Here is a 112046-nt window from a genome sequence, read left to right as displayed (position 1 = left end):
GGCCAACCCATCCGGTATCCCGAGTTCGCTGCGCAGCACCTGATCCACCCGCTCCACCATATAGCGAACGATCTCCCGCGGTGTGTACCAGACCCCCATGTCCTTCCGCAGGTCCGGATCGAAGGCCGCCAGGAACGGTTCGTAAAAATAGCGGACGGCATCGGCCTCCTCAAACCGGGTGAAGAACGCAATGCGGTCGACTCGGTTCAGCGCCGCTGCCGCCCAGGACAACGGTTCTTCCAGTCCCAGCGGCTTCAGCGACCGAGGCCGCGCGATGCGCTCGAACAGCGTGTCAACGAAAGGAACGTGCAGGTTCCAGCCGGCCGCCCGCCAGTCGAATACCGCCTGACCGTCCTGCGCGACCTCCACCCAGGCGCTGAACAGGCCATAGAACAGCGTCTGAACCAGGGTGCTGCGGAACAGATGCTCGCCCTTTGGTCCCTCGAACTGCAATCCCAGCGCCTCCTGCAAGGCGCCGCGCAATTCGGCGAACGCGGGCAGGCTGGCATGTTCGTCCACCCGCGCCAGCGCGTCGCGGGCATAGGACGCAAGGAAGAACGCGACATCCTCCGGCTTAGCCAGTGGCGCCTGGTGCAGCAGCACGCGTTCCAGAAATTCGGCGAAGCGGGCGGCCTGGCCGACGGGGCGGCGTGGACTGCGCGCCAGCGCAAAGAATGCAGCCGCGTCGTCGCACTCGAAGCTGAAGCTTTCCCGCCGCTCTGCCTGGCCCCGTGCGTCGCGGCCCAGCAGCTCGAAGTCGCGGTAGTTGGTAACCAGCACCAGCCCGTGGGCATCAAGATAGCGGCGCACCTGGGCACTGCTTAACTTCACCGAAAGTTCGGCCGGAATATCGTCGACCTCGACCACCCCACGCTCGGGCGGTTGCCCGTCAGGCCAGTCCTCCGGCACATGACCACGCGACACCACGAACAGGCCCATGTCGGGAAAACCCGCCCCCCGGTTGCGGAGGTTGGGCACGCAGAACACGCGGGGCCTCAGCCGTTGCCCGGCTGCGTTCAGCGCCCCGGCGAGCGCGCCGTAGTAGCTGATCTCTCCAGTGCCAGCGCGCGTAGCGCGGATACGTGCAATCTCTGCCAAATAATCAGAGAGGATTTGCGATGGCATGAATGATTATCACCGGTTTTGAGTCCGTGCCGCAACAGACTCCTGTTTCAGGATCATGGCTTTCGGTCGCGCATGCGTGCGGCCTTATGGCGGGCAGCCGGACGCTGCTATACTTCGGACATGCGCCGATTCGCCCCCAGCCAGTCCGACCTGTTCACCGAGCCTCCCGCACCAGTGGCCCCACCCGAGCGGCCGCCGCTTGCCGAACTCGCCGACCTGCTGGCGCGATTGCGCCTCGCGCAGCGCCTGCCGTGGCCGGATGCCGCGGCGGCGATGGCCGAGGAGCTGCGTGCTCTTGGTCTGGCGCGCCTCACCGGCGAAGAGGGCGGACGTCTCGCCGCTGCCATCATGGTGGAAACCGAGCGTCTTTTTACTGCGGCCGAACAGGACGCTGGGAATGTGCCTGCTCCGCCATAGGTGAAGATCAGTCGGCTTGCCCGCTTAAGTCGTCTGCCCAGGTCCTCGGAACAGATCGTCCGGATAGCCAACCGCCATCAAGGTCAGCCCTTCCGCGGGTGCCGTCGGACCCGCCTCGGCCCGGTTCCTGGCTTGCAGCGCGGTCGTCACCCGCTGCACCGGCCAATGCCCATCGCCGACAAGCTTCAGTGTGCCGACGAGGTTGCGGACCTGATGATGCAGGAAGCTGCGCGCCGCCGTGTTGATCTCGATGATGTCGCCATCGCGATGGACATCCAGCCGGTCAAGCGTGCGGATCGGCGATTTCGCCTGACAGGATGCGGCACGGAACGAGGTGAAGTCGTGCCGGCCGAGCAGGCGCTGGGCAGCGTGGTGCATGGCGTCGGCGTCGAGCGGGGCGGCGACGTGCCACACCCGGTTGGCCAACAGCGCGGGACGGCTGCGGCGATTAAGGATGCGATAGCGGTAGGTGCGGCGATTGGCGGTGAAACGTGCATTCCAGTCGGCCGGGACGGACACGGCGCTGACGACCACGATTCGATGCGGCTTCAGGTGGAAGTTCAACGCATCGCGCACTTTTTCCGGCCGATATCCATCGGGAAGATCGATCTGCGCAACCTGGCCTTCGGCATGGACACCCGCATCGGTGCGGCCGGCGACGATGCAGGCGACCGGCGCGTTGTGGTTCAGCCGTTCGGCTGCTTGTTCCAGCAATCCCTGGATGGAAACGCCTTGGGCCTGCCGCTGCCATCCGACAAGGCCGGTGCCGTCGTACTCGAGCAAAAGCGCCCAGCGGGTCATGCTTTAGACCTTCGCTGGCGCCTTGCGGTGTATGGCCCAAACAGCGCTTCAGGCGGAATACGATCGCTTGGCATCGTCATTATGTGGAAGGCTGGGCGTGGAAGGCCAGTCTGCTCGCTCAGCTTGATCCGGTCGGTCCAGGCAGCGCCTCGGGTGACTGTTCATCCGCCCAGGCGTGTGCCAGGGGCAACCGGGTGGCCCCGCAGGAATGCCGCCGCATCCAGCGGCCCTCGACCGGGAAGCTGCACACGGGTCAGCCGGATCGCACCGGTCCCGCAGGCGATGGTCAGCGCGGTGTCGAGAACCGTTCCGGGCGCCGCGGCCTCATCCGCCCGCCTGACCGCCAATCTAGCCGCCAGGACCTTCAGCGCCACACCATCCAGCATCGTGAACGTGCCGGGCCACGGGTCGAACGCGCGCACCTGGCGGTCAATCGCCTCGGCTGGCTGGGTCCAGTCCACCCGCCCGTCCTCGCGGCCGAGTTTTGCCGCATAACTTGCCCCGTCGTCCGGCTGCGGCTGGGGCTGGGGGGCGGACGACAACGCCTCCAGGATCAGCTCCGCGCCGATCGAGGCGAGCGTGTCGTGCAGTGCCGCCGCAGTCGTCCGGTCAGTGATCGGCACCGACCGCGACAGCAGCATCGGACCCGAATCAAGCCCCGCCTCCATCTGCATGATGGTGATCCCGGTCTGACGATCCCCGGCCAGAATCGCTGCCTGGATCGGTGCCGCGCCGCGCCAGCGCGGCAACAGGCTGGCGTGGATATTCAGGCAACCCCGCCTTGGCGCATCGAGCATCGCCTGCGGCAGGATCAGTCCATACGCGGCGACGATCGCCACATCCAGGTCCAGCGCGGCGAACGCGGCCTGCGCCGGCGGGTCCGTGCGCAGCCGAACCGGTGTCCGAACCGGCAGGCCGAGGTTTTCGGCCGCGACATGGACCGGACAGCGTCTTAGCGCCTGGCCGCGCCCGGCCGGGCGGGCCGGTTGGCAATAGACCGCGACAATATCATGGCCGGCGGCATGCAGCGCGTGCAACGCCGGGACCGCGAAATCCGGACTGCCCATGAAGGCCAGGCGCAGAGTGCTACCGCTTCTGTTCATCGCGCTTCTGGCGCTGTTCCTTGGCCAGGCGGCGCATGATCATGTTGCGCTTCAAGATGGACAAATGATCGACGAACAGGACGCCGTCCAAGTGGTCGATCTCGTGTTGCAGGCAGGCGGCGAACAGACCCTCCGCCTCGATCTCCCGCTTCGCGCCGGATAAATCCAGGTAGCGTACCTTGACCTTGGCGGGACGGGTGATGTCGGCGAACTGGTTCGGCAGCGACAGGCAGCCTTCCTCACGCGTCGCCAGTTCCTGGCTGGTGGCGATGACTTCCGGATTGATCAGGCCGTATGGCTGGTGCTGGTCGTTCGGCATCAGGTCGACCACCACGACCCGCAGGCTCTCGCCCACCTGCGGCGCGGCAAGGCCAATGCCAGGGGCCTTGTACATCGAGCCGAACATGCGGGGAATCAGGCTGCGGACCCGCTCGATGTCCCCCGGCTGCACGGCGTGCGCGCGTGCCTTCAGGATCGGGTTGGGCGCAATCAGGATCGGCAAAAGCTCTGGCGTATCAGCGTCGGGCTGCACGCAGATGGCGGGATTGTTCATTCTGACGATGGATGTAGCGGCGCCGCCCGCGTCAATCAACGGCAGCGGTTGCGCCGGCGTGGCCCGGGCCTCGATATCCCCTTGCAAGTCAGGTCGCTGAATCCAAGATGAGGGAGTGCCGGGATGCCAGAACGGGTCCCGGTAGCTGCTTCGCTCGCAGGAGGGGGCCTTGACCACTCGTATGTTTACCTCGCCGTTATTCTTGGGTTTTGACCATCTCGAGCAGATGCTCGAGCGTGCGTCGAAAACGTCATCCGACGGTTATCCGCCATACAATATCGAGCAGATCAGTTCGACAGGATTGCGGATAACGCTCGCGGTTGCCGGTTTTACCATGGATGATCTTCAGATCACCCAGGAAGACAACCAGTTGGTGATCCGAGGCCGACAGACCGATGATAGTCAAGGCCGAATTTTCCTCCACCGTGGCATTGCCGCACGTCAGTTCCAACGGTCGTTTGTTCTGGCCGAGGGAATCGAGGTACGCGGTGCCTGGCTTGACAGTGGGCTCCTCCATATTGACCTGGCGAAGCCTCAACCGGAGGTGCGGGTGAAAACCATCCCCATCACGCGGAACAGCGTCGGGTCGGCGCTGCGACCAAATGGAGCGGAAAACGGGCCAGTGGTGGAAAGCAGGCCGGAGCAGGGATGACCGAAGTCACGCTCCGCCGCTGGGCGAAGTGTAATGAGTGTGGCGGTGCTTGAAGAAGGCCGCTGATTGCAAGGAGTAGAGAGCATGAACATCAATTCGGGCGATCGCTCGGAGTCCCCGGCGGCACCAGCCAACGAAGTTGCTAGTTTCGACATCCGCCATCTGTCCGCTGAACAACTCGGCGCGCTCGGCGTCTCGCAGATTGCCTACGTCAAGCGTGTGGTCGTGAACGGCGAGCAGGGCTTTGCCATTCACGCAGCCGACGGCACACCGATGGCAATCGCTGGTGATCGTGATGTGGCTCTGGCCGCTATTGTGCAACATGAGATGCAACCACTTTCGGTGCATTGATACCGCTCCGAGCAGGGACCGGGTGCGGCGACAAGGATGGGGCAGGGCGCTAAGACGCCCTGCGCGCAACCGCCAAGTCAAAACGTAGCAACATGGATTAGGCTTTATTCTTTGGCTGGGTCAGTGAGAGCTGACCCGCACGAGGCGCTGCTTCATCGGCCCGCACGGGTCTGCTCCATTGGCACGGCAGGCTGCAAGCAGTGGCCATAGTACCACCACCGCGACCAAGTTGTGTATTTGAAAAGACTGGTTTATTCCGGATTACCTGCGGCTGCTCTTCTAATGCCTGTGTTCATATCGGCGATCCAGGCGGACTGGCTGTCGCACGATTGGGCAGCTTCACTGCCGCTCGGTCCTCCATGCCGGGATTTTGCAGGAGATTCCTGATCTCTTCCAGAAGCTCCTCGCTTCTTGTCGGTAGGGTTACCGGTGCCTCTGCCTCGTGCCGGATATTCATCCTCGTCAGCACTTTCACAATCCAGAACACCGCGAAGCTGACGATCAGAAACTGGATGATCGTGTTCAGGAACAATCCCACGTTCAGTGTCGGCGCGGCGGCTCTCTGCGCATCCGCCAGATTGGCGTAATGTTGACCGTTCATTGGAATGAACAGATTGGAAAAATCCAGGCCGCCGGTCAGCAGACCGAGGAACGGATTGAAGACATCCTTTACCAGGCTACTGACCACGCCGGTAAAAGCTGCGCCGATGATGATGCCGACCGCGAGATCGACGACGTTGCCGCGCATGATGAAGGAGCGGAACTCCGACATCCAGGACGGTGCCTTTGGTCTTAGCATGTTTGTTTGGCCCCCTTGGCATTGACTGAATGTGATCACGTTTCCCAGCCTGAAACCAGACTACCGCCATCCGAACTGGACGCGTCGCCGGCATGCGGAATCCATGGCCAGACATGAATAAGTGGCCACGAACAGCCAAACGGGAAGGGCCAGACAAGTTCGGCGAACACTAGCGGCATCATGACCGTTGTGTTTCATGATTATCATGTCCTGCGCGTTTCAGCGGATCGCGGCTTCATCGGGCAGACGTCACTGATCCGGCCGGGACTTACCCGCCGCTGACAAAGCTCTGCACCAGGCTTCCAGCAATCAGCCGCCAGCCATCGATCAGCACGAAGAAGATCAGCTTGAACGGCAACGATACCGCACTGGGCGGCAGCATCATCATGCCCAGGCTCATGAGCACGCTCGCCACCACCATGTCGATCACCAGGAAGGGCAGGAACAGCAGAAATCCCATCTCGAAGGAGCGCCGCAGTTCGCCGACCAGGAAAGCTGGCATCAGCACGCGCCACGGCACCGCGTTCTCATCCTTTGCCGGCTCCAGATGCGCCAGATCAGTGAAAAACCGCAGATCCTCGTCGCGCAGGTTCCGCGTCATGAACTGGTGGAACGGCGCGGTGGCTTGCTGCAGTCCATCGATCTCGTTGACCCGCCCCTCGGTCATTGGCTGCACGCCATTGGTCCAGGCCTGCTCCAGGGTAGGCTGCATGACGAAGAACGACAGAAACAGCGCCAGTCCGATCAGCACGATATTCGGCGGCGTTCCCTGTGTGCTGAGCGCGCTGCGCAGCAGCGACAGCACGATCACGATTCGCGTGAACGCCGTCATCATCACCAGCAGGCTAGGCGCCAGGGACAGCACCGTCACCAGCGCGGTAAGCTGCACAAGACGCGCGGTGGCACCCGCCTGACCTGCCGCCCCCAGATCGATGTTGACCGACTGCGCGTGCCCGGCGACCGGCAGCACCAGCACCAGCACCAGCACCAGCATGAGGATCAGGACAGCCAGTCTCATGGGGTCCCGCTGGGTGGTGTTGTCTCGGCGCCATCAAGCCATCCGATGACCACATCCTGCGTGCCGCCGGTCAGCAGCACCACCCGCCGGTCGCCGCATTGCACCAGATGCAGCCGGCGTCTGGTATCCAGCGCCACCGACTCCCGCAGCGCCAGCAGCTTGCCCGCGGGTGGCCGCGCCGCCCAGCCACCCGCCCGGATAAGCCGAGCGGCGAGGACGACGAGAAGCAGGACCCCGATCAGCGCACCGGCGGCGGTGACGATGGACCCAAGGTCGCCGCCCATTGAGCCACCAATCATCGCACGTCGATCATCGTATTGGCCGACGGCCCAGCGTTTCGACCAGGACCTCGACGGTATCGCGCAGCGCCAACAGGTCCGGCAGCGTCTGCCGCGCCAGCGGCGGCGGCAGGCCAAGCGCCTGCGCGCAAAGTGCCGCCATCCGTCCATCCATCCCGGTCAAATCTACCGCTCGGCCGGCGTCGAGCAAGGCCTGGGCGGTCCGGAGGTCGGTTCTGACATCCTCCAGGCAGGTGCGAACGGACGCCAGATCATGCGTGTCGTACTCGGTCAGCATGGGCCGAGTAGGCGTGCAATTCATGAACAAATCGTTAAGGAAATCCCGTTAACCTTTCGTTTATTCTTTTCCGTCATCTTGCCGGCATGGACCCGACCCGAATTGGCCTGTTCGACCTGGCGGAGAAGCGCCTTGCATGGACCGCGCAGCGGCAGACCGTGCTGGCGACGAACATCGCCAACGTCAACACACCCGGCTTTGAGGGCCGTGATGTCGCATCCTTCGCTCAGGTTCTCAGCGGCTCGGCTTCAATGGCACCGGTTCAAACCCAGCCAGGTCACATGGCCGGAACCGCGCCGACTGGCCTCGCCTCGCTGATTACCGATCCGCCCAAGGCGCGGGCGCTGGACGGCAACACCGTCACCCTGGACGAGCAGCTTACCAAGGTTGCTGACACCGAAACGACGCAGAGCCTCGTGACAAGCATCTGGAAGAAATACATGGGGATGTTCAACACCGCGCTGGGCCGCTCCGGCTAGCCATGGCCGGCGACCTCAACACCGCCCTCGGCGTTTCCGCCACCGGCATGACCGCGCAGACCACGCGGCTGCGGGTGATCGCGGAGAACATCGCCAACCAGGACACTACGGGCTCATCGCCCGGCGCTGATCCCTACCGGCGCCAGACCGTCATGTTCGAGGCGAAGCTGGACAGCGCCCTGGGCGCCGAAACCGTCCAGGTTAAGAGCATTGGCAAGGACGACAGCGACCTGCCGCTGAAGTACGACCCGGCGAACCCCGCCGCCAACCCGCAAGGCTACGTCAAGCTGCCCAACGTCAACAGCTTTATCGAGGTCATGGACATGCGCGAGGCAGAACGGTCCTACAGCGCGAACTTGTCGGTGATGCAGGCGACCCGCAGCATGCTCAGCCGTACGATTGACCTGTTGAAATGACCACCATCCCCACTGTCGTCGTGACGCCGTCAGCCGCGGCCGAGGCTTACGCACGTGCCGCCCGCGGCGGCTCCAGCGCGACCTTGACACAGCCCGGTGGCAGTTTCGGCTCCACCATGCAGCAGGCGATGGAGCAGGCGGTGCAGACCGGCCACACCGCCGAGGATCAGGCCACTCAGGCGCTGCAGGGTGGCGGCAACCTGACGGACGTGGTTGTCGCCCTGTCGCACGCGGAGATGACCTTGCAGACCGCGACCGCCATTCGTGATCGCGTGGTGCAGGCCTATCAGGACATCATGAAGATGCCGATCTGAGCCATGCGCTGCATGCCAATGAGCCGCGTCGCGAGATGCGACGCGCCCCTAAGCGACGCTCCCCTAAGCGACGCGCCCTTAAGCGACGCGCCATGAACGATGCGGATGTCGGTGCGCTGATCCGGGAATGCATGATCGTCACGATGAAACTTGGCGGTCCACCGCTGTTGGTGGGCCTCGCGGTCGGTCTGGTAGTGTCCTTCGTTCAGGCGGTGACCCAGATCAACGAGGCCACGCTGGCTTTCCTGCCGAAAGTGATCGCGATCGGTCTCGCCATGGTCCTGCTGGGGCCGTTCATGGCGGAGACCCTGGTCACCTTCTCGCGCCAGGTGTTCGACCGCATCGTCATGGTCGGTGGCTCATGAACCCGACGGTGGGTGAACTGCTGGCCTCGGCGCCGGCATTCGCCCTGATCCTGGCTCGTGTCGGCGCGACCATGACGCTGATGCCGGGACTGGGGGAGAGTTCGGCGCCGGCCGTCGTGCGGATCGGCATCGCGCTGTGCATCACCATCCTGCTGGTGCCAATCCTGCAGCCGATCATGCCACCAGTGCCGTCCGCCGGCCTGATGATGGCCTTGATGGTCGCGGGAGAGGTCGTCACCGGCCTGTGGTTCGGCTGGCTGACCCGGGTGATCGCACTGGCGCTGCCGATCGGCATTCAGTTCGTCGCCTACCTGCTGGGCCTGTCCAGCGTGCTGCAGCCGGATCCGGATCTGGGCGCGCAATCGACCGCGCTGGCCAAGCTGTTCAATCTCGCCGCGCCGGTGATGATCCTGGGGTCGGGGCTTTACACCTTGCCGCTGCGTGCCCTGGTCGGCTTGTTCCAGCTTATTCCTCCCGGTCACATGCTGCCGGCTGGTGACAGTCTCCAGGTCGCTGTCCAGGCGATCGGCACGACGTTCAACCTGGCGCTGCGGGTGGCGTCGCCCTTCGTGCTGGCGGCCATCGTCTGGCACGTCGCCATGGGGCAGATCGCCCGCGTCATGACCCGTGTGCAGATCTACTTCGTCGCGCTGCCGGGCCAGATCCTCGGCGGCCTGCTGCTGCTCGCCACCATCGGCGGGGCGATGATCGTGGCCTGGCGGCAAGGGGTTGAAACCTACCTCGGCGCGCTTCCCGGCGCCGGCTGAAGGATGGCCGACGAGGGGCAGTCCAGTGAAGACCGCACGGAAGCCGCGACGCAGCGGCATCTGGAGCAAGCACGGGAAGCCGGCAATGTGCCGCTCTCGCGGGAGGCGGCGACCTTCCTCAGCATGGCCGCGGTTATCGCCGCCTTGTATTACAACATCCCCACCACGTTTCGCGAACTGGGTCGGGAGACCGCGCTGTTCCTGGCGCGCGCCAACCAGCCGCAGATGGCGGGACCAGCCGGCTTGCGGCTCGCCGCACAGGGATTGCTGAGCAGCGTGCTGCCGGTTCTGGGCGCCGCGATCGTCGCGGGCGCCGCCGCGATACTCGTGCAGACCAATTTCCTGCTGCACCTCGGCGCCATGCAGCCGAAGCTCTCCCGCGTCAGTCCGGCAGCGGGAATCAAGCGCCTGTTCGGCTCGAACGGCCTTATCGAGCTGGTCAAGTCGCTGGGCAAGCTGTGCCTGCTGCTGTTCGCACTGTGGCTGGCGGCACGCAGCGACGTGATGTCGATCCTGGCACAGCCCTGGCAGGACCCTGGGCATCTGCCAGCGGCGATCGGTCGTTCGGTGTTGCACATCATGATCGCCGGTCTGTGCACGCAGGCCGCGATCGCCGGCGCCGACCTGCTGTGGGTTCGGCTGAAGCACGCCCGTGACCAGCGCATGAGCAAGCAGGACGTCCGCGACGAGCAGAAGGACGCCGACGGAAACCCGCACATCAAGGCCCGCATCAGGCGCATCCGCTTCATGCGGGCGCGCAAGCGGATGATGGCGGCGGTGCCGCAGGCCACCGTGGTGGTCACCAATCCGACCCACTACGCGGTCGCGCTGTCATACGACCGGTCGAAAAACGCCGCGCCGCGTGTTGTCGCCAAAGGCGTTGATCACGTCGCCGCCCGGATCAGGCAGATCGCGCAGGCGAACAACGTGCCGCTGGTGTCCAATCCGCCGCTGGCGCGGGCGCTGTATCAGCAGGAACTGGATACCGACATTCCCGCGGAACACTACAAGGCGGTGGCGGAGATCATCGCCTACGTATGGCGGCTGCGGCGACCCGCGCCGCTGGGCTAGGATCAAACTCGCTGCATCGCGAACAGCCATGGCCGCCGTCATCGGCTTAAGTCGACGCGTTTCTAAAAGGTCAAGACACTGCGCCCTGCTTTTGCCGATAATAAGCAGTAACCTTTGTAGTTATTATCCTGTGGTTAAATGTAACAAATTTTGGATATGCGCCTTTAAGGCATACCAGGCAATCCCTTTAGATATCGACTCGATTGGTGACTTCGACTTGACGAACGTCACAGCGGCCCGCCCGGACCACTTCCACGCTTCTTCAATTCAAGAGAGGATTCGTAGGCAGTGACACAACCTTACATAGTGACACAACCTTACATAGTGACAATTGAATTGTAATCGTTTTGAATAGCGCTGTCCGGTCGGAGTTATCCAAGCAATGAGTTCCATCCGAAATCTTCTTCTGATCGCAACATCCATCAGCGCGGGCTTGCCCACCATGTCCGCTTTGGCTCAAAACAGCCCAGGGCCGGCGATCAGCGTCAATCCCGCCGCCGATCAGCACCCGATCAGCCCCTATATCTACGGCATGGCGGAGTACGGCGTAACACCAAAGTACCAGGCGGCCGCGCGGCTGTCGGTGATGCGCTGGGGCGGCGATGGCACCTCGCGCTATAACTGGATTGTCGACAGCAGCAATGCCGGGTTCGACTGGTATTTCATGGGCGGCGATGGCAACGCCAGCCCGGTGCCCAGCGCCGAACCGGATGCATTGGTGGCGGCCGACAACGCGACCAACACATCCACCCTGCTGACCATTCCGATCATCCCTTACATCAACAACAGCGCCGCCTGGTCCTGCAGTTTTCCCGTCTCGGTCTATGGCGCACAACAAGCCACCAATCCATACGTCTTTCCCAACGGACAGACGTGCGGGAACAGTATCGCAAGCAACGGCACGCAACTGCTCGATAGCAACATTCCGGTCAACAACGTGGCGAACACGCCCGCGACGCAGGCGGCGTGGGTGCAGCATCTGGTGGCGAAATTTGGCCCAGGCATCAAGGGGGGAGGCGTGCGGTTCTACCAGTTGGACAACGAGCCGTTTGGCTGGAGCAACACGCATCGCGACATCATGCCGAACGGCGCGACGTATGCCACCATCAGCACGCTGGGGGCGGAGTACGCCGCCGCGGTCAAGCAACAGGATGGGTCAGCGCTTATCTTCGGCCCATCGGACTTCACGCTGGGCGGCTGGATCGGCACGCCAAGCCAACAGAACAATCTGTTCGCCGGACAATACTACCTGCAGCAAATGGCCGCCGCCGGCCACGCCAATGGAAGGCGCCTGCTGGACTCCTTCGACGAGCACTATTACTTCAACTTCACCGACGTCACGAGCCAGCTTGCCTCGACCCGCACGTTGTGGGACCCGACCTATAATGGCGGCACCTGGGTGGAGAAATACTGGTTCGACGGACCGATGCAGCTCATCCCCCGCTTCCAGCAGTGGATTGCGCAGTACTACCCAGGCACCCGGCTTTCGTTTTCGGAATACTCCATCGATAGCGGCCACAAGCTCGTCACGGATGCCATCGCGGAGGCCGATGTGCTGGGCATTTTCGGCCGCGAGCAGGTAGCCCTGGCCACCATGTGGAACCCGCCGCAGCCGACCGACCCGATCGCGTTCAGCTTCCTGCTGTTCCGCAATGTCAATGGCAAGGGATTGGCCTTTGGCAGTACCTCCGTTCAGACGGTCAGTGACGATCAGGGCGAGGTGTCGGCTTATGCAGCATTGCAGGGTCCCGGTGCATTGACATTGGTGCTGATCAACAAGACGACCAGCAATCTGACGACGCCGATAAGGATAGCGGGCCAGACCGGAACGACGAACGCGGCATTCTACAGCTATGGCAACGCCGATCTGACCGCGATCCACAAGCTGGCGAATGTCCCGTTCAGTGCTGGTACGGGCAACGTGACGTTGCCGGCGTATTCGATGAACATGCTGGTGATCCTGCTGGACTAGTCACGCCTCAGGCACTGTCGCGGCGGTCTGTCTCCATTTCATCCCGTGGCGCCTCGGCTTCACGCCGCAGCCGCCTGAAGCTGCGGATGCTGAACGGCAGCATCGCCAGATAGATCAGTCCCGCCGCCGCCAGCGCCGCCCAAGGATCGGCCAGCAGCACCGCGGCGAAGGCCCCGGTGCCCAGCAGCAATGGCAGGACATATTCCGCCGGGATCTTGAAGTTCTTGAAGCTCCAGATCGGCAGCGGCGAGACCAGCAGAAGTGCGATCCCGGTCAGCACGACCGCATTCAGCAGCGGATAGCGCGTCGTGTGCAGCAGCCAATCCCATCCCTGCGTGGTCGCCTCCAGCCCCAGGAACACCGGGAACAGCACAAGGCCGGCCCCCGCCGGCGCCGGCACACCGGTAAAGAAGTTATAGGCGTAAGCCGGTTTCGGCGCGCCATCCAATGAGGCGTTAAATCGCGCCAGCCGCAGCGCCATGCAGACCGCGAACATCATGCAGGGCACAAAACCATAGGCACCTGCCCGCCGCAGCGACCACAGATACAGCGTGAACGCTGGTGCAACCCCGAAGCTGACGAAGTCCGACAGGCTGTCGAACTCCGCGCCAAAGCGGGAGGTCGCCTTGAGCAGGCGTGCCAGGCGTCCATCAATCCCATCAATCGCGCCGGCCACGGTAATCGCCACGACGGCGGGACCGAAGCGGTCCTCCAGGCCGAAACGCATGGCAGTCAGGCCGGCGCATAGCCCCAGCATCGTCATCAGGTTCGGCACGATGCGGTTGAACGACGGTCCCTTGTAGCGCGGGCGCAGCCGCTTGCGCGGCCGGTAGCGCCGCAGCCGGCGAATTGATGCGCCTTGCGGACGGTCGCTCATGCGCCGGGCCGCGCACCGGCAAGAACCTCATAAGGCGGCGCGCTCATGGCAGCATCTCGGCGATCACCGTCTCGCCGCCGATCATCGTCTGACCCTCGGCCACCAGCGGGCGCAGCCCGTCCGGCAGATAGAGGTCGGTGCGGCTGCCAAAGCGGATGATGCCGAAGCGCTCCCCGGTCCGCACCGGATCACCCTCCCGCACACCGCACAGGATGCGCCGGGCGATCAGGCCGGCGATCTGCACCACCGCAATCTCCTGTCCCGAGGCGACGCGGATGGCCAGCGCGTTGCGCTCGTTCGACGTGCTGGCCTTGTCGAGGCTGGCGCTGACGAAGGCGCCATGCCGGTAGGCGATGCGGGTGACGACGCCATCCAACGGCATCCGGTTCACGTGCACGTTCAGCACCGACAGAAAGATCGAGACCCGCCAGCGTGGTTCGGCCCCTAGCCCGAGTTCCGGCGGCGGGGCGGACAGGCCCATGGACACGATGCGCCCGTCCGCGGGTGCCACGATGGCGCCCGGACGCGCCGGCGGTACCCGCTCCGGGTCGCGGAAGAAATACAGGCAGAACAGGGTGAACATCAGGCCAAGCCAGATCAGCCAATGACCGATGGCGACGCCCAGCAGCGCTGCGATCAAGCCGCCCATGATAAACGGACGGCCGGCCGGGTGGGGCGGTGCCAGAGAGGCACGGATGTCGTCGAACATGGCCATCTAAAGCGCGTTTATGGCCTTTTGGAGGATCACCGACAAGACGTTTGGAACCGGCAAGGCATCTAGGATCGGCGAGTTCCCCGTCTCAGACCGCTGCTTCCTGGAAAATGCGGCCGATGTCGCCCCGCCATGCGCCATGATACCGCTCCAGCCAATGCTCCGCCTGGACCGGTCCGCCGGCGGCGATGGCTTCCAGCGGCGCCAGCAGAACCGTCTCGTCCTGTCCCGCCGCATTCAGACGCCCACGCGCCCGCAGGCCGTCCTTGGCGATGCCGATGGCGTCGGAAAGGATATCTCGCAGCGTGCCCCCGCGCCACGGTGCCGCCAGACCCTGGCGCGGCACCGCGCCGCGGGCTGTGATCGCGTCGGTCCAGCCGGCGCCGCGGAGCAGCGATTCCGCCGCCGCCAGCGCCGCGCCGTCGTATAACAGCCCGACCCAGAACGCCGATTGCGCCAGCATCATGCCAGGGCTGCCGGCATCGGCGCCGCGCATTTCCAGGAAGCGCTTCAGGCGCACATCGGTGAAGGCCGTCGTCACGTGGTCGGCGAAATCGCCGACCGTCGGGGTCACGCCCGCAAGCTCGGCGACCCGGCCGGCCATGAAGTCGGTGAACGACCGGCCGGCCACATCGATGTAGCGGCCGTCGCGGTAGACGAAATACATCGGCACCTGCTCGATCAGCCATCTGGCGTGGCGCTCAAACCCAAAGCCGTCCTCGAACATCACTGCGGGAATGCCGGAACGCTGGTTGTCGGTGTCGGTCCAGACCTGGGCGCGATAGGACAGGAAGCCGTTCGGCTTGCCCTCGGTGAACGGCGCATTGGCGAACAGCGCCGTGGCCAACGGCTGCAGCAGCAGCGACACGCGCAGCTTGCGCCGCATGTCCTCCTCCGAGGCGTAATCAAGATTGACCTGCACGGTGCAGGTGCGCTTCATCATGTCCAGTCCGGTGCTGCCGACCAGCGGCATGTAGCGCCGCATGATCGCGTAGCGGCCCTTCGGCATCCACGGCATCGCGTCCCGCGTCGCCAGCGGATGAAAGCCCAAGGGCGCGAAGCCGAGGGAGAGACTTTCGCTGGCGGCGCGGACCTGGTCGAAATGCGCCTCCAGCTCCTGCTTCGTCTGGTGCAGGCTGTCCAGCGGCGCGCCGGACAGTTCAAGCTGGCCCGCCGGTTCCAGCGACACCGACGCACCATCCGGCTGTTTCAATCCGATAATGTGCGCGCCGTCCGGGATCGGCTCGCCGCCGAAGCGCGTCAGGTTGCCCAGGACATCCCGGATGCTGCCCGGCTGCCCGTCGGCCGGATGGTAAGGCGGCGGCGTGAGGTCGGGCAGCCGAAAGCCGAACTTCTCATGTTCCGTGCCGATACGGAACTGCTCCGGCGGCTTGCAGCCGGCGGCGAGATAGTCGGCCATTTGGCGGACCGATGTAATCGGGGTCTCGTCGGCGTCTCCAGGATTGGACATATGGCTCTCAAGGCATTCTGGTTGATACCGCCGATCGGGCGATGATGCACATGCACGAAACGTCCATGCAGGCGACTGTTGAACACACCGTACTAGCCACAGCTCGATGCTTGCAACAAGGCCAGGCCGACGATGGCGGCAGTCTCGGCCCGCAGGATACGCCGTCCGAGGGACACCGGCCGCACGAAATCATGGCGGCTCAGCAGGTCGCGATCACGTGCGCCGAAACCGCCCTCTGGCCCGACCAGCAAGCCGGCCCGGTCGTCGACCCGTGGCAACGGGCGCTGCTGATCGCGTTCCAACGCGGCATACAACGATCGTTGATCGGACCACTTCGCCAGGACCTGGTCCAGCGGGCGGACAGCATGGATCGCGGGGACGGTCAGCCGTTCGCTCTGTTCGGCGGCCTCGATCGCGATCGCGTGCAGCCGATCCGCGTTCACCCGGGCGGCATTGGTCCGTTCGGTCAGCACCGGAAGCAGTCTGGAGACCCCCAGCTCGGTGGCCTTCTGCACCACCATATCCGTTGTGTCGCGCTTCAGCAGGGCAAATACCAGCCACAGATCCGGCTCGTCATGCTGCGGTCGGACCAGCGTCTCCGCCAGCAGCGTGGCCTTGCCGCGAGACAGTGCCATCACGCGGCCATCCCATTCGCCATCGCGTCCATTGAACAGCCGGACCGCGTCGCCGACCGATCGGCGCATCACCGTGCCGAGGTAGTGCGCCCGCGCCGCGGCGGCCTCGATCGTGGCGCCCGCCGAGAGCGGCGGCTCGACATGCAGGCGGATCGGCGTCATGCCCATTGGCCGCGCCATGGCCCTAACCGGTGTCCGCTTGACTGTGGCATCGAATGACGAACACACCTTCCGCTTATGAACGCCCACACAGACATCATCGCGACCGGCTGGGTCACTCGGCTGCCACGATCCTGGCTGCCCTACCTGCTTCTGGCGCGCGTTGACAGGCCCATCGGCACCTGGCTGCTGTTCCTGCCCGGCCTGTGGGGCATCCTGCTGGCGCGTCCCGGCGCTGGCGAGGCAACGCGCCTGGTCGTGCTGTTCGCCGTCGGCAGCCTGCTGATGCGCGCGGCGGGCTGCGTCGTCAATGACCTGTGGGACCGCGATATCGATCGGCAGGTGGCGCGGACCGCGGGCCGGCCGCTGGCCTCCGGCGCGCTGCGGCCGCGGCACGCGTTGGTGTTCCTGGCTGTGCTGCTGCTGGCCGGGCTGGTCGTCCTGCTGCAACTGAACGGATTGTGCCTCCGGCTGGGCATCGCCTCGCTGCTGCTGGTGGCGGTGTATCCCCTGGCCAAGCGGGTGACCTGGTGGCCGCAACTGATGATGGGGTTCACCTTCGGCTTCGGCGCGCCGATGGGCTACGCTGCCGCGGCGGGACGGCTGGATGCGGCCTGGGCGACGCTTTATGCGGCGGCGATCCTGTGGGACCTGGGCTTCGACACGATCTATGCCCATCAGGATCGAGAGGATGACGCGCTGGTCGGCGTCCGCTCCACCGCACGCCTGTTCGGCGACCGGACCAGGCCGTTCCTGGCCGCTTGCTACGCCGCCTCGGTCGTGGTGCTGGCGGTGGCGGGCTGGTTGGCGGGGTTGAATGGGTGGTTCTACCTCGCGCTGCTGCTGCCGGCGGCCTTGCTGGCCCGCCAGGTCATCCGACTGGATATCGACAACCCCGCGCAGTGCCTGCGGCTGTTCCGCGCCAACCGCGAGGTCGGGCTGGCGGTCGCGCTGGCGATCCTGACGGGCTGGCTGTGACAGCGGACGATGCAATGACGCCCAGCGGCGATGACAGCCGCCGCCGCATCACCTTCACAACGTGAAGACGCGGCGTGGAGGATTTGCCGCCTCATGCGATTTCCGCCCGCTCGCCCGACAGGCCCGGGACCCGGTTCAGCGGTCGCCCGCTTTATCCGCCGCCATTGCGCGCAGGCGACCGCCGCTGCCCGACACCGGGCGTATCCTTCCGTCGGTGGCCGAACGGGTCAGGCCGCGGCCGAGAGAACATGGATAACGCGGCTGGCGATCAGGTCCTTCGTCTTGGCGCCATAGGCCGCCATGTGCGGCGACGCCGCGTGCGCCTTCAGGTGGTCCGGACTCTCCCACTTCTCGATGACCAGGAAGGTGTCGGGACCAAATTTCGTCTGGAAGTTGCCGATGCCCTCGGCGTCGACCGCCGGGCCATATTCGAGACAGCCGGCTTCGGCGTGCACCGCCGGCATGTTGGCGCGGAACGCCTGCAAGATTGCATCACGCTGGTTCGGCTTGGCGGTGATGATGGCGACGACGTGAATCATCGTATGTCTGCTCCTTGTTGAGGTCGCGCCACGGCGCGCCTGCCGGATGATGCGGCAATTCCGCCGCAACGCGAAGACCCGTGCCGCACGCGTGACAGGGGCAAACCCCCGCGGACGAAGCTCGACCCATGGGTCCGTCATGGCGAACAGCCTGGCGCGTGCTCACGCTGAGCGGAACGCTCAAGGCGCGTAAATCATGCCATCAAGCAAGAGCGAGCGTGCTGCGCCCGAACCTCGTCGCATCTTGTGACGGATGCAGGGCATAAGCCGGCCGCTGAAAACAAGCAGCGAGTGGACTGGGTGGGGTTGGCCAACGATGGCGAACGGCTGACCCAGGACGCCTGACCGCGTTCAGGCTGACTGTGCGGCCTGAACGCGGTCAGGCGATGAATGTCGGGTCGGAATCCATGGTGTCCTGATATAAGCGCGCCGAGTTGCCCAGGGATAAGCCGCTGCCATGTCCAACGCCTCCACCATCATTCTGATGCCGTTCCTGGTGGCCTTCCTGCTGTTCGTCGGGCGCTTCTACTTCCGGGAGCGTGCCGGCTCGAAAACCAGCCCAAGCTTCCTGCTGGCTCTCGCGACAATCGCCATTGCCGCCGCCTATCTGATCCTCGGCGTCACGAACAGGTTGCCGGAGTACGGCACGATTGGCTTCGGCGTTGCCGGCGCTGGCCTGCTGTTGCTGTCGATCGTCCGGATGTTTCAGTTGTAGCCGGCTACTTCCGGATCAGGCGCGACCAGAAGCCGGTCGAGGCACGTTTGCCATGCGACACATGCGGGGCGTGCGCCGGCGGTGGCATGGCGCTGCTGATCAGGTGCCGGCCGATATCCCGCCGGGCAATGCGGGCGCGCTGGAAGGCGATGATGGCAGCAGCGGTTTCTTCGTTGATGCGACCGGCGAGGCTGTCGCCCCAGGCTTCGGCTGCCTCGAACGCACCGGCACGCCGCAGCACATCCAGCCGCCGCAGGCCGAGTTCCACGTCCTCGGTTCCGGCCCACAGCGCGGCGACCTCGGCGCGCAGGCTGGACGCCGCCGTCATCGCCGCCGCGTCGTCCGCTGCCCAGGCGGCCTGCAACAGCGCCTCCGCCTGGTTCGCCGGATCGCCGGTCCGCTCACAGATCAGCGCCCAGCGCCGAAACGGCAGCGTCTCCTCAAGCACCGTCGTGGTCAGCGCCTTGTAGTCGGCCGAGTCCACCACCGCCCGCGCCGCCGTGGGCAGCACCGCCAGATCCGGCGCCGCTGCCCCGCAATGCCGGCAGCCTTGAATCCAGTCGATCAGCGTCGAGCGCGCCGGCTCCCCAGGCCGCATGTCGAGATCCGGCGCGATTTCCGGCTGCGGTGCCCGGAATGGCGCCCGTGCGGGGTTGCCGCACACTCCGCATGTCCTGTCGTTCACGTCGCTCATGATCCCATCTCCGCACGCAACCCGTCTCGCAGGCGTTGCATGGCGCGTTCCAGCAACGGCGCCGACTGGGCAAAGCATACCCGCAGCCAGCCTTCGCCCGCGGCGCCGAACGCCACACCCGGTGCGACTGCAACACCATGCCGGGTCACCAGTTTCTTCGCCAGGTCGAGACTGTCGTGCAGGCCGTCAACCGCGAGGAAGGCATAGAAGGCGCCGTCGGGTGGCCGGTAATCGATTCCGGCCAGTCCGGCCAGCGCCTCGCTCGCGATGCACCGGCCGGCCGCGCAATGGCTGCGAAACGCGTCCACCGCCGCGGCATCGGCGACCGCGGCCACGCCGGCGTGCTGGATGAACGGCGCGACGCCGGAATGCGACACCTCCACCAGGTCGGCGATCGCGTCCCGCGTGCCGTCCGGCACGACCAGCCAACCCAGGCGCCAGCCGGTCATCATCCAGGTCTTGGAAAAGCTGTTGCAGACGATGACCCGGTCGGACGGATCGGCGATGTCCAGCACGGATGGGGCGGCGGACCGGCCATCATACACCAGGCGGGCGTAGACCTCGTCGGCGATCAGCCAGGCGCCGTGGCGGCGGGCGATCGCCAGGATCTGGCGCAGGTCCGCCTCGCTGGCGGTCCAGCCGGTCGGGTTGCCGGGCGAATTCAGGATGAAGGCACGCGCCCCGTCCATCATCAGGTCCAGCCGGTCGAGGTCCAGCCGGAAGCCGCCATCCGGTTTGGCGGCAAGGTCGATCGCCTCGACGATGGCGCCGCGCAACTGCACCGCGTTGGCGATGTTCGGCCAGGTTGGGCTGTGCATGACGATCCGGTCTCCCGCCCGTACCACGGCGGACAGGGCGACGGAGAGCGCGGCCATGCCGGACGCCGTTACCTGGATCCGGCTTTCGGCGACCGGCAGGACATGCAGCCCGGTCAGGTAGCCGGACAACGCGGCACGCAGCGCCGGCAAGCCGCGCACGTCAGGATAGCGTGTCTCGCCATCCTCCAGCGCCTGTATCGCCGCCTGCGTCGCATCCGATGGGCTTGGCTGATCCGATTCGCCAAAGCACAGAAAGTCGACATCCGGCATCGAGAACGCGAGACGCGCGACCTCGACGATGCGAGAGGCGGGGGTGTGCGTGATATCCATGTCGGTCATCTCGACTCGGTCATGCGGAATGCCCTGAAACGATGAAGCTCGGTCGCGGCACGCCTCGCGCCGCTCGGGCAAGGACGATTGGCTTGCCAATGGCTGCGTCGCCCGACCGTTTGACCCGTTCATCGAGACAGCCAAAGCCGCCCAGATCAGCCGATGCGTCTGGGCGTCGTGATACGACGGGTCGCCTCGTCCACCGGCCTGCCACTGTGCAACATTCCCGCGGGCGCACCTGATTGGATTGCTCCTTGAGGTCCTGCCTCGCCGGTGCCCTGATGAACTGACGCCAAGCCTTCACGAAGGCGGTCATGGTGCTGTCGGGCAATGCGGCGGACGGTGTTGTTGGCAATGCAGCCAGGCTAGCCGCACTTGGTTCACCTTGCGGCGTCGTGGCAAAAACCGTCAAATCTCTTGCTACCGGCACTTCACGCCACCTCGTCCGTCCGTTGAGCGGGTTCGTGCGATCACCGCGATGCGACGCACCCACTGGCTTCCGCCCAACCCGACATATCATTTGGCCATGACGATAATAATACGAGACGGATCGAGATGTTACAGAAATCGATCGGCCGGACTGGCTTTACGCCGCGCGAAGTCGGTTTCGAACGTGGGTCTTATGCGGCGGTCGGTCCCAGATGCGCTCCAATGGGTGCCAGAACAGACAATCTGCGGTCCGCGCCGTGCTGGCGCGGATCGCGGACATGCTGACCGTCGCGGCCGCGTTAGAGCTTGCCGGTGGAGGGAGGCCGAGCAGGAGCAGGTCCCGAACCAGCGGGCCCAGGAGGAACAGGTGCAAGCGGCTGGCTCCGCTCCGAACCCGTACCGGTATTGCGCACGCAGTCGCTGATCAGCTTGTCATGCGCGAACAACTGCGCCAGGCCGCGGTCGGCCTGGTCGGGTTGATAGCTGGCCGAGAACGGCGTGTTGACCTGCAGCGCTGGGCTGTAGATCTCGCCCCGGTTCTGCTGATTGTAGACCTGATCGGCGCGCTGCCGGCAGGCGGACCGTGTTGCCGCATCGGCCTGCGCCTGGCCGGTCAGCGGGGCCGGGTTGTCGCAGCCGCACAGCGCGAGCGAGCTCATCACGACGAGAACACGAAGGCAATTCATCAATGGACTCCTGACAGGCGATCGCCGAGCGGTGCTTCCAGATGGAAGCCGGCGATGAAGCGGGACAGCCGCAGACGGAATCCGGCCTCATCGAACCGGGCCTCGGCAGTCAGCGGCTGACTGGCGGCGGCGCGCAGCAGTGCGGGATGCAACTCGGCGCCGTCGCGGGCCAGCTTGAACAGCGGCTGCGCCCACGTCGCCCTGGCCAGCAGATCAACCAGCGCGAGCAGCCGGAGGCAGAGCGACAAGCCTCGGGTCGTCGCAATCCCGACAGTGCGATCGACCGCGCCAACCCAGCAGCTTGCGTCACGGTCGGCGAGGGCGAGGTCGGTGTGGCTGCCGTCCGGGCGGTTGAAGCGGAACGCCCGTACCGATCCCCAGCGATCGGCGATCGCCGCTTCACGCGCCGCGTACCAGGCCAGTTCCAGGTCGCGCTTGCAGACGCTGGGCAGCGCCTCCGGCGGCAGGTCGATCAGATAGGTGACGGCTCCGCCAGGGCCGCCACCAATGCGGATGGTCTGGCCGCTGACCGGGCGGCTGTCGTCGTCCTGGTACTGCTCTTCAACGTTCATCAATCTCAGAATGGACCCGTGTGGGTCGCCGCGCCAGTGTCGCCTGTCCTTCAGATCGGAAATTCAGCCACAGCCGCCGACCTGTTCAGCCTGATCGCGGCCGCTCGGCTTTTGCAAGATCATCGACGCCACATTCATGATCATCGCCATGCTGCCGCAACCGGCGAACCTGGTGGACGTCCGCCGCTATTTCGTCGCGCTGCATCGTGCTCAGGTCGACATCGACGCGATGCATCAGCCGTACATTGGCTACTGGAATGCTCACCGTCACCAGCTAATCCAGCCAAGCCTACCACAACAGTTTCACCGCATAGCTGCCGAAAATATTGTCAGTCGTAACAATCGTCATGTCCTCGACGGTAGCCTGTGCGATCAGGAACCGATCCATCGGGTCTTTGTGATAAAACGGCAAACGCGCGGCAACCTGGGCGTGGCGCATGGTGATGGCCAATTCGGTAAATCCTTGCGCCGCGACCACGCCGACCACATCAGCAGCGATATGACCAAACGCCAGTTCCTTTCCCGATTGAAACTTGGCAACGAATTCCCATGCGGTGATGGCACTGATATATTTTTCATTCTGATCATCCGCGATAGCGGACCGCGCCTTCGTGGATAATGCGGTATCGCCTGTGTGCCACCAATAGAACGCGTGGGTATCGAGAAGGAGCCTTAGAGCCCCCATTCCGCCGCTTCCTCATCGGACATTGGCGCGAAAGAACTTAGCGGGACATTGGGCCACTTGTCCTTCATCATGCCGAACACCGGCTGTGGCTTGATCGGCACCAGCTTTGCCACCGGCCGGCCATGACTTGAGATCGTCACCGACTCTCCCTGCTGTGCGAGAGCAACCAGTTTGGACAGTTGCGTTTTAGCCTCGTGCATGTTGACAACATGGTTCATATGGCGACTCTCCTTAGCTAATATGTTAGCTAATCCAGTCCGCTCCGTCAATGTCAATTGACGACCATCCGCCAGCCCCCGGTAGTCTAGGCAAAATTTGGCCAGACCTAAAATGTGGAGAAATCAGCCATGGCTCATGACGTCCCGGGTAATCCGTGCAGCCTGACCGCGACCGCGGCGGTGCGCCTGATCCATGACGGCAAGCTGCGCCCCGAGGTGCTGATGGACGCCTACCTCGACCACATCGCCAACCGCAACCCCAGCGTCCAGGCCTTTACCCATCTCGATCCCGCCCAGGCGCGAGCAGCAGCGGCTTCGGCACGTTCCGGTCCGTTGCACGGCATCCCGATCGGCGTGAAGGATGTGCTGGACACATCCGACATGCCCAGCCAGTACGGCTCCCCCATCTGGACCGGCTGGCGACCTCGCGCCGACTCGGCACCTGTCGCCTGGGCCCGCGCCGCCGGCGGTGTGGTGATTGGCAAGACCGTGACCACAGAATTCGCCACGCGGCGACCCGGCGCCGCGATGAACCCGGCCAACCCGGCGCACACGCCGGGCGGCTCTTCCTCCGGTTCGGCGGCCGGCGTGGGTGCCGGGCTGTTCCCGCTGGCCTACGGCACGCAAACCGCCGGCAGCATCATTCGTCCGGCGGCCTATTGCGGGGCGGTTGGCTACAAGCCGACATATGGGCTGATCAGCCGGATCGGCATGAAGCTCATGTCCGACAGCCTGGACACGGTCGGCGTGATAGCCAGGACAGTGGCGGATTGCGCACTATTCGCCGGCGCCGTGTCCGGCCGCGATCTGGGCGACCCCGATACCAGGCCCGACCGGGCCCCGAGAATCGGTATCTGCCGCTCCCCCACCTGGGGCAACGCCGAGCCGGAGACTCAGGCATTGCTGGCCAGGGTCGCCGATGCCGTCGGCCGGGCAGGGGCGGCGGTCATCGACCGGGAACTGCCGCCCGGCTTCGCCGCGTTGATCGACGCCCATCCGATTGTCATGAACAGCGAAAGCGCGCGGGCGCTGGGCTGGGAACTTGCCCACCACCCTGGCCTGCTGAGCCCTGACCTGCGGGAGCGTCTGGAAATCGGCCTCAGCCACGCCCAGGCCACGCTGGAGAACGCCTACGTGGTGTTCGAGACCACCCAGCGCGGCTTCCCCACGGCAATGGAGGACCTTGATATCCTGTTGACCCCGGCCGCACCCGGCGAGGCGCCTAAGGGCCTCGGCTGGACCGGCGACCCGGCGTTCAACTTCATCTGGACATCGCTGCACGTGCCCTGCGCCACCGTCCCCGCCGGCATCGGGCCGAACGGCCTGCCGCTCGGTATCCAGATCATCGGCCGGCAGAACGAGGACCGCGCGGTGCTGGCCTGGGCACGCTGGGTGGAGGCCGCGATTGGCTGATCCGCGGCCGATCCTGTTCGCCGGCGACCCGCATCGGAACTTCGCCCCGATCCTGCGCGCTTGCCATGCGCTGCCCGCCGGGACGCTGATCCTGCCGGGCGACTGCGACTGCCCCGCGCCGCTGTCCAGCGTGTTCGCGCCAGCCATCGCGCGCGGCTGGGACGTCCGCTGGATCCTGGGCAACCACGACACGGAAACCGAAGCGGCCTATGACAACCTGTGCGAAGCGCCAGGGAACCTGGGGCTGCGGGTCACGACGATCGAGGGTCTTCGTCTCGCCGGCCTGCCGGGCGTGTTCAAGCCAAGGGTCTGGTACCCCCGGCTGGAGGGTGACCGCACCGATCCGCCATCCTTCCAGACCCGGCCATCCTTCCAGACCAGGGCGGCATTCCAAGCCCAACTGCGACCGCACGAGATTTGGCGCGCCGGCCTGCCGCTGTTTCACCGGGACACGATCTTCCCGGAGGATTTCGACCGCCTCGCCGCTTTCCAATGCGATATCCTGGTCTCGCATGAAGCGCCCTCCTGCCATCCGCATGGCTTCGGGGTGATCGACGATCTGGCATCCACGTGCGGCGTCCGGCTCATCGTGCACGGTCATCACCACACCGCCTACACCGCGGTGCTCCCGAGCGGCATCACGGTTCGTGGGCTTGGTCTCGCGGAACCCTGGCTCCTGGATTTTTCCGCCGTGCCGGCGCCGCACGATGGGTAGCCCCGTAGCGGCGCAAGCCGAACAGCGCCGGATGCCATTGCTCACGGAGCCAGCATACGCAGGCGGACGCATAGCCGGCGCACGCTGTCCGCATTGGCGCTGGCCATCATGATATCGTAGTCTGTCCGACAGGCGTTCCATGACATGAGACATCCGTGACAGACATCGCGATCACCCGGACCACCAACCCCGGGAAACCACCCGCCGACGAGACGCTGACATTCGGCAACATATTCACCGACCACATGTTCCTGATGAACTATGATGCGGGTCACGGCTGGCATGATCCCCGCATCGTGCCCTATGGCCCGTTCAGCCTGGACCCGGCATGCTGCGTGCTGCACTATGGACAGGCGGTGTTCGACGGCATGAAGGCGTTTCGCGGCCCCGACGGCCATATCCGGTTGTTCCGCCTGGCCGATCACGCCCGCAGGCTGAACCAATCCGGCCATTTCCTGTGCATGCCGGAACTCGATCCGGCGATGGTGGAGCAGTCGATCCGCGCCCTGGTGGAGGTCGACCAGCGCTGGGTCCCGTCCCTGGCCGGCACGTCGCTCTATATCCGCCCGACCATCATCGCGACCGAGACGTTCCTGGGCGTCCACCCCTCGCACAGCTATCTATATTACGTCATCGTCGGACCGGTGGGCGCCTACTACAAGGAAGGCATGAACCCGGTCCGCATCCTCGCCTCCGACACCCATGTGCGCGCGGTGCAGGGCGGCCTGGGCGCGGCCAAGACCGCCGCCAACTACGCCGCCTCCTTGTTCGGCGCCGAAGCGGCACAAAAGGCCGGCTACACCCAGGTGCTGTGGCTCGATGGCGTCGAGCGCAAGTATCTCGACGAGGTCGGCACCATGAACATCATGCTGAAGATCGGCGACGAGGTCATCACGCCGCCGCTGAATGGCACCATCCTGGCCGGCATCACCCGTGACTCGGTGCTGACCCTGCTGCGCGACTGGGGCCTGCGCGTCTCGGAACGGCCGATCGCGATCGACGACGTCATCGCCGCCGCCCAGGCCGGCAAGCTGGAGATGTGGGGAACCGGCACCGCCGCGGTGATCTCCCCCGTCGGCGAACTCGGCTACAAGGGAGAACGCTACGTGATCAACGATGGCCAGACCGGCGCGCTGACGCAGAAGCTGTACGACACCATCGTCGGCATCCAGTACGGCACCGCAGCCGATCCGCACGCCTGGGCTCGGCCGTTGGGCAACCGTCTGGGCGGCTAGGGCTTCTCCTTCTGCCAGCAGCATGAGTTCTTCTACCAGCGGCATGGCCCAGTGGTTTTTCGTGTCGTGGCCGGCGCAGGCCGGCCACCCACGACTTGCGGTGCTGGGTCGGACAACGTCGTGGATAGCCGGCGGATCAAGTACAGCCGCGGATCAAGTGCGCCGGTGCCGACCCCGGCCTTGATGAGGGACGCCGGCTGCGCAGCGCCCTGAACAACGAAAACGCAAAGTCGTCATCGAACCGCATGCTTCGCCTGACCGAACTCAAACTCCCGCTGGATCATGCCCCCGACGCGCTCCACCACGCGGCCGCAACGCGGCTCGGCATTCCGCCGGAGGACCTGATCAGTCTGTCGGTCGCCCGCCGCGGCTATGATGCCCGCCGCCGGTCGGCCATCAGCCTGGTCTATGCCGTCGATGTCGTGATCAGAAACGAGGCCGATGTGCGCTGTCGGCACGCAGCCGATCCCGGCATCCGGATCGCCCCGGATACCAGCTACCGGTTCCCGACCCGCGTCCGGACGCCGCCGGCCCGGCCGGTGGTGATCGGCACCGGCCCGTGCGGGCTGATGGCCGCACTGACCCTGGCCGAGATGGGGTTCCGGCCGATCATCCTGGAACGCGGCAAGCTGGTCCGCGAGCGAACCCGCGACACCTGGGGCCTGTGGCGCCGCGGCGTATTGAACCCGGAGAGCAACGTGCAGTTCGGCGAAGGCGGCGCCGGCACATTCTCCGACGGCAAGCTGTATAGCGGTATCAAGGATCCTCGGCATCTCGGCCGCAAGGTCCTGACTGCCTTCGTGCAAGCCGGTGCGCCCGAGGAGATCCTGTGGTCCAGCAAGCCGCATATCGGCACCTTCCGCCTGGTCACCGTCGTCGAGGGGATTCGCGCCAGAATCGAGGCGTTGGGCGGCGAGTACCGTTTCGGATCGCGCGTCGAGGACATCGTGCTGGACCGCGCGCGGTGTGTCCGCGGCCTGGTGCTGGCGGACGGCGCGCAACTCGATACCTCGGCGATCGTCCTGGCGATCGGCCACAGCGCGCGGGACAGCTTCGCCATGCTGCACCGGCGCGGCGTTCATATCGAGGCAAAGCCGTTCTCCATCGGCGCGCGCATCGAGCACCCTCAGGCGCTGATCGACCGGGCGCGGTTCGGCGGGTTCGCCGGGCATCCGCTGCTGGGACCGGCGGATTACAAGCTGGTGCATCACGCCAGCAACGGGCGCTCGGTCTACAGCTTCTGCATGTGTCCCGGCGGACGGGTGGTGGCAGCTTCCTCCGAAGCCGGCTGCGTCGCGACCAACGGCATGAGCCAGTATTCGCGGGCCGAGTTCAACGCCAATGCCGGCATCGTCGTCGGCATTGCGCCGGACGACTACCCCGGCGGCCCGCTCGCCGGCATCGCCTTCCAGCAGGCCTGGGAGCGGCGCGCGTTCCTGACCGGCGGCAGCGATTACGCAGCCCCGGCTCAGCTTGTCGGCGACCTGATCGCCAGACGAGCCTCTGGCGCGCTGGGAGCGGTCGTGCCGTCCCACAAACCCGGTGTCCATCCCGCCGACCTGGCGGCCTGTCTGCCCAGCTTCGCGATCGAGGCAATCCGCGAGGCATTGCAGAAGTTCGCCCGCGACATTCCCGGTTTCGCCATGCACGACGCGGTGCTGACGGGGGTGGAGACGCGCACCTCCTCCCCCATCCGGATTGTCCGCGGCGCCGATGGACAGAGCCTGAACACGAAGGGTCTTTTCCCGGCCGGGGAGGGGGCGGGGTATGCCGGCGGAATCTTGTCGGCGGCCGTGGACGGGATCCGGGTGGCGGAGGCGGTGGCTTGCGGTTTGACCGGAACGCCTATGATGGAGCGAATGACACGGGGCGAGGCGGCGGTGGCGTACGGGTAGCTTGTTCGCCCTTTCACGCAGAGCAGATCCGGAAAATCCAATACTTGGTTCTCGCCAGCAAGTCTTGCCGCCGACGCGGCCGCTTTGATAAAGTAGTTCGCGCGTGTTCGTGACCTTGGCTCGACTGCCATTTGTCCAGCCCATGCATGCAACATGATATAGTTGTTCATTAGCACCTATGCAGGCGTTAAATTATGAACAGGCGCGAATAAGCGATAGAAATACATCTGCGCCGATATAGTATCGATATTTCTTTCACTGCACAGCCAGTCTTCCGCCAGACATTGTGATCGCCATAAGCCGGCAAACCTCGCCTTTTGTCTTGCTCGCCTCCGAAATATTTCCAACAGTCGAGCATTCCCTAATGGAGAACGGCATCATGAGAGCAGCTCTAATAGCCGCTATACTTGGCACAGGATTGTTGCTGGTTCCCGCCGCCTATGCACAGACGGACACGGGGGTCACCGCCGCCTGCAAGGACGGCTCCGACTATTCCGGGAAATCCCGGTCCGGCGCCTGTCGTGGCCACGGCGGGGTCGCATCCTGGGGCGCCACGACGGCGTCGGCCACACCGGCCGCGAAACCAGCCAACGCTCGCATTGCCAGTGCGTCAACGCCCGCGACGACGCCTTCGTCTACGCCGTCACCTTCGCCCACGCCGTCACCTTTGATCGGGTCGACCAAACCCTCCCTTGCCTCAGCCCCGGCAACTGGGCCGACCGGCACAACCGCGCCAAAAGCCGGTGGCGGCACCGGGCAGGTATGGGTTAACAATACCAGCAAGGTCTACCACTGTCCTGGCACGCGTTACTACGGCAAGACGAAGAACGGCGCCTACATGGCCCAGTCCGCCGCGGAAGCAGCCGGCGATCGGCCCAGCGGCGGCAAGGCTTGCTCCTAGGCCAAATATAACGCCCCGAATGTAACGCTGGGGAAAGCACCGGCAGCGGGCATCGCTGTATGCCCGCGCCCTGGGGTAGCGGTGGGCCCTGGGGTAGCGGTGGGTTTGGTCTCCCGTACAGGAAACCGCTGCCCTATGTCCGCCGCGTAAGACAACGAACTTTGGGGGCAGGACCCCGTCTGCATTGAACCCTGCATCAAAGCCTGGAACAAAGCCTGTCGCAAATCGAGCGTCTGTTTGTTCTTGATTTGGTTCGGAATCTGCGATAAGAACAAAACACAAACATTTTCTGGATCCGCCGCTATGTCCCAGCATCCTACCCTTTACCAACCCAGCATTTTCCTCGAACGTCTGGTCCGCTTCCTGATACCGTACTTCCTCACGATCACGCCGGATCTCAATCTGGCCCGAACGGAAATCCTCGAAACACTGATATCCTACGGCGCCCGTACGCGGGCGGAGATGTTGAACGCCGTTCAGATCATTGCTTTCGGCTTCTCCGCACTCGACGTTCTGGCGGAGGCCAAGGCAACCGAGATGTCGCCCACCCTACGGCTGCGTTTCCGTGGCTGCGCCAACGGCCTCAACCGCTCCTGCCAGCAGAATGAGAAAGCGCTGGCCAGGCGCCTGACCTGCGATATACCCAACGTCGCTGCCGCGGAGGCCGAACCGCTAAACGACGTCCCGGACCCAGCGGTCGAGGAAGCCATCCAGCAGGCCAGCGCCAAGATCGAGACCTACCGCAACCGCCTTTCCGGGGCCCGACCCGCTACCGTGCCGCATGCCATAGCGCCGTCGCAGCAGGACGCAAACCCGCGGCCATGGGGCAGCGCGATCATGCAGGCTCTCGCCGAAACACAAACTCCCGGTTCGGCTGCTCTCGCTCCGTGACACCGGCGGCCCGAACAGCCTGATCAGGTTGTCATCCGGGACCTGATTTCGCTGGCGAAGGGCACGACCCCAAGCTGCCGATCTCAGACGTTCATGCCCGATCCGCAACCATCAGCAAAGCCAGCTTTCCCCGGGCGTCTTCCGGGATCGCTACCGGCCTTTGCACCCCTCGCTCGACAAACACATGCACAAAATGCCCCTCGGCCGTCGCTGCCGCCTCATCGTTGCGGAAAATGCCGATTTCATAGCGCACCGAACTTCGCCCGATCGAGGCCACACGAATCCCTACCGTCACCCGGTCGGGAAACGCCAGTGAAGCATGATACCGACACGCCACCTCGGCCACCACGCAGTGCACCGGGCCGTCCAGCAGGCCGACCACCTTCTCCGACATTTCAAAATATGTGATTGCCGTGTCGAAGTAGGAGAAATACACCACGTTGTTCACGTGCGCGAACACATCGTTGTCCATCCACCGCGTGGTGATGGCATGGAACCAACGGTAATCATCTCGTTTTCCGGGCGGTTGACGGCTCATTGCGACACGCATCCTGCACAAATCCAGTCTCCGCTTCCCTTAGCCGAGCCCTGCGTCATTGGACAGCGCGAACGTCCGGGGCTACACGGCCGGTCGCTTTCCTCGGCCTGAAAGGGATCAGCTTGCAGCACCGTCTCATGATCCAGGCTATCGCCGGTCCGCTTCTCCTGGCCGCCATGCTGCTGCCGGCACCAGCCTTTGCCCACGCGATCCTGGAGGACAGCACGCCGCCCGCCGGCGCCTCGGTCCCCGCCGGTCCGCTTGACCTGCACCTGCGCTACAACAGCCGGATCGATCGCGCCCGCTCCCGCCTGACCCTCACCCGGCCGGACCACAGCCACGACACCGTGCCGATCGCGGCCGCCGGACCGCCCGACATCATCAACGCCCGTCTCGACCTGACCCCCGGCGCCTACGTCGTTCGCTGGCAGGTGCTGGCAATCGATGGCCACATCACCCGCGGCGACGTTCCTTTCACCGTCACGGCGCCCTGATCAATGGAGTTGCTGGTCGACCTGTTCGGCTACCTCTCGATCATCGTCCACGGCCTGACCATCCTGTCGCAGTCGATGGCGCTGGGCGGGGCCCTGTTCCTGGTATCGCTGGCCCGCCCGCTAGCCAGGCGCCTGGGACCCGCCGGCCAGACCATCGCCGCCGGCACCGCGCGCATTGCCGGCTATGCCGCGCTAGGTCTGCTGCTGTCTGAGGCCGCGACCGTCGCCTTGCAGACCGCCGTATTGACCCCGACCGTGGACCTGAGTGTCTCCGACGTTCTGGCCGCCAACTTCGCCGTGGCTGGACTGGTGAAGACCGCGGCCGCCGCATTGCTGGCGATCCTGCTGCTGGGCTGGAAGGTCCGAGCGCCGTCCCTGCCGCTGCTGGCGCTGACCCTCGTGGAACTCGCCGCCGCAACCCTGACCACCCACGCCGCGGCTCGGCTGGACGATCGCGCCGTCCTGCTGCTGGTCGAGGGTCTGCACCAGCTTGGCGCGGCGATCTGGGTCGGCGGCATCCCATGTTTCCTGCTGGCGCTGGCCCGCGTGCGCGATGCCGCATCCTGGCGGCTGGTCGGTGCCCGCTTCTCCCGCATGTCCATGGCAGGCGTCGCCTGCATCCTGGTCAGCGGCAGCACCATGAGCCTGTTCTACATCGGCGACTGGCAAGGCTTCTATGGCACCGCCTTTGGCATCATGGTTGGCGCCAAGATCGCCATGTTCCTGATGCTGCTGGGTCTTGGCGGCATGAACTTCCTGCTGGTCGAGCGCCTGCGTGCCAATCCCGCCACCTCGGTCAACCGCATGCGCCGCTTCGCCGAGGTCGAGTTCGGCATCGGCATCGCCATCTTCTTCGCCGCCGCCTCATTGACCTCGGTGCCGCCCGCCGTGGACCTGAAGCAGGACCGTGTGACCTGGCCGGAGATCGTGGCGCGCAATATGCCTGAGTGGCCACGCCTCAGCAGTCCTGACCGCGACAGCCTGGCGCTGCCCGCCCTGCAGGACAAGCTGGATGCCGAGGCGGCGACGCGGAAAGCCGCACCGCAGGTGGCCTTTGTTCCTGGGGCAGGGGAGCTGCCGCCGCGCAATGCCGACGACATCGCCTGGTCGGAATACAACCACCATTGGGCCGGACTGTTCGTCGTCGGCGTCGGGCTGCTCGCCCTGCTCAACCGCGCCGGCATCCGCTGGGCCAGGCATTGGCCCCTGCTGTTCCTCGGCCTCGCGGTCTTCCTGTTTGTCCGCTCGGATCCCGAAACCTGGCCCCTCGGCCAGATCGGCTTCCTGGAAAGCTTTCGCGACGTCGAGGTGCTGCAGCACCGCGCCTTCGTGCTGCTGCTGGTAGTGTTCGCGCTGTTCGAATGGCGGGTGCGGGCGACCAACTGGACCAACCGCAACGCTGCTCTGGTCTTTCCGCTGCTCTGTGCCGGCGGCGGCACGCTGTTGCTCACCCACAGCCATGCCATCGCCAACCTGAAGGACCAGGAGCTGATCGAACTGATCCACACGCCCTTGGCGCTGGCCGGCATTGCCGCCGGCTGGGGTCGTTGGCTGGAGATCAGGTTGAACCCACGGGAAAATCCCATCGCCTGGCAGATCGCCGGCTGGGTCTGGCCCGTCTGCATCCTGTTCGCTGGTCTGCTGCTGCTGGGGTATCGAGAGGCATAGAGTTGCCGTCATGCTTAACGTCGGGCGGTTTCTCGGATGCCTTTAGGCTTCCGCCACAAGCGAAGCGACCTTGTCGGCGTGCGCCGGATCACGCGGCACCTGCTCCGGCCGCGCCGCCGCCGGCGTTGTCGAATTGCCGAACCGGAGCAACAGGTCCGCGATCTCCTGGACCGGCTTGGGCTTGCTGAACAGATAGCCCTGGATTTCGCCGCACCCTTCCGCCCGTAGCGCGGCGAGTTGCTCGGCGGTCTCCACACCCTCGGCGTTGACGGCGATACCCAAGGAGCGGCCCAGGCCGATCACGGCGCGGACGATCGTGCGGCTGTCCTCCTGATCCTCGATGCCCTTCACGAATGACTGGTCGATCTTGATCTTGTCGAACGGAAACCGACGCAGGTAGCTCAAGGATGAATACCCAGTGCCGAAATCGTCCATGGCAATACGGATGCCCATGGCGCGCAAGGCGTGCAGGCTATCAAGCACCGCGGCCTCGTCTTGGATAAGCACCGACTCGGTAATCTCCAGCTCCAGCCGGGTCGCGGCAAGTCCAGATGTCGACAAGGCATGCGCTGCGTCCTCCGCCAGGGAGCGGGTTCGGAACTGCGCCGGTGAAAGGTTGACGGCCACCTTCAAGGCACCGGGCCAACCCGCCGCATCGATGCAGGCTCGGCTCATGACCCAGGCGCCGATCACGCCGATCAGCCCGATCTCCTCGGCGACCGGAATGAACTCCGCCGGGCTCACCAGGCCACGCGTCGGATGGTGCCAACGCAGCAGCGCCTCGAACCCTGCTATCCCACCCGTCTGCACAAGCGGCTGGTAGTACAGCTCGAACTGTTCCTCGGCCAGCGCTTTGCGCAAGTCGATTTCCAGCGTCCGCCGCGCCTGCATCGCCGCGTCCATCTCACGCTCGAAGAATCGGAACGTGCCACGGCCATCATCCTTTGCCCGATACAGCGCGAGGTCGGCTCGCTTGAGCAGCGCATCGGGCGTTTCAAGTCCGTCCATCGATAGCGCAATGCCGATGCTCACCCCGATCACGACCTCCTGCTGATCGATATCGAATGCTTGGCCCAGCATCTCCACCAGTCGCCGCGCCAACGCCGTTGCGTCCGTCGGCTGGCTAGCCTTTTCCTGCACGATGACAAATTCGTCGCCACCGAAGCGGACCACCAGATCGGTTTCCCGCGTGCATTGGCGCAACCGCTCGGTCACCGCGCGCAGCAACGCGTCGCCGGCCGCGTGGCCCAGCGTGTCGTTGACCGTCTTGAAACGGTCAAGATCGAGGCACAGCACCGCGATACCGTCGCCGCGGCGGGCCCGCGCCAGGGTCTGCTGCATGCGCTCGCTGAACAGCAGGCGGTTGGGCAAGCCGGTCAGTGGGTCATGACGCGCCATATGAGCGAGCCGACCTTCAGTGGCACGCCGCTCCGAGATGTCTTCATAGGTCGCAACCCAGCCGCCGCTGGCGACGGCCTGTTGGGAAACGGCGATCGAGCGGCCGTCCGGCAGTTCGCATGAAAGTGCCGCTACCGCGCCATCGCGGCCGCTTTCAAGCAGCATGTGCAGGCCCGCATTCCGCAGAACCGTTTCCGCCAGCGCTTCCGGCTCTGGCTCGCCAAACATCTCGACAAAGCGGCGGTTGGCGACGGCGAGCCGTCCATCGGCGCCGAACAGGCAAAGTCCCTGGTTCATGTTGCCCAGCGCCGCCTCCAGCCGCGCGTGCTGTGCGGCGAGTTCCCCGGCATGATGGGTCGCCTGCTGGTTCATCAGCCCCTGAATACGCGCCAGCGCCTGCACGATACTGCCCTGCATGATCGAGAGCGCCCGCAACAGTTCCGCCGTTTCGCCGCGGCCGGTGACGGAAATCGCATTGTCGAGCTGCCCCGCGGCGATCAGTTGCGCGATTCGGACCGCTCGCCGCACCGGCGGGGCGATCATTTGCGTGAGCAGCACGGTGATGCTCAGCGCAATCAGAACCGTCACCCCAACGACCACCGAGGTCCGCCGCACCTGCGCCGCCACCAGCGCGCCGACGCTTCGGCGATAGCGGAAGCCGTCGTCAGCGAAGGTTTCTACCGCCTGCTCAAACTGCGCCTGCACGGCGAGAACGTCCGGACCAGCGAGCGTCTGGCCTCCGCGTCCCACGACCGACCTGATCGTGCGGCTAAGGCTTTCCGCGGCGTTTCGGCCTGCCGGCGACATCGCACGGTCACGCGCCACATCCAGGTCCTCCAGCACGGCACTGACCGCGGCGGGTTGCAATGATCCATTCCGCCCGGCTTCAGCCAGGGAGGCGAAGCCGACCTGTGCCGATCGCAGATAGCTGACGCCCATGAACGCATCGTCGTAGATGCGGAACGCCAGCGCCCCGAGTTCTCGTTCCGCCCGCTGAGCATAGCCGCCCAGCACCCCGGTCAGCACCGTCAGCGCCATGCAGCCGGCCAGTATCTTGGAGCGTATGGACATGTTGGCTTCTCGCCCCACCCGCTTCAGCGCGCCTCGACCACGAGCAGCATCTTCGGGTGAATTTGGCATCGAACTTCGAACGTGCCGGCACTTGGGAACCGGATTTCGACGCTTGTGCCTGGCTCCTGCTCATCGGATTCGTAATTCAGAGATGGCGAATGAACGTAGATCTGGTGCAAGAAAGTGTCTTCATTATTGAACCGGACCGTGTCGCCATGGGCGATCTGCAGGTGGCTGACGGAGAACGCTCGGCTTTTTTGCGATACCATCGCGACACCACCGGCGGCGGCGATCGCGATCGACGCCAGAATCACTGTCGTTGCAAGAAAGGAAATCAACAGGGTGCGCAAAACTCCGCTCCTATCGTGTGACGATATCGCGCTGCATCGGGGCGAGCAGGGCCATCAACTGGTTCTGCGTCCAGTACGGGATGCCCCGGTGCTCCATCGCTGTCTGCAAATCCTCGGCAACAGCGTTGAATTTGGCTTGGGTTACGTTCAGGCCATTATGCGCGGCCGCCATGGAACGGCCGTGATACACGCAAGGCCCCCTGGCGAGTACGCAGATCTGTTCCACCAGGCGGGTGTTCAGGCGCTTGGCGTTGATGTTGTCGAAATCGTCCTTGACCCGGTCGTCCGCGAGGAAAAGCGCGTGGGCTTCCTCAACGATGCGCGTGATCCCAGCCTGCCCGCCGAGACGCTGGTACAGCGTGTCATCCGCATTGGCTCGCATGGGGATTGTCGTGGCCAGCAGCAGCGTGGCTAATACGACGCAACGCCAATGTCGTGGCGAGATCATCAGAAACCTCCTTGCAACGAAAGATAGACGCCGTTTTGATCGCCCTGCCGCGCGATCGGCCCCAAGGCGACGAAGGCCAAGGTCGCCGACAGGTGCTTGTTCAGGAAGTAGGATGCGAACGCGTCAAACGCGGTGCCCTCCTTCGCGAAGCTCAGGTTGTCCGGCTTGGTGCGGACCTCGGCGCCAATGGCGAAGTCACGGCTTAGCAGCAGAGCGGCGGAGCCCTCGAATTCCGCGTGGTAACCGTTATCGCGGTCGCCGCCAAAGCCGAGCAGGCCGAACTGGTTGGCCTTCGTGGCGCGCACCGTCGCGTCCAGCAGCAGGCTTTGGGCCAGGAACAGCTTGGTGGCCGAAATGTAGAAGTCTTCCCCATCCGGGCTGCGCGCGCCGATCGCCTGCAGCACGTTGTGGCTGTCCGCGGCCTTGAACTGCGTGCCGATGGCGATTTGCGGCAGCCAGCTATCCTGGTCATAGACCGCGTCACCCAGTACCCGCACCTTGGCGCCGACCACGTCAAGGTCGAATACGTATCCCGACCCCAGGCCAAGCCGGCCGCCGGCCGAGCCCGTGTTAAACCACTGGTGCGTATAGGACAGTTCCAACCGATTATAGAGGCCGACGCCCACGCCGGCGGATTGCAGCGTAAAACTGGGCAAATAGGCCGAGGTGTAGTGTACATTGGCGCCAATGGCGTCCCGTGTGCCATAGCCGGTGATCAGCGCCCACGGCACAAGCCCGCCGCCGCCGGCGCCTTCCAACTGCGTCACGCCAGAGGTAGCCAGCAGACGGCCGCTATCCTGCGCTCGGCCGGCCATCGGCAGGCAGAAAAGCGCCACCAGGATATACCCGCATAATTGGCAAGTCGCCCGCACAGTAATCCCCCGGAATGAAAGCCGAGCCGTCTCAAGCCAGGGCGTGAACCTGCGGGATTTCTGTTAACAAACGGTTTACGCCCGCAGGTTTAGTCGGGCGCGCCAGACAGCTTCAGGCTGACCGGACAGCCTGAAAGCCATCGAGACCTTCGTTCGATCGCATCATCCACCTGCCTTGAACGGTCTGCCCGGCGTGATCAGGCGTCAGGCCGCATCCTTCAGGATGTCGCTGATCGTGCGTTCCAGATGACGTAACGTATTGCATACAGTCACCAGATGACAGAATGGCGCGTAGCGATACATGTCCGAATCGCCGATGCCCCAGGCGGAGCGGTACTCCGGATTGAGCCAGATGATCCGCTTCGACCGTTGCGAGATCTGGCCGATGATCTCGGTGCGCGGGTCGGTGCGGTTGCCGCGTGCGTCGCCCAGGATGATCACGGTCGTCTTGTTGGTAACGAACCGCATCCAGCCATCCTGGAAGTCGGCGAAGGCATTGCCGTAGTTCGAGGAGCCGTATCCGATCAGCGACATGATCCGGGTGATCGCGTCCTCGACCGGCGCCTTCTCCAGGATGTCGGACACCTCGATCAGCGATCCGGCGAAGGCGAAGGAGCGAATATCCGACAGTGCCTCATTCAACGCATACAGAAACATCAGCAGGAACTGCGACATCGCGGCGACCGAGCCGGAGACGTCGCACAGCACCATCACGCGTGGCTTCTCGATGCGCTTCTGCTTCCAGACAGTAACGAACGGCACGCCGCCCCAGCCCATGTTCCGCCGCAAGGTCCGCCGCGTGTCCAGCACCCCACGCAGATGCCGGCGGCGGGTCTTGGCGTAGCGCGCCGCCAGCTTCTTTGCCATCTGCCGCACCAGCACGCGCATCCGGTCCAGATCGCGCCGCTCCAGGTTCGACAGGCGGGCGGACTTCAGCAGGTCCTCGCGGAATTTCTCGGTTTCGCCCCTGGCGAACAGGATCAGGTTGCGCTCGACGAAATCCCGCACCGCGTCACGCAGCGCCTCGAGCCGGTTTTCCAGGAATTGAGCGCGCCCAAGACCCTCCGGCGTGCCAGTCTGGCGCATTGCCTCGATGTCGCGTTCAAGCGGACGCAGGCCCATGCGGTCCAGGATGCGGCGGGCGTAAAGGTTCTTTTGCGTAAAGAACCGGATCGCCTCGATGCCGGCGTCCCGCGCCGCCTGCTCCATTGCCGTTGCCAGTGCGGCGCGATCGTCGCCGGCCAGCAACTGGCCGAGGGACTGGCCGCCTTGGCCGCCCATTCCATCGCCGCCTGGACCGCTGGCGGGGCTGGAAGACGGATTGGCATCCGGCGCTTCGGCTGCGTCCGCGTCTTGTCCCGTATCGTCGAATTCATCGCGCTTAAAATACAGATCGAAAGCCTCGTCGTACAGCGCCTTCTCGTCCGGCGTCTTCGCCAGGACCAGGCCGAGGCTGTCCTTCAGCACGGCACGATCGCTGAAGCCTACGAGGTCCACCGCGCGGGCCGCGTCGATCCCCTCCGCCGCGGAGACTTGCAGACCCGCGCCGCGCGCGACCTGGAGGAACCGTCGCAGCGGTTCAGTGGCGGGCGCGGCCTGCATCTAGGCGACTCCCGCCTCCTGCCGAGCCTTGTGCGTCAGGCCGGCAAGCTGCTTGGCCGCCGCCTCGACATCGGCCTCAAACTTCAGCAGCACGTTCAGCGTGTCACGCACCAGATCGACCTCCAGAACAGAGGCATGCAGCAGCAGCATCACCTTCGCCCAGTCAATCGTTTCACTGACCGAGGGCACCTTCTTCAGGTCCAGCGCGCGCAACTGCTGCACGAAGCTGACAAGCTGCTTCAACAGCCGAGCGTCGATGCCCGGCACGCGGGAGGCGATGATCCTCGCCTCCAGCCTGTCGTCCGGAAAGCCGATGTGCAGATGCAGGCAGCGCCGCTTCAGCGCGTCGCCCAGGTCGCGGGTGCTGTTCGAGGTCAGCAGCACGATCGGTGGCGTGACCGCCTCGACCGTGCCGATCTCCGGGATCGTCACCTGGTAGTCGGACAGGATTTCCAACAGGAACGCCTCGAACTCCTGGTCCGACTTGTCGATCTCGTCGATCAGCAGCACCGCGCCATCCGGCTGCTGCAAGGCGCGCAGCAGTGGCCGCGGCTCGAGGAACTGGTGCGAGTAGAAGATGTCGCCGAACGCGTGCAGCTTGGTCAGCGCCTCGGCCAGGCCGTCCGCCTCGCCGATGACCGAGCTGATCTTGTCCTTCAGGATCTGCGTATACAGAAGCTGCTTGCCGTACTTCCATTCGTACAGCGCCTTAGATTCGTCCAGCCCCTCGTAGCACTGCATGCGGATCAGCGGCAGTTTCAGCCAGGACGCAACCGACTTGGCCAACTCCGTCTTGCCGACGCCGGCGGGGCCTTCCACCAGAATGGGCTTGCGCAGATGGTGCGCCATATAGATCGCGGTGGAAATCTGCCGGTTGGCGATGTAACCGGCCCCGCTCAGGCCGTGTTCGACAGCATCGATCGATCGCAGGGCAGACCCGCCCTCCGGCAGCGCATCATTCACATCCGGCTCCAGCTACTGTGCAGTAGGTCGGATCGCATCCGGACGGGGGAATGTCAAACCGTGGCAGGAAGGCGAGGGCTCCGCCCCTCGACCCCGCCAAGGGCTGACGCCCTTGGAACCCATTTAGGGGTTTGTGGGAGAGGGGGCTACTCGGTGGTTGCAACACGTGAGTCGCCCCCTCTCCCACAAGCCCCTGGACAGGGATCAAAGGGGCATCAGCCCCTTTGCGGGTCCAGGCAGAGTCCTGGCCTTCTTCTACAGTTCGATCACCCCGCCCCGCAGGCCCTTCGCCACCGCCTCCGCTCGGCTTGTCGCGTCCAGCTTGGCGAACAGTGCCTCCAGGTGAAACTTCACGGTATGCACGGAGATCCCCAGATGGCGAGCCACCGACTTGTTGCTCAGGCCCTGACCGACCAGCGCCAGGATCTCACGCTCCCGCGGGGTCAGCAGAGGTGCGTCCTCGGCCACCGGCGCGAAGCCTCGCTCCACCGCCGTTGCGGGGGAACGAACCTGCAAGCCCGCCGCCACCGCGCGCAACGCCAGATCAAGCTGGTCCGCCGAGGCGTCCGCCGCCAGCACCCCGGCCGGCGAACCAGACACTACCTCACTGTCCGTCAGGACCACGACCGGCGCCTCGGTTTCTCGCGCGCCGCGGCCGACGTCACAGAGTTCCACGTCGGGCGTATCCTCGGTGACCGTGTGGCCGGCGGCCTGCAGCATCGCCGCCAGTCCGCGACGGCGAAGCGCATCCGTCGCGTGCAGTCGGATGCGCAGGCCGTCGGACGCGCTCATGCGGCGGGTCTTGCCGCTATGGTCACGCTGATCGCCTGAACGGCCCCGGCGCGCAGCACGCGCAGCATGACCGCCTGGCCGATGCGGTCCGAACTCAGCGAAGCAGTCAGCGCCCGCGGCCGGGCGACCGGCTTGCCGTCGATGTCCAGCACGATATCGCCCGGCAGCACGCCGGCCGTCTCGGCTGGCGCGGACGCGGCCAGGCTCACCACCATCAGACCGCTTTCCCGCCCGGCGGCCGGCCGGAGACTGTCTGGGATCATCACCGGCTGTAGACCGAGACCCAGCCAGCCGCGGGGGATGCGTCCTTCTGTCAGCAGCGGATCGACCACCCGTTCCAGGGTTGCCATCGGGATCACGATGGTCCGCCGCCGTGGGCCGGAGGTGGACATGCCCAGCATCCCACCATCCAGTGACAGCACGGGTCCGCCCTCGTCGGCGCCGAGACGCGTGTCCAACCGGATCAGCGCGTCGATCCGGCCGCCCGCCATGCTGGTCCAGGCATCACCCAGGGCATGCACCATCGCCAGCCGCGCTGTCGGGCCGCCCGCCGCGTCGGCACCGACCACCAGCGCCAGCGATCCGACGTTGGGGGCGGCGGCCGAGGGCGGCAGCGCGCCGGTCAGCGCTGTCCGCAGTTTCAGCACGGCCACGTTTGTGCCGATATCGCGCCCGGCGAGGGTCGCTTCGACCGTTTGGCCGCCGCCGGTGACCGTCAGCCTAGGATCGTCGCCGAGGACTTGCTCCGACGCCAGCACCACGTCCGGCCGCCATAGAATGCCACTGCTCTGGTGCTGGCCCGCACGAATACCGACCACGATCGGTGCCGCCTGGGTAATCCGGTCGGCCAAAGCGGCGGAAAACTGCTCGATGATGTCCATGGGAACTGGCTCCTTGCGTGGACGCATCCTGGCGCGTCTTGCGACGCATGGGCATCGGCCGGATGGCCGGGAACAAACCTCGCCGGATGGCCGGGAACAAACCTCGCCGGATGGCCGGGAACAAACCCGCCGGATAGCCGGGTGCCGCTTTGCTGATCTGGAACCCATCTGGATCTGGAAAGGACCATTTCCATGCCACTTGATGTGTTGACCCAGCCGCTTGATCCCTATTCCGCCCAGGTGGTGCAGGCGTTTGATCGCGTCGGACCAGCGGTGGTGCATGTCATGGCGTTTGGCAAGGACGGCCGGCCTGCGAGCCAGGGATCAGGTGTCATCTTCACGCCGGACGGCTACGTGCTGACGAACTCGCATGTCGTCGCCAACGCGGCCGGTTTGCGGGCCAGCCTGACGGATGGCCAGGATTGCCAGGCCGTCCTGGTCGGCGACGATCCCGCCACCGACATCGCCGTGCTGCGCCTTTCGGGCACTGGATTGCCCCATGCCGAACTGGGTGCCTCGGCTGGCTTGCGGGTCGGCCAGCTTGTCGTCGCGATCGGCAACCCGTTGGGGTTCACGTGCACCGTCACCGCCGGCATCGTCAGCGCCCTCGGCCGCACCTTGCGCACCCGCTCCGGCGGCCTGATCGACAGTGTAATCCAGACCGACGCGCCGCTTAACCCGGGCAATTCCGGCGGCCCGCTGGTCTCGGGCGCCGGTGCGGTGATCGGCATCAACACGGCGATGATCGCCCCCGCGCAGGGCATCTGCTTCGCCATCGGCATCGACACCGCGATCTGGGTCGCCACGCGACTGATGCATGATGGGCGGGTGCGGCGGTCCCGGCTGGGGATATCGGCGCAGACCGTACAGATCACCACACGGCTGCGCCGCTTTCATCGGCTGGAGCAGCTCACCGGCGCGATGATCTCGGATCTGGCGGCGGATGGAGCCGGACGGCAGGCCGAACTTGAGGTTGGGGATGTGGTGGTGTCGTTCGATGGCGCGGTGGTGACCGGTATAGACGACCTGCATCGCGCGCTGATCTCGGAGCGCGCTGGAACGTCGGTGTCGCTGGGTGTGTTGCGTCGGACCGAGCTGTTGACGGTGCCGGTCGTCCCGCGTGAGACCTGATCCTCGCGACGCTGTTGGTCGTCCGGGCTAGAGCGGTTTCACCAAGTGTGGAACCGCTCTAGCTGTATTTCACGAGCAATTTCATCAGCCTGAGATCGCTTCGCTATTCCAGTCAGGCTGATATTGCTCTAAGTTGGCGGCGGTGAGCGTTGCCCCGGCCCACCGCAGCATGGCAAGCCGGATGATCTGAAACGCAATTGTCTGGCGGATGTCGCGGGAGCGGCAGCAAGGTTCAGGTGTGCCGTGTTGACACCCATCCAGCCGACCGATCAACTAAAGTCGTTCCGGCCGATACCGGTGTTGACAGTAGAATGGCCCTGGCATTATGCGGACAGTACTTGCAATCCCTTCCATGCGGTTGACCGCCGCGAACCTGGTTGGATAGCCATGCTTCTGGTGGTCGATGCCGGCAACACCAACATTGTCTTCGCTGTCCATGACGGGTCGGGCTGGCGCGGTTCGTGGCGCATCCGCACCGACGCGCAGCGGACGTCCGATGAATATGCCGTCTGGCTCAATTCGCTGCTGACCCTGTCCGGCCTGAAACGTGACGAGATCGCCGCCGCGGTGATCGGCACGGTGGTACCCGCCGCGTTGTATCACCTGCGCCGCCTGTGCCGGGAGTGGTTCAGCGTCGAGCCGCTGATTGCCCGCGCCTCGCTCGACTGGGGCTTCGACATCAAGATCGACAACCCCAACGAGGTCGGCGCCGACCGGCTGCTGAACGCCCTGGCCGGTTTCCGCCAGTTCCGCTGCCCGCTGATCGTGGTCGATTTTGGCACCGCCACCACGTTCGACGTGGTGGACCAGACCGGCGCGTATTGTGGTGGGGTAATCTGCCCCGGCATCAACCTGTCGCTGGAGGCGCTGCACCAGGCCGCGGCCCGCCTGCCGCGGATCGGCATCGGCCGGCCGCAGTCGGTGATCGGCCGTTCCACCGTGCCTGCCATGCAATCCGGCATGTACTGGGGCTATATCGGGCTGATCGAGGGCCTGCTGAACCGCATCAAGATCGAATTCGGCAGTCCGATGAAGGTCGTCGCCACCGGCGGCCTGGCGCCACTGTTCGCCGAGGGCACGCTGCTGATCGAACATATCGAGCCTGATCTGACCCTGGATGGGCTACGGCTGTTGGCGGAACGCAACCCAGCCCCCACATTGCCCAGGGAGAAGACACGGCTGATTGAACCAGAGTAACGGAACGAACCTCGACATATGGACTCAGAAAACGGCGACCTGGCCTTCCTGCCGCTTGGCGGGACGGGCGAAATTGGCATGAACCTGAACCTGTATCGCTATAACGAGCCTGGCAAGGAACGCTGGCTCGCGGTGGATTGCGGCATCGGCTTCGGCGGCAGCGAGCATCCCGAGGTGGACGTGCTGATGGCCGATCCGGCGTTCATCGCCGACCGCCGCGACAAGCTGGTTGGGTTGGTGATCACTCATGCGCATGAAGACCACATTGGCGCCGTTGCCTGGCTGTGGCCGCGGCTGAAGTGCGCGGTGTACGCCACGCCGTTCGCCGCCGCGGTGCTGCGCCGCAAGCTGGCGGAGACCGGCCTGGTCAATCAGGTGCGGCTGCACGTCATCGCGCCGGGTGGCAGCATCGACCTGTCGCCGTTCAGGCTGCGCTTCATCCGCATGGCGCATTCCATTCCGGAAGCCCAGGCGCTGGTGATCGACACGCCGCTGGGCACCGTCCTGCATACCGGCGACTGGAAGCTGGACCCCACGCCGCTGATCGGGCCGCCATCGGACGAAGCCGCGCTGGCGGAACTCGGTGCCAAAGGCGTCCTGGCACTGGTCTGTGATTCGACCAACGCCATGGTGGAAGGCCATTCCGGCAGCGAACGGGACGTGCGCCGCAACCTGTCGGCGTTGATCCGCGACCTGTCCGGCCGGGTCGCGGTGACCTGCTTCGCCAGCAATGTCGCCCGCATGGAGTCGATCGCCCTGGCCGCGCGGGACGCCGGCCGCAGCGTGGCGCTGGCGGGCCGATCGCTGCGCAACATGGACGCCGCGGCGCGCGACTGCGGCTACCTGAAGGGACTGCCGCCGTTCCTGACGGAAGACGACATCGACGACGTGCCGGACGACAACATCCTGATCCTGGTGACCGGCAGTCAGGGCGAGCCGCGCAGCGCGCTGGCCCGCATTGCCCAGGACAACCACCCGCGGGTGTCGCTGGGGGAAGGCGACACGGTGATCTTCTCGTCCCGCGTCATTCCGGGGAATGAACGGGCCATTGGCACGGTGCAGGACAACCTGATCCGTCATGGCGTACGGCTGATGACGGATCAGGACCACATGATCCACGTTTCTGGCCACCCCGCGCGGGATGAGCTGCGCCGGCTGTATACGCTGGTCAAGCCGCGCTACGCGGTGCCGGTGCACGGCGAGTGGCGGCATCTGTCGGCGCATGCCGAACTGGCGCGGGAAGCGGGTGCCACGCCGTTCCTGCTGGAGGATGGCGACATCATCAGCCTGGCGCCTGGGCGGCCGGCGATCATCGACAGCGCCCCGGTCGGCAAGCTGGTGCTGGACGGCACCCGCCTCGTGCCGATGCACGGCGAGGTCATGTCGGCGCGCCGGCGCATGCTGTTCAACGGCCTGATCGTCGCCAGCCTCGCGGTCGACCAGGCCGGCACCATCCTCGGCCGGCCGCGCATCAGCGCGCCAGGGTTGCTTGACCCCGAGGACGTTGAAACCGATCGGGTCGCCGGGGAATTCCTCGACATCATGCGTGATTTGCCGGCCAACCTGCGGCGCGAGGACAGCGGCTTGGCCGAGGCGGCCCGCGCCGCCTTGCGCCGAGCATTGGGCCGGCGCCTGGGTAAGCGGCCGATGGTTGATGTGCACCTGATCCGAGTGTGAACCGAGATGAACTGGTTCACCGGCATCGTGGTGTTCGTCATCATCTGGTGGACGGCGTTGTTCGCGGTCTTGCCGATCGGCACGCGGCCGGTGCAGCAGGCGGACGCGGCCAGCGGCTGGCGCGGCACGCCGGAACACCCAAGATTACTGATGAAGGTTATCGTTACCACGATAGTCGCGGGCGTACTTTGGATCGCTGCCGATGCGCTGATCCAAAGCGACTACATCAGTTTCCGGCACGGTCTGTTCGCCGCGCCGGAATATTGATAATATAAGCTTTTTGCCACAGGTTCCACCTCGGGCAGGCGGGACGATATCCTCACCTGCCCGGGCGGTTGGCGTTTCCTCCCCAAACCTGACCCACCTACTAACCGGTATGTGGCCCAAGAGCTTGCTTAGACAAACTTCAGTGGCAAGTCACGGGCTTTGGTTGGGGTTTCCGCTGATAACGCGGAGTTTATTGCGCGCAATCGTTGTGCAACGCAGCAAAATTTCAAGGAAACGACAGGTTTGCTGTCAAATGCTGCGTCGCGGCATTTGTGCCTGGGCTGACAGCCGGCCGTCGCCATCCTGAACCAAGCCGCTGCCGTGGGTGCTCAACCGGGTAGCGACATTCGATCAAACGCGATACGAACCGGCGAACCGCACTTTCAACGGGAACCAATCGCGATGCGCCTGTCCCATGGCTTCATTCCCACCCTGAAGGAAACGCCTGCCGAGGCGCAGATCGTTTCGCACCGGCTGATGCTGCGGGCGGGGCTGGTGCGACAGACATCGGCGGGCATCTATGCCTGGCTGCCGCTGGGCCTGCGGGTGCTGAAGAACATCGAGCGGATTGTGCGGCAGGAACAGGACAACGCCGGCGCGCAGGAGATCCTGATGCCGACGATCCAGTCGGCGGAGCTGTGGCGGGAAAGCGGTCGCTATGAGGATTACGGCAAGGAGATGCTGCGCATCCGCGATCGGCATGAGCGCGACATGCTGTACGGCCCGACCAACGAGGAAATGGTCACCGACCTGTTTCGTCAGTCGGTCCGCAGCTATCGCGCGCTGCCGCAGATGCTGTATCATATCCAATGGAAGTTCCGTGACGAGGTGCGACCCCGCTTCGGCGTGATGCGCGGGCGGGAATTTTTGATGAAGGATGCCTACTCGTTCGATATCGATCGCGCCGGCGCCGTGATCAGCTATCGCAAGATGATGCTGGCCTATATGCGCACCTTCCAGCGGATGGGCCTGAAGGCGATCCCGATGGAGGCTGACACCGGCCCGATCGGCGGCGATCTGAGCCATGAATTCATCATCCTGGCCGCTACCGGGGAAAGCCAGGTCTACTACGATGCCGCGTTCGAGGAGATCGATTTCCTGTCATCCGGCGCCGGCGGATTCAGCCACGACAAGCCCGACGACCTGGCGCGGTTCTTCCAGGAGATGACCACCCACTATGCCGCCACCGACGAGAAGCACGACCTCGCCCGCTGGGACCAGGTGACGGCCGAACGCAAGCGGGAGGGCAGGGGCATCGAAGTCGGCCACATCTTCTACTTCGGCACCAACTACACGCAGGCGATGGGTGCCACCGTCGCCGGCGCGGACGGCAAGCCCGTTTACCCGGAGATGGGCAGCTACGGCATCGGCATCTCCCGGCTGGTGGGCGCGGTGATCGAGGCCAGCCACGACGATGCCGGCATCATCTGGCCGGACAGCATCGCGCCGTTCAAGGCGGCGATCCTGAACCTCAAACCTGGCGATGCGCCCTGCGACGCGATGTGCGAGACACTTTATGCGTCGCTGGCCGGCAACGCCCTGTATGACGACCGCGCTGACCGCGCCGGCGCGAAGTTCGCTGACGCCGACCTGATGGGCCACCCTTGGCAGATCGTCGTCGGGCCACGCGGCGCCGCTGCCGGGCAGGTGGAACTGAAGCGGCGGGCGACGGGCGAACGCATCGAGGTCACGCCGGAGGCGGCGCTGGCGCGGATCGGCTGAATGTTCGGCCCGTTCGAACGGATGGTGGCCGGCCGCTACCTGCGGGCGCGCAAGGGCGAGCGGTTCGTCTCCATCATTGCCATCTTCTCGCTGGTCGGCATCGCCTTGGGGGTGGCGACACTGATCGTGGTGACCTCGGTCATGAGCGGCTTCCAGCGGGAGCTCGTCGCGCGCATCCTCGGCGTCAACGGCGAGGTGACGATCGAGGCTTTCGCTGGCCAGAAGATCGACGATTATGCCGCACTGGTGACAGGCATCCGTGGCATTAAGGGCGTCGCATCCGCCACGCCGGTGCTGGACGGACAGGCGCTGCTGAGCACCGAAGGCGGCGGCGCCCGCGGCGGCCTGGTGCGCGGCATCAGCCTGGACGACCTGCGGGCGCTGCATCCGATCAGCGACCACATCGTCGCGGGCAGCCTGGCGAGCTTTACCGGTGATGATGCCATCGTCGTGGGGATCGGGCTGGCCAGCGCCTATCGGCTGCGGGTTGGGGATGCGCTGACGGTGATCTCGCCGGAGGGTGCCGCGACCGCGTTCGGCACCATTCCGCGCGTGCGCGCCTACAAGGTGGTGGCGATCTTCGATGCCGGGCTGAACGACTACAATACCGGCGTCGTCTTCCTGCCGCTGCCGGCCGCGCAGATCTTCTTCCAGAAGTCCGATGCGGTGACCGGAATCGAGATCAGGCTGAACAACACGGACGATGTCGGTGCGGTGGAACGCCCGCTGACGGCGCTGCTGCACGGCAAGCCCGTCTATGCCCGGGACTGGCGGCATGCCAACGACACCATCGTCGGCGTGCTGCAGGTGCAGAAGGACACCATGTTCATTGTGCTGGGCATGATCGTGCTGGTGGCCGCATTCAATGTCGTGTCGTCATTGATCATGCTGGTAAAGGACAAGCGCGCCGACATCGCCGTGTTGCGCACCCTGGGCGCCGGCAGCTTCGCCGTCATGCGCATCTTCCTGATGTGCGGCGCCTTCGTCGGCGTCAGCGGGACGCTGATCGGCACCGTCATCGGCGTGGTGTTCTGCCGCAACATCGTTGCCGTGCAGCATTTCGTGGAGCGGGTTACCGGCGGGCGGGTGTTCGACGCCTCGGTGTTCATGCTGAGCGAACTGCCGAGCGCCATTGACTGGGGCGATGTGGCGCGGGTGGTGGGGCTGGGTCTGGTGCTGTCGCTGCTTGCCACGCTGTATCCGAGCTGGCGCGCCGCCCGTACCGACCCGGTGGAAGCGCTGCGGCATGAGTGACCCGCTGGTGCTGCGGGCGGTCAGCCGGGTCTATCGCGGTGACGGCGGCGAGCTTGCGGTGCTGCGCGGCGCCGACCTGAACGTGCGCGTCGGTGAGATCGTGGCACTGGTGGCTCCGTCCGGTGCCGGCAAGTCCACCTTGCTGCATGTCGCGGGTCTGCTCGACCGGCCGGACGACGGGTCCGTGCTGATCGAGGGCCGCGATGCCGGGGGTTTGCCTGATGCCGCTCGCACCGCCGTCCGCCGCGACACGATCGGCTTTGTTTATCAGTTCCACCATCTGCTGGCGGAGTTCACCGCGCTGGAGAACGTCGTGCTGCCGCTGATGATCGCCGGGCGTCCGCGCCGGATGGCGGAGGATCGTGCCCGGTCGTTGCTGACGACGTTCGGCCTGGCATCCCGGCTGGGTCATCTGCCGGGGAAGCTATCGGGGGGGGAGCAGCAGCGGGTGGCGATCGCGCGGGCGCTGGCGAACCAGCCGAAACTGCTGTTGGCGGATGAGCCGACGGGGAACCTTGACGTGGCGACGGCCGAGGGGGTGTTCGCGGAATTACTGTCGATCGTGCGGGAGCAAGGGGTGGCGGCGCTGATCGCGACGCACAACCCGGAGTTGGCGGCGCGGATGGATCGGACGGTGACGTTGCGGGATGGGCGGTTGGTGTAGGCTGGTGCCCTTCGTCTCGCAACGCGAGGTACCTTATGCCAGCCAAATCGGTCGCGACTCATCATTTAGTTTGGAGGCAGCAGGCCCCGCCGATTCCGCCAGCTTCATGCTATATATCAGCGCAAGAATGAAGATGACCGATACCCAGAGACAGGCGTTCACATGACATCGTGGATGATCTTATCTTCTTGCTAATGTATTAATCGTTGGGGTTATGCTCATTGCATCCTGGATTGCCTGCGGTCGGACCCCAAGCGGTGCCGATATCCCGATGCAATGGGGTTTTGACCGTCGGCCAACGTGGTATGTGCCAAGGGACGTCGCACTTGTCTTAATACCGGTGATCGTAAGGTTATACTGGCCAGTTTGTTTTTTGCGCACCGAAAGCTGCTGTCGTTATAAATCACCGTGGCTTTAGTTTTTCCGGTGGTCCACCTTGTCTGGCTGCGTTACGCCTATCGCACCTGACGACAATCGATGCCGACCTGGAGGTCGAAAAGGAACCGCCTAGCAACGCCATCCGTTTGGCAAGGGTATGCAAGGAGACCGAGATGCCAACGCCGCAGGAACTCGAGACAAAATTCTGGAAGTCGCTTGAGTCGGATATGACGATGATGCTCGGCCTTGACGGGGTCGAGGATGGCCATGTTCGCCCAATGACAGCGCAGTTCGAGGGGGAGAAAAGCCCGATCTGGTTCTTCGCCGCCAAGGACAATGTGCTCGTTCAGTCCCTCGGGAAGGGTCATCGCGCGATTGCCACGTTTGCCTCGAAGGGTCATGACCTGTTTGCCAGCGTCCGGGGCAATCTGGCGCTCGACAACGACCGCGTCGTAATCGATCGGCTTTGGAATAAGTCCGTCGCGGCTTGGTATCCAGGCGGCAAGGATGATCCGAACCTGGCGCTGATCCGTTTCGATGCGGAGAACGCGGAGATCTGGGAGAGCGGGTCGAGCATTGTGGCGGGGATCAAGGCGCTGTTCGGCTCCGACCCGAAGAAGGACTATCAGGATAAAGCGGCGGAGGTATCACTGAGGTAACATGAGGCGATGCGGATGGATGTCGGCAGGTGACATGACATCATGAGACGGAACGATCCCGCGGACCAGTCAGCGAACGCAGGCCCAACCTCCCGCTGCATGTCGCGGGCAATCACCATGAGGTCTGTCGTATCCCGCGAGTCGCGGTCCACTGCTGGGATGATAATCACATAGCCGGGGCAGAGGGCTTTCATCAGTTTCTCGAGCGGCGGGCGCTCGGCGGTCATCAACTCAGATCGTCCGGGAACCCCGGCCCGAGCACTTGCTCCGTGCTGTACCCGATCTGGTCCAGTGGCACCCGTGGTGCCTCGTTATACTGTGCCAGCGCGATATTGTGCCAGCGCCTCAGCGACCAACGGACGAACGCGCCGCATCTCCCGCTGGATGACCGCATCGAGGTTTGCACGCAGGCTGGGGCTTTCCTCCAACGCCTCGTCGATGGCGGCGCGGGCACGTAATATGATCTAACGCCATTCGGCGCGTGGATCGGCCGCGGGAGAGGCTTGCAGCCTGGCGAGATGCTCGATGATGGTTCTGACATTGCCTGCCACCGCGGAGCGCTCCGACCGACCGACGCTTTCGATCTCTTCGATGATGTTGGGCCAGTCGATCGCGGTGTCATTCGGTCTGGTAGCGGCGGCATGTTGGCGCAGCAATTCAGCCTGGTTCTCGGACCATCTCAAGATGTCGGTGTCATAGTCGCTCATGCTGCCTCCTATCCCTCGGGATATAGCAGATTTTATGACAAGTGGCACGGATGGGCCGATCCCAGACGTGCGCGCGCTCGGTGTGAGTCGCTGGCGAGCAGCGTCTACAGCCGGCCCAAAAACGCCCGCACCTTCGCCGCGACCGTCTCCGCCGCCATCGCCACGGGGCCCGGAGCCGGCGAGGGGTCCGGCGTGGACGCCAGGCCATGGACATGGGCCGCGATATCCGCCCCCGCCGCCGGCAGCCGCAGCGCCGCCGCGTTCAGCGCGTGCTGCATCGAATTTGGCTGCCGCGCCGCCGATCTGGCGATCTGCGCCGGCCCAGGCGTGGCCTCGTTCGCCTGAACCACAGGCGGGCCATCGTTGCCGCCGTCCCCGGTCAGCGCCTCCAGCAGGTCGGGCGCCGCCGCGTCCCGCCTGGTCAGCGGCGGAAACCCGAACAGCCGCCCCAACGTGGCACTGATCGAGGTATGGTCGAACGGCGTCGGACCGTGCGGACGAATGACCGACCCAGGCTTGACATAGGAGGAGATGATCAGGGCCGGCACGCGCACGCCGAAGCTGCCAAAGTCGAAACCATCCGGCCGCAGGTCGTCGGGTGACACAGCCGGCGGCGGCGGCACATGATCATAACAGCCACCATGCTCGTCGTAGGTGACGATCAGCAAGGTGTTCTTCCAGCCTGGGCCGGTCCGCACGGCATTGTAGACCGAAGCGATCAGCGCATCCCCGTGCGAGACATCGTGCGGCGGGTGCTGATCGTTCGGCATCTTCCCAAGGACCGTGTCGGTGAAATAGCGCGGCTCGATAAAGCTGTAGGCCGGCAGGCTGCCGCTGGCGGCGTCGCGCGCGAAATCCTCCTCATAGTGATGAAAATGTGTCGGAATGTCGGTCCACAGCTTCGCCAGCGCAGCCGATTGCGGTATATCGTGGAAATACACCCGCCAGGTCTGCTTCACCGACTCCAGCCGGTTGAACACCGTTTCCATCCTGTACGGAAAATGCGTCGGCGCGTTGTTGATGTAACCGCCCGCCGTGGCGGCGTGGGTAAAGAACCGGTTCGGCCAGGTCTGGCATGGCGCCGAGGCGTGCCAGCGATCGGATACGCCAAAAGCACGCGCCAGGGTGCTCATCGCCGGCAACGCTTCGGGTGTGAAACAGTGCATCGTGGCGGCGGGATCGAACGGCGGATCGGTTGCCGACTTGTCCGGCGGCTGGCGCATGTAATTGTCGACAAAGCCCGACATGTTCGGGCCGCCGCTTGTCAGGCCATGGAGCTGCGTGTGGATGTCGTCGAACGACTCGCCAGGGTCGGGATCGGGAATGCAGGCACCCGCCTGCGTCAGGTCCGGCGACGTCCACGCCGCGGTCGTCTGCTGGGTCCCGTCCGCCTTGTGCCAGACGTTCCGCTCGGTGCCGGTCAGTCCGTCGAACCTGTCGTTGGACGGATAGAGCGTCCCCAGCATGCAGTCGAACGAGCGGTTCTCCAGCATCAGCACCACGACATGCCTGATGTCCATGATCTTGTGCCCCCCTCAGGCCTGATGAGAGCCGCAATCCGCGCCGTTTGTCCACTGCAGATTGGCGGCAACATCCGCCTCGCCCGGCTTGCCGGTCGCAACCAGATCACGCAGCATTGGGAAGGAGGCCGAACGGATGCCGCAGCGGAAACCCCATATCGCCATCATCGGCGCCGGCATCGGCGGCCTGGCCGCCGCCGTCTGCCTGCGCCGTGTCGGCATCGACGTGCGCATCCATGAACAGGCGCGAGGCTTCATCCGGCTGGGTGCCGGCATTCAGCAGGCACCCAACGCCGTCCGCGTGCTGTTCGCGCTGGGGCTGCGGGACAAGCTGCTTGCCCAGGCCTTTCAGCCTGACAGCAACGACTCCCGCGACCACGACACCGGTGCCCTGACCAACTCGTTGCCCCTCGGCCAGTCGGTCCGTGACCGCCATGGGGTGCCCTACTTCCTGATGCACCGCGGCGACCTGCACGCCATGCTGGCGGACCTCGTGCCGGACGACGTCATCCGCCTGAACCACAAGCTGGCCGGTCTGGACCAGGCGCCGAACGGCATGGTGCGGATGATTTTCACCAACGGCGAGACAGCCGTGGCGGATGCGGTGATCGGCGCCGACGGCGTGCATTCCGTGGTGCGGGATCTCATGTTGGGCGCTGAACAGCCACGCTATACCGGCCGGGTCGCCTACCGCACGGTGTTTCCGACCGCTCGGCTGAACGGGCTGCCGGTGGAGCCCTGCGTCAAGTGGTGGGGCCCAGACCGACATATCGTCAGCTATTTTGTCAACCCGCGGCGCGACGAGCTATATTTCGTCACCAGTACGCCGGAGCCGGAGGCGTCGGTCGAATCTTGGTCCGCCAAAGGCGATCTGGCCACACTGCGCGCCGCTTACGACACGTTCCATCCGCAGGTTCGCGGCATCCTCGCCGCCTGCCCGGATGTCCACAAATGGGCGTTGGTCGAGCGGGACCCGCTGCCGCGCTGGGTGGAGGGCAACGTGGCGTTGCTCGGCGACGCCTGCCACCCGATGACGCCGTACATGGCACAGGGCGCCTCCACCTCGATCGAGGATGGTGCCGTGCTGTCGCGCTGCCTGGACGGCGTGGACCGCGACGGCGTGGGTGACGCGCTGCGCCGGTATGAAGCCACGCGCCGGCCACGGACATCGCGCATCCAGCAGACTTCGGCACAGAACACCTGGCTGCGTGAACCGCACGATGCCGACTGGGTTTATGGCTACGACGCCTGGACAGTGCCGCTGGCGGACTGATCCGACGGCCGAGGCTTGGTGTAACGACCCCCGCGGCGTGGCGGGAACCGAATACTGGAATGCCGTCGCCGTTAATCCCATTATACGTCCAAAACGGTTTTTCGACGTCCTCGGTTAAACCTTGAAGACTCCCGCCACGTTCGCTTCCCGTCAGCGCTTACCCCGCATACGATGAACATCCAACTGCTTCAAGAACGTTCATCTTTCATCGTACTAAAACTGTAACATGGGGGAGCACCAACATGACCCGGCGCCACGATGCTCGCCATACGACGCCACGCGGCCGTTCCAGGGCTGCTCGTCCCGCGACACCGTCCGCGCAACCCACCGTCGTGAACAATGTCACATCGGACCCGCAGGACGAGCCACGTTTCGCCCAGCCGGAGATCACCGCCGACCCGGCCGAGTTCCAGATCAAGCACAGCTCCGACTCCGCCGCCTATAAGGTGCTGGACGCCATGGCACGGGCGCATGAACTGCGGCCGATACCGTTTCCCGCGGCGCGCGGCGGGGCGGAGCCGGTGCTGACGTTCGCCCAGATACTGGGCAGCCATGGCGCCGACGCGACACGCCAGGTGACCGACGCCGGCCGCTTGGTGTTCCACTCCGTCGGCGACACCGGGAACACGCGTGGGCCGTCCCTGCAGGACGAGGTCGCAGCGATTTCACCGACGAACCGGCGGATCGGCCCAGGTTCTACTTTCACCTTGGCGACGTGATCTATAACTTCGGCGAGGCGCGCTACTACTACGACCAGTTCTATGACGCATACCGCAACTACCCCGCGCCGATCGTGGCGCTGGCCGGCAACCATGATGGCATGGTCGCGCCGAACACCGAAGCGGCCTCCTTGGATGCCTTCCTGCGCAACTTCTGCGGCCGAGACATTCGAGATTGCTCCGGAGGCGGGTGGCCTGGACCGCACGACGCAGATCCAGCCTGGCGTCTATTTCACCTTTGAAGCGCCGTTCGTGCGCATCCTGGCGCTGTACAGCAACGCGCTGGAAGATCCCGGCGTGATCTCCAGCCATGGCGGCGAATTTCCCGAACTGACCGACGTCCAACTGACCTACCTGCACACGGCGCTGGAGCGGGTGAAGTCGGAGAATTTTTCCGGCGCAGTCATCATCGCGCACCATCATCCAGCCTACACCATCGCGGGCGAGCGCGGACATGGGTCGAGCACCGACATGCGCAAGCAGATCGATGCGATCTGTCAGGAGGTTGCAATCTGGCCGCATGCCGTGCTGTCGGCGCATGCGCACAACTACCAGCGCTATACCCGCACCATGGCGGACATGCAGATCCCCTACCTCATTGCCGGCGGCGGCGGACACAGCCGGCCGCAGAAGCTCACTCGCGCCAACCAGCCTGCCCTGCGCACGCCGCTGACGATCGCAACCGATGCGGACATGGTGGTGCTGGAGAACTATGACGACACCGATACCGGCTACCTGCGCATCGTCGCCACCGCGCCGCAGCTTCGGATCGAGTATCACCCCTCCAGCGACTCCAATGTCGCCAAGACGCCGGACGATCAGGTCACGGTCGACCTCGCGACGCGCAAGATCGTTCATTTCACCGGGTAAGGCCCTGGTTCCTGGTGATGGCCTGGCGTGTCCGCGTCGCTACGATGGCGGATGGGCTGCGCCGGCGCGCCTCACCTTCCCGCGTTCGGCATGGTCCGAGCGGTTGCATCCGTGTATAGGCAGGTCATCCTGAACCTGGACGGCGCCACCCGTCCGCCCATTGCCGCACGGAATTGCCATGAACGACGTCGTCACTGATGCCCCGCCCGATTACCGCGACACGGTGTTCCTGCCGCAGACCGGCTTTCCGATGCGCGGCGATCTGCCGAAGAAGGAGCCGCAAATCCTGGCGAAGTGGGACGCCATGGACCTTTGGGGCAAGCTGCGGCACGCCGCGGCCGGTCGGCCGCTGTTCATCCTGCACGACGGGCCGCCCTACGCCAACGGCAACATCCACCTGGGCACGGCGCTGAACAAAATCCACAAGGACATGATCAACCGCACCCGCCAGATGGCGGGCTACGATGCTAACTACGTCCCCGGCTGGGACTGTCATGGCCTGCCGATCGAGTGGAAGATCGAGGAGGAGTATCGCAGGAAGAACAAGGACAAGGACATGGTCCCGATCCTGGATTTCCGCGCCGAATGCCGTGCCTACGCCGAACATTGGCTGGCGGTGCAGGCGAAGGAGTTCCGCCGCCTGGGTGTCGAAGGCGATTTTGCCGGCCGCTACGCCACAATGGACGCGGCCTCGGAAGCGGCGATCGCGTCAGAGATCTGCAAGTTCCTGTTGAACGGCGCGCTGTATCGGGGCCTGCGCCCGGTGATGTGGTCGCCGGTGGAAAAGACCGCCCTCGCGGAAGCCGAGATCGAGTACCACGACCACACGTCCGCGACGATCTGGGTTCGCTTTCCAGTGATCAAGCCGTCGATCCCAGCGCTGGGCGGCGCTTCGGTGGTGATCTGGACGACAACGCCCTGGACGATGCCTGGGAACCGCGCCGTCGCCGCCGGGGCCGACTTCGACTACGCCGTCGTCCAGGTGGATGCGGTCGCCGACGGCTCGCTGGCGCGCGTCGGAGAGAAGATCGTGGTCGCCGCCGCGCTGCTGTCCGCCGTGCTGAAGGATGCCGCGATCAGTGGACATACGGTGCTTCAGGTGGTCAAGGGAACGGATCTGGCCGGCACGGTGATGGCGCACCCGCTGCGTGGCGCGGCAGGGGCCGAGGGAGGCTACGACCAGGACACGCCCCTGCTGTTGGCGGACTTCGTCACCACGGAGGCCGGCACCGGCTTCGTCCACATCGCGCCTAGCCACGGCGACGACGATTTCCTGCTGGGCCGAGCCAATGGGCTGGACGTGCCGGAGACAGTGGGCGACGACGGCACGTTCAACCCCTGGGTGCCGCTGTTCGCCGGCGTGCATGTCTACAAGGCCGCCGACCCGGTCGCCGCCGCGCTGACCGAGGCGGGCACGCTGCTGGCGCGCGGCTCGATCCGCCACTCCTATCCGCACTCCTGGCGGTCACGGGCGCCGCTGATCTTCCGCGCCACGCCGCAGTGGTTCATCCGGCTGGATGGGCCGGAACGTATGCGTGACAAGGCGCTCGCCGCGATCGACGCGACGCATTTCGTGCCGGACCAGGGGCGCAACCGCATCGGCTCGATGGTGGCCACGCGCCCCGACTGGTGCGTCAGCCGCCAACGCGCCTGGGGCGTGCCGATCCCCGTGTTCGTCGAGAAGGCGTCCGGTCAGGCGCTGCGCGATCCCGCCGTGGTTGCCCGGATCATCGAGGTGTTCGAACATGAGGGCGCCGATGCATGGTATGCGTCGCCGGCGTCCCGCTTCCTCGGACCGGACTACAACCCGGACGACTACGAGCAGGTCAGGGACATCGTCGACGTCTGGTTCGAATCCGGTTGCACCCACGCCTTCGTGCTGGAAAAGCGTGGTCTGCCCTGGCCGGCGGACCTGTATCTGGAAGGCTCCGACCAGCACCGCGGCTGGTTCCAGGCCTCGCTGCTGGAAGCCGTGGGGACGCGCGGGCAGGCGCCGTTCAAGGCGGTCGTGACGGACGGCTTCGTCAATGACGAGCACGGCCGCAAGATGTCGAAATCCCTGGGCAACGTGGTTGCCCCGGAGCAGGTGGCCAAGCAATATGGCGTCGACATCCTGCGGCTTTGGGTGATGATGTCCGACACTACGCAAGATCTGCGCATCGGGCCGGAAATCCTCAAGCAACAGGCGGAACTGTATCGCCGCCTGCGCAACACGCTGCGCTGGGTGCTCGGCAGCCTGGATGGTTTCTCCGAAGCCGAACGCCTGCCGGTGACGGAGATGCCGGAACTCGAGCGCTGGGTGCTGCACCGCCTGACCGAGATCGATGCGAGGTTCCGCGCCGCGGTCGAGTCTTATGACTGGTCCGGCGTGTATCCCGATCTGCATAATTTTTGTGCCGTCGATCTGTCGGCGTTCTATTTCGACATCCGCAAGGACGCGATCTACTGCGATCGCCCTGACAGCGTGCGACGCCGAGCCGCTCGCACGGTGCTGGACCACCTGCATCGCGGCCTGTGCACCTGGCTCGCACCGGTGCTGTGCTTCACGGCGGAGGAAGCCTGGTGCGCCCGCTTCGGCCCACCTGCTTTTGGCGACGACGCCAGCGTGCATCTGGAACTTTTCCCGGCGCTGGCCGCCACTTGGCACGACAAGGCCCTGGCGGCGAAATGGGAGACAATTCGCAGCATCCGCCGCCGCATCACCATGCCGATCGAGGAAGCCCGCAAAGCCAATGCGATCGGTTCATCGTTGCAGGCCGCGGTGGAGCTGCCGCTCAACGCCGCGCACGAAACCTTACTGGACGCCGCCGCATGGGCCGAGATCGCGATCGTCTCCTCCGTCAAACTCGTTCAGGACACGGGCGAACCCCCAGCGAGGGTCACGCCCGCGCTCGGCGCGAAGTGCGCCCGCTGCTGGCGGGTTCTGACGGAGGTCGGGACCCAGGCGTCGCACCCGGCCTTGTGCCTGCGCTGCGTGGACGCGGTCGAGTCGGGACTGGTATCCCGGCCAGCGGCGTGATGCGGTCGATCGAGAACCGGCTGAACTGGGACAAGCGAGGCCTGGCGGCATCTGGTCTGGTGCCGCTTGGCCTGCTGACCGCCTTGATCGTGCTGGCCGCTGATCAGGCGAGCAAATGGTGGGTTCTCAATATCCTGGATCTGCCGCGGCTGCGGCAGGTCGTCCTGCTGCCCGTGCTCAATCTGACCATGGTCTGGAATCGTGGCGTGACGTTCGGCCTGCTGAACGGCTTTGGCTCATGGGGCCATATCCTGCTGGCAGCCGTTGCCCTGGCCGTGGTGGCTGGGCTGTGTCTATGGCTGCGGCGGGCGGAAAGCCCGCTGGTTGCCGCCGCGATCGGCGCGATCGCCGGGGGCGCGGTGGGCAATGTCATCGACCGGCTTCGGTTTGGCGCCGTGGTCGACTTCATCCATGCCCATATCAACAGTCCATGGGGCGAGCTATCCTGGTACGTCTTTAATGTCGCCGACGCGGCGATTGTTTGTGGGGTGGCCGTCCTGATCATCGATTCGCTGGGATCAAGAAAGCAGACGCGCCGGTCTGCCTGATGGCGCCATGATCACGTTTTTGTAGCGACGGGATGACGATGTGAATCTCCGGGCGCGTAAGATCGCTGAAATGCCCAGTCCATCCGGATTATTGGCTTATCCCCAGCGGCTTGCGGTCGCGGACGACCGGCCTGGCCCGGGCGTTCCCGACTCCTCGGTTTTTTCGGACGCGGCGTCATTGAAATCGGTGGCCAAGAAGAATTGGGGCGTGACGTTCCTCGCCCTGGGCCTGTTGCTGGCGTCCTCCGCCCTGGTTGGCTGGCTTATCTGGGACTTGCGCCATATCAGCCTGATCGAGGCGACGGAGCAGCACATCCGGCTGGCGGACCGCGGCGCCGCCATCCTGTCCAAGGATATCGAGATCGATGACCTGCTGATGGACACGATCCGCATCAGCCTGGAAAACCCGCGGGTCGCCGATCTGGCCAAGGATGCCCAGCACGCCGCCTTGTTCGACAACATCGGCAACTACGGCGGGATCGGTGAGATCATGGTTACTGATGCGACCGGGCGGGTTGTGCAGTCCTTGAATCCGCACGGCACCTCACATGCCGGAATAGCGCAGCGGCCATATTTCAAGGCGCACCGCGATGGGGGCGGCCTTGGGCTGCAAATTTCCGGGCCGCTTACCAATCCGTTCACCGGCGCGCCAATGATGGTCCTGACGCGGCGCCTGCAGGATCGGACTGGCGCCTTCACGGGCATCATCCTGGCCAGCGTCCGGATTTCCTACCTGCGGACTATCCTAAGCCGCATTGATGTCGGGCCGGACCGCATCGTGACGGTAATGCGGTCGGATGGGCATATCATCGTTCAGGCCCCAGGCCAGCCGGCGTCCGCCCTGGGTGACGCGGCAACCGATCAGGCCTTGATGACCGCCGCCGCGCGGATGTGGTCAGGCACATTCATCGCCCGTTCCGCGGCCGCTTCCGGACAGGAACCGGTCGAGCGCCTGTATGCCTATCGCGTGCTGGACAACGCGCCGCTGGTGCTGTCGGTCGGCACCGCGATGTCGGATGTCCTGGCGCACTGGATATCAACCGCCTGGCTGATCGGTATCGGCACGACGTCCCTGTATGTCATGGCGATCGGCCTGTCCCTGGCGATCAACCGGGAACTGCGTCGCCGCCGGATGGCGGAGCGGCAGGCGCAGCTATCGGAACGGCACTTGCGCGCCACGATCGAATCGATCGAGGACCATGCGTTCTTTCTGCTCGACCGGCATGGCCGGGTGATGGCGTGGAACGGTGGTGCGCAGGCGATGCTGGGATATACGGCGGGCAACATCATCGGCCAAATGGTTGACGTCCTGATGGTATCCCCCGCGGTGTTGCAGGGGGAGCCGAAAGCACTGGCGGTCAGCCAGGCGGCCGGCCGCTGGGAAGCGGAAACCGAATGCCGGCGTTACGATGGCACCACGTTCTCGACCGCCATGACGCTCTGCGCCATTGTCGAGCCCGACGACGTTCCGGTCGGACACGCTGTCATCATCCATGACCTGACCAACCGGAACCGGCTCGAACGCCGTGTGCGCTTCATGGAGCGCATGGATGCGATCGGCCAGGTCACATCCGGTGTCGCGCACGACTTCAACAATCTGCTTCAGGCGCAGATCATGAGCCTGGAGCTGCTGCAGGAGCGGATGGATCCGACCAGCGTCGAGCGGGAATTGTCCGACGTGGCGGTGAACGCGGCGGAGCAGGCGGCGCGCCTGACCGACCAGCTTCTGGCCTTCTCCCGCCAGCAAAGGCTGCATCCGACCCGGGTCAACCTGGACGAACTGCTCGTCTCCGTCGTGTCCCTGGCTCAACATACCGTCGGCCCGAATATCCGCCTGTGTCCGTTCGTTGCATGCACGCTGCCGCCAATCTCCGTCGACTCGGCGCAATTGCAGACCGCGCTGCTGAACCTGATCATCAATGGCAGGGACGCGATCGCCGGCAGCGGCGTGATCACCCTGCATGCCCATCCCGCCGATCCCGCGGCGGACCCGCCAGTCGGCAGCATGTCGGCGACCGGCTTCATCATCCTGGCGGTATCGGATACCGGCTGCGGCATGGATCAGGCGACCACCGAACGGGCGTGCGAGCCGTTCTTCAGCACCAAGGGCGCGCAAGGCTCGGGACTGGGCCTGTCGATGGTGCAGGGCTTCGCCCGGCAAAGCGGCGGCGACATCCGCATCACCAGCATGCCGAACCGCGGCACCAGCGTACAAATCTGGCTGCCATGCGTCATATCCGCGGAGGAGACGGAGAACGGCCCTATGCCGCGTTCGCGTGCGCGGGCGGGTCATATCCTGCTCGTCGATGATACACCGGACGTACTGCTTGTGCTGGCCGCCTTCCTGCGGGGTGCCGGTTTCGCGGTGACCCAAACCGGCCATGCCCGGGAGGCGCTTTGGCACCTGCGGCGCGACACGGACTTCACAATGATGGTGTCGGACTTCCTCATGCCTGGCATGAACGGCATGGATCTGGCGCATCAGGCGCGTCAGTCACGACCGGATTTGCCGGTGCTGATGATCAGCGGCTTTGCCCATTCCGACAGCCTGAGCGACCTGCCTGCCGGCTTTGCCTTGCTGCGCAAACCGTTTCGCAAGGAAGACCTGCTGGCCGCGGTGAGCAGTCTGTTGCCACCGACGGCGGATGCGGCGGACGAAACCCCGGCCTCCGGTTCCGCTGGACCGCCTGACGCCGGCGCGGTAGTGGAAGGCCCATCATGGCACGCACCGCCGACCTTACCCGAGCGACCGCCGAAACCGACATCAGCGTGACCCTGGACCTTGATGGGACAGGCCGCGCCGACATCGACACCGGGATCGGGTTCCTCGACCACATGCTCACCGCGCTCGCTCGGCATGGCCTGTTCGACCTGACGGTTCGGGCCGCCGGCGACCTTGACATCGACTTCCATCACACCACCGAGGATGTTGGCATCGTCATCGGCACCGCCATCGCCCGCGCGCTGGGCGACAAGCGCGGCATCCGCCGGTTTGGCCATGCCCTGATCCCGATGGATGAGGCCCTCGCTGATGCGGCGGTCGATCTCTCCGGCCGGCCGTTCCTGGTCTGGAACGTCGAGTTCCAGCGGCCAAAGATCGGCGAGATGGATACCGAGCTGTTCGAGGAATTCTTTCGCGCACTCGCGTTCAATGCACTGATCACGCTGCATGTCACGCGCCGGGCAGGGCATAACGCGCATCATGTCGCGGAGGCGTGCTTCAAGGCGGTGGCGCGGGCACTGCGGACGGCGGTGGAGACTGACCCGCGGATCGGCGATGCCATTCCGTCCACCAAGGGGGCGCTGTGAGACTGTATGGGGCGCACCTGAAGGCAGACGCCGAACCCGTGCTGGTGCGGGAAGGCTTTTCCTGGGGCGCCTTCCTGTTCGGTCCAATCTGGCTGGCGGCGCATCGCGCGTGGATCGCGGCGGCGATCAGTCTGGCCGGCTTTGTCGTGATCGCCGCACTGGCAACACAGCCGCTTGGCCTGATCCTGGGCTTTGGCCTCGCTGTCGGGCTTGGCCTGATTGGACATGATCTGCGTGTCTGGTCGCTGGAGCACAAAGGTTATCTGCTGGTGCATGTCGTGGCCGCGCGCGGAGCGGAGGAGGCGCTGCTGCGCCTGCTGACGAACCGCCCCGACCTGGCCCAGCGGTATGGTGCGGGCGCCTTGTGATGAAGATTACAGTAGATACCTTGTGATGAAGATCACAGTGGGTACCTTGTAATGAAGATCGCGGTGGTGGATTACGGCAGCGGCAACCTGGCCTCCGCCTCTCGCGCGCTGGCACTGGCGGCGGAGCGGGCGGGGCTCGATGCCACCGTTGACGTCACCGCCGATCCGGACGCGGTCGCCGCGGCCGACCGGATCGTGCTGCCTGGCCAGGGGGCGTTCGCTGACTGTGCCGCCGGTCTGGACGCCGTGGCCGGCATGCGTCAGGCAATCGAGACCGCGACGGCCGGAGGAACGCCGTTCCTGGGCATCTGCGTCGGCATGCAATTGATGGCGGAGCGTGGGCTGGAACACGCGGTCAATGCCCCATTTGGGACGCCCGGTTTCGGCTGGATCAAAGGCGACATCACGGAAATGCCGGCGCTCGGCCTGCGTCTGCCGCAGATGGGTTGGAACGGACTGGACTTCGCTTCTGGCGTGCATCCGCTGCTGCAAGGCCTGGAACCAGGCGACCACGTCTATTTCGTGCATAGCTATGCCCTGACCCAGGGTGTGCCGCATGAGACCATCGCCACCACCGACTACGGCGGCCCGGTGCCGGCCATCGTCGTTGCCGGCAACCGCGCCGGCACGCAGTTCCATGTCGAGAAAAGCCAGGATGTCGGCCTTCGCATCCTGAGCAACTTCCTTCGCTGGTCACCCTGACCGATGTCGGGACCGACCCCCACGCCTGGCGAGCCGGATCTGTTCGTCGAGCACCTGGAGCGGTTCACTGACCAGGACCTGCACGCGCTGTGCGAGGCCACCGACGCCGCCATCATCGACGGCGGCGGCTTTGGCTGGATCAATCCGCCCGGCCGGCGCGCGCTGGAGACGTATTTCCGCGGCGTCATGCTGGTGCCGGAACGTGACTTGTTCGTCGCGCGGTTAAACGGCGACATCGTCGGCTCCGCCATCCTGGCCCGGCCGCCGCGCAACAACGAAGCCCAGGCCTTCGCGGCGCACCTGATGCATTCCTACATCGCGCCGTATGCCCGTGGTCACGGATTGGCACGCCTGCTGACCGAGGAGGTGGAGGAGCGCGCGCGCGAACTTGGCTACCATGTGCTCAATCTGGACGTCCGGGAAACCCAGGCCCCGGCGATCCGGTTATATGAATCCCTCGGCTATATTCGCTGGGGCGAGCATCCGGAATACGCGCTCGTTCGTGGCAAGGCGACGCACGGGTTCTTCTACTACAAGCGGTTGCGTCCCCGGAAGGGCACCTCCGGTCAATGACGGCGCTGACGATCTATCCGGCTATCGACCTGAAAGACGGTGAATGTGTCCGTCTGCGGCGCGGCGACATGGCGCAGGCGACGGTCTATTCGTCCGATCCCGGGGCGCAGGCGAATGCCTGGCAGGCCGCCGGGTTCGCCTGGCTGCACGTTGTCGATCTGAATGGCGCCTTCGCCGGCAGGCCGGTCAATGCCGGCGCGGTGCGGGCCATCCTGGACAATGTCGGTGTGCCGGTGCAACTCGGCGGCGGCATTCGCGACATGGCCGGTATCGCCGCCTGGCTGGACGCCGGCATTCATCGCGTCATCCTGGGCAGCGCCGCGGCCAGGAATCCGCCGCTGGTGCTCCAGGCCTGCAAGCAGTTCCCTGGCCGGATCGCCGTCGGCATCGATGCGCGCGACGGCCTCGTCGCCACCGAGGGTTGGGCAACAACCTCCGCTATGCCGGCGGCCGAGCTTGGCCTGCGGTTCGAGGACGCCGGCGTCGTCGCGATCATCTACACCGACATCGGCCGGGACGGGATGCTGAGCGGCCTGAACCTGGAGCAGACGGTTGCCCTGGCGAACCGCTTGACCACGCCGGTGATTGCTTCCGGTGGTGTCGGTTCACTTAATGACCTGATCGCCTTGAAGCAGGCCGCGCATGGCACCCGCATTGAAGGCGTGATCATCGGCAGGGCGCTGTATGACGGGCGCGTCGAAGCAGGGCAGGCGTTGGCGTTGTTTGCCGCCTGATTCTGGATGACTCAGGTATTGATCCGCACTTTCCGACCTTAAACCAAGGTTTCGCCGGATATTTCTTGCATCCCGGCTGTCCGCCCTTAGTAAACGCTGGCATGTTGAAATTGCGCGTCATCCCCTGCCTGGACGTGAAGGACGGCCGCGTCGTGAAGGGCGTGAACTTCGTGTCGCTGCGGGATGCCGGCGACCCGGTGGAGCAGGCCGCCGTCTACGATGCGGCCGGAGCGGACGAATTGACGTTCCTCGACATCACCGCCAGCCATGAGAACCGGGACACCATCCTGGACGTCGTCTCGCGCACGGCGGCACGGGTATTCCTGCCGCTGACCGTCGGTGGCGGGATACGGTCGACGGACGACATGCGCCGCCTGCTGCTGGCCGGCACCGACAAGTGCAGCATCAACTCGGCCGCCGTCGCTCGGCCGGACCTGGTGCGCGAGGCCGCCACCAAGTTCGGCAGCCAGTGCGTCGTCGTGGCGATCGATGCCAAACGGACCGGTTCGGGGAAATGGGAGGTATTCACCCATGGCGGCCGCCGCAACACTGGGATCGACACAATCGCCTGGTGCCAGCAGGTCATTTTCCTGGGCGCCGGCGAGATTTTGTTGACCAGCATGGATCGTGACGGTACCGGACAGGGTTTTGATCTTGAACTGCTGCACGCCGTTTGTAGTGCCGTGCGGGTGCCGGTGGTTGCCTCAGGCGGCGCCGGCACGCTGGCGCATTTCGTTGCAGGCGCGCGGGCAGGGGCCACCGGCCTACTGGCCGCCAGCGTGTTCCATTTCGGCACATTCACCATCGCCCAGGTGAAGCAGGCGCTGCATCAAGCGGGACTGCCGGTGCGCCTGCCTCGCAAGGCGGTCTGAGCATGGGAAAATCGGCCAAGAAGAAGGTCCTGCCTGGGCCGCGGGAGGCAGCCGGGAAGGCGCCACGAAAGGCGTCGCGCAAGCCGAAGAGGTCGGAACTGGTCGCCGTTCCCGTGATCGAGGCGTTGTCCGGCGCAACCGTGCTGGATCGGCTGTTCGCCGTGGTCGAGGGTCGGCGCGACGCGGATCCGTCGGTCAGTCACTCCGCCCGTCTGTTGTCGCGCGGTGCCGCCAAGGTGGCGCAGAAGTTCGGCGAGGAAGCGGTCGAGTGCCTGATCGAGGCGGTGGCCGGCAACCACGATGCCCTGATCGCCGAAAGCGCCGACGTGCTGTATCACCTGCTGGTACTGTGGGTGTCCGCTGGCGTCAGCGCAGACGATGTCTGGGCCGAGCTGACACGGCGGGAAGGCATCAGCGGGATTGCCGAGAAAGCCAGCCGCCCAAAGCCTCTGGTCGTGCCGCGCGGATTACGGACGACGAAGATTCCGTGAGCATCCGGGTTGGATTTGGTCCGCCTGCCAGGCCATATCTTCCCTTGAAGCGCGATTGGTTTAGGTTGACCCAGGAGGCGCGCTTTAACTCCTTGTTTGATCGCGTGATTCACGCCTTCTGACTGGGTCAGCCTCAGGCGATCATGCTCTCTAACGCAACCACTCCAGGAGGCGCCTCATGCCGATCAGTGGCCTGCCGCCCTACGACCCGCAGAACATCTTCGCCCGCATCCTGCGCGGGGAAATCCCGTGCAAGAAGGTGTTTGAAGACGAATGGTCGCTGGCCTTCCACGATATCAACCCGCAGGCGCCGATCCATGTGCTGGTGATTCCGAAACGCCCGTACTGCTCCTTCACCGACTTCAGCGCCACAGCCGGCGCGGATGAAATCGCTGGTTTCATGCGTGCGGTCGGCAAGGTCGCCAAGGAACTGGGGCTGGAGGCGGCGGGCTATCGGATTCTCGCCAACATGGGCGAGCATGGCGGGCAGGAGGTGCCGCATTTCCACGTCCATCTGTTCGCCGGGCGGTTGCTGGGCCGCATGATAGCGGGCTGATCAGCCGGCGGTGAAGGTGCGGAGCGCGGCGGCTACCCGGCGCAGAAGCGGCGCCCAGACCGCACATTGTCCTTCATCGTGATCGCTAACCCCGACGTCGGCGGGCCCGACATTAGCGGGATCGTCGCGCCGAGGCGCCGCTGTAAGAGGCCGCTTCGGCGGCAAGCGGAACAGCCGAGCAGATGGGTACCAGGGACTGTCTGACCGGCTGGCCAGCCATCGCCAGTCGGGGGCTACATGCAGCAGGATCCATACCGGTTTGCCCAGCGTGCCAGCCAGGTGCGCGATCGCCGTATCTACTGTGATCACCAGATCCAGTCCCGCGATCAGCGCTGCGGTATCGGCGAAATCGCCAGCCTTCTCCACGGTCCGGCTGATCGCCGGCCTGGCTTGCAGTGCCGCCAGATCGCTGGGGCGAATGTCTTTCTGCAAGCTGTGAAACCGTGCGTCCTGCTGGTCCGCCAGCTTGAGGAACACCTCGGCCGGGATCGAGCGGAGATGGTCCCGCATGTGCCGTTCATCACCCGACCAGGCCAGCCCGATTTGCCAACGCTTCCGCCGGGGTCGCCTTGAGCCATCCGGTGGGCGCGGACAGGGCATGGTCGCGGGGATTGTCTTCAGCGTTGTGCCGAACCAGCGCGGCAGGCTGGAAGAGGTGCAGTGATAGTCGAAACGCGCCTCATTCGGCAGGGTGGGCAGCACGGCGACATCCGGCGCGGCATCCGCCAGCAGCCGCACCAAGGGTGGGAATGTTCGCAGCGTGATGTGCCACGCCCTGCGCGCCTTCAGCAGCGGCAGGTAACGAGAGAACTGGATCGAGTCGCCATGTCCCTGGTCATCAGCCACCAGGATCGTCTTGCCGGCCAGATCCTGCCCTTGCCACACCGCGCCGAGCGCCGGTGGCGGCCCGTCCGGATAAAGCGGCGTGACTTGCTCCCGCACCGCATAGTTGGCCCAGCCGTTGGCGAAGTCGCCCAGGCGGAGTTGGTTCATGCCCAGGACCAGCCTGGGCGCGGGCAGTGCCGGCAGCAGCCGCAAGGCTTGCTTCAGATGCAGGTCGGCTTGGCGGAAATGGCCCTCGGCCACCGCCAGTTCGCCCAGCATGCCGAGAGCGGTCGCGTGGATCATCCTGTCGCAGGCAATGGGATCGAGCAGCGGCGCCAGGCTTCGCCGCGTTTCATCCCCCCGGCCCATCCAGGCGGCGAACTGGGCCAGTTGCAGCCGATGCTTCGGGTTGAATGGCTGAATATCGACCGCCCGCCGCGCGGCGGCCAAGGCGTCCTGTCGCCGCCCGGCCATCCAGCAGGCCTGCGACAGCTCACACCAGGCGGGCGCGAAATGTGGCTGGATTGCCAATGCGGCGTTCAACCGGTGGGTTGCGAGGGCATGATCCTTTCGCCGCAAGGCGATCTCGGCCAGCTTCGTCAGGGCCATCGGGTGATCCGGTTCGACGTTCAGCGCCGCGCCGAAGGCGGCTTCGGCGGCCTGGGTCTGCCGCGCCGCCAGTGCCGCCAATCCTTCCCCCACCAGGCGCTCTGCTTCTGTCGGGGGTGCGAACATTGAATTCCGCATGGATTAGGAGAGGGCTTCGCTGTGCCGGGTTACGCCGCAAAACAATAGACCAAAATTACCAGGACGGCGGAACAAAACACCGCCTTCAACCTTGTTAAAGCACATTCCGATCAGGTCGCTCCGTTTTGAACCCGTCATGGCCGGGACGAGGCCCGGCCATGACGAATTGGCGCAACTTGATTGGAAACCGCTCTAATGGTTGCGACCGTTGCGCGGCATCCGCGCGAGACCAGCTATCGGAACACGAGCCATCCGCCGCTCAACGCGTTGCTGTCTTGGGTACGGCCGCTTCAACCTGGCAGCCCGATGGGGATCCAGCTCTCTTTCCCGTCCCGCCGGACCAGCACGGCGGCATAGGGCTGTTTCGCCGCGACACGCGCGGCCAGGGCCGCCACCGCCTGCTCCGGCGTCGAGACCGCCTGCTGCTCCACCTGAACGATCACGTCTCCCTTCTGAAGGCCGCTGTCGGCGACGCTTCCTGACGGCTCGATCTCTTCGACCGTCACGCCTGACGCCTGGTCATGGCCCGATGCAGCCGCGAATTGCAGACCTAGCGTCGTCGGCGGCGGGCTTTGTCCCGGCAGTGGCAGCTTTTGCTCCGTCAACGGCAGGATCGGCACGACGACCGACGACATTGTCGCGCCACGCGAAAGTCCCAGCGTGACCTGAGTGCCAACCTCGGTAAAAGCCGCCTTACGGGCCAGGTTCCGCGGATCCAGAACCGGATCGCCATTGAACGTCCTGATCACGTCGCCAGGCCTGATGGCGTTGTGCATCTGGTCAGCCTGCGGCTCCAGCTCCGCGACCAGGGCGCCCCCAGGGCCTGGTGCGCCAATCGCCTGGGCCATCAATCCGGTGACCGCCTGCGTCCGGATCGGCAGCATCCCGGCACGGACCTCGCCGTATTTTTTTATCCGATCCACGACGAACCATAATTGGTTCGACGGGATGGCGAAGCCGACACCAACCGAGCCGGTGCCTGGTGCATAGATCACGCTGTTCATGCCGATCACATCGCCGGCCAGGTCAAACAGCGGGCCGCCGGAGTTGCCGTGATTGATCGCCGCATCCGTCTGGATGTAATCGTCGAACGGGCTTTCCATGATGTCGCGGTTGACGGCGCTGACAATCCCGGATGTCACGCTCTCGTCGAAGCCGAACGGGCTGCCGATCGCGATCACGGAGTCTCCGACGCGCACCTTGTCGCTGTCGGCGAAGGTCAGCGCGGGCAGCTTGCGGCCGGCATGGATCCGCAGCAGGGCAATATCCGCCTTGCCGGTAAGCTCCACCGCTTCGGCACGATAGCGGTCGCCGTCGCTGGTCCCGACGAAAATCGAGACCGCGTTTGCCACCACATGCTTATTGGTGAGAATCAGGCCTGAAGGGTCAACGATGAAGCCGGAACCGATTGCTGTCTGCGGATGACCATCGGTGTCCTTTACCTCGGCCTGGTCCCCGGCGGCGGGCTTTTGCGGCGGTTGCACGCTGATGATCCGCACAACGGACGGCTCGACCCTCGCGACGATGTTGGCAACAGGGCTGGGCGGCAGGTCGGCCCAGGACGGTGTTGGGCGGATCGGTGCCACGCTCAACACCATCAGTAACCCGGTGACCAGACGCAAGCGCTTCATGACCCGCTCAGATGACCTTTCTGGAGCTTGGAAGGCAGCGGCACCACAGCAAATGGCCCTGGATCGAGCCTCGATCCAGGGCCATCACGCAACCATCCGCCAACTGCCTACTTGGGCACGGCGCGGCTTGCCGGACCTGTATCGAAACCGCCGTCGGACGGGCCTTCCTGGGTATGCTGCTTCATGCCCCCGATGCCGCCCGCCCTATCGAAACCGCCGTCGGACGGACCTTCCTGAGTATGTTGCTTCTGCGCCGTCTGCATCGACTTCTGCGTCGGCTTGGCCTGCTGTGGCGTGGTCTGAGCCATCGCCGGGGCGGCGGCAAAGACGCCACCGGCCAACAGCGCAGCCGCGAGGTGAACCATCTTCATATTAAGCTCCTATCAACGTATCGCGCCCAAGCTATGGCCGTTATCAGGCTGCTTCAATCAGCAAGGATGGTCGCACTTAACACGATCCCGTGACGCGAGAGATCGTGCATGTACCGAATGCTAGACAATGCATTGACAACGTTCAACTTATCAAGTTAAAATTAGATAGCCGGGCGGTTAGCTTTCCGCTGGATCGGTGGATGGGCCACAGCAAGCCATCATCATCAAGCAGTCCACGTCTCACTAGTGCGCTTTCGCGGTGACTGGAAAACGGCACAGGCCTTCCCTATTCGTCATGGCCGGCCTTGTGCCGGCCATCCGCGCACAAATGCTGGGGGGCAGATGGCCGGCACAAGGCCGGCCATGACGGCGGGTGGTAGATCGAGCGGTTCCAGTCACCGTAAAAATGCCCTAGATGGCATGATTGAGCCATTGCCGCGGCTCGGTTCAACGTGGTCATCCTTGGGCGCCCTGGAACGTAAGTTCGGCGTGGCCTGCGAACCATCTGGTCGGAAGTGGCTCGTTTTCACGTGGATGGCCGACCGCCTGCGTCCTATGCGCAATGCAACGAATCTTTGGGCAACGAATCTCCGGCTAGGTGATCAACTGCTGGCTTGCAATTGCTCGCGCATCTGACGTGCCCGGGCCAAAACCTTGTTTTCGATGTCGCCGACGGTGCTGGCGGCGATCGGCTCGTCCACCCATTGGCCGTTCTGCAGCGTCTGGCGGAAGATGTTCACGCGCAACCCGTCGCTGCGCAGGTCGCGGCTGAGGATATAGATCGTTGCCTTGAATCGCTCCCCGGACGTGCCGGGTGGGGTGTACCAGTCGGTAATGATAACCCCGCCGAACGGATCAGCCGAAGCGAGCGGCATGAAGGCGATGGTGTCCAGCGCGCCGCGCCAGAGGAAAGCATTGACGCCAAGGCCGCTGCCGCCGCCGCCGATACCGCGGTTCTGGTCGCGCCCTTTGCCAATGCCGAAAATGGTTCCGCTGTCGTCGCCGCCCACGCGTGAGCTCAAGGCATCACCGGGCGACCCGCTGCCAAGACCTTGGAAGTTGGGGGGTGTCGGGTTAGGCCTGATGGCGTCCGATGAGCACGCGGTGACGGCCAGCATGGCGACCAGGGCGACGAATGGCAGCAGGATGGATGGAGCGGGGCGGCGCATTGTGATGGCTTGCCTTGGTCAACCGATCAGTATTGCGTCGTCTTAATCCGACTTCGTCGGAGCCGCAATCCAGGATTATCCGGTCGCCGCCGATGGCTGACCAGCAACGGAAGAAAGCGGCGGGGCGATGCCCGCCGCTTCTCTGTCAACGTTCCGGCAGACGTTACCAGAACAGCACGGTGGAGAACAACCCGCCCTGGCCCTGGGCATCGACCGTTCTGCCGCCGACGCCGACGTTGTTGTTGGCGAAGTCGAACCCGCCCTGATGGCGATGGGTATACATGTACTCGCCCACCAGCACGACACCTGGCGCCAGCCGGTAGCTGCCGCCGAAGGCGACTTCATATTCGTGCCGCTGCGAAACACCAACCAGACGCGGATCACCCTGCGTATCGACCAGCCCGACTTCCGCGCCCAGGGTAATGGGACCATTGGCGTAGGTCAGGCCAGTCACCACGGCATTGGTGTTGACGCCGCCGGACGGACGCAACGCAAGCTGGCCGTTGACCGCGCCGCCGATGTAGTCGGCGGCGGCGGTGACGTTGAAGGCGGTGACGGCCACACCCGCCTTGTAGAAGCCCAGGTTGTCATAACGCAATGTCAGCGCACTGGCGCCGCCGGTTCCGGCTCGTGCGACCGCGGGCGTCGTGTAGGCGGCCGTCGTCAAGTTCTCCTTGCCGGAGGTCTCGCCAAAGCCATAGGCCTTGAAGTCCACCGGACCGAAGACCTGCTGGTAACGCAGACCGCCACCCACCTGGTTGATCCAGCGGGACGGATCGTTGCCGGACGAGACGCCGATGCAGGTCGAGTTGGCTTGGTTGCAGCCGACCCCAAGGCCTGAGTTCTGGTAGGTGTTGCCCTCGTTCGGCGCGTACTGGATGCCGAAGTCGAAGCCGTAGACCTGCGGTGACAGGTAGACGACCTTGGAGTTGCCATAATCGGCGCCGGCCTGCGCCAGCCAGACGAAGGGGATACCCACGCCGCCGCCTGCGGTGGTGTCCTGCAGCGCGCCACCGTTGAAGTTGCCGACACCGCCGTCCCAGCACTGCGTGGTGAAGATACAGTTGTCGAACAGACCGATGACGCCGTCCCCCTGGCCGAAGCGGACGATACCGACGTTATCGGCCGCCAGGTAGCTGAAGACGCGGCGGACGAAGATTGTTTCGGCGCTGGTGTTGGCGCTGGGACTGTTGGCCGCGCCGCTCGCGGCCGAGGTCGCGAACGGGCGGTCAGCGGGGCCGAAATTGGTACGCAACTCGATGGTGGCGCCGTAGCGCAGGCCGTTTGCCGCGACGCCGTCGAAGGCGGGATAGAGGCGAGCGTAGGAGCTGATGCCGAGCGGGTTCAGCTTGTAGCCGCTGGGAGCGCCGGTTGTGGTGCGGCCCTTGTCGAGGCTGGTGAAGTCGGCCGTGAGATCGACTTCCACGCGGCCATTCAGGCGGATGACGATGGTGCCAGGCGCCGGCACGGCATCAACATTCGGCGCGTAGACCGTGCTGAGCGGGCCAGCGGCCGCGCTGCCGGTCGGCGTGTTCGCGGTGCCCCAGGAGTTGTTGTTGTTGTTCGCGGCCGGACCGGCGCCAAACGGCGCCGCCAACTGGCCCTGAGACGGGTTCGCTCGCGGCGGTGCGGGTGCCTGGGCGTGCGCCAGGCCGCCGGTCGCCCCGATAATGGCCGCGCTGGCCAGGAGAAGCTTGCGCATTTGTGAAACCTCCATTTCTTGACCGGCTCGCCGGCGATGTCCCCGAGGCCCCGCCCGTCGACTCCCGCGAGCAGGCGGGGGGCAGCCAGACCTGGACGAAATTAATGACCGGCCAGTTACGCCCCGGCAACCCGCTTTAGCAGGGCGACATGGCATCTCCGAAACAGTGTGGCAACGGCGCCACAATGGCGCCTGGCCACAGCGATGTTCGCCGTGGTCTTCCCCAGGTTCAGGCAGGTTCCCGGTCTGCTCGTTCGCCAACGCATGAGGCGGATCAGCCGTGCGGGAGCGAGTTGCTTCGAGGCATCGGGCGGGCTGGCCAGCGGGGTGCCAGGCGTCTCCACGGGGGGAACGTCGGCAACTTGCCCTGTCATGCCTTATCGCGGCAGCGTCTCCGGCACGGTCGCCAGGGCGATCTCACGCCGAACTGCCGCCCCGCGCGGAAGGCGCGAATATCAGGTCTGGGCAGGTTCGCTCAGTAGATGGTCGAGCGCAACCGTTCCGGATAGCTCCGATCGTACTCCTCGCCGTTGACCAGGCCGAGGGTGATGTCCGCCAGCATCCTGCCCGTGCTGGGCAGCGCCTTGCGGGAGATGTGCCTTTCCGGGTTCCACAACTCCGAGCGGATCAGCGCCTTCGGGCACTGGAAGTAGACCCGTTCGGCGCGCACGACGATGACGGATCGCGGCAGCGAGCCACGATAGGGAAACCGCCCGATCAGCTCCGGCGCCACCGAGATCGAGGCACGCCCGTTCACCCGCAGTGTCTCACCGACGCCGGGGATCAGGAACAGCAGCGCCACCCGGTCGTCGCGGATGAGGTTGCGCAGCGTGTCGACCCGGTTGTTGCCGCGCCGATCGGGGATCAGCAAGGTCTTCTCATCGATTACATGGACGAAGCCGGCCGGATCGCCGCGCGGCGTGACGTCCAGCCCCTCCGGTCCGACGCTGGCGATCGTCAGGAACGGCGAAGCTTCGATCATCGCTCGGTAATGCGGATGGATGTAGTCGATCTCCTTGGCGACCGCGCCCGCCGATACTTCGCCATACAGCGCGTCCAGCGCCGCTTCGTCCTTGATCAGATGATCGCCGCTGATCGCATCCAAGTCCATTCTCCTGCTTTGCCCGACGCCACGGTGACATGGTCACGGTGACATGGCGACGGGAAGACGTATAGTCGCGCCGGAATGGCGGACGAGACAAGGCGGAAACCATGGCGCCCCCGATGACGGAACACCCGACGGAACACCTCGCTGACAAGGACGCGATCCGGGAACTTCTGGCGCGTTACTGTTTTCATCTGGACAATGACCGCTTCGAGGCGATGGCCGGGCTGTTCGTCGCCGACGGCGTGTGGGAGACCGCGTTCGGGACCGGCACGGGACACGCCGGCATCGCGGCCCAGGCGCGCGGCCTCGCCACCGGCCCGCGGCCTCGGCGGGTGCATCTGACCACCAACATCGTCATCACGCTGACCGGCAATACCGCCACGGCGCAATCCAACTGGATGCTGTTCCAGAATACGCCGTCCGGCCCGGCGATCGGCTCGGGCGGCGCCTATGACGACCGGCTGGTGAAGCGGGACGGGCAGTGGCTGTTCCAGCATCGCCGGATCGATCGCTTCATCGCCGAGGGGCGAAACTGAGGCGGGCGGCGGTCTGGCCAATCCGCGCCAAACCGATTAGGGGTCTCGATGCATCGGAACCCGACCTGAGGCGGGGCCGACGGGACGACCCAGATGGGATGACAACGTTGGGATGACCCAGTTGGAATGACAACGTTGGAATGACAACGGGAGAAAAGCTTGATGAACGGCGCCGACAGCCTGGTGCACTCGCTGCTGCGAAGCGGTATCACCACCTGCTTCTCCAATCCCGGCACGTCGGAGATGCATTTCGTCGCGGCGCTCGACCGCATTCCCGGACTGCACTGCGTGCTGGGCCTGTTCGAGGGCGTGGTGACCGGGGCGGCGGATGGCTATGCCCGCATGGCCGGCAAGCCCGCGGCGACCTTGCTGCACTGCGGTCCCGGCCTGGCGAACGGGCTGGCGAACCTGCATAACGCCAGGCGAGCGGCGACTCCGATCGTCAATATTGTCGGCGACCAGGCGACCTATCACCGGCCGCTGGACGCACCGCTGACCGCTGATACCGAAGGCTGGGCGCGTGGCGTCTCCGGCTGGGTGCGCACCGCGATGGACGTGCGCACCGTCGGCGCCGATGCCGCCGCCGCCGTGCAGGCGGCGATGACCGCGCCGGGCCAGATCGCCACGTTGATCCTGCCGTCGGACACGTCCTGGAACGAAGGCGGCGTGGTGGCCGAGGCGCTGCCGGCGCTGCCGACCCCGCCGGTGTCGCCCAACCAGATCGAGGCAGCCGTCACCGCCTTGCGTCGCGGCGGGGCGGGCGTCGTGCTGCTGCTGGGCGGTGTCGGGCTGCATGAGGAAGGGCTGGCGCTGGCGCACCGTATCGCCGCCGCCACCGGCTGCCGCGTCATCGCCCAGGGCTCCAACGCCCGCATGGCGCGTGGGCAGGGGCGGCTGCCGGTCGGGCGGGTGCCCTATGTCGTTGATGCCGCCGTCAAGGCGATGGCCGGGACGACACAGCTTATTCTGGCGGGCTCGCGCAAGCCGATCACGTTCTTTGCCTATCCAAATATGGTGCAGACGTCGGTTCCCGAGGACGCCGAGGTGCATATCCTGGCTCGCCCCGAACAGGACATCGTGGAAGCGTTGGCGCGCGTGGCCGACGCGCTGGGTTGCCCGAAAGTCGCGGCGCCTGACAATGGCACGCGGCCGGAGCCGGGCCGGGGCGCGCCGACGCCGGAGGCCATCGCCGCCACGCTGGGCGCGCTGATGCCGGACGGCGCGGTGATCGCCGACGAGTCGGTGACGTTTGGCCGGGGGTTCTTCGCCGCGACGCAGGCCGCGCCGCCGCACGACTGGCTGAATGTGACCGGCGGCGCGATCGGCGGCGGCATGCCGATGGCCACCGGCGCCGCCATCGGTGCGCCCGGCCGGCGGGTGATCAACCTGCAGGCCGACGGGTCGGCGATGTACACCGTGCAGGCGCTGTGGACCCAGGCGCGGGAGAAGCTGGATGTCATCACCGTCCTGCTGTCGAACCGGAAATACGCCATCCTGCTGGGCGAACTGGCGAATGTCGGCGCCAATCCTGGCCGCACCGCGCTGGACATGCTGGATATCGGCAACCCGGACATCGACTGGCCGCGTCTGGCTGGCTCGATGGGGGTTGAGGCCGCCCGCACGGATACGGCGGAGGGTTTCGCCGACCTGCTCGCGCACGCGCTGAAGCGGTCCGGCCCGTTCCTGATCGAGCTGCTGATCTGACGTGGCGGATCGTCTCCATTGCGCCTAAGTCATGGCTGATCAGACCACGCTTGACTGTAGCGACAGGCGTGCGTACACACCCCGTAGCGCCGGCCGTGGCTGACGGTCTCGACAGGCCACGGCAAGACGGTGCAATCGAGCCCGGAACCAACCAGGCTCGTGTTCTACGGGAGGATATCAAGATGGCTAAAGCTGAGCGTAGCACGCGTTCAACGTCCAAGCAGCGGCAGAGCAAGGTCGCACCTTCTCAGGCTCGGGCCCGTTTATCAGCTTCAAAGGCCCCACCTCAGACACAGCCTCATTCCGCTCAATCCGCCGCGCCTAGCCAACAACATGCCGGGTGGGCGGCCGATCTGGTGTTCGACGTGCGGGAGCCGAAGTTGGCTGTCAGTCTGCGTCTGGATGCCGATGTCCTGCGCTTTTTCCGCGGATTTGGTGCCGGCTACCAGACCCGGATCAATGAAGTGCTGAAGGCCTTCATGCATGCGCGGGAAGAGGTGGAAATCGACGATCGGGTCGTCGCCAGCGCCAAGTCATCGCGCGCCATCACCAGTGGGAAGCGCGCCCGATAGCACGCCGGCGAAGCGCCAGAACCTAGGCTCCGCAGGGTTTGGCTTGAGGTTACAGAAGGCAACTGGCGGATGACACCGGCTGTGGTCAGTAGAACCTGGCCGCCATCAGCCGGTTGGGGATGCGTCTTGCTCCGGCATTTGCGCGATGACCCAGGCGTTCAAGACAACACCGATTTCCCGCCGCCAGTCGAGGTGGTTGTTCTTGAACCAGGCCAGTGTTGTCGGGTTCAGGGCGAAGCCAATGTCGTGTGTCCCGTTGGCTGGCCATTCGGGTATGTCCACCGCGGCGGCAGCCGCATCCGGGCCAGGTGACCCAGCATCAAGATAGGCATTGCCAAGTGCCGCATCATCAAGAGAGTTGGCGTCCTCATCCGGCTCGTCTGTAATCATTGTCGACTCGAAAAACCCATCTTTAATCTGAGCAGCGGGATCATCAGGACCAAACTTATGAAACCCAGGTCGGCTACAAAACCCGGAGAGGACGCCGAGAAGGAGATTACCCGGAAGGGGTTAAGAAATGGTTAACGGGTCGCATCGTTCGCATACAATCATGCGTCGGTCGCGTCCAAACCAATGCCTCGTCCGGTCGTTCATGCCAGCGTTGGTATCGGCCTATTCAATGGCTGGGACGCTTGCTTCACCGCTTGAGGCGGCGCCGATGCGCCGGATGATCCTGGCACGCGACTTGCATGAACGTCCTGGTTAAACCGGAGAGGGCGATCGCCATGGATGATTATGCCAAGCGCGGCTACGGCGGCCGTTCGGTCGGCTTTGGTGAGCGGATCGGCGTCGCTGTCGTGGATTTTCAACTCGGCTTCACCGACCCTCGTTTTCCACTGGGCGGCGCGGCGCTGACGGACCGTGCGGTCTGCAACACCGCCCCATTATTGGCCGCCGCCCGTGCCGCCCGCCTGCCGGTGGTGAGCTGCTACACCGCCTACGCCGGCGGTGACGCGCCGCATTGGAAAGTGCCGCCGGTGCTGGACGAGTTGCGGCATGGCTCGGAGCAGGCGCGCCTCGATCCGCGCATCGCGGATAGCGATTACGACTACATCCTGTGCAAATCCGCGCCCTCGATCTTTTTCCAAACCGCCGCGGCGCCGATCTTCATCCGCAACCGCTGCGACACGATCATCATTACCGGCTGCACCACCTCCGGCTGCGTCCGCGCCAGCGTGATCGATGCGTTCAGCTTCGGCTTCCGCGTCATTGTGCCGGAGGATTGCGTCGGCGACGTTGCCGAGGGGCCGCACGTCGCCAACCTTCAGGACGTCGGCCGGCGCTACGCCGATGTGGTGGATCTGCGGGCGTGTCTGCAGCAGATCGCCGGGCTGCCGCGTCCCGAGGCCATCTGACACCGGTTGTAAGCAAGGCGGCGAGGACGCAGTATTGGCATAACAACAACGTCCCAGGCAGTCACCAATGGTCGATGTCCCAATCCAGCCGGGGCTGAGCTACGCGCATGGTGCCTCTGATCAGGCGATGATCGGGGAGACGATCGGGGTGCATTTCGACCGCACCGTGGCGCGCTGGGGTGGTCGGACGGGGCTGATCGCCCGCCAGCAGGGCATAAGCTGGACCTGGGCGGAGTTCGGCGCGCGGGTGGACGCCTTCGCCGCCGGGCTGCTGGCGCTGGGCCTGCAGCCGGGGGACCGGATCGGCATCTGGTCGCCGAACAACGCCGAATGGGCCGTCACCCAGTTCGCCACCGCCAAGGCCGGCCTGATCCTGGTCAACATCAACCCGGCCTATCGCCTGACCGAGGTCGAGTACGCGCTGAACAAGGTTGGCTGCAAGGCACTGATAACCGCCACGCGCTTCAAGACCAGCGACTACATTGGCATGATCAACACGCTCGCCCCCGAACTCGCCATCGCCCAACCCGGCGCGCTTCACGCGGTTCGCCTGCCGGCCTTGCGGTCGGTGATCCAGATTGGCGGCGCCTCGTCCGGCGCCTTCGCGTTTGAAGCGATCGCCGATCTGGGCCAGGACGCCGAACGCCGGCGCCTGAAGGACTTGGCGTCGGTCCTGCAGTTCGATGATCCGATCAACATCCAGTTCACCTCCGGCACCACGGGTTTGCCCAAGGGCGCCACGCTGACGCACCATAACATTCTTAACAACGGGTTCTTCATTGGCGAGGTCCTGCACTACACCGAACAGGATGCGGTCTGCATCCCAGTGCCGATGTACCACTGCTTCGGCATGGTCATTGGCACGCTGGCCTGCATGACGCACGGCTCAACCATCGTCTTCCCAGGCGAGGGCTTCGACCCGCTCGCGACGTTGCAGGCGGTGGCGGCGGAGCGCTGCACGTCGTTGTATGGCGTGCCCACGATGTTCATCGCCGAACTGGATCATCCGGATTTCGATAGCTTTGATCTGAGCAGCCTGCGCACCGGCGTGATGGCCGGCACGACCTGTCCGATCGAGATCATGCGGCGCGCCATCCGCGACATGCACCTGACCGAGATCACCATCTGCTACGGCATGACCGAGACCAGCCCGGTCAGCACGCAGACCCGCATCGGCGACTCGCTGGACAAGCAGGTCGGCAGCGTCGGCCGGCCGCATCCGCATGTCGAGATCAAGATCGTCGATGCCGAAGGCCGCATCGTGCCGCATGGCGTCACCGGGGAACTCTGCACCCGCGGCTATTGCGTCATGCTCGGCTACTGGGATGAGCCGGACATGACGGCGGAGGCTATCGACACGGCCGGCTGGATGCACACTGGCGATCTGGCGACGATGGACGCCGACGGCTACTGCGCGATTGTCGGCCGCATCAAGGATCTGGTCATCCGCGGCGGCGAGAACATCTACCCGCGGGAGATCGAGGAGTTCCTGTACCGCCATCCGGCCATCCTGGACGTGCAGGTGTTCGGCGTGCCGGATGAACGTTTCGGTGAAGAACTGTGCGCGTGGGTCAAGCTGCGGACCGGCGAAACCCTGACCGAGGACGATGTGAAGGCGTTCTGCAAGGACCAGATCGCGCATTACAAGGTGCCGCGCCATGTCCGGTTCGTCGAGGAATTCCCGATGACGGTAACCGGGAAGATGCAGAAATACCTGATGCGTGCGACAATGACGGAAGAACTGACCGCAAGCCTGCAACCGGGGGAATGAACCATGCGCTGGGCACGTTTTGAGCAGAATGGCACGCCATCCTATGCCGTCGTGGAGGACGACACGCTGATCCCGGTGCGCGGCTCGCCGTTCGAAAGCTGGGAGCGAACGGGCGCCAAGCTGAAGCTGGACGAGGTGAAGCTGCTGGTGCCAATGATCCCGCCGACCTTCTACGCCGCCGGGATGAACTATCCGGAACACGTGCGCGAGGTGGCGGCGAAGATCGGCCAGAAGCCGAACCTGCCGACCCAGCCGGATATCGGCTACCGCGCCAACAACGCCTTGATCGCGCAGGGCGAGACTATCGTGATCCCGGCGGACGCCACCGAGCAGGTGCAGTACGAGGGCGAACTGGTCGTGGTGATCGGCCGCGAGTGCAAGAACCTGACGCGGGAGAACGCGCTGTCCGCCGTACTGGGCTATACCATCGGCAACGATGTCAGTGAGCGGACGTGGCAGAAATCCGATCGCACAATGTGGCGCGCGAAGAACACCGACACGTTCAAGCCGATGGGGCCGTGGATCGAGACGGATGTCCGGCTGGAAGATCTGGTGACCAGGATCCGCCTGAATGGCGAGCAGCATATCGAATTCTCGACCAACCACATGATCTTCGGCGTGGTTGACTATCTGGTGGCGATGACGAGCTGCCTGACGCTGTATCCCGGCGACATGATGTGGATGGGCACCGAGGGGGCGACCGCGAACATGAAGCACGGCGACCACATCGAGGTTGAGATCAGCGGCATCGGCACACTGAGCAATCCGGTGGTGCGGGCGGGCTGATAAAGATTCCAACGGGCCGTTGATATCGGATTGCTTTCGCGCGCGGCCGCCCCTCCAACCTCGCGCGCATAGCAGCCGGCCCTGGGCTGCTGATATCAATTGCCGCCGGCATAGCCGACCTGCCGCCAATGAAACTTGAGGTCCTGCCCGATGCCCGACGGCAGGCAAAAGCAGTTTCCATTAATTCAACGCCCATGCCGCAGGATAATACCAGTCGACGCTTGCGTTGACTGGTATCGCACGTAGGGTTGGTGGGGCGGCCGCGCGTCAAATCAATAAGATACCAGCCGACCGGCCGCAGACAAAACGGCCAGTTCATTGGTCGGCTGGTATAACAACGGGCTGTCATCCGACCGTTCGACAGACTGCTTCGATGTTGTGCCCGTCTGGGTCCAATATGAACGCGCCATAGTAGTCCGGATGATACTGCACCCGCAGGCCCGGCTTGCCGTTGTCGCGACCGCCGGCCGCCAGACCGGCCGCATGGAACCGGTCGACCGCGGCACGATCCGAGACGGCGAACGCAACATGAGCACCGGTGATTGGATCCGTCCTCAGGCCAATCCAGAAGAACGCCCTCTTGCCAGCACCATATCCCGCAAATGCGTCTCCGTTCGAAGCGAGACGTTCAATCCCGATGACGGTCAGCGTCCGGTCATAGAACGCCCTCGACCGCGCGATATTGCCAACCCCAACCGTCACATGATCGATCATCCGTCGATCGCCGCGTGCACCAGGTTGGCCACCCGGTCGAGCCGAGCCGAATGCCACGGGTCGGGCGAGACGAAGTTGGTAAGGTAGGAGAAGGAGACACCGCTGCTGGGATCGGCCCACGAGTAAGAGCTGCCAACCCCGCCATGGCCGAACGTCACCGGCGCGCCGATTGTGCCGAGACCGCGGATCCGGTCACTTTCCCCACGAACGTGCGGCCCCAGACCGCGATGCATCGGGATGCCGGTCATCGCCAGATCCGGAGATTCCCCGGTGTGGCCACGGGAGACATAGGCAATAAGCCGTGGCGAGAACAGCCGCACGTTGCCCAGCCGCCCACCATGGCCGAGCATCTGGTAGAACGCCGCCATCCCGCGCGCTGTCGCGTAACCGCCGCCGCTCGGCAGGCCGGCGGCGCGGAAGGCGGCGGAGTTGTCCCGTGCCTCCGGCCCATAGGTGTCGGCGCAGCGCACCTGCTGATCCTCCGGCACGCCGACCATGATGTCGTTTCCCAGGCCCAGGGGCTGGATGACCCGCTCACGGATGACGTTGCGAAAATCCTGCCCGGTCACCGCCTCGATCACCATTGCCTGTACCAGATGCGCGGCCTTGCCGTGGTATTGCAGTTTCGATCCCGGCGTCCATTCCAGCGAGAAGTCGCAAACCTCGGCTCGCATCCGGGCGTGGTCGGTCCAGGTGGCCTGCGTCACGTCGCCGTTGGGGAAGCCGCCTTGGTGGGTCATCACCTGCTGCAGCGTGATGTCACCTTTGCCCCGCGCGGCAAATTCCGGCAGGTGGTCGGCGACACGATCCATGAAGGACAGGCTGCCGTCCTCCACCAGGGTCCAGACGGCGGACGATGTCAGCACCTTGGTCTGGCTGAACAGCAGGAACAGGGTTTCGTTGGTTGCCGGGATGGTGCCGCCTTCGGTCCGCGCGTTGCCGTAGGTGCGGAACAGCGCCAGCTTGCCGTTACGGGCGAGGGCGATCTGCGCGCCTGGATAGCGGCCTTCGCTGATGTGGCTCTGGATCAGCGCGTCGAGGTGGTCGAGCGGCCTGGCCGCGAAACCCAGTGCCGAAGGATTGGATTCGGGAAGCGGATAGAAGTTAGGCATGCTGGTATCCTCCTGGGGGTTGGCGACAAGCCGTCCGGCTCAGGCTACGCCGCCTAACGTCTGGCGCCAATTGGTGAGCCAGGCCCGTGTGGCAGCGCCACCTTTCCATGCTCGACCTGATCCGGTGATCCGTCTCCGATAATGGTGCACGGATGGGCTGGGACAGGCTCGATAGATGCTTCATGTCGCCTCAACTCAGGGCGTCGATTGCTCCAACTGCCTGGCACAGATCCGCCGGCAGGCGCCTGACGGAGTTGCCGTTCATCCCGCCCAGGGCGGCAAGACGTGTGGAGGTGCCAGCGTGTCGCCCCATTGCTGCCCACCTCAGCGGCCCCAGACCCGGTGCGCCGGCATGACTGGCTGTCGGGAAGGCGGGGGACAGGAATACCAGCCTAGCGCCCGCTCGCGCGGCCCGCCGCAGCTCCGCCACCGAATGGGCCGAGCTGGTGATGACACCCCGCAGCCGGATTGGTGCTGGCCAGCGTCCACCGCGCAGATGCACTCCGGCGCCCAGCGCCGCGGCCAACCGCGAATCGCCTGCGACAACCAGCAGCAGCCGTCGCTGTCGGCAGATCCGCGCGAGGTCTCGGCCCAGCGCCGCCCGTTGTGGATCAGCGTCATGGCGCAGAATGACCCCCGCCGCGTTCGGCGGCAGGCGTGCCACGGCGGCGCGGGGGTTGGGTAATCGTTTATCGTCAGTGAACAGCCAGAGGCGGGGAACCCGCGGCCGGCCGCCTGATCGACGAAACACCACCTCCCCCGGCCGAACCGGCATGCCGGGGAGGATCGCGCCGGCAGCCGCGACGGACAGCGGCTCGGGACGGGTTTCCTGTCCAACAATATCCCGCGGCACCGGGTGCCTGGGGATGACGTTCAAGGAGAGGGAACGCCGCGCCATCGGCGTGTCCGAGGCCACGCCGGGCCGCATTCCCCAGGCCAGGAGCTTGTTGTCCAACCGCACTACGCCCGCAGGTAATGATCCTTGTAGCGCGTCCGCAAACTCGTCTTCAGCAGCTTTCCCGTTGCGGTGTGCGGCAGCTCGTCCACCACCACCACCTCGTCCGGCAGCCACCATTTGGCGACCTTGCCCGCATACAGCGCCAGCACCGAGGCGGGATCGACCGAATGACCGGGCCGCGCCACGACCAGCAGCAGGGGACGCTCATCCCATTTCGTGTGCGTGGCGGCGATCACCGCGGCCTCCAGCACGTCGGGGTGTGACACGGCGATGTTTTCCAGCGTAATGGAGCTGATCCACTCGCCACCGGACTTGATGACGTCCTTCGACCGGTCGGTGATCTCCATGAAGCCGTCCGGATCGATCGTCGCCACGTCGCCGGTGGCGAACCAGCCGTCCTGGTCGAGCGCGCTGCCGGGTTCATCGCCGTAGTAGGCGTTGGCGATCCACGGCCCGCGCACCATCAGGTCGCCGAACGCAACCCCGTCCCAGGGCAGGTCCACGCCATCGCCATCGACGATCTTCATGTCGATGCCCGGCAGGATGCGGCCCTGCTTCAGCATGTGCTGCGTCGCCCGATCCGGCGTCAGACCAGCCTGGGCCGGCTTCGGCGCATTATAGGTGCCGACCGGGCTGAGTTCGGTCATCCCCCAGCCGTGCTCCACCGCCACGCCATACTCGTCGCGAAACGCCTCGATCAGCAGCGGCGGCGCGGCGGAACCTCCGGTCATGATCCGCTTGACGGTTTCCAGCCTTTCGCCACTGCCGCGCAGGTGTTGCAGCAGGCCGAGCCAGACGGTGGGAACGCCGCAGGTGAAGGTGACGGCTTCGGTGTTGAGCAGGGTCGCCATGCTGGCGCCATCCAGATGCCGGCCAGGCAGCACCAGGGATGCTCCGGTCAGCGCCGCGGCATACGGAATGCCCCAGGCGTTGACGTGGAACATCGGCACCACCGGCAGCACGCGGCTGGTGGCGCGGACGTCCAGCACATCCGGCAGCGCGACCGCATAGGCGTGCAGGAAGGTGGAGCGGTGGCTGTACAGCACCCCCTTCGGCCGCCCGGTGGTGCCGGAGGTGTAGCACAGCGCGCTGGCGGTGTTCTCATCGAAGGTCGGCCAGACGTAATCGTCGTTCATGTCATCCATGAGCTGGTCGTAGCAGGCCAGCGTCATCCCGGGCGCCAGCGTCACCCCCGGCATGTGCGCCGGATCGGTCAGCATGACGACGGTCTTCACGGTGTCCGCGATGCGCGGCGCGATGCCGCTGATCAGGGGCGCGAAGCTGCTGTCCACGAACAGCACCGCGTCGGCCGCATGATTGATGATGTAGACGATATCGTCCGGATGCAGGCGGGGATTGATAGTGTGGCAGATCGCCTGCATCCCTGAGGCGGCGTAATATACCTCCAGATGCCGATAGCCGTTCCAGGCCAGGGTGCCGACCCGGTCGTGCGCGGTGACGCCGAAGCGGTGCATGACGCGAACCAGGCGACGGGCGCGACGCTCGACATCCGCCCAGGTGTAGCGGTGGGTGGTGTTCTCGTGCGTGCGGGAGATGACTTCGGCGGACCCGTGATGCCGCGCGGCGTGCGTCAGGATCGAGGAAATCATCAGTGCATGAGGTTGCATCAGGGCGAGCACGATCGTTACCTCCGGTTTGGCTGTTCGTTGACAGGGGATGATACGGTATTGGCCGGGCGGAGAAAGGGGCGACCATCGGCGCAACCATGGTTACAGGCTCCGGCGACACCGGACCTGCGACGAGCCATCGAATGACGCACCGGCCCCACCCGCGTCACAGTGGTTGTCGGACGCCATCACGCGGCCAGACAGCCGTGCGATGTCATCGATGATGCGCCTGGGCAGGGCTGCCGTGGCCGATGCGGTGGTGTGGCTGGTTTGCCTGAATGCGGCCTATAGTAATGGCGCCATAATCAGCCGTAAGGAGCGTTAGCATGGACCTGAAATCCGCTTTGATCGTTGGCGTCGGGCCGGGCCTCAGCGCCTCGCTGGCGCGCCTGTTCGCCAAACATGGGCTGCAGGTGGCAATGGCCTCCCGCAACCCGGACAAACTGGCGAAGCTGGCGGAGGAGACGGCCGGCGTCACCTTCGCCTGCGAAACCACCGAACCCGAGGAAGTCGCCGCGCTGTTCGACGTGGTGGTCGCCACGCAAGGCGTGCCGGATATCGTGGTCTACAACGCCAGCGCGCGGGCACGCGGTCCGGTGACCGATCTCGATCCGACAGAAGTGGCGCGTGCGATTGCCGTCAGCGGCTACGGCGGCTTCCTTGTCGCACAGCAGGCGGCGAGGCTCATGGTCGCCCGCGGCTCGGGCGTGATCCTGCTGACGGGCGCCTCGGCGAGCGTGAAGGGCTACCCGAATTCCTCGGCCTTCGCGATGGGCAAGTTCGCGCTGCGCGGCCTGGCGCAGAGCCTGGCGCGGGAATTGGCGCCCAAGGGCGTTCACGTCGCGCATTTCATCATCGACGGCGGCATCCGGAGCGCTCACCGATCCGATTCAAACGAAAATCCCGACAGCACACTGGACCCCGACGCGATCGCCGAGAGCTACTGGCACGTTGCCAACCAGACGCGCAGCGCCTGGACCTGGGAGGTTGAGTTGCGACCCTGGGTTGAGAAATTCTGAACCGGCAATGTCCTGGCCGTTCATACCCTGATAAGGTCAGCAGCCGCCGCGATAGTTGGAATGCGCTGATACCGAAGATCCAGCGAGGCCAACACGCGCCGCGCTGATCACAATGCTCAGTCGCAGGTTTGCCGCCTAGGCAGCGTCCGGCGAAAGCCCTGCGCTCAATTCCGTGATACGCAGGATGACCCCGTCGGCACTTGTCTGGCTGGGGAAGCGGGTTACCGTCATCCGCCACCGCTGCCGGACCTCCGCAAGTTCCGCGTCGGCTTTCGCGCCCTTCAGGAACAGGCACACGCCGTCCACGGACAGCAACCGGGCGGCGAGCGGCAGCAGGCGGGGCAGCGGGGCAAGGGCGCGGGCGGTGACCAGACTGGCCGGAGCGACGTCGGCCGCCTCGATGCGGCAGGCGTGCACGAACGCCGGCGCGCCGGTCTCCAGCACCGCGGTTCGCAGGAAAGATGCCTTGCGCCGGTCCGCTTCGATCAGGTCGAACGGGATCCCGGTCGCCAGCGCCAGCACCAGACCGGGGAACCCGCCGCCGGTTCCCAGGTCCACGCCCCGGGTGACGCCAGCCGGCAGCAGCGGCACCAGTTGCAGGGAGTCGGTGATGTGCCGGTCCCACACCACCGCGGCATCGCGCGCGGCGATGAGGTTCAGCGTGGCGTTCCAATGCAACAGCAGCGCCGTGAAACGGTCCAGTCTTTCCTTCATCGCAAGATCCAGTGCCATCGGCGGCAATCTTCCTGATTCAGACCGCCCGACCTGGCGCCAGGACAACCAGCAGGACCGTCAGCGCCCGTCAACCCGAGTCACTCCGCTGTTCTGATAAAAAATCATAAGGGGAGCGCAACGTGACCTGGGTCACGAAACCGAGGCGGCAAGCCGGGTAGATGACGCTCGTGCCGGCACGATAACAAACTCATCGGACGGCCGCATCACCCTCCGCCCGGACATCGGGCCGTCACGTCAGAAGGATCAAGCGCCATGGCCTACACGTTTAACCCCATCATCGCCCCGGGGGAGACCTTGTTCACCCAGGCGCTCGGCATTAACGACTTCGATACGATCGTGGGCGTTCACAACGCCAACGCCAATGCGGCGTTCTCGCTCGCGAACGGCAGCTTCACGACATTGACCCCGCCAGGCGCCACCGCCACGGATGCCGTCGGCATCAACAATTCAGGCACGGTTGCCGGATTCTACGTCGACGGCAACGGTGTGACGAACGGGTTTATCTGATCCGGCAGCAACGCGAACCCGTCCTTCACCAAGCTTGATGCGCCCGGCACCGCCTTCAACCAGCTGCTCGGGATCAACGACAAGGGTGAACTGGCCGGCTATTCGTCGGACATGGTCAATGGACTGACCGATCAGCTCGGATATTTCGTCAACAACGGCACTTACAACTATCTCGACAATGCCACTCATACGGCGCTGTTGCCGACCAACGTCAACAGCCAGGCCACAGGTGTCAACAACGCCGGGCAGGTCGTCGGCTTTTTCATGCCGACCGCCGCCACCTCCGACGGGTTCATCGACAACAACGGCTCGCTGACCGTGCTGTCGGCGCCAGGCTCCAGCTTCACCCAGGCGCTAGGTGAGAACAACCAGGGCCAGGTCGTCGGCTTCTACAACGACGCCAAAGGCACATCGCACGGCTTCGTCTACAGCGCCGGCAACTACACGACCGTCGATGCGCCCAACGCATCAGCGACCACGATCAATGGCATCAACGACGCCGGTCAGGTTGTCGGCTTTGATGTGAACCAGACTGGAAGCATCACCGCCGGCTTCACCTCTAGCCTGCCGGAGGCCGCGCTGTCGGACACCACTACCGGAACGACATGGCAGCAGGCGATGACTGCCTACAGTGGCCCGGTCAGCTACCTGACCAGCGAGTTCATTGATATCTCCAGCCACAGCCTGAACATGTCGACCACCCAGGCGAACGTCTTCCTGCACAGCGGGGCGGGGGAAGACGCACTGCAGGTCAGCAGTGGTCAGAACGTTCTGGACGGCGGCACCGGCTCGAACTTCCTCACAGGGGGTAGCGGCACGGGTGCCGGTGCCGGCGCCGATACGTTCTTCGTCGACGACCGCGCGGCAACGGCACCGATCTGGTCTACGCTGGTCAACTTCCACGCAGGCGATGCCGCGACGATCTGGGGTGTTACGCCGCAGGATTTCGGCCTCTCCCGGGTGGATGGCCAAGGCGCCGCGGGAAACACCGGCCTGACCCTGCACGCGACCCAGACCGGTGGCCCGACTGCCTCGCTGACGCTTGCCGGCTACACGTCAGTCGACCTGACTGACGGGAAACTCAGCGTCAGCTACGGCAACTCTGATGGCAGCAACTATATGTATATCCATGGCAATAGCTGATGGCGGCGCAGCCAGGGCCTGCCGCCGCTCGGTAAGGCTGACGATCAGGCGAAGGCAGGTGCGGCGCCGGTCAGGCAAAGCCATACCGTCCCGACAGACAGGCACGAAGGCATTGTCTTCGTACCTGTTTCCGTTGTCGCTGAGGTGCTAGCGGCTGACATGCGATCGGGCGGCACGACAGCCTTTCCGAATGGCACAGCGGCGACTGGACGGTTGCGGTGCGATGATGGCATCAGCGATGATGTCGATGGGCGATATGCGCGACGACGTCCTTGCCGCGCCAACCTCGACACGGCAAATAGTGTTGCATGATGATCATCGATACCTGGTTTGTTTCAGGCCACGTCTCGGTTTGCCACTGTCTCGTCGTCAGCCGATCCGCAACGGAGCCTCAGCCAACATGATTGAAGCGATCGAGTGGCCAGCGGCGGCCGCCTCATTCACGGCCCTGGCGGTCTGCCCGAACTGCGGGAATGTCGAGAGTAAACAGTTCATTCTGCGCGCGCCGTGGCCGCACGCCACGACCGCGGACGGCCGCGTTGGTCTGCTCCGCTGCCCCGCCTGCGGTTGCGGCTTCGTTTACCCGGCGAAGACCGCCGACTATGCCGCTGAACAGGCGGATGGCGGCAGCGGCCTTGCCTTCTATCTGCAGCAAGGTGCCGGCCTTTCAGGCATCGCCTCGAATGTCGCGGCGCTCGATCGACCCGCCGGCACCCGGTTGCTCGAGGTTGGCTGCGGCTTCGGCTTCGGCCTGGACTTCGCTCGCCGCGCTCTCGGTTGGAACGTCGTCGGACTTGATCCGTCACCCTTCGCGGCCGCCGGACGCGCCTGCCTCGACCTGCCGATCGAGTCGCGTTACCTCGTGATCGACGATCCAGCCCTCGGCGACCGGTTCGATGTGGTGATGGCGTCGGAGGTGATCGAGCACGTAGCGTCGCCGCCGGCTTTCGCGCGGACCTTGCGATCCGCTCTGCGCGACGGCGGCAGCCTTGTGCTGACAACGCCCGACGTGGAGGCCGTTAGTCCCGCCACGCCGCGCGGCATTCTGGTGCCGCTGTTGTCAATCGGCTATCACCTCGTTCTGCAGAGCGCGTCCAGTCTTGCCGGAATCCTGCACGATGCCGGCTTCGTCGACGTCGATGTCCGTCGCGTCGGCGGTGGCCAGCTCATCGCCCAATGCCGGCGCGGGCCGCTGCCGCAGGGTTCATTCGCCACCATGACAAACTATCCTGGGGCGGCCAATCCTGGCTTTCGTGACCAGTACCGCCGCTACCTGCGCGATGCGGCCGAGGCTGCGGACACTGACAGTGACCTGTGGTTCGGGCTGACCGCGCGGACCTACCGGGAAGCGGTCAACGCGGCTGACCGTCCGGCCGCGGACGCTCTTTGGATGGCGTTCTCCACCGCCTGCCGTCGCCGGTTTGGCTCCCATCCGGAAGCCGCGACCAATTCCGTCGCCGACACGGCGGCAGAGTCGCTGGATAGCCTGGTGGTGCGTGAACCCCTGTGTCTGGGGCCCGTCTTGCTGCACCGCGCCTTCCACCGTCTGCTCGCCGGCGAGCGGCGGAGTGCGGTCGGGGACGTGTTGCAGCGCGCAGCGGATGCCTGTGACCGGCTTCGGCGATCGCTGCAGCGCATCGGGTCCGATGACGGCGACGCCGAGGATGTGGGCTGGGTCGCGGGCGCTGAAGCGCTGCTGTGCGCGGCCGAGGGCGGCGCCAAGAACCTGCCGGAGCGGTTCGACGCGCTGGGCGCGTCCCCCGCCGACGCGATAGCTCGGCGCGACGGGCAGCCGCTGCGCACCGAGCAGTACCGGCGTCGGATCTTCGTGTCGCTGATCAATGCCGCGCAGCTTGACGAGGCTGATCGTCTGGCGGACGTTGTTCAGGCGGTGGAAGCCCGCGCGACGGTGCCTGGCATATTGCTGGCCGACGATGAGCTGGACGCGCTTTTCTGCGCCGCCGTACGAGAATTGCAACGGCGGGAGGGTGGGGCCGCGCGCGCGCTTGATCTGCTGCGGCAACTTCGCGCGGCCTGCGACCGGGCCTGCGCCGCTGGGCGAGGCGGGTCAGCCGTTAGCCTCATGCCGTTGGCGCGGGACAGGGAAATCCTGGCTCTGAAGGTCCTCGGGCGAAAGCAGGAGGCCAAGGCGCTGCGGCGATCCAGTCCGGCGGCCAACGTGGGTAGCAGGATCTGGTGACGCTTGACGCGTATTCCCCAGCGGTCGCGGCGCGTGCCAGGGCAGCGCGGTAGTCGCGATCGTCGAGCCTGATCAGCCGGTCGGGTGCGCGTTCCAGCACGGCGGCGGTCATGGCAGCCTCCTGGCATCGGCGGATTTAGGTTGACGGCATGACGCTGCCAAATCGCCGCATCGGGGACCGGGCCAGGAGCGGAGGCGGAACGCGGGATACTCCGCCATTTCCCGATGCGGTCGAAATCGCGGGCGGTGGGGTATGTCGTGGCGGTGAGGCTGGTGTAGGGCATGGACTCAGCGCCCGGTAGCTTTCGTCATAAAAATGACCCATCCTGGTGCTCTCTTGATGCAAGTCGCTGCAGAGCGGGACGGTGAGAAAGGGCTTGCGGGTCATCCGTCAAGCCAGTAGGAAAATTGGCTTTGGCAGGGATGGGCGCGTAGCTCAGCGGTAGAGCATCGCCTTCACACGGCGGGGGTCACAGGTTCAATCCCTGTCGCGCCCACCATCCGGATCAACGAAGTGGCTGGCCGGCCGAACTGGCTTGAGTGCCGGAAGCAAGCGGGAGACTGCCCTATCTCCAGGCTGATCCAATGGCTGGGCCGGCCAAGCCGTCCCTCTGATCCGTGGAAGCGGATAAAGGTTAGTTCCTGTCAAACCGAGGCGACACGCGCCGCCCTCTATTTTTGCGACGTTGCCTGATGGGCGGCATTTCGCTCGCCCGCATCCAGTGGCGAATGCGGCGCCAGCGTTATGAGGGTGCGTTCGTATCCATCCACGCCGATCAGGCGCCGTTGCTGATGCGCTGTCGCAAGCGAGCCCAGTCGGCATTTCCACTGCGACCGACCAAAGGCGGCAAGCCCCCGCCAGTGGCGCGGCAGCCGTGAAATTGACCAGTCCAGTCAGCGGTTTCATGGTGGGGGCAAAATTGTGGGGGAGCGTGATGTCCGACATCGGCAGGGAACGGCCAAGCCGCAAGCGGTTCATCGTGTACGGGCTGTTATTCGCGATGACGTTGATCAACTACTTTGACCGCACTGTCCTTTCCATCGCCATGCCGGTGCTGACGCAACAATTCGCGCTGACACCGATCGCCGGCGGCTACCTGCTGTCGGCCTTTATCTGGTCGTACGCGCCGTGCCAATTGCCGGCCGGACTGATGCTTGATCGGTGGGGGACGCGGAAGACAGCCGCACGATGCATCGCCTTCTGGTCGGCGGCGACGGCGCTCACTGGTGCAGCGACCAGCTTCCCCTTTGTGTTTTTCACCCGGCTGCTGCTGGGCATCGGCGAGTCTCCGACGTTTCCACTCGCTGCCCGCGCGATACGAGAATGGGCACCGGTGCGTGAGCGAGCGTTGGCCTTCTCGATCTCGGGTTCGGGTCCGGCGTTCGGCACCGCTGTTTCCGCGATCACCATCGCCTGGTTGGTGAACACGATCGGCTGGCGCCTCGCCTTCGTGTTTTCCGGGGTCCTCGGTTTCATCTGGGTGGCCATGTGGCTGCTGCTATTTCGCGATCCTGAAGACGCGCGCTGGCTGCCCGAGGCCGAGCGGCGCATGATTTTGCGCGACCGTTCACCGGGCGGCACGACCGAGACCCAGGCAATGCCGCTCAGGGAGTTGCTCGGCTACCAGACCATGTGGGGATTGTTCCTGGTGCAGGGTTGCGTGAACTACACGCAGTATTTGTTCCTGACTTGGCTGCCCACGTACCTGGTGCAGAGCCGCGGCTTGAACATCCTGCATTCCGGTTTTCAAACAGGCATCTGCTACTTTGGCGCGATGGTGCTGACGATCGGGATGGGACGCCTGTGCGACCACATGCTCACGCCGGCGGCGGTGCAGGCGGGCAAACGACGCTATGCCGTGGTCATCCTCGCGTTTGGCGCCTCGGTCATGGTGCTGGCGCCCTATACGAGCTCCGAGGTGTTGCTGCTGGTTGAAATCACCTTCTCGCTGGCGTGTGTGCAGAGCGTGTTCGTGAACACCTACGCGCTGACCAACGATTTGCTGCATGCCGGCAAGAGCATCGGGGCGGCGATCGGCTGGATCCAGCTCGGTGGCAACATCTTCGGTCTGGCCGCGCCAATCGCCACAGGATATATCGTTGCAGCAACCGGCAGTTTCACCAGTGCCTTCCTGCTGGCCGGTGCGCTGCTGATCATTGGCGCAGTCGTGACCCTGACGATGACACGCCGCCCTGTCGGTGCCGCTCTGGTGCGTGTCGCTCACCCGATTTAGCGCCGCAATCAGGAAGTGCGCCGTATCAGCCAATGCGTTTTGCCCACCAACCGACAGCATTCTGGAAGGACATCACGCACTTGCTGGACGGGTTGCATGGCCGTTTGCGACGTGCGCCAACCACGGCTTGGCAATGGCCAGACCGTGAGGTGACCCGCGCGGGCCTGACGTTATAACCATTTTCGGTCGACACATAAGAACGGGAGGAAGCCGATGCCGCCAGCAACCGTCCATGTGGCGGACACCGACGACGTGTCGGTTTCGCCAGCCCGAGCCTTCTGGGCCGCCTGGAGCGGCTGGATGCTCGACGGCTTTGACAGCGGCCTTTACATCTTCGTGCTGGTCCCGGCGCTGATTGATCTGCTGCGCACCGGCGGGCTGGAGCCGACCAAGGGCAATATCGCTCAGTATGGTGGTTATCTGTTCTCGATCTTCATGCTGGGCTGGGCTTGCTCGATGTTCTGGGGCTGGCTCGCCGACCGCATCGGGCGGGTCAAGGTGATGTGCCTGACGATTCTGATGTACTCCGTCGCGACGGCATTATGCGGTCTCGCCTGGAGCCTGACGTCCTTCGCGGTTTTTCGCTTTCTCGCCGGATTTGGTGTCGGAGGCGAATGGGCCGCGGGCACGCCGATGCTGCAGGAGTCGGTGCCGGAGCAGATGCGCATCCGCCTGGCGAGCTGGCTGCACACGGCGACGCCGATCGGTGGCCTGTTGGCTGTGGGTGCATCGTTCCTGGTGCCCGTCATAGGCTGGCGCGGCGTGTTCCTGCTGGGCGTGCTGCCGGCTCTGCTGACGGTCTGGCTGCGGCGCAACGTGCCGGAACCCAAGGTGTGGCGGACGGGCGTCGCCAGGACTGCCGTGGCGGGTGCCGACTCGCTGTTTCGCGGCCCGCAAGCGCGCACCACCTGGGCAGCCGCGAGCATGATGGCGTGCATCATCTTCGGTCTTTGGTCATGCACGTTCTGGGCGCCGACACTGATCATCTCCAAGCTGACGGCGGCCGGCATACCGATGGCGGTGGCACAGCATACCGCGTCGGTCAGCGGGCTGCTCTTAAACGGTGGCACCCTGGTGGCGTGTGGCCTGATGCCGTGGATCGCGACCTTGATCGGGCCACGGCGCCGAGCGGCGGCGATCTTTTTCGTGGGATCGTTGATTTCGGTTATTGCCGCCTATGTCGTCGCTGTGACGATCCTGGACAGCGTCGAACTTTTCATCTGGCTGCTGCCGCCGCTGGGCTTTTTTACCAATGGGGTCTTTGCCCTGTTCACGCTGTGGCTGCCCGAGCTTTTCCCGACATCACAGCGTTCATTCGGAGCGGGCTTCGCCTTTAGCCTGGGTCGCGTGCTTGGCGCGATCGGACCAACGATTGTTGGTATCGTCGTTGCGATGACCGGATCCTATCCGCTGGCCATAACCGCAGTATCAGTCATCTATCTGGTTGGACTTCCGGCCATCGCGATGGCGCCGGAGACGGCGGGGCGGCCGCTTCCCGCTTAATCATCCGCGACGGCCTGGCTGTCGCGGATGTCGTATCCTGGCGGCAGGCTCAGCCCTTGCCCCACTTGCGGGCAGCAAGGGTCGGCGTCGGACTGGATGCATTCAGCCTTTTGTCCTGTGCGATCCAGCCCATGACCGCGGCTTCCGTCGCGAACCCGGCCGCCATTTGCGGCAGCGCACCGAAACGGAGCACTTCAACCGCAAAGGTGTCGTCCTCACGCCGAACGATCCGATATGTCGTTTCTATCATTATTCGTTCATAACGTTTTTGCCTTGTGGCCGCATGTGATCGTTGAGGTTCAGGCGCCGAACCCCACCGAGGCCACAGCACCGATGCGGTTTATCGGGCACCACGAGAAATCATGTATGTAATATAGTCCGCTTGGGTCGTGCCGTCATACGACATGCTGAACGGCTTTTTCTTGTCGTCCGCCGGCTTTGTCGCGACCGCTTTCACGGTTTTTGCCCGCGTGGCGGGCCTAGACGGCGCCGGTTTTGTCACTGATACGGCGGTTTCAGCCTGCCGAGAGGACTCTTCCGACCGCCCGGCCTTCCAGGATGAGACATCGCTGCGCAACTGGTTCTTCATCGCCTCTGAGCGCATGTCATCTTCATTATTCGGATCGCCCTGATCATCGGCTGGATTTATGGTCATCAATTTCGCCTTCCGATTGTAAAAACATTAATTCAAAGCCAGAGATATTTGATGTCGAACGGTCACCGATGCCACCATCCGACTCTGTCCCGACTGACTGCCGTCGATCCGGCCAGTCGCGTCCGCCGATACCTCACGGAGAACCACGCCACGATGCCCTCGGACCCAGGTCTAAGCCTGTTGGCGCAGAAGCCAGCCGGTCACCGCATTGACTTGGCAATCGGCTTCGATGTGATCCAGTGCCTGCTCGCTCCACAAACGCGTGCCATGGCACTGTGACCTTGCCATGGCACGCCTGGTCTACCAACAAGCCGCGTGACTGCTGCTCAATAGCCTGTATCGCCGCCCGATGATGCTTCACCATTGCCGGGCTTCTCGACCCGTTCCCCAACCATCGCTTCGGTGGTGATCATCAGCGCGCCAACGGAAGCGGCATGCTGCAACGCCGTTCGCACGACTTTCGTCGGATCGATGATGCCAGCCTTGACCAGGTCCTTGTAGCCGCTGCTCTGCGCGTCAAAGCCCCAGCTATACTCGTCCTTTTCCAGCACCTTGCCGGATATCACCGCGCCGTCCTCGCCAGCATTTTCAACGATCTGACGCAGCGGCGCGAGCGCTGCCTTGCGGACGATCTCGATGCCGACCCGCTGGTCTTCATTGTCGCCCTTGAGCTTGGCCAGGATGAGGGAAGCCCGCGCCAGCGCAACGCCGCCGCCTGGCACGATGCCTTCCTCGACCGCGGCGCGGGTGGCGTGCAGGCCGTCATCGACACGGTCCTTGCGCTCCTTCACCTCGGTCTCGGAGCCGCCGCCGACCCGGATGATGGCCACGCCGCCGGCAAGCTTCGCGAGCCGTTCCTGCAGCTTCTCCTTGTCATAATCGGACGTCGTCTCCTCAATCTGTGCGCGTAGCTGGGTGCAGCGCGCGGCGATGTCGGGTTTCTTGCCCTCACCTTCGACAATCGTGGTGTTGTCCTTGTCGATCAGCACCTTCTTCGTCTTGCCCAGCATGTCCAGCGTGACGTTCTCCAGCTTGATGCCGATGTCCTCGCTGATCACCGTACCCTTGGTGAGCACCGCGATGTCTTCCAGCATCGCCTTGCGGCGGTCGCCGAAGCCAGGCGCCTTCACGGCAGCAACCTTCAGGCCGCCGCGCAGCTTGTTCACCACCAGCGTGGCAAGCGCTTCGCCTTCCACATCCTCGGCGATGATCAGCAACGGACGGCCGGATTTCGCCACTGCTTCCAGCACCGGCAGCAGCGCTTGCAGGGCGGACAGCTTCTTTTCGTGCAGCAGGATATACGGCTGCTCCAGCTCGACAGTCATCTTTTCGGCGTTGGTGATGAAGTACGGCGACATGTAGCCGCGGTCGAACTGCATGCCTTCGACGATGTCGAGTTCGGTGGTGATGCCCTTGGCTTCCTCGACCGTGATGACCCCTTCGTTGCCGACCTTCTGCATGGCCTCGGCGATCATGCGGCCGATCTCGGCCTCACCGTTAGCTGACAGCGTGCCCACCTGCGCGGTTTCCGCTTGGGTGGTGATCTTCTTGCTGCGCTTGGCCAGTTCCTCGACCAGGGCGACGACCGCCTTGTCGACGCCACGCTTCAGGTCCATCGGGTTCATGCCGGCGGACACGGCACGGATGCCTTCCCGCACGATGGCCTGGGCCAGCACGATCGCCGTGGTGGTGCCGTCGCCAGCGATGTCATTGGTCTTGGACGCAACCTCCCGCACCATCTGCACGCCCATGTTCTCGAACTTGTCGGTAAGCTCGATCTCCTTGGCAACCGTCACGCCATCCTTGGTCAGCCGGGGTGCGCCATAGCTTTTGTCCAAAAGCACGCTGCGCCCCTTGGGACCAAGTGTGACCTTCACTGCTTCGGCGAGAAGATCCACGCCATGCAGCATGCGGCTTCGGGCATCGTTACCGAACCGAACGTCCTTCGCAGGCATTTGCCTTATCCTTTCTTGAGACCATGGTCCGCTTGGCGCATCACCGGCTCTGCCGGAGACGAACCGCGCGTGTGTTGTTAGAAATGGCATGAATGACTGGTATTTTGGCGGCGGGGAAGAACCAGTCGAGGCAAGACAGTAAGTCGCCAACACCTGGTAGATAGCACTCTTCCCATGCGAGTGCCAGGGGCCCGTCAGCTTCAGCCCGCTTTAAGGAAAGGGTCCGGCAGTGCAAAAGCTGATCGCACCAAGGTTTTCGACAAATACGTGGTCGAGCCATGGTTGCCGATTGGTAAAACCAAGCTCGATTTGTACTACGGCAAGCGCACAGGCGCCCGACCACCAAACCAACAATACGAGTACTTAATCTTGATGCTATCACCCATCAGCAAATGTGTCATAATGCGGCTATGGTGGACACTGTATATTGCGTGATTTCCAAAACCGACGGCAGTTTCGATGTTCAGATGGCCAAGCCGTCTGGGCAACCGAAGACCGCGACCGGGTTTGGCTCGGAGCACGAGGCGAACGCCTGGATCGTTCAGGCCAAGCGCATGAAGCGGGACGCTGCTCCGTGGACACCCCTCGTGCCGCGCAAGCCGGGTGCTACGACGACACCAAAGGACATGAGCACAGACGTAGCCAGCATGGCGCGCCTGCCCAAGCCGTGACCACGTCAGCCTGAGCCGGTCGGGACAGCCAAGCCGGGCGGTTGATCTGATACCGGAACGTTAATGCCGACCTGATGTATCCGCCGCCGCTGTCCCCATATCAAAGCAAGTTCTGAGCAGGTGGAAAAATTGGCGGGAATGTCTTCGATCACGATGGCAATGGTGGATGCCGCTTACGGCGCAACAGCAGCGCAGGCCAGGCCGCATGATACGGATCCGTTCCAACCGGGCGACTTCGTGGTTTATCCAACGCATGGCGTCGGCAAGGTGGATCGCGTGGGCTCTGAGGAGATTGCCGGTCATACGCTGGATTTCATCTACATCTCGTTTGAGGAGAACCGGATGACGCTGCGCGTTCCGATCTCCCACGCCCGATCGTCCGGCTTGCGAAAGCTGGCGACGCCGCAAGCCATGGACGCCGTGCTGCGCATTCTCGCCGGTCGTCCTCGGGTAAGCCGCCTGATGTGGGCAAAGCGGGCGCAGGAATTCCTGGCGAAGATCAACTCGGGCGATTTGAAGATGCTGGCCGAGGTTGTGCGTGATCTGCACACTAGCGCGGGCGGTGCGGGTCCCAGCTTCAGCCAACGCAACCTGTTCGAGTTGGCGCTCGACCGCCTTGCCGGGGAATTCGCCGGCGTGGCCCAGATTGATAAACAAGCTGCGTTGGATAAGCTGACGCAGACGTTGGAAGGCGCACGAAAGGCCGAGGCAGCCCGGACTGATCCCGAACCGGCAACCACCGGCGCCTGATCGGAAGATTTGTCTGGCGGAACCTTCCAAGGCTCCTTATCTAACAGGAACGGCGCTTTTCACTTTTGACTAGTTGTACCTGCCTCTTTGCGAATCCTCGCAGTCGGTGCTCCTAAATTCTGAAGAGTATTCTGGTCCACACCATGTGGGCCGCCGGGTGTAACGGAGAGACGAGATGTCGCAAGGCACGGTTAAATGGTTCAACTCGCAAAAGGGTTTTGGCTTTATCCAGCCGAATGATGGCTCCAAGGATGTGTTTGTCCACATCTCCGCGGTGGAGCGGGCTGGCCTCGGCGGCCTCAATGAAGGCCAGAAGCTCAGCTATGAGCTGGAAAGTGGACAGCAAGGCAAGACCTCCGCGACGAACCTCAAGACCGTTTAAGCCGCAGGAGCTACCATCAGCATCGGCTTTGGTTGAAGGTGCCGTGCCGGGTGCGAACTCGATATCTGGCACGGTTTCCTTGGCGCCCGCGGCTGTGTAAAACAGGATCTGAGGCCTAGGTGCCCAGCCTGAACCGCGCCGGAGAACAAGATGGTTTTCAAGCCTAACTACAACCAGCAGCGCGCTGAGCGGAACCGCCTGAAACAGGCAAAAAAAGACGCAAAGTTGCGTGATCGTGATGAAGTCGCCACCCGTCGCAAGCTTGAGCAAGACGCCTCGCCACCGGAGCCGCCGGAGTCCGAAGAGCCGAAAGAAACGTGATCGTCAGGTGCTCGGCACAGGATTCATGAAATGAAAAGTCGATCGTTAAGCACATTCGTCTTCTTCGACGTCACCTACGTCGATGGCAGCAAGAGATCGAACCGCAAGGTGCTGACTTCGGTGCTGAAAGGTCTGGACGGCGATGCCGCCGCCCAGCCGGTCATCGAGGCGCAGGATGAAGAAATCGCCTTGGCGTCGGGTCGCCCGCGGGTCGAGATCAGGTCGGTCACGCGCTCTCGGACCTGACCCGCGGCGTGCCGGCTTCCCCTAGATCCCACCAAAGGCCGGCGTAGGCCGCCAGACCCTCCCGCGCCGGGGCACGCAGCAGATGTTCGTCCGGGCCATGTTGCTTGCAGCCGTTGTAGCTGTGCGGGATCCAGACCAGCGGGACGCTCAGGTAGTCGACAAAAACGTCCCCCGGCAGGCCGCCGGACGAGTTCGGAATGACCTGAACCCGCTTGCCCAGCGACCGCTCCATGCTGGCGACGCTCCAGCGCACCCACGGGTGCCCGGGATCGGTGCGGCTGGCAGGCATCCGAATGCCGGCGTTCTCGATGCGCGCCGAGTCGAAGCCATTTTCGTCCAGGTGCCGGCGCAACGCCGCCTGGAAGCCTGCCGGATCGGTGTCCACCGTATAGCGTATCTGGCAATGCGCCCGCGCATTCGGAGCGACGGCATTAACCGGGTTCTCCGGCCGACCGGAAATCATCGACAGGACGATGAAACTGTTCCAGCCATAGATCTTTTCCGCCGACGTCAGGCCGGGTTCACCCCAATTTGGGTCGATGCTGGCGGCTTCCCCGCCGCCGCCTACTGGGCAGCCATCTAGTACGGCGCGCACCACCGCCGGCAAGCCATTTGCCGGCAGCCAGTCCCGCACAAGTATCTTGCCGTGCCGATCGATGATGGCGCCCAGCGCATGGCTCAGCACGATCGCCGGATCGGTGGTCAGCCCGCCCCAGTGGCCGGAATGAATGCCGCCCGACCGCAGATCCACCACAAGGTCGAAGTGAAACGTGCCGCGGGTGCCGGTGGCGATCGTCGGCACCTCCGGCATGACCCGTGGGCCGTCGCTGGCGATCAGCACATCGGCGCGCAGGCGGTCCGTGTGTTCCGCCACGAAGGCGCGCAGACCGGGGGAGCCGCGCTCCTCGCTGGTCTCCAGGATCAGCTTCAGGTTGCAGCCAATCTCGCTGCCGCGCTCCGCCAGCACCGCTTCCAGTGCTGACAGATTGAGTGCGTGCTGTCCCTTGTTGTCGGCGGTGCCGCGGCCGTACCAGCGATCCTCTTCCTCAACCAAGATCCACGGCTTCAAGCCGTCGCGCCACTGGTCGTCAAGGCCGCGGACCGTGTCGCCGTGCCCGTATGTCAGAACGGTGGGGCGATCCGCTCCCTCCATCCGATCCGCCATCAGGATCGGGCCGAAGCCAACTTCGGGGTTCGGGTGGATTTCGACCGAGAACCCCATCCGCTCCAGCCATGGCTGGATAGCCGAAGTGAGGTATCGCTGAACGTCGGCTTTGTGTCCGGGATCTTGGGACGTGCTGGGGATCGCCACCAGATCGGTCAGGTGGTCGCGGAATCCGGCGCCGTCGAACCAGGCCAATGCGCGCGTGATCGCCCCGTGCCTCGATGCCATTTTGTCTTCCTCGGCTGATGCGATCAGGTTGCCAGAGGCAGGCGACCTCTTCCAGGGGCGATGTGGGCCGGATTGCCAAAGACGGTTACGCCGGCTGCTACGTCGCGCGTGACGCCGCAGCCGGCACCGACCACCGCATCGTTGCCGGCCGTCACGCCGGCCAGCCTTAGCCCCGCCGCAGCCGAATCCGCCTCGCGTTTACAATCGGCCTGATAAAGCTGTCCAGCCAGCATCTTCCAGTTTTCGATGACAGGCGGGACCCGGAACCTATCGAACAGTTAGCAGCTTTATGAAACGTATCGTGTCACACCCGCCTGATCGCGGGTGTCGCGGTCCAGAACTGGGTGCCTTTCTGCCGCAGCGGCAGCAGACTGGCGGCAATCTCCGGTGCGTCGGGCCACGGCAGGATGATCACGTCATCGGGTCGGTCTTCGATCAGTGCTCCGGGCGAGACGATCGGAATGTGGCTGCCCGGCAGGTAGCGTCCATGCGTGGCCGGGTTCGGGTCGGCAACCGATAGAATGTCTTGGGCCGTGATCCCGCAGGTGTTCAGCAGCGTGTTGCCTCGTGCTGTCGCGCCATAGGCGGCGACCTTACGTCCGGCGGCGCATCTGATCCGCACGAACGCCAGCACGTCCTGTCGTGCGGCATCAATCCTTGCGGCGAACCCTGCGTAACCGTCCGGTCGATCCAGCCCAGCCGAGGCTTCCGCCTGCCGCACCGCCTTCAGAGCTGGGCGTGCCGCGAACGGACCGCGCGAATGACACGCATACACCCGCAGCGATCCACCACGATCCGGCAGCCGCTCCGCGTCAAACGCACGCAAGCCAACCGATCGCAGCACCCGCTCCAGCACCAGCAGGGACAGATAGCTGTATCGATCGTGCCGGAACGCGTCGAACTGAACTTTCTGAACCATCGTCAGCAGATGGGGAAATTCGAACACCGCGGCCCCTTTCGGCCGCAGGATGCCGGCAAATCCAGCGGCGAAGTCGAACAGATCAGGCACCTGCGGCAGCACATCGCGCACCACCACAAGATTGGCACGGCCGTGCCGGACGGCGATCTGCATTGCCGTTTCGGCGTTGAAAGAACCGATCTCCGTCGTGACACCCAGGGCCTGCGCGGCGTGCGCGGCGTTCACCGCTGGCTCGATCCCCAACACGGAAACACCCACATCACGGAAATGCCGCAGCAGGGAACCGTTGTTCGAGGCGACCTCGATGACGAAAGATCCGGTCGCCAGGCCCAGCCGCTGGCAAATTGCCGAGGCGAAACGGCGCTCATGATCCGGAGAGGGACCGAAGCGGGAGGCGGCGTGATCCGTACCAAGGTCGATCGGGGCAGTATCCTGGGATTGCACGAGCAGACAGGAGTCACACACAAGAACGCGCAATGGAAAAGACAGCGCGGGCTGGCCAGTCGCGACAGTTTGGTTGGCCAGCGGCGTGCACCCTAGGTCCACCAGGAGGTGACGCAGGTCAGCACCGCACAGCCGGCAGCCCGGGTCGTGTTGCTTGAGGGCGGTTGACGCGATGGGCTTCAGGTCGGTCAGCATGACGCGACCGCCGATGCGGCGGCAGGAGCGGGGGGGTGATGGATCACGGAGGGGAACAGGCCTTTCCCACCTAAGGAAAGCCAGGGAAATGGTCCGTTCTGTCCACCGAGCCTGACGCGCGTGCGTTCTTCGCAGCCGGTGTGTAGCGGGTGAATGGTAAAGGAAAGGTTTCTACGCGACGACAATCTCCAGATCGCCGACACTGACCTTGGCGACGTGCAGATCACCTGTCCAGGTAACGGTGTTGGCGGAAAGCGTGATCCGGTGCCACGCCAGGGCCGGGGCAATCAGCGCGCCAGGCTGGGTGGACGCCATCGCCACGGCGGCATCCGGCTCCGCGAGACCCCAGGCGACGACGTTGCGCACCGCTTGATCCAGGGTCAGGGCCGAACCGGCAAGAGTGGCGGTCCCAGGGATGCGGACGGACCCATCCGGTCGGTGCTGGATCGTCATGCCGGCGAAGAAATAGAGGCCAAGCGGCGCCGCGGCCGCGGCGGTGGCATCGGTGACGAGCACGGACCAGGGCAGCGTCTTCGCCCGCAGCAGCACCTTCAGCGCATCCGGCGGAATGTGGATGCCATCGGCGATGAAGCTGGCATGCAGGCCATCATGCGCAAGCTGTGCCATCAGCGGGTTGAGGAATTTCGGTTGCGGCTGCGGCAGCGCATTGCCTAGGTGAGTACTCAGCGTCACGCCGGCCTCCACCGCTCGCCTGGTCACGGCGGCATCGGCGGCGGTATGCCCCATGGCGACGACCATGCCATGCTCGCGGGCCCAGATGATCAAGGGCAGGGCATCATGCCGCTCGGGGGCGACGGTCAGCAGCAGGATGGGGCGCTGAAGGTGTCTTGTCAGCCGGCCGAGCACGGTCGGGTTGGGGTCGATCATCGCGGCCGGCGGGTGGCAGCCGGCGTAGCCTGGCATCGGATTCAGGAAGGGGCCTTCCAGGTGAAATCCCGGAACCATTAATGGACCTAACCGGGTGGCGCGCACGGCGGCATCCAGTGCGGCCAGGCGGCGGGCGAGGGTGGCTTCGTCCGCGGTTATCAGCGTCGGCAGGCATGTGGTGACGCCGGCGCGGAGCATGGCATGAAGGGCGTGGTCGAGGGCGGCTGGCGTCAGCGCGGAATCGTTGAAGTCGATGCCGGCGTAGCCGTTGACTTGCAGGTCGGTCAGGCCAGGGGTTTGGCGAACACCTGCCGCGGCGAACCGCTGCTTCGACGCAGGGGCGAAAAGCAGACGCTCTTCCATCTACGTTAGCCGACTTTGGATGGGAACCGCTGGCTTCTCGACGCGCCATGGCCCGTGATCAACCACGCATGGTACTGCCCTATGCCGTACCGCAAGTCGTATATGGCCGCATCAAAAGCAGCTATGAGACATAGCGGCGGCTGTTGAGCCACAGTCACCCCCGCAACGCCTCCAGGATCGCTGTCCGAACCGCCTCGTCCTGTGCCTCCACCGCGCGTGCCACGGCACGCATCTGGCCACGCAGCGCGTAGACCTGGTCCAGCAGCGACAGCACCAGCGGTATCGTCTCCTCCTGCACCGCCATGGCGTGGCGCAGGTCGCGGATCAGCCGCACGCGGGCGATGTCGATGTCCTGGAACACCCACTCCTCGCCCTCCTGTCCTAAGCCGCTCTGCGCCGGCCGCACCCAGCCGCGCTCCACCCAGGTCGCCACCTCCGGCTCCCGCAGGTCGGGAAACAGCGCGACGACCGCCGTCAAGCGCATCATGATCCTTCCCTCGGGTTGAACGTGTTGCGCGGAGTCCAGTCCTTCAGGAACGCCGCCAGATCCGGTTCATCGCCCGGCGGCAGCACCACCTTCAGTTCAACAAACTGGTGGCCCTCGCGGATGCCCCGGCCGCGCAGCCTCAGCCTGGTGCCGGTGCCGGAGCCGGCCGGAATGGTCAGCCGCACCGATCCGCGAATAGTCGGCACCTCCAGTGACGCGCCGAGCACCGCCTCCCGCAGCGTCACCGGCAGGTCGACGACGATGTCGTCGCCGTCGTGGTGGAACTGCGGGTCCGGCGCAACCGAAATCTCGATCAGCGCATCACCGGCGGCCGCCCCGCCGACGCCGGCACCACCCTGACCACGCAGACGCAGCACGTGTCCGTCCTCGGTGCCGGGCGGGATGCGGACATCCAGCGTCTTGCCGTCGGGCAGGCTGAGCCGGCGCGTCGTGCCGTTCGCGGCGTCGATGAAGCTGACGGTCAGACCATAGGTCACGTCACGGCCCTTGGCGGCGAAGCCGGCGCCACGTCTGCCGCCTGACTGGTTGAAGGCCTGCGAGAAGAACGCCTCGATATCCTCCTGCGTGAAGCCGCCATTGGTCTGGTAGCGCTCCTGTCCGGCGGAGAAGCCCGCGCCTTGCTGAAAGTCGCGGTAAAACGGGCGCTCCGGCGGAACGTCACGGCCTTCCGCATCGATTTCGCCGCGATCGAAGCGGGCACGCTTGTCCTTGTCGGACAACAGGTCATAGGCGGTGCTGATTTCCTTGAACCGTTCCAGCGCCTCCGGTTTGTCGGGATTGACGTCCGGATGGTGGCGTTTGGCCAGCTTGCGATAGGCGGTGCGGATCGCCTTTTCGTCATCGCTACGCTGGACGCCAAGGATTTCGTATGGGTCTCTCATCGCTACCAGTCAGGTGGAAACGGCAAAGGCAATGATCAAGTGCCCGTCCAGACCGGAGGGCGCTTCGCCAGGAACGCATCGATACCCTCCGCGGCATCACGCGCCAGCATGTTCCGTGTCATGACCTTTGACGCGTAGTCGTAGGCGGCTGCCAGGTCCATCTCCGCCTGGCGGTAGAAGGCTTCCTTGCCGATCGCCACGGTCAGCGGGCTCTTCGCGGCAATCTGGCGGGCGAGGGACAGGACCGCATCGTCCAGCGCCGCCTCCGGCACCACACGGTTGATCAGTCCGAATTCCCGTGCCCGTTCGGCCGAGACCATGTCGCCGGTCAGCAGCATCTCCATCGCCGCCTTGCGACCGACGGCGCGTGACAAGGCAACCATCGGGGTCGAGCAGAACAGGCCGATGTCCACGCCGGGTGTGGCGAAGCGGGCGGTATCGGCGGCGACGGCAAGGTCGGCGGAGGCAACCAGTTGGCAGCCGGCCGCGGTGGCGACGCCGTGGACCTGGGCGATCACCGGCTTGGGCAGCCGGACGATGCGCTGCATCAGCCGCGAGCACAGGGCGAATACTTGTTCATAATCCTGACGCGTCGGGTTGGCGCGGATCTCCCGCAAATCGTGGCCGGCGCAGAAGGCGGGGCCGTTGGCGCTGATGACAACGACGTGGATCGCCGGATTGTCCGCGATCACCGCCAGTTCGGCATCCAGTGCCTCCATCAGGCCCAGTGACAGCGCATTGCGCGCCGCCGGGCGGTTCAGGGTCAGGATCGCGACACGGTCGCTGTCGCGCCGCAGCAGGATATCGGTCATGCTGCGTCGTATAGCAGAAGGAGATCGCCGTGCCGACAGGGGGTGCTCAGCCGAGTGGGGAGTTGTCGCTGCGGACTGTGGCGATGCCGGCGGATACCAATCCGGCCGGCGATATCTTCGGCGGCTGGATCATGTCGCTGATGGATCTCGCGGCCGGCGTTTCGGCTGGGACGCGGGCGAAGGGACGAGTGGCGACGGCGGCGGTCTCGAACCTGAGTTTTCTGCGGCCGGTGAAGGTGGGCGATGTGGTCTGCGTCTACACCGACGTCGTCAGGACCGGCCGCACCTCCGTCACCGTCGGGGTAGAAGCCTGGGTGCTGCGGCGAAACCAGGGCGAGCGGGAACGGGTGACCTTCGCTCAGTTCGTGCTGGTGGCGGTAGACGAGCATGGCACGCCCAGGCCGCTGCCACTGGCGTAATGCCAGTCAGCCCGAAGCGCCGACTGGCATGCGTGCGGGGTTGGTGAGGCGGCCGCGTGCGAGATCAATCAGATACCCACGGCCGTTGACCGGCCATCGGTCAACATCGGGGGCCGTTGGTGTAAGGCACCCAGGCCTCGACCTTCCAGCCGCATCACGTGCACGGCGCCACCGGGAAGCCGAGCGGCCAGGTTGCCAACATGCGGGTGATGGGTCAGGACGATCACCTGCACCTTGGCGCTGAGCTGCAAAAGGGCCTGCAAGGTTGCTGTCGTTCGTGGATCGTCGAAGGTCTGCAGCACGTCGTCGGCGATGAAGGGCAGCGGCGGGGCGGTTGTCGCGTAATCCTCCAGCGCGGCGATGCGTAGCGCCAGATAAAGCTGGTCGCGGGTGCCCTCGCTGAGCTGATCGAGCGATTTCCGGGTCGCCCCGTCGGCCTCCAGCGCTACCATCGTGTGGCCGTCCTTTTGGCCCTCCCTGGTTTCCTCGATCCGCACGCCGGCCTGGGCGCCGCCGGTGATGGTGCGGAACACGTCGCTGATGCGCGCCAGCAACGGCTGGTCCGTGCCGGCCGCCTGCCGGTCGAGCGCCGCCTGAAGCAAGGCATGCGCGGCATGCAGCACCAGCGCCTCCTCGGCGGTGCGGGCAAGCATTGCCTGGGCCGCTTCCCGCCGCCGCGCCGCGTCGGCTGCATCCGTGCCGCTGCTCGCCCGCTCCAGATCGGCCGCGGCGGCGGCGGCGGCGTCCCTGGCAGCCTCGATCAGCGCCAGGCGCGTCTGGTGGCGAGCGTCGATCTCGTTGATCCGCGCGGCATCCGCTTCGGCCGTGGTCTCGGCCGCGCGTGCGGTCAGCGTCTCCGCGCCAACGCCGCAACCTTGAACAGCAAGGTGTTGCAGCGCCTCGGCGCTGTCCGCGCGTGCCGCGGTTACCGCCCTGGCGCGTTGAAGCTGATGTTCCGCGGCTTCGTCGGTATCCGCTCGCAGCGCGGCGCGCAGGCCATCGAGCATGCGGGCGGCGGTCTCGGCGTCCATGGTACAGCGGGCCAGCTTCTGCATGGCCTGTTCGATCCGCCTGTCAGCGTCCGCGCAGCGCGCGGCTTCCCGATGTTCCGCCTGGAGCCGCCGCTGGAACGCTTGCGCGGCTTCAATCGCCGGCAGCGCCGCGAGGTCGGGCGACAGCGCCGAAAGATGCCCGATCTTCGCGGCCAATTGCGCGATCGCCGCTTGCATGTCGTCGATCCGGCGCTGGTCGTCGGCAGCCTTATGTTCGGTGGCACGCAAATCCTCAGTTCGCGTCAGCGCGTCGCTCGTCATGGCCATGGTTTCGCCTTTGGGCCGAGCCAAGGCCATGGATACGGCCTCCCATTGCCCGACCCACTCCGCCAGCGCCTGTTTGGACGTGTCCGCCGCCGCCGCCGCGGTTGCCTGCATCCTGCGCAGCCGGCCGGCCTGCGCGGTCAACGTCTTCCGAAGCGCGGCCAAATCACGCTCAGCCTCGATCCGGCGCTCGGCTTCCGCCATAAGGATGCCAACCGCGGGCAGGTCCGGCAACGTGACGGACAAGGCCGCTGCGAGCTGACCACCCAACGTCGTTAGATGCTGCGCGATGTCCGCCAGATCGACGGCGGCGGCATCCCGCGCCTGGTGGCAGGTCGCGGCGGCATCGCGAGCGCGCAGAAAGGCCCGCAGCGCGGACATGTCGTTGGCGTTTCCGCCGGCAGTCCAGGCGATGGTCTGAAGCTGGTTTCGTGCATTTGCGACGCCAGCCTCTGCCTGGACCACTGCTTTGGCGTCTTTCGCCCATTCGGTCTCCATGGCTGCCAGCCGGCCACGCAGCGCCGACGCCTCGGCGACCTCTTGCCCATGCTCGATCAGGGCATCGGCAATCTCGTCGGCGTTGCGCATGGCCCGGTCCAAGGCCACCGCCGTGGCCGGGTCCGGCTGCCGCGACGCCGGTGAAAAGAATTGCGCCCATAAAGTATCGCGATGCAAACGGGCTTGCTTAAGCGCGTCAGGTGGCGGCAGCATCGCGACCCGTTCCAGGGCCATAAGCTTCGTCCGTTCGGCTTCAATCGCACCCGAACGGTTCCGGTGATCGCGAAGTGCCTGGTCGTGGGCGGCTTCTGCTTGAGTTAACGTCTTGCCGGCTGCCTCCAGCTTCGTCTCCGACGGCGCCGCGGTCGTGCTGAGTGATGCCTCCGTCAAGCGGCAATCGGGGCCAGCGGCCAAAGCGGTCCGCAATGCGGCCTCCGCCGCCCGCAGCTTGCGCCGTCCGGCATCCAGCCGCGCCGCTGGATCGCCGTTCGCGCGCAACAGCGCGACGAGATCGGTGATCGCCGCGACGTCACCTTGCCCCGGCAGCGCAGCCAGTTCGTCCCGCGTTGCCGCTAGCTGACGGTTGGCTTCGGCCAGGCTGGTCGCGGCCGAAGCCGCCTCGGCGGCGAGTGCCGGATATTGCCGCAGGCGTCCTTGGGCGTCCTTGACGATTGGCGCTGGCGGCAATGCCACAGCCTCACCCCACCCCAGGTCGCGCCGCAATGCTGTCGATTTCAACTGCTCGGCTGCCAGTTCACGCTGCACCTTCGGCAGGTCGGCCTCAGCGCCCAACGCAAGGCCACGCAGGTCGGCCAGCGCCTTGATATCCGCCTCAGCCGCGATCCAGGCGGGATCGAACGTCAACGCCGCGCGGTTGTCCCGGGCGGTTCGCAGTTCGCTTGTTGCAGCGGTTGCCGCGCTCGCCGATGTCACACGATCCTGCAGTGCATCCCGCCAGCGTCTCTCGAACCCCTCGTCCAGCTCGGGCGCGTCGGCGGCTTCCAGCAGGGTTCGTCGTGCCGAATGCAGCCTGTCGAGCCATGGGCGGCAGGCGCCGATGGTGCGCAGCCGGTCGCGTTCCCGCGCATCCGCTGCCTGTTCCGCCAGAAGCCTCTCCAGATTCTGGCTCGCCTCCGACGCCTGCCGTTCCAGGGCCGCCCAGCCGTCCGGGCGCAGAGCCGCCTTGCGTAGATCCGCCGCACCTTGTTCCCAGTTGCTCAGCGCGCTCCATAGCGGCCGCGACTTATGACGCGCGTTGGCCTTCCCCAGTTCGTCACGTTTCCGCTCCAGTCCCGTCAGCAGGTCACGCACGCGGCCCAGGCCGCCGCCCGCCGCGAACAGCACCTGGCCGAGACGGCCCTGGCTGGTGATGAGGTCTTGGCCGCCGGAGCGCAGCAAGGTGGTGTCGAGGCCGAACAGCTCCTGGAAGATCGTTGCGTCGGCGCCGCCGAGCAGGCGGCGTGCTTCCTCGGGCGGAACCTCGGTCCCGTTCGCCAGCGCCAGGGTATTGCCGTTGCCCTTGCGTCGCACCATTGGCCGGGCAATGTCGTCCTGGGCAACAGTAGCCAGGATGCGCATCCGCTCGGTGCCGAAGCGGAAGCTCATTGGCGAACGGACGTCGATGCCAAACAAGAACTCATTGATCGACCGGCGGATCACCGATTTGCCGTAGCCGTTCGGGGCAACGATCAGGTTGACGCGTCCGGGTGTGGCGTCGAACGGCATGTCGAGCTGCTCGAACGGTCCGTACCGTTCGAGCCTGAAGTCGGCGAAACGCATCAGGTTTCGCCGCTTAGGGCGGCTTCCAGCCGGTCTCTCGCCTGCCGCAGGATACCGCTTAGGTCGCCATTGGCGCAGGCGTGCAAGGGATGGTCGTCGGGCAGGGCCTCGCGTAGCCTGTCGAACAGCAGATTGGGCCAGTTGCCCAGCAGTCCGGGTGGTGGAGCGGCGGCCAGGGCGTCGATCTCGGTCAGCAGGCGGCCCAGGTTGTCCTGGCGCGCCGGTAGCTCAGGCTCGCTGGGCAAACCAGTATCGCGGGGCGGCCGGGTGCGGAGCTTGACCGCCTCCAGCCACAGGCGATGCTCGCCTGTCAGGCCCTGCGCTTCGTTAAGCACCTTGTCGCGCAGCCCTTCGCGGAACAGGGCGGCGTGGGCGCCGGTCGTGCCGGTCAAGGTAATTCGCGCGGCCAGCGGCCACGGTTCGGCGTCGCGCAAGGCGGCTTCAAGCTCGGTTTGCACGCGGCTCATCGCCTCGGTTTCATTGGCCGCGCCATCCAGGTCCACATTGACCCTCGCCCAGCGCAGCACATCCAGCACGTGGGGTTCGACCGACACGGCACCGCCGCTGACCGTGACCAGGCTGGCACCTTTAGGGCCGGTCTCGTTGATATGACGGCCCTGCAGGTTGCCGGGGAAGACGATCCATGGATCGCGGCAGAGTTCCTGCCGCTCGTGCACATGGCCCAGTGCCCAGTAGTCGTAGCCGTGCGATCGCAGGCGCGACAGTTCGCATGGCGCATAGCGCGCGTGCGCGGTGTAGCCCTCGGCCGAGGTGTGCAGCAGGCCGATGTTGAACAGGCCCTCGATCGGTGGCGGATACTTGCGTGACAGATCGTCGGTCACCGCCTGGTCGGCGAAGCTCTGGCCATGAATCGCGACGCCAAGCGCTTCGAGCCGGTGGGTATGGGCGGTGGCATGGTCGAAGATGGTGACGTGCGGCATCCGCAGGGACCGCGTCATGCGGTTGGCGGCGTCGTGGTTGCCGCGGATCGCGAAGACCGGGATCGCGGCCTGATCCAGCCGGCGGGTCTGCGTCGAAAAGTAAAGCCCGGTGCCGAAATCCGGCCAGTCACCATCGTAGATATCGCCGGCGATCAGGACGAAGTCGACTTTCTCCGCGATGGCCAGATCGACCAGCCGCCCGAAGGCCCGGCGCGTCGCGGCGCGAATCGTTTCAACCGGCGCGAAGGGATCGGATTCCAGGCCGCGCAGCGGACTGTCGAGATGGATGTCCGCCGCATGCAGGAATCGGAAATCAGCCATGCGGCTTCCTTACCATGACTGATCCGGTGCGGAACAAGGGCAGATTGCGTGAACAGCGGGCGATTGATGGTCAGCCCGCGACGCCCGTCACGGCAGGACACAAGATCGCAGAACGACTTCTGGAAACCGTCGCGCATCATGCGCTGGGCATGGCTTGTGCCGCCATCACGCCTATGAAAATTTATCGTCGTGATAACGACAATACCACTCATGATCGCTTCCGGCGCATTATTGGGCGGCTTTGTATCTGGTCTGGCTGGCTTCGGCACGGGACTGGTCGCGCTCGGCCTATGGCTCCATGCCTTGTCGCCGGCCCTGGCCGCGTCGCTTGTCATCCTGTGTTCCGTCATCGCGCAATGCCAGACCATTCCCGCCATCTGGCATGCGATCGATTTCAAGCGCATATGGCCAATGCTTGTCGCGGGCGTGCTTGGCGTTCCGCTTGGCGTCAAGTTCCTGGATCACGTGAATCCGGATGCCTTCCGTTTCGGGATCGGCGTTCTGCTCGTGGTGTTCTCGGTGTCGATGCTGATCGGCCGCGCCCGGATAACAACCCACTGGGGCGGCCGCGTCGCGGATGCCGCGGTCGGCTTTGGCGGCGGCATCCTGGGCGGACTGGCGGGTCTGTCCGGCCCGTTGCCGACGATTTGGGCCACGCTGCGCGGCTGGAGCAAGGATCAACGCCGGGGAGTTTTCCAGGCGTATAACCTGACCACGTTGAGCGC

Annotated in this window: 115 protein-coding genes, 1 tRNA gene and 1 pseudogene (2 of these 117 running past the window's edge); 64 read left to right on the top strand and 53 right to left on the bottom strand. The window is 65.0% G+C overall.

The annotated features are described in order from the left end of the window. Positions 1–453, bottom strand: partial view of a type ISP restriction/modification enzyme gene (locus ACQY4S_RS11150; protein ID WP_428485270.1) — the beginning only. It extends 2295 nt beyond the left edge of the window; 453 of the gene's 2748 nt are visible here — the first part of the coding sequence; its start codon is at positions 451–453; its stop codon lies off the left edge, out of view. Between ACQY4S_RS11150 and ACQY4S_RS11145 the strand changes: the two genes are divergently transcribed. Both ACQY4S_RS11145 and ACQY4S_RS11140 read left to right on the top strand, forming a co-directional pair. Beyond that, positions 424–825, top strand: coding sequence for a hypothetical protein (locus tag ACQY4S_RS11145; protein ID WP_428485269.1), 402 nt, complete (start codon positions 424–426; stop codon positions 823–825). The two genes, ACQY4S_RS11150 and ACQY4S_RS11145, sit on opposite strands and share 30 nt — an antisense overlap. Positions 826–1245: 420 nt before the next feature. Further along, complete coding sequence (locus ACQY4S_RS11140; protein ID WP_428485268.1) at positions 1246–1542, top strand: hypothetical protein; 297 nt, start codon at positions 1246–1248, stop codon at positions 1540–1542. A 24-nt stretch (positions 1543–1566) separates the two neighbouring features. Here ACQY4S_RS11140 and truA read toward each other — a convergent pair whose 3' ends face one another. The 3 genes from truA to def all read right to left on the bottom strand — a co-directional run bounded on the left by truA (position 1567) and on the right by def (position 3999). Continuing rightward, positions 1567–2343 (bottom strand): tRNA pseudouridine(38-40) synthase TruA, encoded by a 777-nt coding sequence (truA, locus tag ACQY4S_RS11135; RefSeq protein WP_428485267.1) that lies wholly within the window; start codon positions 2341–2343, stop codon positions 1567–1569. Between the two features lie 161 nt (positions 2344–2504). Then, on the bottom strand, positions 2505–3425 hold the full coding sequence (gene fmt / locus ACQY4S_RS11130) for a methionyl-tRNA formyltransferase (RefSeq protein WP_428486259.1): 921 nt from the start codon (positions 3423–3425) through the stop codon (positions 2505–2507). A gap of 4 nt (positions 3426–3429) precedes the next feature. Continuing rightward, positions 3430–3999, bottom strand: a complete 570-nt coding sequence (gene def, locus ACQY4S_RS11125) for a peptide deformylase (RefSeq protein ID WP_428486258.1) — start codon at positions 3997–3999, stop codon at positions 3430–3432. 169 nt (positions 4000–4168) lie between these two features. Here def and ACQY4S_RS11120 point away from each other — a divergent pair, with 169 nt between their 5' ends. Together ACQY4S_RS11120 and ACQY4S_RS11115 are read left to right on the top strand one after the other, a co-directional pair. Further along, positions 4169–4651, top strand: coding sequence for an Hsp20 family protein (locus ACQY4S_RS11120; RefSeq protein WP_428485266.1), 483 nt, complete (start codon positions 4169–4171; stop codon positions 4649–4651). Between the two features lie 84 nt (positions 4652–4735). Then, on the top strand, positions 4736–5002 hold the full coding sequence (locus ACQY4S_RS11115; RefSeq protein ID WP_428485265.1) for a DUF1150 family protein: 267 nt from the start codon (positions 4736–4738) through the stop codon (positions 5000–5002). 292 nt (positions 5003–5294) lie between these two features. Here the strand turns inward: ACQY4S_RS11115 and mscL are convergent, their stop codons facing one another. The 4 genes from mscL to ACQY4S_RS11095 all read right to left on the bottom strand — a co-directional run bounded on the left by mscL (position 5295) and on the right by ACQY4S_RS11095 (position 7419). Beyond that, positions 5295–5801 (bottom strand): large-conductance mechanosensitive channel protein MscL, encoded by a 507-nt coding sequence (gene mscL / locus ACQY4S_RS11110; RefSeq protein WP_428485264.1) that lies wholly within the window; start codon positions 5799–5801, stop codon positions 5295–5297. Between the two features lie 268 nt (positions 5802–6069). Continuing rightward, positions 6070–6819 carry a flagellar type III secretion system pore protein FliP gene (gene fliP / locus ACQY4S_RS11105; protein ID WP_428485263.1) on the bottom strand — a complete coding sequence of 250 codons (750 nt, stop codon included), beginning with the start codon at positions 6817–6819 and terminating at the stop codon, positions 6070–6072. Continuing rightward, entirely contained in the window at positions 6816–7118 is a 303-nt protein-coding gene (locus tag ACQY4S_RS11100) for a flagellar biosynthetic protein FliO (RefSeq protein ID WP_428485262.1), read from the bottom strand. The genes fliP and ACQY4S_RS11100 overlap by 4 nt, the downstream gene beginning before the upstream one ends. Positions 7119–7128: 10 nt before the next feature. Further along, positions 7129–7419: a hypothetical protein gene (locus tag ACQY4S_RS11095; RefSeq protein ID WP_428485261.1), complete on the bottom strand. Its 291-nt coding sequence runs from the start codon at positions 7417–7419 to the stop codon at positions 7129–7131. A 62-nt stretch (positions 7420–7481) separates the two neighbouring features. On the opposite strand from ACQY4S_RS11095, the gene flgB reads away from it, so the two are divergent. From flgB to ACQY4S_RS11060, 7 genes are all read left to right on the top strand, one after another. Beyond that, complete coding sequence (flgB, locus tag ACQY4S_RS11090) at positions 7482–7874, top strand: flagellar basal body rod protein FlgB (protein WP_428485260.1); 393 nt, start codon at positions 7482–7484, stop codon at positions 7872–7874. 2 nt (positions 7875–7876) lie between these two features. Next, complete coding sequence (gene flgC, locus ACQY4S_RS11085) at positions 7877–8290, top strand: flagellar basal body rod protein FlgC (RefSeq protein ID WP_428485259.1); 414 nt, start codon at positions 7877–7879, stop codon at positions 8288–8290. Beyond that, positions 8287–8604, top strand: coding sequence for a flagellar hook-basal body complex protein FliE (gene fliE, locus ACQY4S_RS11080; protein WP_428485258.1), 318 nt, complete (start codon positions 8287–8289; stop codon positions 8602–8604). Before flgC ends, fliE begins: the two co-directional genes overlap by 4 nt. Positions 8605–8696: 92 nt before the next feature. Continuing rightward, complete coding sequence (fliQ, locus tag ACQY4S_RS11075) at positions 8697–8969, top strand: flagellar biosynthesis protein FliQ (protein ID WP_428485257.1); 273 nt, start codon at positions 8697–8699, stop codon at positions 8967–8969. Then, positions 8966–9736, top strand: a complete 771-nt coding sequence (locus ACQY4S_RS11070; protein WP_428485256.1) for a flagellar biosynthetic protein FliR — start codon at positions 8966–8968, stop codon at positions 9734–9736. Before fliQ ends, ACQY4S_RS11070 begins: the two co-directional genes overlap by 4 nt. Positions 9737–9739: 3 nt before the next feature. After that, positions 9740–10807, top strand: a complete 1068-nt coding sequence (locus ACQY4S_RS11065; RefSeq protein ID WP_428485255.1) for an EscU/YscU/HrcU family type III secretion system export apparatus switch protein — start codon at positions 9740–9742, stop codon at positions 10805–10807. 442 nt (positions 10808–11249) lie between these two features. Continuing rightward, the gene (locus tag ACQY4S_RS11060; protein ID WP_428485254.1) at positions 11250–12779 is read left to right on the top strand and encodes a glycoside hydrolase family 44 protein; all 1530 of its coding nucleotides are present in this window, start codon (positions 11250–11252) and stop codon (positions 12777–12779) included. 7 nt (positions 12780–12786) lie between these two features. Here ACQY4S_RS11060 and ACQY4S_RS11055 read toward each other — a convergent pair whose 3' ends face one another. From ACQY4S_RS11055 to ACQY4S_RS11040, 4 genes are all read right to left on the bottom strand, one after another. Beyond that, on the bottom strand, positions 12787–13656 hold the full coding sequence (locus ACQY4S_RS11055) for a CDP-alcohol phosphatidyltransferase family protein (protein ID WP_428485253.1): 870 nt from the start codon (positions 13654–13656) through the stop codon (positions 12787–12789). Positions 13657–13699: 43 nt separating this feature from the next. Beyond that, positions 13700–14371, bottom strand: coding sequence for a phosphatidylserine decarboxylase (locus ACQY4S_RS11050; protein ID WP_428485252.1), 672 nt, complete (start codon positions 14369–14371; stop codon positions 13700–13702). A gap of 85 nt (positions 14372–14456) precedes the next feature. Further along, positions 14457–15839, bottom strand: coding sequence for a glutamate--cysteine ligase (locus ACQY4S_RS11045; protein WP_428485251.1), 1383 nt, complete (start codon positions 15837–15839; stop codon positions 14457–14459). A gap of 92 nt (positions 15840–15931) precedes the next feature. Beyond that, positions 15932–16654: a 16S rRNA (uracil(1498)-N(3))-methyltransferase gene (locus ACQY4S_RS11040; protein WP_428485250.1), complete on the bottom strand. Its 723-nt coding sequence runs from the start codon at positions 16652–16654 to the stop codon at positions 15932–15934. Between the two features lie 57 nt (positions 16655–16711). On the opposite strand from ACQY4S_RS11040, the gene ubiA reads away from it, so the two are divergent. Further along, positions 16712–17611, top strand: a complete 900-nt coding sequence (gene ubiA, locus ACQY4S_RS11035) for a 4-hydroxybenzoate octaprenyltransferase (RefSeq protein WP_428485249.1) — start codon at positions 16712–16714, stop codon at positions 17609–17611. A 227-nt stretch (positions 17612–17838) separates the two neighbouring features. Here the strand turns inward: ubiA and ACQY4S_RS11030 are convergent, their stop codons facing one another. Next, positions 17839–18150: a putative quinol monooxygenase gene (locus ACQY4S_RS11030; protein ID WP_428485248.1), complete on the bottom strand. Its 312-nt coding sequence runs from the start codon at positions 18148–18150 to the stop codon at positions 17839–17841. Between the two features lie 457 nt (positions 18151–18607). On the opposite strand from ACQY4S_RS11030, the gene ACQY4S_RS11025 reads away from it, so the two are divergent. Beyond that, positions 18608–18865: a hypothetical protein gene (locus tag ACQY4S_RS11025; RefSeq protein WP_428485247.1), complete on the top strand. Its 258-nt coding sequence runs from the start codon at positions 18608–18610 to the stop codon at positions 18863–18865. Positions 18866–18869: 4 nt separating this feature from the next. On the opposite strand, the gene ACQY4S_RS11020 is transcribed toward ACQY4S_RS11025, so the two are convergent. The 7 genes from ACQY4S_RS11020 to ACQY4S_RS10990 all read right to left on the bottom strand — a co-directional run bounded on the left by ACQY4S_RS11020 (position 18870) and on the right by ACQY4S_RS10990 (position 23297). Further along, positions 18870–19559: a hypothetical protein gene (locus tag ACQY4S_RS11020; protein WP_428485246.1), complete on the bottom strand. Its 690-nt coding sequence runs from the start codon at positions 19557–19559 to the stop codon at positions 18870–18872. After that, positions 19556–20716: a pyridoxal phosphate-dependent aminotransferase gene (locus ACQY4S_RS11015; RefSeq protein WP_428485245.1), complete on the bottom strand. Its 1161-nt coding sequence runs from the start codon at positions 20714–20716 to the stop codon at positions 19556–19558. Before ACQY4S_RS11015 ends, ACQY4S_RS11020 begins: the two co-directional genes overlap by 4 nt. A 719-nt stretch (positions 20717–21435) precedes the next feature. Next, on the bottom strand, positions 21436–21822 hold the full coding sequence (locus tag ACQY4S_RS11010; RefSeq protein ID WP_428485244.1) for a hypothetical protein: 387 nt from the start codon (positions 21820–21822) through the stop codon (positions 21436–21438). After that, positions 21822–22394 (bottom strand): hypothetical protein, encoded by a 573-nt coding sequence (locus ACQY4S_RS11005; RefSeq protein WP_428485243.1) that lies wholly within the window; start codon positions 22392–22394, stop codon positions 21822–21824. The genes ACQY4S_RS11010 and ACQY4S_RS11005 overlap by 1 nt, the downstream gene beginning before the upstream one ends. 85 nt (positions 22395–22479) lie before the next feature. After that, complete coding sequence (locus ACQY4S_RS11000) at positions 22480–22659, bottom strand: hypothetical protein (RefSeq protein ID WP_428485242.1); 180 nt, start codon at positions 22657–22659, stop codon at positions 22480–22482. Between the two features lie 24 nt (positions 22660–22683). Next, complete coding sequence (locus ACQY4S_RS10995) at positions 22684–23079, bottom strand: type II toxin-antitoxin system VapC family toxin (RefSeq protein WP_428485241.1); 396 nt, start codon at positions 23077–23079, stop codon at positions 22684–22686. Then, the gene (locus ACQY4S_RS10990; RefSeq protein WP_428485240.1) at positions 23067–23297 is read right to left on the bottom strand and encodes a type II toxin-antitoxin system Phd/YefM family antitoxin; all 231 of its coding nucleotides are present in this window, start codon (positions 23295–23297) and stop codon (positions 23067–23069) included. The genes ACQY4S_RS10995 and ACQY4S_RS10990 overlap by 13 nt, the downstream gene beginning before the upstream one ends. Positions 23298–23426: 129 nt before the next feature. Here ACQY4S_RS10990 and ACQY4S_RS10985 point away from each other — a divergent pair, with 129 nt between their 5' ends. The 6 genes from ACQY4S_RS10985 to ACQY4S_RS10960 all read left to right on the top strand — a co-directional run bounded on the left by ACQY4S_RS10985 (position 23427) and on the right by ACQY4S_RS10960 (position 30347). Then, the gene (locus tag ACQY4S_RS10985) at positions 23427–24710 is read left to right on the top strand and encodes an amidase (RefSeq protein ID WP_428485239.1); all 1284 of its coding nucleotides are present in this window, start codon (positions 23427–23429) and stop codon (positions 24708–24710) included. Next, positions 24703–25425, top strand: coding sequence for a metallophosphoesterase family protein (locus ACQY4S_RS10980; protein WP_428485238.1), 723 nt, complete (start codon positions 24703–24705; stop codon positions 25423–25425). Before ACQY4S_RS10985 ends, ACQY4S_RS10980 begins: the two co-directional genes overlap by 8 nt. Positions 25426–25580: 155 nt before the next feature. After that, positions 25581–26660 (top strand): branched-chain amino acid aminotransferase, encoded by a 1080-nt coding sequence (locus tag ACQY4S_RS10975; protein WP_428485237.1) that lies wholly within the window; start codon positions 25581–25583, stop codon positions 26658–26660. 245 nt (positions 26661–26905) lie between these two features. Then, a complete protein-coding gene (locus ACQY4S_RS10970) occupies positions 26906–28555 on the top strand; it encodes an NAD(P)/FAD-dependent oxidoreductase (protein WP_428485236.1) in 1650 nt (549 codons plus the stop codon). A gap of 379 nt (positions 28556–28934) precedes the next feature. Next, positions 28935–29456, top strand: a complete 522-nt coding sequence (locus tag ACQY4S_RS10965; RefSeq protein ID WP_428485235.1) for a DUF3761 domain-containing protein — start codon at positions 28935–28937, stop codon at positions 29454–29456. Positions 29457–29759: 303 nt separating this feature from the next. Then, positions 29760–30347, top strand: a complete 588-nt coding sequence (locus ACQY4S_RS10960) for a hypothetical protein (RefSeq protein WP_428485234.1) — start codon at positions 29760–29762, stop codon at positions 30345–30347. Positions 30348–30438: 91 nt separating this feature from the next. Here the strand turns inward: ACQY4S_RS10960 and ACQY4S_RS10955 are convergent, their stop codons facing one another. Then, positions 30439–30885 (bottom strand): acyl-CoA thioesterase, encoded by a 447-nt coding sequence (locus tag ACQY4S_RS10955; RefSeq protein ID WP_428485233.1) that lies wholly within the window; start codon positions 30883–30885, stop codon positions 30439–30441. Between the two features lie 137 nt (positions 30886–31022). Between ACQY4S_RS10955 and ACQY4S_RS10950 the strand changes: the two genes are divergently transcribed. Then, entirely contained in the window at positions 31023–31379 is a 357-nt protein-coding gene (locus tag ACQY4S_RS10950) for a copper resistance CopC family protein (protein ID WP_428485232.1), read from the top strand. 3 nt (positions 31380–31382) lie between these two features. After that, a complete protein-coding gene (locus tag ACQY4S_RS10945) occupies positions 31383–33047 on the top strand; it encodes a copper resistance D family protein (protein ID WP_428485231.1) in 1665 nt (554 codons plus the stop codon). Between the two features lie 42 nt (positions 33048–33089). On the opposite strand, the gene ACQY4S_RS10940 is transcribed toward ACQY4S_RS10945, so the two are convergent. From ACQY4S_RS10940 to ACQY4S_RS10905, 8 genes are all read right to left on the bottom strand, one after another. Further along, positions 33090–35516, bottom strand: coding sequence for a putative bifunctional diguanylate cyclase/phosphodiesterase (locus ACQY4S_RS10940; RefSeq protein ID WP_428485230.1), 2427 nt, complete (start codon positions 35514–35516; stop codon positions 33090–33092). A gap of 23 nt (positions 35517–35539) precedes the next feature. Then, positions 35540–35866, bottom strand: coding sequence for a cupredoxin domain-containing protein (locus ACQY4S_RS10935; protein WP_428485229.1), 327 nt, complete (start codon positions 35864–35866; stop codon positions 35540–35542). A 10-nt stretch (positions 35867–35876) separates the two neighbouring features. After that, a complete protein-coding gene (locus tag ACQY4S_RS10930) occupies positions 35877–36314 on the bottom strand; it encodes a group I truncated hemoglobin (protein WP_428485228.1) in 438 nt (145 codons plus the stop codon). After that, positions 36314–37150 (bottom strand): DUF3034 family protein, encoded by an 837-nt coding sequence (locus ACQY4S_RS10925; protein WP_428485227.1) that lies wholly within the window; start codon positions 37148–37150, stop codon positions 36314–36316. Before ACQY4S_RS10925 ends, ACQY4S_RS10930 begins: the two co-directional genes overlap by 1 nt. A gap of 240 nt (positions 37151–37390) precedes the next feature. Then, a complete protein-coding gene (locus tag ACQY4S_RS10920; RefSeq protein ID WP_428485226.1) occupies positions 37391–38788 on the bottom strand; it encodes a VWA domain-containing protein in 1398 nt (465 codons plus the stop codon). Then, the gene (locus ACQY4S_RS10915) at positions 38789–39751 is read right to left on the bottom strand and encodes an AAA family ATPase (protein WP_428485225.1); all 963 of its coding nucleotides are present in this window, start codon (positions 39749–39751) and stop codon (positions 38789–38791) included. It abuts the gene before it with no gap. A gap of 255 nt (positions 39752–40006) precedes the next feature. Next, positions 40007–40543 carry a response regulator transcription factor gene (locus ACQY4S_RS10910; RefSeq protein WP_428485224.1) on the bottom strand — a complete coding sequence of 179 codons (537 nt, stop codon included), beginning with the start codon at positions 40541–40543 and terminating at the stop codon, positions 40007–40009. Continuing rightward, complete coding sequence (locus ACQY4S_RS10905; RefSeq protein ID WP_428485223.1) at positions 40540–41424, bottom strand: S1C family serine protease; 885 nt, start codon at positions 41422–41424, stop codon at positions 40540–40542. The genes ACQY4S_RS10910 and ACQY4S_RS10905 overlap by 4 nt, the downstream gene beginning before the upstream one ends. A 192-nt stretch (positions 41425–41616) precedes the next feature. On the opposite strand from ACQY4S_RS10905, the gene ACQY4S_RS10900 reads away from it, so the two are divergent. From ACQY4S_RS10900 to ACQY4S_RS10865, 8 genes are all read left to right on the top strand, one after another. Beyond that, positions 41617–42555 carry a S1C family serine protease gene (locus ACQY4S_RS10900; RefSeq protein ID WP_428485222.1) on the top strand — a complete coding sequence of 313 codons (939 nt, stop codon included), beginning with the start codon at positions 41617–41619 and terminating at the stop codon, positions 42553–42555. A gap of 387 nt (positions 42556–42942) precedes the next feature. Continuing rightward, positions 42943–43752, top strand: coding sequence for a type III pantothenate kinase (locus ACQY4S_RS10895; RefSeq protein WP_428485221.1), 810 nt, complete (start codon positions 42943–42945; stop codon positions 43750–43752). An 18-nt stretch (positions 43753–43770) separates the two neighbouring features. Beyond that, positions 43771–45429 carry a ribonuclease J gene (locus tag ACQY4S_RS10890; protein WP_428485220.1) on the top strand — a complete coding sequence of 553 codons (1659 nt, stop codon included), beginning with the start codon at positions 43771–43773 and terminating at the stop codon, positions 45427–45429. 6 nt (positions 45430–45435) lie between these two features. Beyond that, the gene (locus tag ACQY4S_RS10885; RefSeq protein WP_428485219.1) at positions 45436–45696 is read left to right on the top strand and encodes a DUF1467 family protein; all 261 of its coding nucleotides are present in this window, start codon (positions 45436–45438) and stop codon (positions 45694–45696) included. Between the two features lie 402 nt (positions 45697–46098). Then, positions 46099–47418, top strand: a complete 1320-nt coding sequence (gene proS, locus ACQY4S_RS10880; protein WP_428485218.1) for a proline--tRNA ligase — start codon at positions 46099–46101, stop codon at positions 47416–47418. After that, positions 47419–48672 carry a lipoprotein-releasing ABC transporter permease subunit gene (locus tag ACQY4S_RS10875; protein ID WP_428485217.1) on the top strand — a complete coding sequence of 418 codons (1254 nt, stop codon included), beginning with the start codon at positions 47419–47421 and terminating at the stop codon, positions 48670–48672. Then, complete coding sequence (locus ACQY4S_RS10870; protein ID WP_428485216.1) at positions 48665–49336, top strand: ABC transporter ATP-binding protein; 672 nt, start codon at positions 48665–48667, stop codon at positions 49334–49336. Before ACQY4S_RS10875 ends, ACQY4S_RS10870 begins: the two co-directional genes overlap by 8 nt. A 551-nt stretch (positions 49337–49887) precedes the next feature. Further along, complete coding sequence (locus tag ACQY4S_RS10865) at positions 49888–50373, top strand: pyridoxamine 5'-phosphate oxidase family protein (protein WP_428485215.1); 486 nt, start codon at positions 49888–49890, stop codon at positions 50371–50373. Between the two features lie 464 nt (positions 50374–50837). On the opposite strand, the gene ACQY4S_RS10860 is transcribed toward ACQY4S_RS10865, so the two are convergent. Both ACQY4S_RS10860 and ACQY4S_RS10855 read right to left on the bottom strand, forming a co-directional pair. Continuing rightward, the gene (locus tag ACQY4S_RS10860; protein ID WP_428485214.1) at positions 50838–51080 is read right to left on the bottom strand and encodes a DUF29 family protein; all 243 of its coding nucleotides are present in this window, start codon (positions 51078–51080) and stop codon (positions 50838–50840) included. Positions 51081–51184: 104 nt separating this feature from the next. Beyond that, positions 51185–52600: an alkaline phosphatase family protein gene (locus ACQY4S_RS10855; protein WP_428485213.1), complete on the bottom strand. Its 1416-nt coding sequence runs from the start codon at positions 52598–52600 to the stop codon at positions 51185–51187. Positions 52601–52736: 136 nt separating this feature from the next. Here ACQY4S_RS10855 and ACQY4S_RS10850 point away from each other — a divergent pair, with 136 nt between their 5' ends. The 14 genes and pseudogenes from ACQY4S_RS10850 to ACQY4S_RS10785 all read left to right on the top strand — a co-directional run bounded on the left by ACQY4S_RS10850 (position 52737) and on the right by ACQY4S_RS10785 (position 66634). Beyond that, positions 52737–53873, top strand: coding sequence for an FAD-dependent monooxygenase (locus tag ACQY4S_RS10850; RefSeq protein ID WP_428485212.1), 1137 nt, complete (start codon positions 52737–52739; stop codon positions 53871–53873). Between the two features lie 242 nt (positions 53874–54115). Continuing rightward, positions 54116–54592 carry a hypothetical protein gene (locus ACQY4S_RS10845; protein WP_428485211.1) on the top strand — a complete coding sequence of 159 codons (477 nt, stop codon included), beginning with the start codon at positions 54116–54118 and terminating at the stop codon, positions 54590–54592. Continuing rightward, complete coding sequence (locus ACQY4S_RS10840) at positions 54589–54834, top strand: hypothetical protein (RefSeq protein ID WP_428485210.1); 246 nt, start codon at positions 54589–54591, stop codon at positions 54832–54834. Before ACQY4S_RS10845 ends, ACQY4S_RS10840 begins: the two co-directional genes overlap by 4 nt. After that, positions 54728–55462: a metallophosphoesterase family protein gene (locus ACQY4S_RS10835; protein WP_428486296.1), complete on the top strand. Its 735-nt coding sequence runs from the start codon at positions 54728–54730 to the stop codon at positions 55460–55462. Before ACQY4S_RS10840 ends, ACQY4S_RS10835 begins: the two co-directional genes overlap by 107 nt. A 178-nt stretch (positions 55463–55640) precedes the next feature. Further along, positions 55641–58481 carry an isoleucine--tRNA ligase gene (gene ileS, locus ACQY4S_RS10830; RefSeq protein WP_428485209.1) on the top strand — a complete coding sequence of 947 codons (2841 nt, stop codon included), beginning with the start codon at positions 55641–55643 and terminating at the stop codon, positions 58479–58481. Continuing rightward, complete coding sequence (gene lspA / locus ACQY4S_RS10825) at positions 58481–59029, top strand: signal peptidase II (protein ID WP_428485208.1); 549 nt, start codon at positions 58481–58483, stop codon at positions 59027–59029. The genes ileS and lspA overlap by 1 nt, the downstream gene beginning before the upstream one ends. A gap of 187 nt (positions 59030–59216) precedes the next feature. Further along, positions 59217–61802, top strand: a complete 2586-nt coding sequence (locus ACQY4S_RS10820) for an ATP-binding protein (RefSeq protein ID WP_428485207.1) — start codon at positions 59217–59219, stop codon at positions 61800–61802. After that, entirely contained in the window at positions 61748–62338 is a 591-nt protein-coding gene (hisB, locus tag ACQY4S_RS10815; protein ID WP_428485206.1) for an imidazoleglycerol-phosphate dehydratase HisB, read from the top strand. The genes ACQY4S_RS10820 and hisB overlap by 55 nt, the downstream gene beginning before the upstream one ends. Next, a complete protein-coding gene (locus ACQY4S_RS10810) occupies positions 62335–62706 on the top strand; it encodes a DUF2628 domain-containing protein (protein WP_428485205.1) in 372 nt (123 codons plus the stop codon). The genes hisB and ACQY4S_RS10810 overlap by 4 nt, the downstream gene beginning before the upstream one ends. Before the next feature lie 51 nt (positions 62707–62757). Then, a complete protein-coding gene (hisH, locus tag ACQY4S_RS10805) occupies positions 62758–63408 on the top strand; it encodes an imidazole glycerol phosphate synthase subunit HisH (RefSeq protein WP_428485204.1) in 651 nt (216 codons plus the stop codon). A gap of 3 nt (positions 63409–63411) precedes the next feature. Next, positions 63412–64715, top strand: a pseudogene (gene hisA, locus ACQY4S_RS10800) (1-(5-phosphoribosyl)-5-[(5-phosphoribosylamino)methylideneamino]imidazole-4-carboxamide isomerase). Positions 64716–64816: 101 nt separating this feature from the next. Beyond that, the gene (hisF, locus tag ACQY4S_RS10795; protein WP_428485203.1) at positions 64817–65587 is read left to right on the top strand and encodes an imidazole glycerol phosphate synthase subunit HisF; all 771 of its coding nucleotides are present in this window, start codon (positions 64817–64819) and stop codon (positions 65585–65587) included. A gap of 2 nt (positions 65588–65589) precedes the next feature. Beyond that, a complete protein-coding gene (locus tag ACQY4S_RS10790) occupies positions 65590–66078 on the top strand; it encodes a phosphoribosyl-ATP diphosphatase (RefSeq protein ID WP_428485202.1) in 489 nt (162 codons plus the stop codon). Between the two features lie 178 nt (positions 66079–66256). Further along, the gene (locus ACQY4S_RS10785; RefSeq protein ID WP_428485201.1) at positions 66257–66634 is read left to right on the top strand and encodes a histidine triad nucleotide-binding protein; all 378 of its coding nucleotides are present in this window, start codon (positions 66257–66259) and stop codon (positions 66632–66634) included. Here ACQY4S_RS10785 and ACQY4S_RS10780 read toward each other — a convergent pair whose 3' ends face one another. The 6 genes from ACQY4S_RS10780 to ACQY4S_RS10755 form a co-directional block, all read right to left on the bottom strand. Beyond that, entirely contained in the window at positions 66635–68194 is a 1560-nt protein-coding gene (locus tag ACQY4S_RS10780; protein WP_428485200.1) for a glycosyltransferase family 9 protein, read from the bottom strand. A gap of 302 nt (positions 68195–68496) precedes the next feature. Then, positions 68497–69837 carry a trypsin-like peptidase domain-containing protein gene (locus tag ACQY4S_RS10775; RefSeq protein WP_428485199.1) on the bottom strand — a complete coding sequence of 447 codons (1341 nt, stop codon included), beginning with the start codon at positions 69835–69837 and terminating at the stop codon, positions 68497–68499. A 107-nt stretch (positions 69838–69944) separates the two neighbouring features. Further along, positions 69945–70208, bottom strand: coding sequence for a hypothetical protein (locus ACQY4S_RS10770; RefSeq protein ID WP_428485198.1), 264 nt, complete (start codon positions 70206–70208; stop codon positions 69945–69947). Positions 70209–70810: 602 nt separating this feature from the next. Continuing rightward, on the bottom strand, positions 70811–71218 hold the full coding sequence (locus ACQY4S_RS10765; protein ID WP_428485197.1) for a DUF3576 domain-containing protein: 408 nt from the start codon (positions 71216–71218) through the stop codon (positions 70811–70813). Between the two features lie 322 nt (positions 71219–71540). Continuing rightward, entirely contained in the window at positions 71541–73079 is a 1539-nt protein-coding gene (locus tag ACQY4S_RS10760) for a porin (RefSeq protein ID WP_428485196.1), read from the bottom strand. Between the two features lie 475 nt (positions 73080–73554). After that, positions 73555–74184, bottom strand: coding sequence for a pyridoxamine 5'-phosphate oxidase family protein (locus ACQY4S_RS10755; protein WP_428485195.1), 630 nt, complete (start codon positions 74182–74184; stop codon positions 73555–73557). Between the two features lie 107 nt (positions 74185–74291). On the opposite strand from ACQY4S_RS10755, the gene ACQY4S_RS10750 reads away from it, so the two are divergent. The 3 genes from ACQY4S_RS10750 (at position 74292) to ACQY4S_RS10740 (ending at position 76999) form a co-directional block, all read left to right on the top strand. After that, entirely contained in the window at positions 74292–74723 is a 432-nt protein-coding gene (locus ACQY4S_RS10750) for a nuclear transport factor 2 family protein (RefSeq protein ID WP_428485194.1), read from the top strand. A gap of 162 nt (positions 74724–74885) precedes the next feature. Then, positions 74886–76427 carry an acetolactate synthase large subunit gene (locus ACQY4S_RS10745; RefSeq protein ID WP_428485193.1) on the top strand — a complete coding sequence of 514 codons (1542 nt, stop codon included), beginning with the start codon at positions 74886–74888 and terminating at the stop codon, positions 76425–76427. 182 nt (positions 76428–76609) lie between these two features. Continuing rightward, positions 76610–76999, top strand: a complete 390-nt coding sequence (locus ACQY4S_RS10740) for a BrnA antitoxin family protein (protein ID WP_428485192.1) — start codon at positions 76610–76612, stop codon at positions 76997–76999. Between the two features lie 105 nt (positions 77000–77104). Here the strand turns inward: ACQY4S_RS10740 and ACQY4S_RS10735 are convergent, their stop codons facing one another. After that, positions 77105–77389: a hypothetical protein gene (locus tag ACQY4S_RS10735; RefSeq protein ID WP_428485191.1), complete on the bottom strand. Its 285-nt coding sequence runs from the start codon at positions 77387–77389 to the stop codon at positions 77105–77107. Between the two features lie 299 nt (positions 77390–77688). On the opposite strand from ACQY4S_RS10735, the gene ACQY4S_RS10730 reads away from it, so the two are divergent. The 3 genes from ACQY4S_RS10730 to ACQY4S_RS10720 all read left to right on the top strand — a co-directional run bounded on the left by ACQY4S_RS10730 (position 77689) and on the right by ACQY4S_RS10720 (position 80911). Continuing rightward, complete coding sequence (locus tag ACQY4S_RS10730; protein WP_428485190.1) at positions 77689–78354, top strand: isochorismatase family protein; 666 nt, start codon at positions 77689–77691, stop codon at positions 78352–78354. Between the two features lie 67 nt (positions 78355–78421). Next, positions 78422–80125 (top strand): AMP-binding protein, encoded by a 1704-nt coding sequence (locus ACQY4S_RS10725; RefSeq protein WP_428485189.1) that lies wholly within the window; start codon positions 78422–78424, stop codon positions 80123–80125. Between the two features lie 3 nt (positions 80126–80128). Further along, positions 80129–80911 (top strand): fumarylacetoacetate hydrolase family protein, encoded by a 783-nt coding sequence (locus tag ACQY4S_RS10720; RefSeq protein ID WP_428485188.1) that lies wholly within the window; start codon positions 80129–80131, stop codon positions 80909–80911. Positions 80912–81256: 345 nt separating this feature from the next. Here the strand turns inward: ACQY4S_RS10720 and ACQY4S_RS10715 are convergent, their stop codons facing one another. The 4 genes from ACQY4S_RS10715 to ACQY4S_RS10700 all read right to left on the bottom strand — a co-directional run bounded on the left by ACQY4S_RS10715 (position 81257) and on the right by ACQY4S_RS10700 (position 85335). Next, entirely contained in the window at positions 81257–81625 is a 369-nt protein-coding gene (locus ACQY4S_RS10715; protein ID WP_428485187.1) for a VOC family protein, read from the bottom strand. Beyond that, the gene (locus ACQY4S_RS10710) at positions 81622–82737 is read right to left on the bottom strand and encodes a serine hydrolase domain-containing protein (RefSeq protein ID WP_428485186.1); all 1116 of its coding nucleotides are present in this window, start codon (positions 82735–82737) and stop codon (positions 81622–81624) included. Before ACQY4S_RS10710 ends, ACQY4S_RS10715 begins: the two co-directional genes overlap by 4 nt. A 190-nt stretch (positions 82738–82927) precedes the next feature. Next, the gene (locus ACQY4S_RS10705; RefSeq protein ID WP_428485185.1) at positions 82928–83692 is read right to left on the bottom strand and encodes a thiamine phosphate synthase; all 765 of its coding nucleotides are present in this window, start codon (positions 83690–83692) and stop codon (positions 82928–82930) included. 5 nt (positions 83693–83697) lie between these two features. Beyond that, positions 83698–85335 carry a long-chain-fatty-acid--CoA ligase gene (locus ACQY4S_RS10700; protein WP_428485184.1) on the bottom strand — a complete coding sequence of 546 codons (1638 nt, stop codon included), beginning with the start codon at positions 85333–85335 and terminating at the stop codon, positions 83698–83700. Between the two features lie 314 nt (positions 85336–85649). Between ACQY4S_RS10700 and ACQY4S_RS10695 the strand changes: the two genes are divergently transcribed. Next, positions 85650–86342 carry an SDR family NAD(P)-dependent oxidoreductase gene (locus ACQY4S_RS10695; RefSeq protein ID WP_428485183.1) on the top strand — a complete coding sequence of 231 codons (693 nt, stop codon included), beginning with the start codon at positions 85650–85652 and terminating at the stop codon, positions 86340–86342. Positions 86343–86477: 135 nt separating this feature from the next. On the opposite strand, the gene rsmG is transcribed toward ACQY4S_RS10695, so the two are convergent. Further along, the gene (gene rsmG, locus ACQY4S_RS10690; RefSeq protein WP_428485182.1) at positions 86478–87074 is read right to left on the bottom strand and encodes a 16S rRNA (guanine(527)-N(7))-methyltransferase RsmG; all 597 of its coding nucleotides are present in this window, start codon (positions 87072–87074) and stop codon (positions 86478–86480) included. A gap of 255 nt (positions 87075–87329) precedes the next feature. Between rsmG and ACQY4S_RS10685 the strand changes: the two genes are divergently transcribed. From ACQY4S_RS10685 to ACQY4S_RS10660, 6 genes are all read left to right on the top strand, one after another. Continuing rightward, positions 87330–87584: a hypothetical protein gene (locus ACQY4S_RS10685; protein WP_428485181.1), complete on the top strand. Its 255-nt coding sequence runs from the start codon at positions 87330–87332 to the stop codon at positions 87582–87584. Between the two features lie 111 nt (positions 87585–87695). Further along, positions 87696–88727 carry a hypothetical protein gene (locus tag ACQY4S_RS10680; protein WP_428485180.1) on the top strand — a complete coding sequence of 344 codons (1032 nt, stop codon included), beginning with the start codon at positions 87696–87698 and terminating at the stop codon, positions 88725–88727. A gap of 400 nt (positions 88728–89127) precedes the next feature. Further along, positions 89128–90927, top strand: coding sequence for a methyltransferase domain-containing protein (locus tag ACQY4S_RS10675; protein WP_428485179.1), 1800 nt, complete (start codon positions 89128–89130; stop codon positions 90925–90927). Positions 90928–91352: 425 nt separating this feature from the next. Beyond that, positions 91353–91427: transfer RNA gene (locus ACQY4S_RS10670), tRNA-Val, on the top strand. 435 nt (positions 91428–91862) lie between these two features. Beyond that, positions 91863–93161, top strand: a complete 1299-nt coding sequence (locus ACQY4S_RS10665; RefSeq protein ID WP_428485178.1) for an MFS transporter — start codon at positions 91863–91865, stop codon at positions 93159–93161. Positions 93162–93374: 213 nt separating this feature from the next. Then, complete coding sequence (locus ACQY4S_RS10660) at positions 93375–94664, top strand: MFS transporter (RefSeq protein ID WP_428485177.1); 1290 nt, start codon at positions 93375–93377, stop codon at positions 94662–94664. Positions 94665–94713: 49 nt separating this feature from the next. Here ACQY4S_RS10660 and ACQY4S_RS10655 read toward each other — a convergent pair whose 3' ends face one another. Then, positions 94714–94914 carry a hypothetical protein gene (locus ACQY4S_RS10655; RefSeq protein WP_428485176.1) on the bottom strand — a complete coding sequence of 67 codons (201 nt, stop codon included), beginning with the start codon at positions 94912–94914 and terminating at the stop codon, positions 94714–94716. 154 nt (positions 94915–95068) lie between these two features. Here ACQY4S_RS10655 and ACQY4S_RS10650 point away from each other — a divergent pair, with 154 nt between their 5' ends. Further along, positions 95069–95296 carry a hypothetical protein gene (locus tag ACQY4S_RS10650; protein WP_428485175.1) on the top strand — a complete coding sequence of 76 codons (228 nt, stop codon included), beginning with the start codon at positions 95069–95071 and terminating at the stop codon, positions 95294–95296. Between the two features lie 349 nt (positions 95297–95645). Here ACQY4S_RS10650 and groL read toward each other — a convergent pair whose 3' ends face one another. Next, positions 95646–97274 (bottom strand): chaperonin GroEL, encoded by a 1629-nt coding sequence (gene groL / locus ACQY4S_RS10645; RefSeq protein ID WP_428485174.1) that lies wholly within the window; start codon positions 97272–97274, stop codon positions 95646–95648. Positions 97275–97705: 431 nt separating this feature from the next. Here groL and ACQY4S_RS10640 point away from each other — a divergent pair, with 431 nt between their 5' ends. The 5 genes from ACQY4S_RS10640 to ACQY4S_RS10620 all read left to right on the top strand — a co-directional run bounded on the left by ACQY4S_RS10640 (position 97706) and on the right by ACQY4S_RS10620 (position 99644). Then, positions 97706–97945: a hypothetical protein gene (locus ACQY4S_RS10640; RefSeq protein ID WP_428485173.1), complete on the top strand. Its 240-nt coding sequence runs from the start codon at positions 97706–97708 to the stop codon at positions 97943–97945. Positions 97946–98083: 138 nt separating this feature from the next. Then, on the top strand, positions 98084–98695 hold the full coding sequence (locus ACQY4S_RS10635) for a CarD family transcriptional regulator (RefSeq protein WP_428485172.1): 612 nt from the start codon (positions 98084–98086) through the stop codon (positions 98693–98695). A gap of 175 nt (positions 98696–98870) precedes the next feature. After that, complete coding sequence (locus ACQY4S_RS10630) at positions 98871–99077, top strand: cold-shock protein (protein ID WP_428485171.1); 207 nt, start codon at positions 98871–98873, stop codon at positions 99075–99077. 150 nt (positions 99078–99227) lie between these two features. Beyond that, entirely contained in the window at positions 99228–99398 is a 171-nt protein-coding gene (locus ACQY4S_RS10625) for a hypothetical protein (RefSeq protein ID WP_428485170.1), read from the top strand. Between the two features lie 30 nt (positions 99399–99428). Then, positions 99429–99644: a hypothetical protein gene (locus ACQY4S_RS10620; protein ID WP_428485169.1), complete on the top strand. Its 216-nt coding sequence runs from the start codon at positions 99429–99431 to the stop codon at positions 99642–99644. Here ACQY4S_RS10620 and ACQY4S_RS10615 read toward each other — a convergent pair. The 6 genes from ACQY4S_RS10615 to ACQY4S_RS10590 form a co-directional block, all read right to left on the bottom strand. Beyond that, positions 99625–101037, bottom strand: a complete 1413-nt coding sequence (locus ACQY4S_RS10615) for a M20 family metallopeptidase (RefSeq protein WP_428485168.1) — start codon at positions 101035–101037, stop codon at positions 99625–99627. The genes ACQY4S_RS10620 and ACQY4S_RS10615 overlap by 20 nt on opposite strands. Before the next feature lie 304 nt (positions 101038–101341). Further along, positions 101342–102595 (bottom strand): class I SAM-dependent methyltransferase, encoded by a 1254-nt coding sequence (locus ACQY4S_RS10610; RefSeq protein ID WP_428485167.1) that lies wholly within the window; start codon positions 102593–102595, stop codon positions 101342–101344. A gap of 171 nt (positions 102596–102766) precedes the next feature. Beyond that, positions 102767–103846: an N-acetylglucosamine-6-phosphate deacetylase gene (locus ACQY4S_RS10605; RefSeq protein WP_428485166.1), complete on the bottom strand. Its 1080-nt coding sequence runs from the start codon at positions 103844–103846 to the stop codon at positions 102767–102769. Between the two features lie 154 nt (positions 103847–104000). After that, the gene (locus tag ACQY4S_RS10600; RefSeq protein ID WP_428485165.1) at positions 104001–104333 is read right to left on the bottom strand and encodes a chaperone modulator CbpM; all 333 of its coding nucleotides are present in this window, start codon (positions 104331–104333) and stop codon (positions 104001–104003) included. After that, on the bottom strand, positions 104330–105235 hold the full coding sequence (locus tag ACQY4S_RS10595) for a DnaJ C-terminal domain-containing protein (RefSeq protein WP_428485164.1): 906 nt from the start codon (positions 105233–105235) through the stop codon (positions 104330–104332). Before ACQY4S_RS10595 ends, ACQY4S_RS10600 begins: the two co-directional genes overlap by 4 nt. Positions 105236–105270: 35 nt before the next feature. After that, complete coding sequence (locus ACQY4S_RS10590) at positions 105271–106047, bottom strand: enoyl-CoA hydratase (RefSeq protein WP_428485163.1); 777 nt, start codon at positions 106045–106047, stop codon at positions 105271–105273. An 83-nt stretch (positions 106048–106130) separates the two neighbouring features. Between ACQY4S_RS10590 and ACQY4S_RS10585 the strand changes: the two genes are divergently transcribed. Next, entirely contained in the window at positions 106131–106466 is a 336-nt protein-coding gene (locus tag ACQY4S_RS10585) for an acyl-CoA thioesterase (protein ID WP_428486257.1), read from the top strand. 68 nt (positions 106467–106534) lie between these two features. On the opposite strand, the gene ACQY4S_RS10580 is transcribed toward ACQY4S_RS10585, so the two are convergent. Then, entirely contained in the window at positions 106535–110059 is a 3525-nt protein-coding gene (locus tag ACQY4S_RS10580) for an AAA family ATPase (protein WP_428485162.1), read from the bottom strand. Beyond that, the gene (locus tag ACQY4S_RS10575) at positions 110059–111321 is read right to left on the bottom strand and encodes a metallophosphoesterase family protein (protein WP_428485161.1); all 1263 of its coding nucleotides are present in this window, start codon (positions 111319–111321) and stop codon (positions 110059–110061) included. The genes ACQY4S_RS10580 and ACQY4S_RS10575 overlap by 1 nt, the downstream gene beginning before the upstream one ends. 210 nt (positions 111322–111531) lie before the next feature. Here ACQY4S_RS10575 and ACQY4S_RS10570 point away from each other — a divergent pair, with 210 nt between their 5' ends. Continuing rightward, positions 111532–112046, top strand: partial view of a sulfite exporter TauE/SafE family protein gene (locus ACQY4S_RS10570; RefSeq protein ID WP_428485160.1) — the 5' portion only. The gene runs 208 nt beyond the window's last position; 515 of the gene's 723 nt are visible here — the first part of the coding sequence; the start codon lies at positions 111532–111534; its stop codon lies beyond the right edge, outside the window.

Origin of the sequence: Rhodopila sp., assembly GCF_965276935.1 — a bacterium.
Lineage (GTDB): Bacteria > Pseudomonadota > Alphaproteobacteria > Acetobacterales > Acetobacteraceae > Rhodopila.
Note: the sequence above shows the minus strand (reverse complement) of the source record. Positions and strands in the feature narration are given on the sequence as shown.

Bases quoted from the DNA above. Each gene is read 5' to 3' on its own strand.
- ACQY4S_RS11145 (WP_428485269.1), top strand. From the start codon at position 424: ATGCTCGCCCTTTGGTCCCTCGAACTGCAATCCCAGCGCCTCCTGCAA.
- ACQY4S_RS11140 (WP_428485268.1), top strand. From the start codon at position 1,246: ATGCGCCGATTCGCCCCCAGCCAGTCCGACCTGTTCACCGAGCCTCCC.
- truA (WP_428485267.1), bottom strand. From the start codon at position 2,343: ATGACCCGCTGGGCGCTTTTGCTCGAGTACGACGGCACCGGCCTTGTC.
- def (WP_428486258.1), bottom strand. From the start codon at position 3,999: ATGAACAATCCCGCCATCTGCGTGCAGCCCGACGCTGATACGCCAGAG.
- ACQY4S_RS11115 (WP_428485265.1), top strand. From the start codon at position 4,736: ATGAACATCAATTCGGGCGATCGCTCGGAGTCCCCGGCGGCACCAGCC.
- mscL (WP_428485264.1), bottom strand. From the start codon at position 5,801: ATGCTAAGACCAAAGGCACCGTCCTGGATGTCGGAGTTCCGCTCCTTC.
- fliP (WP_428485263.1), bottom strand. From the start codon at position 6,819: ATGAGACTGGCTGTCCTGATCCTCATGCTGGTGCTGGTGCTGGTGCTG.
- ACQY4S_RS11100 (WP_428485262.1), bottom strand. From the start codon at position 7,118: ATGATTGGTGGCTCAATGGGCGGCGACCTTGGGTCCATCGTCACCGCC.
- ACQY4S_RS11095 (WP_428485261.1), bottom strand. From the start codon at position 7,419: ATGAATTGCACGCCTACTCGGCCCATGCTGACCGAGTACGACACGCAT.
- flgB (WP_428485260.1), top strand. From the start codon at position 7,482: ATGGACCCGACCCGAATTGGCCTGTTCGACCTGGCGGAGAAGCGCCTT.
- flgC (WP_428485259.1), top strand. From the start codon at position 7,877: ATGGCCGGCGACCTCAACACCGCCCTCGGCGTTTCCGCCACCGGCATG.
- fliE (WP_428485258.1), top strand. From the start codon at position 8,287: ATGACCACCATCCCCACTGTCGTCGTGACGCCGTCAGCCGCGGCCGAG.
- fliQ (WP_428485257.1), top strand. From the start codon at position 8,697: ATGAACGATGCGGATGTCGGTGCGCTGATCCGGGAATGCATGATCGTC.
- ACQY4S_RS11070 (WP_428485256.1), top strand. From the start codon at position 8,966: ATGAACCCGACGGTGGGTGAACTGCTGGCCTCGGCGCCGGCATTCGCC.
- ACQY4S_RS11065 (WP_428485255.1), top strand. From the start codon at position 9,740: ATGGCCGACGAGGGGCAGTCCAGTGAAGACCGCACGGAAGCCGCGACG.
- ACQY4S_RS11060 (WP_428485254.1), top strand. From the start codon at position 11,250: ATGTCCGCTTTGGCTCAAAACAGCCCAGGGCCGGCGATCAGCGTCAAT.
- ACQY4S_RS11055 (WP_428485253.1), bottom strand. From the start codon at position 13,656: ATGAGCGACCGTCCGCAAGGCGCATCAATTCGCCGGCTGCGGCGCTAC.
- ACQY4S_RS11050 (WP_428485252.1), bottom strand. From the start codon at position 14,371: ATGGCCATGTTCGACGACATCCGTGCCTCTCTGGCACCGCCCCACCCG.
- ACQY4S_RS11045 (WP_428485251.1), bottom strand. From the start codon at position 15,839: ATGTCCAATCCTGGAGACGCCGACGAGACCCCGATTACATCGGTCCGC.
- ACQY4S_RS11040 (WP_428485250.1), bottom strand. From the start codon at position 16,654: ATGGCGCGGCCAATGGGCATGACGCCGATCCGCCTGCATGTCGAGCCG.
- ubiA (WP_428485249.1), top strand. From the start codon at position 16,712: ATGAACGCCCACACAGACATCATCGCGACCGGCTGGGTCACTCGGCTG.
- ACQY4S_RS11030 (WP_428485248.1), bottom strand. From the start codon at position 18,150: ATGATTCACGTCGTCGCCATCATCACCGCCAAGCCGAACCAGCGTGAT.
- ACQY4S_RS11025 (WP_428485247.1), top strand. From the start codon at position 18,608: ATGTCCAACGCCTCCACCATCATTCTGATGCCGTTCCTGGTGGCCTTC.
- ACQY4S_RS11020 (WP_428485246.1), bottom strand. From the start codon at position 19,559: ATGAGCGACGTGAACGACAGGACATGCGGAGTGTGCGGCAACCCCGCA.
- ACQY4S_RS11015 (WP_428485245.1), bottom strand. From the start codon at position 20,716: ATGACCGACATGGATATCACGCACACCCCCGCCTCTCGCATCGTCGAG.
- ACQY4S_RS11010 (WP_428485244.1), bottom strand. From the start codon at position 21,822: ATGAATTGCCTTCGTGTTCTCGTCGTGATGAGCTCGCTCGCGCTGTGC.
- ACQY4S_RS11005 (WP_428485243.1), bottom strand. From the start codon at position 22,394: ATGAACGTTGAAGAGCAGTACCAGGACGACGACAGCCGCCCGGTCAGC.
- ACQY4S_RS10995 (WP_428485241.1), bottom strand. From the start codon at position 23,079: ATGGGGGCTCTAAGGCTCCTTCTCGATACCCACGCGTTCTATTGGTGG.
- ACQY4S_RS10990 (WP_428485240.1), bottom strand. From the start codon at position 23,297: ATGAACCATGTTGTCAACATGCACGAGGCTAAAACGCAACTGTCCAAA.
- ACQY4S_RS10985 (WP_428485239.1), top strand. From the start codon at position 23,427: ATGGCTCATGACGTCCCGGGTAATCCGTGCAGCCTGACCGCGACCGCG.
- ACQY4S_RS10970 (WP_428485236.1), top strand. From the start codon at position 26,906: ATGCTTCGCCTGACCGAACTCAAACTCCCGCTGGATCATGCCCCCGAC.
- ACQY4S_RS10965 (WP_428485235.1), top strand. From the start codon at position 28,935: ATGAGAGCAGCTCTAATAGCCGCTATACTTGGCACAGGATTGTTGCTG.
- ACQY4S_RS10960 (WP_428485234.1), top strand. From the start codon at position 29,760: ATGTCCCAGCATCCTACCCTTTACCAACCCAGCATTTTCCTCGAACGT.
- ACQY4S_RS10955 (WP_428485233.1), bottom strand. From the start codon at position 30,885: ATGAGCCGTCAACCGCCCGGAAAACGAGATGATTACCGTTGGTTCCAT.
- ACQY4S_RS10950 (WP_428485232.1), top strand. From the start codon at position 31,023: ATGATCCAGGCTATCGCCGGTCCGCTTCTCCTGGCCGCCATGCTGCTG.
- ACQY4S_RS10945 (WP_428485231.1), top strand. From the start codon at position 31,383: ATGGAGTTGCTGGTCGACCTGTTCGGCTACCTCTCGATCATCGTCCAC.
- ACQY4S_RS10940 (WP_428485230.1), bottom strand. From the start codon at position 35,516: ATGTCCATACGCTCCAAGATACTGGCCGGCTGCATGGCGCTGACGGTG.
- ACQY4S_RS10930 (WP_428485228.1), bottom strand. From the start codon at position 36,314: ATGATCTCGCCACGACATTGGCGTTGCGTCGTATTAGCCACGCTGCTG.
- ACQY4S_RS10920 (WP_428485226.1), bottom strand. From the start codon at position 38,788: ATGCAGGCCGCGCCCGCCACTGAACCGCTGCGACGGTTCCTCCAGGTC.
- ACQY4S_RS10910 (WP_428485224.1), bottom strand. From the start codon at position 40,543: ATGAGCGCGTCCGACGGCCTGCGCATCCGACTGCACGCGACGGATGCG.
- ACQY4S_RS10905 (WP_428485223.1), bottom strand. From the start codon at position 41,424: ATGGACATCATCGAGCAGTTTTCCGCCGCTTTGGCCGACCGGATTACC.
- ACQY4S_RS10900 (WP_428485222.1), top strand. From the start codon at position 41,617: ATGCCACTTGATGTGTTGACCCAGCCGCTTGATCCCTATTCCGCCCAG.
- ACQY4S_RS10895 (WP_428485221.1), top strand. From the start codon at position 42,943: ATGCTTCTGGTGGTCGATGCCGGCAACACCAACATTGTCTTCGCTGTC.
- ACQY4S_RS10890 (WP_428485220.1), top strand. From the start codon at position 43,771: ATGGACTCAGAAAACGGCGACCTGGCCTTCCTGCCGCTTGGCGGGACG.
- ACQY4S_RS10885 (WP_428485219.1), top strand. From the start codon at position 45,436: ATGAACTGGTTCACCGGCATCGTGGTGTTCGTCATCATCTGGTGGACG.
- proS (WP_428485218.1), top strand. From the start codon at position 46,099: ATGCGCCTGTCCCATGGCTTCATTCCCACCCTGAAGGAAACGCCTGCC.
- ACQY4S_RS10875 (WP_428485217.1), top strand. From the start codon at position 47,419: ATGTTCGGCCCGTTCGAACGGATGGTGGCCGGCCGCTACCTGCGGGCG.
- ACQY4S_RS10870 (WP_428485216.1), top strand. From the start codon at position 48,665: ATGAGTGACCCGCTGGTGCTGCGGGCGGTCAGCCGGGTCTATCGCGGT.
- ACQY4S_RS10865 (WP_428485215.1), top strand. From the start codon at position 49,888: ATGCCAACGCCGCAGGAACTCGAGACAAAATTCTGGAAGTCGCTTGAG.
- ACQY4S_RS10860 (WP_428485214.1), bottom strand. From the start codon at position 51,080: ATGAGCGACTATGACACCGACATCTTGAGATGGTCCGAGAACCAGGCT.
- ACQY4S_RS10855 (WP_428485213.1), bottom strand. From the start codon at position 52,600: ATGGACATCAGGCATGTCGTGGTGCTGATGCTGGAGAACCGCTCGTTC.
- ACQY4S_RS10850 (WP_428485212.1), top strand. From the start codon at position 52,737: ATGCCGCAGCGGAAACCCCATATCGCCATCATCGGCGCCGGCATCGGC.
- ACQY4S_RS10845 (WP_428485211.1), top strand. From the start codon at position 54,116: ATGACCCGGCGCCACGATGCTCGCCATACGACGCCACGCGGCCGTTCC.
- ACQY4S_RS10835 (WP_428486296.1), top strand. From the start codon at position 54,728: ATGCCTTCCTGCGCAACTTCTGCGGCCGAGACATTCGAGATTGCTCCG.
- ileS (WP_428485209.1), top strand. From the start codon at position 55,641: ATGAACGACGTCGTCACTGATGCCCCGCCCGATTACCGCGACACGGTG.
- lspA (WP_428485208.1), top strand. From the start codon at position 58,481: ATGCGGTCGATCGAGAACCGGCTGAACTGGGACAAGCGAGGCCTGGCG.
- hisB (WP_428485206.1), top strand. From the start codon at position 61,748: ATGGCACGCACCGCCGACCTTACCCGAGCGACCGCCGAAACCGACATC.
- hisH (WP_428485204.1), top strand. From the start codon at position 62,758: ATGAAGATCGCGGTGGTGGATTACGGCAGCGGCAACCTGGCCTCCGCC.
- hisF (WP_428485203.1), top strand. From the start codon at position 64,817: ATGTTGAAATTGCGCGTCATCCCCTGCCTGGACGTGAAGGACGGCCGC.
- ACQY4S_RS10790 (WP_428485202.1), top strand. From the start codon at position 65,590: ATGGGAAAATCGGCCAAGAAGAAGGTCCTGCCTGGGCCGCGGGAGGCA.
- ACQY4S_RS10785 (WP_428485201.1), top strand. From the start codon at position 66,257: ATGCCGATCAGTGGCCTGCCGCCCTACGACCCGCAGAACATCTTCGCC.
- ACQY4S_RS10780 (WP_428485200.1), bottom strand. From the start codon at position 68,194: ATGTTCGCACCCCCGACAGAAGCAGAGCGCCTGGTGGGGGAAGGATTG.
- ACQY4S_RS10775 (WP_428485199.1), bottom strand. From the start codon at position 69,837: ATGAAGCGCTTGCGTCTGGTCACCGGGTTACTGATGGTGTTGAGCGTG.
- ACQY4S_RS10770 (WP_428485198.1), bottom strand. From the start codon at position 70,208: ATGAAGATGGTTCACCTCGCGGCTGCGCTGTTGGCCGGTGGCGTCTTT.
- ACQY4S_RS10760 (WP_428485196.1), bottom strand. From the start codon at position 73,079: ATGCGCAAGCTTCTCCTGGCCAGCGCGGCCATTATCGGGGCGACCGGC.
- ACQY4S_RS10750 (WP_428485194.1), top strand. From the start codon at position 74,292: ATGGCGCCCCCGATGACGGAACACCCGACGGAACACCTCGCTGACAAG.
- ACQY4S_RS10745 (WP_428485193.1), top strand. From the start codon at position 74,886: ATGAACGGCGCCGACAGCCTGGTGCACTCGCTGCTGCGAAGCGGTATC.
- ACQY4S_RS10740 (WP_428485192.1), top strand. From the start codon at position 76,610: ATGGCTAAAGCTGAGCGTAGCACGCGTTCAACGTCCAAGCAGCGGCAG.
- ACQY4S_RS10735 (WP_428485191.1), bottom strand. From the start codon at position 77,389: ATGATTACAGACGAGCCGGATGAGGACGCCAACTCTCTTGATGATGCG.
- ACQY4S_RS10730 (WP_428485190.1), top strand. From the start codon at position 77,689: ATGAACGTCCTGGTTAAACCGGAGAGGGCGATCGCCATGGATGATTAT.
- ACQY4S_RS10725 (WP_428485189.1), top strand. From the start codon at position 78,422: ATGGTCGATGTCCCAATCCAGCCGGGGCTGAGCTACGCGCATGGTGCC.
- ACQY4S_RS10720 (WP_428485188.1), top strand. From the start codon at position 80,129: ATGCGCTGGGCACGTTTTGAGCAGAATGGCACGCCATCCTATGCCGTC.
- ACQY4S_RS10715 (WP_428485187.1), bottom strand. From the start codon at position 81,625: ATGATCGATCATGTGACGGTTGGGGTTGGCAATATCGCGCGGTCGAGG.
- ACQY4S_RS10710 (WP_428485186.1), bottom strand. From the start codon at position 82,737: ATGCCTAACTTCTATCCGCTTCCCGAATCCAATCCTTCGGCACTGGGT.
- ACQY4S_RS10695 (WP_428485183.1), top strand. From the start codon at position 85,650: ATGGACCTGAAATCCGCTTTGATCGTTGGCGTCGGGCCGGGCCTCAGC.
- rsmG (WP_428485182.1), bottom strand. From the start codon at position 87,074: ATGGCACTGGATCTTGCGATGAAGGAAAGACTGGACCGTTTCACGGCG.
- ACQY4S_RS10685 (WP_428485181.1), top strand. From the start codon at position 87,330: ATGGCCTACACGTTTAACCCCATCATCGCCCCGGGGGAGACCTTGTTC.
- ACQY4S_RS10680 (WP_428485180.1), top strand. From the start codon at position 87,696: ATGGTCAATGGACTGACCGATCAGCTCGGATATTTCGTCAACAACGGC.
- ACQY4S_RS10675 (WP_428485179.1), top strand. From the start codon at position 89,128: ATGATTGAAGCGATCGAGTGGCCAGCGGCGGCCGCCTCATTCACGGCC.
- ACQY4S_RS10665 (WP_428485178.1), top strand. From the start codon at position 91,863: ATGTCCGACATCGGCAGGGAACGGCCAAGCCGCAAGCGGTTCATCGTG.
- ACQY4S_RS10660 (WP_428485177.1), top strand. From the start codon at position 93,375: ATGCCGCCAGCAACCGTCCATGTGGCGGACACCGACGACGTGTCGGTT.
- ACQY4S_RS10655 (WP_428485176.1), bottom strand. From the start codon at position 94,914: ATGATAGAAACGACATATCGGATCGTTCGGCGTGAGGACGACACCTTT.
- ACQY4S_RS10650 (WP_428485175.1), top strand. From the start codon at position 95,069: ATGCTGAACGGCTTTTTCTTGTCGTCCGCCGGCTTTGTCGCGACCGCT.
- groL (WP_428485174.1), bottom strand. From the start codon at position 97,274: ATGCCTGCGAAGGACGTTCGGTTCGGTAACGATGCCCGAAGCCGCATG.
- ACQY4S_RS10635 (WP_428485172.1), top strand. From the start codon at position 98,084: ATGTCTTCGATCACGATGGCAATGGTGGATGCCGCTTACGGCGCAACA.
- ACQY4S_RS10630 (WP_428485171.1), top strand. From the start codon at position 98,871: ATGTCGCAAGGCACGGTTAAATGGTTCAACTCGCAAAAGGGTTTTGGC.
- ACQY4S_RS10625 (WP_428485170.1), top strand. From the start codon at position 99,228: ATGGTTTTCAAGCCTAACTACAACCAGCAGCGCGCTGAGCGGAACCGC.
- ACQY4S_RS10620 (WP_428485169.1), top strand. From the start codon at position 99,429: ATGAAAAGTCGATCGTTAAGCACATTCGTCTTCTTCGACGTCACCTAC.
- ACQY4S_RS10615 (WP_428485168.1), bottom strand. From the start codon at position 101,037: ATGGCATCGAGGCACGGGGCGATCACGCGCGCATTGGCCTGGTTCGAC.
- ACQY4S_RS10610 (WP_428485167.1), bottom strand. From the start codon at position 102,595: ATGCTGACCGACCTGAAGCCCATCGCGTCAACCGCCCTCAAGCAACAC.
- ACQY4S_RS10605 (WP_428485166.1), bottom strand. From the start codon at position 103,846: ATGGAAGAGCGTCTGCTTTTCGCCCCTGCGTCGAAGCAGCGGTTCGCC.
- ACQY4S_RS10600 (WP_428485165.1), bottom strand. From the start codon at position 104,333: ATGATGCGCTTGACGGCGGTCGTCGCGCTGTTTCCCGACCTGCGGGAG.
- ACQY4S_RS10595 (WP_428485164.1), bottom strand. From the start codon at position 105,235: ATGAGAGACCCATACGAAATCCTTGGCGTCCAGCGTAGCGATGACGAA.
- ACQY4S_RS10590 (WP_428485163.1), bottom strand. From the start codon at position 106,047: ATGACCGATATCCTGCTGCGGCGCGACAGCGACCGTGTCGCGATCCTG.
- ACQY4S_RS10585 (WP_428486257.1), top strand. From the start codon at position 106,131: ATGCCGGCGGATACCAATCCGGCCGGCGATATCTTCGGCGGCTGGATC.
- ACQY4S_RS10580 (WP_428485162.1), bottom strand. From the start codon at position 110,059: ATGCGTTTCGCCGACTTCAGGCTCGAACGGTACGGACCGTTCGAGCAG.
- ACQY4S_RS10575 (WP_428485161.1), bottom strand. From the start codon at position 111,321: ATGGCTGATTTCCGATTCCTGCATGCGGCGGACATCCATCTCGACAGT.